Consider the following 114,385-nt stretch of genomic DNA (forward strand, 5'->3'; position numbering starts at 1 on the left):
GATTGGTCGACCGCAGGAGACAAGATCGTGCCGGTGGATATTTTCGATGAGGGCGAAGTGAAGGTGTTCACCGCGAAGATCACCATGAACGTGAAGATCGCCTGAAGTCATGGGGGCAGGCTCGGCGATTGCCGAGCCCACGCTTATTTCAATCGTCGTGACGGCCTCAGATGGATCGCTGATTGACTCGGGATGACAGCTGCTCCGCGGACTCCTTGCGTTCTGAATAACGGTCGACCAGGTGATCCTGATGGTCACGCAGTAACAGCGTGAACTTCATCAACTCCTCCATCACATCGACAATGCGGTCGTAGTAAGGCGAGGGTTTCATCCGGTCGGTGTCGTCGAATTCCATGTAGGCCTTTGGCACCGACGACTGGTTCGCAATAGTGAACATACGCATCCAGCGACCAAGGACGCGGAGTTGGTTGACCACGTTGAATGACTGGGAACCACCGCACACCTGCATCACTGCGAGGGTCTTGCCCTGAGTAGGTCGAACCGCACCAAGCGCCAATGGTATCCAGTCAATCTGCGCTTTGAATACACTCGACATCGCGCCATGGCGTTCCGGGGAGCACCAGACCTGCCCCTCCGACCATTGCATCAAATCCCGCAGTTCCTGCACCTTGAGATGCTCAACGGGGGCATCGTCCGGGAGCGGTAAGCCGGTGGGATTGAAGATCCGCGTCTCAGCCCCGAGATACTCCAGCACGCGAGCGGATTCCTCCACCACGAGACGGCTGAAGGAGCGCTCACGGGTTGATCCATAGAGAAGCAGAATACGCGGTTTGTGGGCACCAGAAGCCGCCGTGGCCACAGCGGAATCGAGCAATCGGGGATCAAGATTGGGCAGCGGTTTTTTCATGCGTCCTCCTGTTCAAAGGGTGCCGATGCGGTCAAGCTCTCGCTTGATTTCATCGCGATTGATGCTATCGAAAGGGATGCTGAAAAACGCCTGGCAACGCTGCTCGATGCGAGCCAGCGTCGCGCTGAAGGCGGCATCGATTTGCGCTTCATCACCCTCAACGTCCGAGGGGTCTGCAAGACCCCAATGGGACTTGATGGCCGCGCCAAAATAGACCGGACAGGATTCCCCCGCGGCTTTGTCACAGACGGTGATGACGATATCCGGAGGGCAATCCTCGAACGCATCATTGCCCTTGCTGCCAAGTCCCTCGGTCAAAATACCGGCGCGTTCCAGGGTGGTCAGACTGCGGGGGAGTACCGTCCCCTTGGGGAAACTTCCGGAACTCACGGCTTCGAAGCCCGCCGGTGCCAGATGGTTGAACAACGCTTCGGAAAGAATGCTCCGGCAGCTGTTGGCGGTACACATAAACAAAACTCGCATGGTTAGCTCCTGCCGCGCTCTATGCGGGCTTTAAAGGCTCTGGGGCGCAGTCGCCCAGTGCTGCCCACGCCTTTTGGCTACGTAAGCATGAATGTAAAAACAACAAGTACGCCCCAGATCAGATGCGCTCGATAAATTCAGCAGCAGGCAGTTTCACGGACAGGACGTCCGCCCATGTTCTGCAAACGAGCAGAGTTGATCTTGAGCCACTCCGCATTTTCCCGAAGGGTCACCTGTAAAACCTCATTGACCCACGAAGGAAGATTCGGGTTGAGGCGGTAATAGACCCATTGCCCCTGTCGACGATCCAGAAGCACCCCACTGCTGCGCAGCTGTGCGAGGTGCCGGCTGATCTTGGGTTGACTGTCATCCATGGCACACATCAGCTCGCAGACACAAAGCTCGCCCTGGCTGGCAATCAGCAGCGTCGCTCGGGTGCGGGTCTCGTCGGCCATGCATTTGAAAAAATCGGGAGGGGCTATCATCGGGGGCACCTGTAAATACGCATAGCCGAATATACGCATATCCATATATATACCGCAAGCATTCATCCTGGATGACTCGCAAGGCATAGGACAAACCTGGCCAGACACACTGCCGCACAAAACGTGGAAGGGGCTTGCTCCCGATAGCAGTGGGTCAGTCACCTCATATTTCGACTGATCCACCCCTATCGGGCGCAAGCCCCCTCTCACACCGGCCTGCTTCGCACCTGATATTCAGCTCAGCCGGAACCGCGCGGTGTTATCACTCAGTGCCTGGCTGCCCTTGCTCAAGGTATCGGCCGCCCGGTTGACTGCCCGCGCGCCCTCGAGCAAGCGCCCTGCCGCCTGGTCCACTTGCTGGATATTGCCGCTCACTTCATCCGCCGTCGCCGCTTGCTCCTCCACCGCCGTGGCGATGTGCGCCAGGGTGTCGGTGACATGCTGCACCGCACCGGCAATCTCGCCCAGGCGTGCGCCCAACCCGGTAACGGACTCTGCGTCACTCAACGCTTGCTCGCACGCGGCGCCCATCAGGGTAACCGCCTGGCTGACGGTTGCGCGCAGGCTGTCCACGGTGCCGGCGATCTGCGCCGTGGAAGCCTGGGTGCGTTGCGACAGACTGCGCACTTCATCGGCCACCACGGCAAAACCGCGGCCTTGTTCGCCGGCGCGGGCGGCTTCGATGGCGGCGTTGAGCGCCAGCAGGTTGGTCTGCTCGGCGATGCCCCGGATGGTGTCGACCACCGATTGAATCTGCTGGCCTTGCTGGTTGACCTGTTCCAAGGCGTTGGCGGTATCGGTCAGACGCTGGTTGAGCTGTTGGATGCTGGCCGTGGTGCGTTGGCTGTCGCGGCTGCTGTCTTCGGCAATGCTGCGGGTGTGCTGCGCGCTTCCAGAAGCTTGCTCGCAACTTCTGGCGACCCCCATCGAGGTGGCGGCCAGTTGGGTTGCGGCGGCGGCAATCTGGCTGATTTGGTGCTGCTGGTCTTCGACCTCGGTGAGGGTGCTGCTCGATTGTGCGTTGAGGGTCTGTACGGCCGAACCGAGTTGCTGGGTTTCATGGTTGACGCCCAGCAGACTGGTGCGCAGCTGTACCACCGCCACGTTGAGCGCGGCGCTGATCAGGGCCAACTCATCGCGCCCTTCCACCGCCACTTCAACGCACAGATTGCCGTCGCGCAGGGACTCGGCCAGCGTGGTGATGCCACTGGCACTGCGGCGGATCGAGGCTTGCAGGCACATGAACAGGTACATGGCCGCCAACGCCAACAGGCTGAATGTCGCCGCCACCGGAATGAACTGTTTGATCGATTGCGCATGGTAGTAACCCAGGCGCGCATCCAGCGAGTGCAGCGACTGGCTGCGCAGCGCACCCAACGCACCGAGCACGGCGTCGACACTGCTGTCGAACGTGGCGGTATCGAGCTTGATGGTGCCACCGAAAACGCCCTCGTCCAGGGCCTTGAGTTGGTTATCCAGCAACTGCAGGCTGCTGTCATATTGCGCGGTCCACGGCTCAATCCCCGGATATTGCTTGGCCTTGAGCGAAGCGGCGGCTTTGACCAACTGGTCCCGGGCATCGCCGATCCGACCACGCAGGTCACGCATCTGCAAACGGCTTTGCAAGGTGAACTGCCCCGAGGCGATGGACGACTCGCCGACACTGGCAGTGCGGCCGATGCGCTCGATCAGGTCCGGGGTGTGCTGGCTGGAAATCTGCATCAGCAGGTAGGTTTCCAGCCAAGGGTCGAGGATCAGGCCGGTATCCAGGGTGATCTGTTCGCGCAGGGTTTGCATGGCGGTCAACGCGGCGGTGAAGCGGTCATAGCCATCCGGCCACCAGCCCACGGTGCGCAGGGATTGGGTGTCCATGCCCTTGACGGCGGCCTGCAACGCCTCGAAGCGCGCCAGGGTCTCGGCACTGGCGTGCTGGGCGTTGAGCACATCACCCAGGGCTTTCAGGCTTTGCAGGATCAGCGGATTAGCCGCGTCAACCTTGTCCATCGCCGCTTGGGCGGCGGGGGTTGGCGCACGCAGGATGTCTACCGCCTTCCAGCGGGCGGCCAGGTTGCGTTGTGCGGTGAGCTGACCATCGAGCGCGTCCAGAGCCAACAACTGACGAACGCCGGACTGTTCGCTGGCGATCACCGCGAGCTTGTCGCGATAGCCTTGCCCGATCAGCCACAGGCTTCCGGCCAGGGGCAGCATGAACAGGAAGAACAAGATCTGGAACTTGCGTGCGAACCCGAAACGGCCGAGCAGGTGGATACCGGGTGATAAAAGACTGTGCATCGCCGACCACTCTCCCAAACAGCTTAGAAATGACTAAAAGCAAAATGCCATGTCATTGATTAAACTGGGCAAGCAAGATGCGGGCCGTTGATGCCAAGCGCGCAAACAGGCGCTTCCACACCGGAGACGCAACGGCGTGCGCCCAAAAATGGGGCAAAAGCACTCAGCGTTGCGTGCACGCCTGTAACCCGTAGAGACGAACCTTGGAATTATTATGTTTTCAGCAAAGGATCTGCCCACGCAACGCATCATCATCCTCGGCAATGCTGGCAGCGGTAAGTCAACCCTGGCCCGTGAATTGGGCAAGCGCCTGGCAGCACCGGTGGTCCACCTGGACAAGTTGTTCTGGGAACCGAACTGGGTTGAGGTCGATAACGAAATCTTCCGCAAGCGGATCCGGCAAGCGATTGCCTCGGACAGATGGATCTGTGAAGGTAATTACGCACGGCGCAGCTTCGATCTGCGACTGCCGCGAGCCAACCTGATCATCTGGCTCGACACTCCGCGCACCACGTGCCTACGGCGCGTGCTGGTGCGCAGCCTGCTGGATCGACCGCGTACAGACAAACCGACAGGATGCAAGGAAAAGCTCGACAGAGAGTTTCTGAGTTTCCTGAGTTACTGCTGGAACTATGACCGCGTGAGCCGCCCAGGCATTGAGGCCGCACGCTTGACAGTCGCGCCGCAGGTTCCGGTGATTCATCTACGCAATGCGCGGGAGGTAGCTGAGTTTTTGATAGGATTGCCCACCCCATCAATGCCCGCTCAATCTGTCTAGGTGCCTGGGCCAGCGCCATTGCCGAAAACCGCCCCCACCCGAAGCTGGAATTCGCTGGTCAGCAGTTGGGATGGCTTTGACCGCGAGGCCGGCCTACAGGCAATTCGGTCAGAACAAACCAGCGAGCGGCTATCCGCAATTATCGTACGGCTCAATGACTGGGTGCCCCAAGTTCGCGAGGCAGCGAAAATCGCATTCGGTGACTATTTGACGCCCAGGTATGCAACTTGGCTGATTGCTCAGCTTCCCGCACTTCTCGCGCTCGAAATGCGCAAGCGCGAAAACCATCGCGTCACACTCGACAATCTCCAGGCACTGCTGGCAACACCGGAATGCCTGCCACTGTGCGCCCCTGCCTTACCTACCAGCCGCGGCCAATGCGCTCGCTTGCTATTTCGGGTTCTTGCTCAATCAATGACGGACGATGAACGGGAGCCGTTCCTGATAATGAGCTTGCATCACCCCGACTTCAGCGTATGCCGAGCGGCCCTTGGTGGGGCCATGGAACTGCCAGAAGACGCCGCTAAACGGGCTGTCGCATTCGGGCTCGCCAGCAACAGCGCCATTCTCAGAAGGCTCTCGTTCCTGGAAGCGGTCCGGATACCATCGGGCCGTACCCGGTTGATCGAAGATTTTTTAACAGACCCATCACCTGCAAACAGGTCGACAGCGTTATGGGCCGCAAAAAAATATGGTGTCGACCCCCTGCATGTCCTGCAGACGCGACTGCGTGGCAAAACACCCGATACGAAAGCGCAATGGCTGAGCATCCTTGGACTGGCAAAGGACTTGAACATGCCGGTCCCTGAAGACTGGTTGGCTGCGGCATTGGAGCAAAAGAGCGGCGCCGTTCGCTCACTGGTGCTGAACATCGAAGGCGGCGACCGACCTGCACGTTTAATTTGCACGATCGCAGATCCTTCCAAGAGCGTATTTGAGACAGGGGTCACAGGCTTGCGGTCTCACCCCTGGAGCGTCATAGCATCGGCTTTTACCCTTCAACTTGAAGTCCTTTGGGCCAGCTTGACCTCTGATAGACGCCTGGCGCTGCTTGGATTGATGCCTAAATGGACTCAAGCTGGATTTCTTCTTCAGCAGCTTCAAAGCACGCCGGCTGAGCCGTCTTCACTTGAGCCGATTCGCCGCTGGGCCGACGCCCAGGTCTATGCGATTACGGACCGCGATACACCGAAAAACGAGCGCGACCCGATCATTGAACGACTGATGGCACTTGAGGCGGGCGGGGCATTCCCAGCCGGTACCATTTCCAGACTCACATAGAGCATGACGCCCCCGACGCCCCCGACGCTCCGCTTACCACTGAAAGAAAACGATAGGCAGACACCGGGACGGGGTGGGTACAGCCAGTGCCGACGGCTATCTGGCGAGCAGGTACTGACTGAAATTATTGATGTGATCATCCAGATTATCCTCAAGCATCATCCGATACTGATCACAGAAATACTTGAGCATGGCCTCCCGCGCTTCGGCCATTTCTGCGCCGGACTTGAAGTTGCGTGCGCAGGCCCAGGCGTTGAAACGCGTCGTGCCGAACATCATCGAGGCACTGACCTCGCCGAGGTTTTCACAGGTCTTGAGCTGCTCGTTCGACAATTCGATGTGTGCGTCGGCACGGTCGTAGAAGGCTTGGTCAGTGGTTTCGGCCATGGCGCGGGGTCCTGGGTGAGCGGATGAAGGGTGGTATTGGAGCATATTCGACGTCGCCGGCGAGCTTTCAAGCCAGCAAATCAGCAATCCACTTAGCCTCTCGGGCCACTTCCTGCACCTTCTCCTGCGGCACCGTTTGCCGCGCCTGCTCGAAGCCGGCCAACGTCTTGTGCTTCTGGCGCAGCAGGCGTTGCCACTTGGCCAGGAACACCGTGCTGCGCGCTTGCATCTGCAAGGGGCCGAAGTAGAGTTGTTCGGCGCTGTAGGTCACGGGTCCGGCGCGTTCGGCGACGATGATTTCGTAGTAGAAACGGTTCTCCTGCAGCAGCTCTTCGCGCAGGATCGAGTAGCCGTTGTCCATCAACCACTGGCGCAACGGTTGCTCGCCACCGTTGGGTTGCAGGATCAGGCGTTCGCGACCGCTCAGCTGCGCCTTGCCATCGTCGAGGATGTCGCGAATGGTTTCGCCCCCCATGCCGCACAGGCTGATCGCGGTGATCTCGTCCCCCGGCTCGATCGCCGCCAGGCCGTCGGCCAGGCGCACGCTGATGTGGTGCTCCAGGCCATTGTCGCGCACGGTGCGTCGGGCCGCGTGGAAGGGCGTGGTCGCCACCTCCCCCGCCACCGCGGCCGTGATCACGCCGCGGCGCATCAATGCGACCGGCAGGTAGGCGTGGTCGGAGCCGATATCGGCCAGGCGCGCACCGGCCGGCACGTTAGCGGCCACGCGCTCCAGGCGCATGGACAGAGTGTGTTCGTTCAACGGTTGTTCCTTTTCATTCCCCGGAAAACCGGTCCCGGCTATTGGTCAAATGCAACACCATGGCGGCCCGCGCCGCGTCCGGGTCCTGACGTTGGATCGCGTTGAGGATCGCCTCATGTTCACGGTTCGCCAACTGCCCCAGCCTGGCAAAATCCGCCCCGCCGCGTTCGGCATCCTTGACCTGGGTGCGCGGGATCATCGCATTGCCCAGGTGCAGCATGATCTCGGTGAAAAACGTGTTGCCGGTGGCCTCGGCGATCAGTTGGTGGAAGCGTTTATCCTCTTCCACGCAACTGTCGTTATTGGCCAGTGAGGCCTGGTAGTCATCCAGCGCCTGGCGCATGTGGACCAGTTGCTCATCCGACCTGCGCAACGCCGCCAGCGCCACGGCCTGCACCTCCAGGCCCAGCCGCAATTCCAGCATGTTGCGCACGCTGGCGACCGTATCCACATGCAAGCGCAAGCCTTGCTGAGCGCGCGGCTCCAGCACGAAGGTACCGATACCGTGACGCGTCTCCACCAAGCCCGAGGCCTGCAACTTGGAAATGGCCTCGCGTACCACGGTACGGCTGACGCCGTGCTCCAGCACGATGGTGGATTCGGACGGCAGTTTTTCACCGGGCTTGAGTTGCCCGAGCAGGATACGTTGGGTCAGAGCATCGACCACGCCTTGGGCCAGGTTGTTGGAGCGTCTACGGACAAGGGTTCCGTTTTCAATGGGCATCGCTGCGGGTCCACAGGGTTGGGCTGGGGGGAGCTTAACACCCTGCATCCAAGCCTACGCTGCCTGATTTCCAAGACGCCCAACTTGTATGACAACCAAACAGAACACCTCGCAGCTCGATCGCCCAGCATCATTTGAAAATGTCACCTAGGTTGAGTCTCAACCATGCCAAAAAAACTAAAAAACCCAATAAAACAAAGCAAATAACCGTAACAACTGTTCTGATGGCGGCCTTATAAGCACAAAAACATCACTCACCTGATTGCGGAGCCAGGAAAACCACTTGTATGATGTCTATCAACAAGACACACAAACCCGCATAAAAATAAATCAGGGGGAGTTCTCGAGTCATGGACACTTCAAACCAGGTATCCGCCGCTGCAGACAGTGATTCGGTGCTCAGCCGCACCGTGAGCAAAGTGAAGAGCCATGTGCTTCCACTGTTCGTGATCATGTTCATCCTCAACTACATTGACCGGGTCAATATCGGCTTCGTGCGTACGCACATGGAGCATGACCTGGGCATCGGCGCCGCCGCTTATGGGCTGGGTGCCGGGCTGTTCTTCATCGGCTACGCCCTCTTCGAAGTGCCCTCCAACATGCTGCTACAGAAGGTCGGCGCGCGGATCTGGCTGACCCGCATCATGTTCACCTGGGGCATCGTCGCCACGCTGATGGCGTTCATCCAGAACGAAACCCAGTTCTATATCCTGCGCTTTCTACTGGGCGTGGCCGAAGCGGGCTTTTTCCCAGGGGTGATCTACTACTTCACCCGCTGGTTGCCGGGCGTGGAGCGCGGTAAAGCGATCGCAATCTTTCTCAGCGGTTCGGCTGTGGCGTCACTGATTTCAGGGCCGCTGTCGGGCGCACTGTTGCAGATCGAAGGGTTCGGTTTTCACGGCTGGCAATGGATGTTCGCCATTGAAGGCCTGGCCTCGGTGGCGCTGGGGTTCTTCGTGTGGTTCTGGCTCGACTCCAAACCCCACGACGCTAAATGGCTGACCCGCGAAGAGCAGGACGCGCTGGTGGGCGCCATCGACCAGGAGCAGCGCGACCGTGAAGCGCTGAGCACGGTCAAACCAACCCTCGGCAAGCTGCTCAAGGACCGCCAGATTTTGTTGTTCTGCATCTTGTATTTCTGCATCCAACTGACGATTTACGCCGCCACCTTCTGGCTGCCAAGCATCATCAAGAAGATGGGTGATTTGAGCGACGTGCAGGTCGGGTTTTTCAACTCCATCCCGTGGCTGATCTCGATCATCGCCATGTACGCCTTCGCCGCGCTATCAGGCAAATTCAAGTTCCAGCAGGCCTGGGTTGCCGCTGCCCTGTTGATTGCCGCTGCAGGCATGTTTATGTCCACCACCGGCGGGCCGGTCTTTGCCTTTGTGGCGATCTGTTTTGCGGCCATCGGTTTCAAGTCGGCCTCTTCGCTCTTTTGGCCCATCCCCCAGGGCTATCTGGATGTGCGCATCGCCGCTGCCGTGATCGCCCTGATCAACTCCATCGGCAACCTGGGCGGCTTTGTGGCACCGACCACGTTTGGCTTCCTAGAGCAAACCACCGGCTCGATTCAGGGCGGCCTCTATGGACTGGCCGGCACCTCGGTGCTGGCGGCGATCCTGGTGTTCTTCGCCAAGACATCGCCCTCCGCCGCGCTGACCTCGCCGAGCGTTACGCCAACCGCCACCGTCATCAGCAAACCTCTTTGAGCTTACTCAGGACATCACCATGACTACCCCTGTCGTCACCCACTTCCAAGTCATCCCCGTGGCCGGCCATGACAGCATGCTGCTGAACCTGAGCGGCGCCCATGGGCCATTTTTTACCCGAAATATCGTGATTCTCAAGGACAGCAGCGGCCATACCGGCGTCGGTGAAGTGCCCGGCGGCGAACGCATCCGCGAAACCCTGGAGGACGCACGCAGCCTGGTGGTCGGCCAGCCCATCGGCCAGTACCAGCGCATTCTCAACCAGATGCGCAGCACCTTTGCGTCACGGGACGCTGCGGGTCGTGGGCTGCAGACCTTCGACCTGCGCATCACCATCCATGCCGTTACCGCCATGGAAGCCGCCCTGCTCGACCTGCTGGGTCAATTCCTCGAAGTGCCGGTGGCCGCCCTGCTCGGCGAAGGCCAGCAGCGCGACGCGGTAAAAATGCTCGGCTACCTGTTCTATATAGGCGACCGTACAACCACCAACCTGGCCTATCGCAACGAGGCGCACGCGACGGATGAGTGGTTTCGCTTGCGCCATGAAACGGCCCTGACCAGCGAGGCGGTGGTGCGCCTGGCTGAAGCCGCCAAAGCCAAATACGGCTTCAACGACTTCAAGCTCAAGGGTGGCGTGTTGAGCGGCGATGCGGAAATCGAAGCGGTCACCGCCCTGGCCGAACGCTTCCCGGATGCGCGTATCACACTCGACCCGAACGGTGCCTGGTCACTCAAGGAAGCCATCCGCCTGTGCCGTGACCAGCACCACGTACTCGCCTACGCCGAGGACCCGTGCGGTGCGGAAAACGGTTATTCAGGCCGCGAAGTCATGGCTGAATTCCGCCGTGCCACGGGCCTCAAGACCGCCACCAATATGATCGCCACCGACTGGCGCGAAATGGGTCATGCGATCCAGTTGCACTCCGTCGACATTCCCCTCGCCGATCCGCATTTCTGGACAATGCAAGGTTCGGTTCGCGTAGCGCAGATGTGCAACAACTGGGGCCTGACCTGGGGTTCGCACTCCAACAACCACTTCGATATTTCCCTGGCGATGTTTACCCAGGTGGCGGCGGCGGCACCGGGCGAGATTACCGCCATCGACACCCACTGGATCTGGCAGGACGGCCAGCGCTTGACGCGGGAACCGCTGACAATCGAAGGCGGCTACGTCAAGGTGCCGGCCAAGCCGGGCCTGGGGGTCGAGATCGACATGGACGCGGTGGCCAAGGCCCACGAACTCTACAAAGGCATGGGCTTGGGTGCGCGGGATGACAGTGTGGCGATGCAGTTCCTGATTCCAGGCTGGCGCTTCAATAACAAACAGCCGTGCCTGGTGCGTTAGATCCTTCGCGTGATGCAGCCAAGGCCAGCTTTACCAGCTCCTTGCGCTGCATCGCGCGCGTTGGCACCGCCCGTGTACCTTGCCACTCGACCGGCAGCAAAAGGCTCAGTTTTTGCCGGCTGAGCACAGGTACCGCCAACCAATAGCTCTTGCAATCGCGGATGCCGATGGCATTCAGCAGCCAGTCTTCGTCCTGGCCTGCGAGCCATTGCTCAATGACTGATCGGTGCCGCTGAATCAACGCCTGCGCATCCCATACCGTCATCTGCACAACAAGTCGTGGCAGGTTTGGCGTGGCGCTCATCTGCTTCATGTCTGCCGCCAGGGCGTTGAGCAAGTCGGCTTCGATCGCCGCCTGGCATTCGCTGAAATAGCGCTGTGGCCAGTCCATCGCCAGGCCCGCTTGTAACGCGAGCAGCTCATAGGCCCGACGGTCCAATGGCGTGGTCATTTGCCCGGTGAAGTTCAAGGTATTGTCCAGAATTGCCGTGGCCAGCAACGCGGCACTGTGCGGGCTGATCTGCGCCAGCAGGCCAGCGCCCTCCCAGCGCAGAAACACCAGAGTGGCCGCGGCACCGATCGGCCGGATATCGGCAGCCGCTCCGAGCTTGTCCGCCCAGTAGGCTTCAAAACCCGGATGATGGTCGATGACTTCACATACCTGATCGAGCACCACGATCGGGTCGAAGTGGTGATAGTCGCAGACATCCACCAGCATGAACTCATCATCAGGCCCGGGTCGGTATTCATCCAGCGAAGCATGCCAACCCAGCACGCTCCCGGGGATACTGAAATTCAGCGGCGCGCTGCTCACCGCACGCGCATCGATGCCTTGGCGGTTGAGCAGTTCCGCGTACGCAATACAGCAGGCGTAGGCATCAATGTCCAAGTACGCGGAGCCTGCGGTCACGACCCTCATGTTTGAATCTCCTTGATATGCCGCTCAGGCGCCGACAGTTGCGCGGGGTTTCGGGCTGAGGGAAAGTCCCATGGATTCATGACAAAAACATGACGGCGATGGGCGTGAGATTTCAGGGCTTGAAGGCTCTCAACATCTTGAATAGATGGCCCGGCCAGATCCAGCGCTGGGCGGGTTGATCGCGGGTATCTGCGAGCGCATCCAAAATCGTGCGATGAGCGGCGTCGGTGGCAGGTGCCCCCGGCAGTGAGTGCTGCGGCGTTTTTTCGTCAGGGGAATCGGACGGCCTGCTCAATTTGCCGGTGGCCGAGTCAATCACGTATCCGGAGGCCTTGCCATATTCGGTGAGGCTCCAGACGCCATTGGTGACTGTGGCGACCGACTTGTCGGGCGGCAGCCGTATGGCCTTGTTCGTGGTACGAACAGCGTAGTCCTCGAAGTTGATTTTTTTGAAGGCAGCGAACTCGCTGCCGAGTGGCGGTTGATCATCGCCTTCATTGGAGAATTTGTTCACCATTCGTTCCAGGAACGGTATGCCTCCGATGTTGGTGAACGCCCCATGGTCCGGATGCAGGATGTAGCGCAAAAAACCTTGATCGATACGGGTGCTGTTGATGGCCGAACCGTTCAGGATGCGCGAGGCGATTTGCGCCTCTTCTTTCTTGAAATCGAAAGTGACCCGATAGCCGTCTGCGTCATAGCCATTATTGCCGCCCACCGTTTGGCTACCATCGCTGGAGCGACGGTAGTCACCAAGCACCACGGCCAGTTGGGTGACATGAGCCAGGTTTGCACCTTCCGCTTGAGCATAAGCAAACATATCCGCGATCACGTTTCGATCATCACTATTAAGGAAGTCGCAGGGGTTTTGAGCCATGTTGTAGAAGGTGGCGGGTGGCTGGGCGATGGCCGGCTCACTACCGTGAAACAAGCGCGAAATCATCAGGTCTCGTCCGTTAACAGATATCGACTTCTGGCTGGACACTGCCGTAGACCTTATTGATTGCACTTCTTCCCATGCTGCGCGTCGCTCATTGATGGTGAACGAACCGCCCTCATCATGGACAATCAAGTCAAGTTGATCACGCGCAAGACCTTTAAACGGGTTGCTGTCGACTCCGTTGACGAAACCGGTCGCTTGACGGGCCCGCGCCAGGAGTTCCGGATTAGTCGTGTTGGGAATCTGCGCATCATGTTGTGCTTTATTAGTGAGGTAGTGGGTGTCGATAATCGAATCGACCGTGTTGGTGTTCTTCTGGTCGACACGCATTTCGGCACGCGTTGCGGCCTCATTTAACTGACGAGCAAGCGGCGATATGCTGCTGGTAGCAAGATAACCGTCCATGGAAATAGCAGTATCCACTCTCTCTTTATCAGGCGGAACGAGGGACGGGATGGCCATGCTACCCGCCCTGCCTGTCACTCGACTGTCAGGCGAGGATGCATAAGAGTTTATAGTGATCATGGGCACTCACCCTGAACGTTGCTATATAAACGATTGTGTACTTACCAATATAAAACCGAACCAACCAAAACCAATAAGGTAGGCCTTGTGCTTTATTAATACCTATATCTGAAAGTTACGGAATCTACGCCAGCAGGATGTGCCAAAGGTGGGATTCCTCCCCAGACAGAATGCCTGATGGTCACACGTGAGCCGTGATCGAAAGCCTGATCGTTAAAGTCCGACAACGTTCCGGAGGTATTAGGATAAATAACTGCGCAGGTCTCTTGAGAGCTGTATGGGCGGTAGTAACATAATTTTACTTCCTCCCTACTGCTCTGAGGATAATAGGTCGTTCTCCACTGAATCTCTAGCAATTGCTTGGTATCGGAAAGGGTATCTTCAGGAATATCCCAAGTGCTAACAAAAAAACTTGCCGTCCCGTAGCCTGGATCAACATCTGAAGTCGATAAAACAAGCACAGAACCGGGAGCACTTGTTTTAGGGATAACTCGCTCCAACGCAAAAACTACTCCGCTGGAAAATATCAACATAACTCCTAACAGGGCGGTTAGGAAATTTCGCGCACTCAAAAAACGCCACCAAACAACTGAGCTTTTCATAATCATCACCATAGCGTCAAAAGTTAGTACCTAAGGTTCCAATCAATCCAGCTGTATGAATCACGCCTTTACCATTGCACGATTTATTAACCCAAGTAACCCCAGCACTTCCTAAAAACACGAAGTCCCTATCTGTAATACTTTAAAGTAGGACGTCGTCGGCAACTTCCTAGTCCCGTACACCCTCTACTCAATTTGCCGATTTCAAGTCATGATGTGCCCCCCATTTCAAGGACGATAAAACAATGAAAGCTCACCTTACCGCCCTGTTACTGGTGCTGTTACCTGGTGTGGCCTGCGCGCTCCCCGCCTTGAAGGACACTACGCTCTACACCGATACCGCCCACAACTGCCAAGACGTCGATCTCGCCACCTGGCAGCATCCGGCCCGTGCGCTGCTGGAGAAAAACAATTTCCAGCTTGAACGCATCCAGCTTTGCAACGATGGGCACTACCCGGTTTTCCATGTGCAGGCGCCCTACGACCCGCGCGGTCAGACCAAGGATTTTTACCTGCCGCTGTACGAACGGATGCGCAAAGCCAACGGCAAATGGCCGTTCGCCCTGGTGGACAACAGCGATGCGGTGGTGGTGTACGTGAGCTACCCGAAAGGCGACGGGATTTCCCTGAATTACGAAGGTTTCGAAACGCCGTAATCACTCGCTTCGAGCCCGCGAGCCTGCTGGAACGTGCAGCAGCGAACCGGGCGCCTCGCGGCGCCGGGCATTACAACGCGATCAGAACGGCTTGGTCGGCAGATACTTGCCATCCAGGGTGATCACGGCGCGGGAGCCGCCGTCCGGATCATCGACCTTTTTAACGTCCAGCTTGAAGTTGATGGCACTGATGATGCCGTCGCCAAACTTCTCGTGAACCAGCGCCTTGAGCGTGGTGCCGTAGACCTGAATCATCTCGTAGAAGCGGTAAATGGTCGGGTCGGTGGGGATGCCATTGCCGATGCTGCCGCGCAGCGGAATCGTTTGCAGCAGGGCGACCGCGTCCGCATCGAGCCCCAGCTTATCGGCAACCACTTGAGCCGCGTCGGCCGGCAGTGCGTGCTGGCCAAGCAACGCGGCGGTAACGAAGGCTTCATGCAGGCCGGTGCCTTCGGCAATCCGGGCGAACGACAGGTCTTTGCGGGCCTTTGCCAACAGGATCACGTCGGTCAGGGCAAGGCGAGTGTTCTGGCTGATTTGCGATTGGATCATGAGTTTATCTCCGTGGGTGAACATCTGGGATCAGTGCGAAACGGCGCGCACGCTCGGATTGTCGGCAAGGGCGACGAACGTGCCGGTACGGCTGTCGAAGGCTTGGATGCACCCGCTTTCGATGTCGTAGACCCAGCCATGCAGCGTCACACGCTTTTGTTCGAGGGCGAGGCGTACCGAAGGGTGCGTTTGAATATTGGCCAACTGCGCGATCACGTTTTCACGAACCATGGAAGCGACTTTGGCCGGCTGGTCGACATGCTGGCGGGCCTCGTTGACGACCCGGCCGGAATCGGCGTAACGCAACCAGCCGGCCACGGCGGGCATGTGGTCCAGGCATTTGCAGGTGGCGATGGCGGTCATGGCACCGCAGTCGGAATGCCCGCAGATCACGATGTCGCTGACTTGCAGAGCGGCAACAGCGTACTCCACCGAGGCCGACACGCCACCGGGTTCCGGGCCGTAGGACGGCACGATATTGCCGGCGTTACGGATCACGAACAGGTCGCCCGGCTCCCGCTGCGTGACCAACTCAGGCACCAGGCGGCTGTCGGAGCAGGAGATGAACAGCGCTCGCGGGCTCTGTTGGTTGGCCAGGTCTTTGAACAGGCCGGCACGCTCGGGAAAGGCGTTGCGTTGAAACTTCAGGAAACCGTCGATGATGTCTTGCACAGGTGACTCCATGGGTTCGCGATGCGATGGAGCGAAGGTTACGCAGCCCTTTAAATAAGGTAAAAGTCTCAAATATTATTCAAGCCATCAGATAATCTTATGAACACGAACATGCTGGCACGACACATCCAGTACTTTTTGGCCGTTGCGCAACACGAAGGCTTTACCAAAGCGGCCGCGGCCTTGCACGTCTCGCAGCCGGCACTGTCGCAGCAGGTAAGGCAGTTGGAGGAAAGCCTCGGCACACAACTATTCGATCGCTCGGGTCGCAAGACGCGTCTGACCGATGCAGGTGAGGTTTACCTGCGCTATGCGCTACGTGCCGCGCAGGAACTGCAGGAAGGCCAGCGTGCGATTCATGACGTGGGGGATTTGAGCCGGGGGACGCTGCGAATTGCGGTAACGCCCACCTTCACCACTTACCTTGTCGGACCGCTGTTGGAAGCCTTCCATCGTCGCTATCCGAACATCACCTTGAGCCTGCATGAGGTCGCCCAGGAAGCGATGGAAAGCCTGCTACTGGCCGATGAATTGGATGTGGGCATCGCGTTTGATGAGGTGCACCCGCAGGACATCGAGGCCTGCCCCCTGCTGGTTGAAACCCTCGCACTGGTGGTCGGTGATCAACATCCACTGGCCGGGGAACGGGCGATCGGCCTGGAAGCGCTGAACGCCGAATCACTGATTTTATTGAGTAAGGCGTTCGCTACCCGCGAGCAAATCGACCGTTACTTCAACCAGCACGGCATCCGTCCGCGTGTTGTGATGGAAGCCAATGTGATTGGAGCGCTGATTGAGGGCGTGCGCAGGACCACGCTGTCGACGCTGTTACCGGCCGCTATTGCACGGGCGCATCCAGGATTGGTGGCGATTGAGCTGGGGCCACAACGGCTGCAACGCACCGCCGTGTTGATGCAGCGTAAGGGGGTTTATCAGTCAGCGGCGGCGCGGGTGTTCAGGGAGGTCGCAAAGGAAATCGCATCAACTCTGGACGCGGGCAGGTGAGCACTCATGATGCGTCGAGCCGCCGCGCCCATTGTTAGTTCGCCGCGCTCAAACCTGGACAATCCGGTAAGCACACCGTCGAGCCCCTAGCTGGATGTGTTCCACACGCTCGACCTTCGCCAGCAATACCTGTTCGAAAACCTGCAATTCCGCTCGGCAGAACCCCTGGCATGCACTGGCCGCTGCACAGATCGGGCAGTGGTTCTCCACCAGTATCAAGGCGCCGTCCGGTTGTTCGCTGCATTGGGCCATGTAGCCTTCGCGCGTGCGCAACTGCGCCAGCCGCTCGACCCGTGCTTTCAAGCCCTTGAGGCCTTCCATCTCACGCTCATACAGGGCTTGGGTCTGACGTTCGCGCACGTCGATCAAACGGTCGATGGCCTCTTCGCCAAAAGTCTCGCGCACCGTCTGCAACAGTTGCACGGTCAGTTCCGAATGAGTGTCGGGAAAACGCGCATGCCCCGCTGCCGTCAGGTGCCAGACCTGGGTCGGGCGCCCTACCCCGCGCGCCTCTGACTGCGCCTCTACCAGGCCGCCAGCCGCCAACTTCACCAGTTGCTGACGCGCCGCTTCACCGGTCGTGCCCAGAAACTCGCCGGCATCACTGGCCAGTTGCGGCCCACGTGTCTTGAGCAGGTGCAGCAAACGATCCGCCGGTGACCCCGACGAATATTCCAAGTCATTTCTTGACAAAATAAATAGCCCCAACGCAATATTCAAAGCAGTTACTTGGTAAATTAACCCAAGCCCGAAAGCAGCACAAGGAAGCGTCGATGCACACCCACGACAGCAGTTGGGGCGAGTTGCTCCGCGGCAAGAATGCCGCTCGTTCCATCGCCCTCTCCGGCGGCATAGCGCTCTATGCCACCAACACTTACATCGCCACCACTATCCTGCCGTCCGTGGTCGCTGAGATCGGCGGGTTGGCGCTCTATGCGTGGAGCACCACGCTGTACGTCGTGGCTTCGATCCTCGGTTCCGCACTTACCTCCAAGCTGTTGCAACGCACCGGCCCACGGCTGGCCTATACCGTCGCCACGCTGATCTTCATGGGCGGCGTGTTGATCTGCGCGCTGGCGCCAAGCATGCCGGTAATGCTCGCGGGTCGTCTGATCCAGGGGCTGGGCGGCGGGATGCTGCTGGCGCTGTGTTATTCGATGATCCAACGGGTGTTCGAAGAACGCCTGTGGCCACGGGCAATGGCGCTGGTGTCGGGCATGTGGGGCGTCGCCACGCTGGTAGGCCCGGCCGTGGGGGGCGTGTTCGCCGAAATGGACGCCTGGCGTTACGCCTTCGGCGCCATGGTGCCGGTAAGCCTTGCCTACATCGTACTGACCCGCCATGCCCTGCCGGCACACGACACCACCGCGGGCAGCACCAGCCGCTTGCCCGTAGCGCAATTGGTGCTGTTGGCGGCTGCCGTACTGGCGGTGTGTGCCGGCAGTGTCTCGTCGCTGCCAAGTTGGAACGTGCTGGGCATCGCGGCCTGCGCCGTGCTGGTGTTCCTGCTGATCCGGCACGAGTCCAGCGCCTCGATCCGCCTGCTACCCAGGGACGCGGTGAAGTTCAGCACCCCGCTTTGCGCACTCTATGCAACTACCTGCCTGCTGGTGATCGGTATGAGCAGCGAGATTTTCATGCCGTACTTTCTGCAGCACCTGCACGGCCAGTCGCCGCTGATCGCCGGTTACATGGCCGCGCTGATGGCCGCCGGCTGGACCGTCTCGGAAATCCTCAGCTCCGGTTGGAGCGGCCGTGGCGCGCAGCGCGCCATCCTCGCCGGGCCGCTGTTTATCGTGGGTGGACTGGTGCTGCTGGCAATCACTACGCCCATGACCAGCCTGGGTGAATGGGTAAGGCTGGCACCCATCTGCGCGGGGATGTTCCTGGTAGGTTTCGGCATTGGCCTGGGCTGGCCGCACCTGCTGACACGCATTCTGCAAGTGGCGTCGGAGCAGGATAAAGACACGGCCGCTGCGTCGATTACCACCCTGCAACTGTTCGCCATGGCAATGGGCGCCGCGCTGGCGGGCGTGATCTCTAACGTGGCGGGTATCAATGACGCGACCGGCAATGCAGGCATCGCCAATGCCGCGCAATGGTTGTTCGCGTTGTTTACCCTGGCACCGGCCTTGGCTTGGGTAATGGCACGGCGCGCAACACGTGCGAAGGCCGGCGCCGGCGGGTTAACGGCGTCTTGAGGATGGGTTCCCGTATTGCATCGCCTTGGATGATACTGGGCCGGACCACCCCCTGATGTGTCCCCTATCAGCTTCGGTCGAGCGCTTCGAGTGATCATGGAAAGAGCCGAACACACTGCCTTTGCCTACCAGACCGTGTACCGCTACCTCGTCGAGTTGATCGAGGCGGCCCCTGTGCACACCGAGCAGAAACTGCCATCGCTGCGCCAATTGGCGCAGCGCCTGGGAGTGTCGGTGTCGACGACCAAGTATGCTTATGCGCTGCTTGAAGATGAGGGGCGGGTCGAGGCCAGGCCCAAGTTCGGTTACTTCATCAAGGCGCTCCCCGGCGGCACATTGGACCCGGGCCCATCTAACCTGCTCGACCGGGTATTCGCCAACGCGCGGCAACCTGGAGTGCTGGCATTGAGTAGTGATGCACCGGCCATGCTGCTGTCTCTCGAGAACCCGCTGCGGATGATGGAGCGCGAGTTGGCGCGGCAGTATCCACGCTCGCTTGCGCCCCTGTACCTGCCGTTCGGCGAACCCGAATTGCGCGCCGCCCTGGCCGAACGCTACACCCACTCCTGCGACCGCTACTGGCAGGCCGATGAGGTGTATATCGGCGCGGACCTGCACAGTGTGCTGGCCATCTCTCTCAATGCCCTGGAGCTGGCAGGTACAGTGGCGTTGGTAGAGTCGCCTTGTTCATGGGCGGTTTTGCGTCAACTGGAAGCGGCGAAGGTGCGTGTGATCGAGTTACACCTCGACGCCCACGGGCGTTTCGACCTGGCGGCACTCAGTGGGTTGCTCCAGCAGGAGCCGGTTCGGTTGGCGGTATTTTCGTCGACCGTGAATATTCCCCAAGGCGGCCTGATGCCGGCGCAGGACAAGCAGCAGATCTGTCGCTGGCTGGCGGAGCGGGACATCTGGCTGTTCGAGAATGACACCTACGGCGAGTTGTGCTTCGCGCCACACCCTGCACGCTATCGCGACTTTGCCGACCCACGCAGGCTGTTGGTGTTTTCGACCTTCGACAAAGTAATCGGCTCCGAAGCGCCCTATGGGTATGTGCTGTGCCGCGAGCAAGGGCCGGCGCTACAGCGGTTGTTTCTGGAGCGTGGGTTTCGCCTCTCGCCGACTCGTCAGAGAGCCATCGCCAAGCTGTTCACTTCCAAACGCATCGACGCCCATTTAAAAGCACTTCGCGCACAGCTTTGCGCGCGGATGAACCAACTCAAAGCCCTGCTGGATACCCACGACGTGTGGCACCTTCAGGCCCCCCAAGGCGGTGCGAGTTTCTGGTTGCAAGCCAAGCGGCCGGTGGATATGCACTCGGTGTTCACACGCTTGCTGGCCCAGCGCGTCGTCATCGCCCCCGGTGAACTGTTCAGCCAGCAAGGTGCCTGGCAGCAGCACCTGCGCCTGAGCTATACCCTCGACTGGAACAAGGATATCGCCCAGGCCATACAACAACTGGCCGAGGCGTTCCGTCAAAGCCCGTAGCAGTGACGCGCTTCAGGGAAGCGACCATGGCGTACGTCGTCGGCAAAACGCGCGCAGGCATCGCGTATCACTTCACCGACGTCGGCGTACTGTTTGACGAAGCGCGGCAGGTGGTCGCCCCCCAGGCCCAACACATCTTCGGTGACCAGGACCTGGCCGTCGCACGCCGGTGACGCGCCAATGCCGATAGTGGGCATTCTTGAATCCAGGGTGATCTGCCGCGCCACCCCCTCGGCCACACCCTCCAATAGCAGACTGAACGCGCCCGCTTCCAGGTTGGCACGGGCATCCCCGGCAATCACCGCAGCGGTTTCAGCCGTGAGGCCCTGGGCCTTGAAGCCACCCATCACGTTAACGAACTGCGGCATCAGCCCCACGTGCGCCATCACCGGAATACCTCGCGCCACGAGAAACTCGACCGTCCCCGCCAACGCCTGATTGGCTTCCAGCTTGACCGCATCGCAACCGGTGCGTGCCAGCACCTGGGCACAATTGCGGAAGGCTTGCTCGAAGGACTCCTGATAGCTGCCGAAGGGCATGTCGGCGATCACGCAGGCCAGGTGCGTGCTGTCGACCACGGCGCGGGTATGGCCGATGATTTCTTCCAGTTGCATGCTCAAGGTGGACGCGCGGCCATAGCCGACCATCGCCGTAGAGTCGCCGACCAGAATGAAGTCAACCAAGGGGTCGATAAGCCTGGCAATCGCGCTGGAATACGCGGTCAGTGAGACGATCTTCTGCTGGCCCTTCATCGCCACCAGTTGCGGGACGGTCATGCGTTTTGTGCGGGTGTGGATGCTCATCAGGGTCGCCCTTCGCGTTGGATACCCGACCCGATTATTGGCAAAAAGACCGGTGGTTCAATGCACAGTTCGGCGCTGAAAAGCGACCCAGATCATGAACAGTGCCAGTCAGCCAAGGCTTTTTGTAGGAGCAAGCTTGCTCGCGAAAAACTCACAGGCGCCGCGTTCATTCAGGCAACACGCGTTATCGTTGAGTTTTTTCGCGAGCAAGCTCGCTCCTACAGACGGTACTTACGCTTAACTGACTGGCATTACCCAGATCACGAGCGCTTTTTTTAACTGATATCATCCGGATCTGCACAACCAGGTAAAAGATATGAATCGCCAAAAGAAACTCCAGCAACTCTTCAAGGCCAAGGCCAAAAAGGCCAGCGCCAAATTGGCGCCGAAAAGCAAAGACAAATACATCAGCAAAGCCGACCGCGCGAAACTGGCGGCTGACGCCGGTCAAGCCTCGGATACCCCCGCCGATACGCCTTGCTGAATCATCAATCGACACCGACAAGCAGCCGCATCGCGGAAGGCGTACCGGCTTCGTACTTGCTCCAGATGCGCCGTAAGTGGCGCGCCGAACCAAAGCCTGCACGTTCGGCGACCGTTTCAATCGCCAGGTTCGACTCAGTCAGCAGTTCACGCGCCACGGCCAGTCGCAGCCGATGCAGGTAGTCGAGTGGGCTGAGGCCTACATGCTCCTGGAACAGCCGCGCCAGGTGGCGGCTGCTGGTATACGCCAGGCTCGCCATACGCGTGACGGACCAGGCTTCACAGGGGGCGGCAGCGATGGCGTCCTGCACCCGATGCACCGCTGGGTGCAGGTGATTACGCCCCGAGATCCAGGGTGACAGTTGCGGGTCGGCTCCACTGCGGCGCATGTACACCACCATGTCCCGGGCGACCGCGCAGGCCAGCCGTGCCCCGGCCAGTTCGGCGAGCAGGTGCAGCATCAGGTCGATACCCGCGGTGACGCCGGCGCTGCAACTCACCGGACCGTCGGTGACGTAAAGCCGGTTTTCGAGGACGCGGGCTCTGGGCGCGATGGCTTGCAATCTCTCGCACAACGCATGGTGCGTGGTGCACTGGCGCCCATCCAGCAACCCAGCCCTGGCGGCACTCAACGCGCCTGCACATACGCATACCAGCCGCTCGCCCGACGGCGCGAACACCGTTTGCAGCCATTGAGTCAGTGCGGCGCTGGCGGTATCAAACGCCTGCTGGGATGCCTGGGTCACCTTCGACGTGGAGCCCACCAACACCACCAGCGTGCCCGGTGCCAGGGCCGGTGGCAGCGGCGCCAAGCCTGTGAGCGGCAAACCGATGGAGGTTTGCAGGGACGCCACCGGGCTGACGTACTGCAGGTCGAAGTCGATGGCGGCCGGGTCTTCGACTTGAGCGGCCAGGCGCAACACTTCGGCGGGACCTGCCAGGTCCAGCATCAGTACATTGGGCAGCAACACGAAAAGCACCGGCACGCTCACGGGGTTATGCCTCCAATGCCTGGGCGACGGTGACGATGCGCGCAAAGCGGTCTTCCAGCACCAGCTCTGTGCGCTCGCGGATCTCGGCCACGGTGTAGACCCGTGCACTGCGCGCGTGAGTCATGGGGAAGGTCAACGTCGCCTCACTGACAAAGTCCACGGCAAAGCCGCTGTCAGACGCGTGCCGCGTGGTGGTCTCACAGCATTGCTCGGTGCGAATGCCGCTGATGATCAGCGTGGTCACCCCCATTTCCGTCAGCCGTGCAGCCAGGGGAGTACCGGCGAAAGCACTGTGGTAGCGCTTATGGATGACCAGGGCGGGCTCGATCGACAACTCGCCCAAGGTTCTGACGTTGCCCGATGCCATCGAAAAATACCCCTGGTCTTCAACATGGAAGACTTGTATCACCGGAATGCCGCGCTGAACACACCCGTCAATAAGGGCCTGTTGATTGGCAAGGTAGCCAGGCAGGTCATTTTCGGACCAGTAGGTGGCGTGGCGGAACGAATGCTGGGCATCGATCACGATCAGGGCTTTGCGGCTCATGGGCAATCCTCTTGGCTGTCATCTCAGTGAATGATGCAGGCCATGGTAGGTACGCCGACACGTGCGCGACAGGCGCGCGCCGGACCGGTTGAGGACGGATTCGGACATTCATGGGCACAAACTCTCAGCCAGTGTTCAACGCCACCTCACTCAGTTGTATAGGGGGATGGGGTATGCCATGATTCGCGACACTATAGGTAGGGGGGGTATACCGTGAGCCATACAGCCGCGAACAAAGACAGCTTGATCAAGCGCGTCAAACGCATCGCCGGGCAAATCCAGGCGGTGGAAAAAGCGCTGGAATCAGACGCCGACTGTGCCAAGACCCTGCACCTGGTGGCGGCCACCCGTGGTGCGATTAACGGGCTGATGGAGGAAATCATCGAAGACCACGCCAGGGCACACGTGGCCGACCCGTCCCTTAGCGAAGAAGCGCGCAACAAAGGTGTCGAAGAATTGCTTGAAGCCATTCGGCGGTACTCCAAATGACCCTCACCAGTCACACCCACGAGCATGTATTCCTCGGTTCATCCCACGAAGAAAATGCCAAACGCACCCTGTGGGTGGTGATGCTGACGGTCGTCATGATGGTGGCGGAAATCGCCGCCGGCGCGTTGACCGGCTCCATGGCCCTGCTGGCTGACGGCTTTCACATGGCCACCCATGCCGGCGCCTTGGGCATTGCCGCTGCGGCCTACGCCTATGCCAAACGGCATGCGAACAGCCCGCGCTACAGCTTCGGTACCGGCAAGGTGGGTGACCTGGGCGGCTTCGCCTCGGCGCTGATTCTGGCGCTGGTAGCCTTAGGCATCGGCATCGAGTCGGTGATTCGCTTGCTGCAGCCTGCCGACGTGCAGTTCGGGACGGCGACACTGATTGCCGTGGTGGGTCTGGCGGTGAATATCATCAGTGCGCTGCTGCTGGGTCACGGCCATAGCCACGGGCATGACCACGACCACGAGCCTCACGCTCATGGCCACGACAACAATATGCGCTCCGCGTACGTGCACGTGATCGCCGATGCGTTGACCTCGGTGCTCGCCATCGCGGCGCTACTGGCTGGACGTTACCTGGGCTGGGTGTGGCTGGACCCGCTGATGGGCATTGTCGGTGCCGCCGTGATTGCGCGGTGGGCCTGGAGCTTGATGGGGGCCACCGCCGGCGTGTTGCTGGACCAGACCGATGCACATGTCGCCACAGAGATCCGCGAGTTGGTTGAACAACCCGGCGATGCCCGGATCACCGACTTGCACGTCTGGCGAGTCGGCCCCCAGGCCCATGCGGCGATTGTCAGTGTGGTCGGCCATCCGACCACGGATGCCGAGAGTATTCGTCGGCGCCTTGGGCCGGTACATGAAGTGAGTCACCTCACTGTCGAGTTTCACCCGGCATAACTACGGTCTTTACTGCACACCTGGATGAACCCTTGGCCAAAGATATTGAAAACCCCTGCATTTCCACCTGCCAGCTCAGCGGTGACTTGTGCATCAGCTGCGGACGCAGCAAGGATGACATCCGCAAATGGAAACGCATGAAGCGCCCGGAAAAGATGGCCGCCGTGCAGCGCGCGACATTGCGCTTGAAGGCGCTGAAAAAAGGCAAGTAAGGCCGGCAATATCACCGACCTTGCGGATGTGGCATCAAGTGCGCCCCACCGAACCGGTAACCGGCAGATTGCCCAATAACCTGAGCCCGGTGCTCTTCACAAAGGTGTCGTAGTCCATCGGTTTTTGAATGCGAGTCTCGGCGTTGGGCAACACGTAGGCCCAGGCACGCTTTGACGAAGCGTCATACACCAGTTTGAACAGGCGCGTCGGCACCCAGACCTTGTGAGTACCAATGGTGCTGTAGCCCGGGTCAAACAGCGGGCCGGTGAACACGAACACGTTGCCACCGGCACGGGTGGCAAATTTACGCACATCCGCTTCGACCTTGCTCCAGATCTTGCGGTTGTTGGTGGGGTCCTGCGGCACCATGTTCGACAACGCGAAGGATTGCGCCATGGCATTGGCACTCGGTGCGTCGGCCGCCGGGGACTGGTGGCCGCGGTCCACCGCAGGATGCTGGCCGCGGTAATCGCTCAGTTCTGCGCGACCGTCCTTGGGAATGCGCGGGTCCGGGTAGAACTGGTTGGTGCGTTCCTCGCCCTTGGCGTCTTTCAATTGCGCGGCATTCAGGCGTTCGACCACCACCAGCGGCGTCCTGCTGGTTTGTGAATAGAGCACCGCGAAGTTGTCCGAGCACAGGGCCAGGGGCTTCATCGAGACCGGCACGGTAGCAAGGTTGATCGGTGTCGCAGCGGGGAACAGATCGGCACACCCATCAAACGAGGGCTTTTTTTGTTGGCTGGAATAGAGGTCGAGGGCGGCCCCCTGGCTGATCGAGCCGGAGCGTGAACTGTGCTCCTGGGCTGGTGGCTTGATAAAGTCCAACAGGCCGCGGGCTTGCGCCCCGGAGGAGAGCAAAACAAGGGCCGACAGCCCAACTGCAATTTTGCGCAGGTACATGGAGTGATTCTTCGAATGGGAGTGAGGCGGCAGGCTCCGCGAAACGGAGCCAAGTGAATGATATTGCGAGGATTATTGACCGGGCAAAGTCACATTAGTGCCCAACGGCAAGCGGTTTTCCCGTCGCCCGCGCGCCGGGTTTGAAACCATGGGCATTTCCCGCGCCGGCGCGACGGTGCCGAGCGCGTGTATCTGCTACGAATGGCGGACCAGGCGTCGCCCGCCTTTAACTTGCCGACTCGACTACCCGCGAGCTGGTGAAGTCGAGCATGACGGTGAACCGCTGTTGCACGCGGATCACTTCAATATGCCAGCCCAGTTTTGCGCATAACTGCCGCATCAACTGCAACCCAAGGCCGTAGCCAAAGTCGCTGGATTCCTGCGATGGCGGGGTCTCCCTCGTCCGGTTGGCAATAGATAGCCAGGGGTAGTTGAAGCTGATTTCCACTTGGCCTTCTTCCGCGTATTGGAGTGCATTGCGCAGGAAGTTGCCGATCACAATGCGGCATGCGGTGGGAGGCAATCGACAAAGTCCGGTGTGGATATCGATGATCAGCTCGATATCCCGGTTGCCGATGAGGTAGCGATGTTTCTCGATCAGTTCGCCGACCAGCTCGCCCAGGTCAACATCGTCCTCCGGCAACGGTTCGGGACGCTCACGGCTCATCCACAGCAACGTCTCGGCGATAAGCTGCATATTCAGCACGGAACGCTCGATGCGCTGCAAAGAGGTCGGCAGCACACCGCCCGATTGCAGGGTCAACAGCTCCATATTGGCCTTGAGCACCGCCAGTGGGGTCCGCAGTTCATGGCTGGTGTAGCGTAAAAGGCGACCTTCACGCTGGCTGGCCGCCTGCACCTGCTCAACACTTTTGGCCAGTGCTTCGGCCAGCATATTGAACTCCTTGAAGCTGAAGCCAGGACGCCCGCAGGCTATAGCGCCAGGGTCTTTCAATGTACTGGACCATTGGGCCAGGCGCCCCAGCGGGCGAACCAACCACCAGACCAGCAGGGCGATGATGAACAGCGCCGGCACGAACACCGCCAGGCTAATGAAGGCGACGCTTTGCAGCACCTGGTCAAAGTAGGCATCGGACAACGGTGTCTCGACTTCACCACCTGCTTCCTGATCATGATCGACGTCATACAGATAAAGGGTTTTACCGTCACCCAGAGGCTGTTCGAGGATTATCTGGAACACCGCGTCGTCGTCATCGGAGTAAAGATCGCCAAAGATATGGACCGCGCCGAAGGACAGACTCGGCGGTGCATCCAGCATCTGGCGGATGTTCTCCGGCAACGCCTCCTTGCCGATGACACCGGTATAGAAGTAATTGTGCGGAGGCGGCGTGGCCGGGTCCTTCTTGTAGTGCCTGATAAAATATTGGGCTTCTTCTTCCATCATCGCACTGGCGGTGTAGAGCAAGCCGCGCACGGTGAAGGCCGGCAGCAGTTGGCTGTAGATCAGCAACACCACCGCGATCAGTAACAGGAAACTTCCGCTGATCACCCACTTCAGGCTCAAACCATTACGCATGTGGCTTCACCTGAATACCGACCCCGGGAAGGGTGTGGATCAACGGCCGGCCAAAGGGTTTATCAACTGCCTTGCGTAGCCGATGCATGTGCACTTTGAGCGTATTGCTGTCGGGTGGCTCATCACCCCAGACCTTTGCTTCCAAGCGCTCTCGGGAAACCGGTTCAGGACTGGCGCGCATCAGATGTTCCAGCAAGCTCCAGCAGATGGGTGACAAATGTAGCTCCTGTCCTGCGCGACTGACTTTGCGGGTGCTCAGCTCCATCACCAAGTCGTCCACCTGCAGGCGGCTGGTCTGCCCGCTGCGGCGCATGCTCAGTGCGCGAATCCTGGCCACCAGTTCGGCCAGTTCGAACGGTTTGACCAGATAGTCGTCGGCTCCAGCGGCAAAACTGGCGAGTTTGTCCGATAACGCATCCAGCGAGGTCAGCATCAGGATGGGCGTCTGGACGCCCTGCTGACGTAATCGTTCGCATAACTGCTGGCCGTCCAGTCGCGGCAGCATGATATCCAGGAGAATAACGTCGTAATGTTGGCTGAGTGCCAGATTAAGCCCGGCCTGGCCATTACTGGCGTGGTCACAGACGATGCTGCTGAATGCCAGATACTCGATGACGGTGGTGGCCAGATCCAGGTTGTCTTCGACCAACAGCAGGTGAATATGCACAGGAAAAAGCCTCGGACAGTATTGCGCAGAGGTTTGAAGGATAACGGAAGTCGGCTGCCCTCTAATGATGTTTACCTGGCGTTAACCCTCCCCTGCTTAAGCTCAGGCTCTTCTTATCCAGAGCGCGTCACAGCCATGAACCTGTCTTCGATGATCACCGGTGCCCTGCTGGTGTTGATTTTCTTCGCCCTGATGGCCGGCATCCCCGCACCGAAAGCTCAGTTGATGCGCATTGGCGGGAATAGCTGGTTTCTGGTGGGCCAGAACGTTGAGCGAACAGGGTCGTTTCATGTCGCCAATGCGTCCTGATGACGTAAACATCAGCTATACCTATCAGTTGGTACTGTGCGTGGTGCTGATTGTTTGCGTGTCGTTGTCGATGGGTATCTATATCACCCGCTTGAATGCGCACATCGATAAGCACCGAGACCTGTCGCCGGTGTATCTGTACGAATGCCACAAAGGCCGTGGCGGCTTTATTGTCTATGCTGATGGCAGACGCAGCAGCGACAACTGCTACGACGACGATGAAGGTGAATCGGCGGGTGCCGACGAGGCGCAGGGTCTGCCAGGCTCACACCGTGCCGGGTGGCTCAAGTACATCCTGCCTACGGTTGAAGAGCCGCGGATTCTCCAGAGATAGGGCAACCCTCCTGCCGGCGCCCAGTAACGCAGCAGTCACAAACCGGACGGAAGGTACGTACCAAATCTAAAGTTAAGGCGCCAGGGACAGATAGACTTTATGTCGTTCATATCTGCAACAATGTTCAAGGACCGAACTCATGACTCAGCGTCAATCCGGCCGTACTTCACCCCCTGTTTCTTTGCCTTTTCGCTGGTTTGCGTTACTTCCGGTCATCTCTGCCATTGCATGGACGCTCCTGCAATCAGCCTCGCCGACCAACCTGGCGGCCTGTGCCGTACTGCTGCTGATCGGTCTCGGTACCTGTGCCTGGAGCGCACGCTCACAGCGTGACGCGGTGCTGCGCGCGATGGCATGGGCGAAGGCCGATCAAGCAGATGTGGACGCGACGCAAAACAGCACGGCCTTGCGCGCGCAACTCGATGAGGTATTGCTGGGCGCCATGCCCATCTGGGCCAAGCAAGTGGAAAACTCGCGCCAGCAGACCGAGGACGCGATTGTGAGCCTGGCCAACCGCTTCACCGGTATTTCCGCGCGCCTGCAGGACACCGTGCAGGCCTCGCAGCAAGCCGCCGGCGAGCTCGATGGGCAGTCTGCCGACGGCGCGCTCAAGGCGCTGGCACGCAGCGACAGCGAACTGAGCCAGGTCATCGACTCTCTCAAGGCCGCTCAATCGAGCCGTGACCAGACCCTCTCCCAAGTGCGCAGCCTCACCGCCTATACCGGTGAACTGCGCACCATGGCCGCCGATGTGGCGGCCATTGCGGCGCAAACCAACCTTCTGGCCCTCAATGCCGCCATCGAGGCGGCCCGGGCCGGTGAAGCCGGGCGCGGTTTTGCCGTGGTTGCGGATGCGGTGCGCAGCCTGTCGAGTAAGTCCAGCGAGACCGGCCAGCAAATGTCGGCCAAAGTCGACATCATTAACAACGCCATCACCCAACTGGTCCAGGTAGCGTCCAGCAGCGCCGACCAGGACAGCCACTCCGTCGCCGCGTCCGAGCAGAGCATCCAGCAGGTGCTCGAACGCTTCCAGAGCATCACCGGGCGCCTGGCCGACTCCGCCGACCTGCTCAAGCAGGAAAGCTACGGCATCCGTGACGAGATGACCGACGTACTGGTCAACCTGCAATTCCAGGACCGGGTCAGCCAGATCCTCAGCCATGTGCGCGACAACATGCACGCCCTGCATGAGCACCTGCTACAGGCCAGCCAGGCGCCCGACCAACTGGTAGCCGTCGATGCCCGCCAATGGCTGGCGCGCATGGAGGCCACCTATGCCACCGACGAGCAGCGGCGCACCCATCGGGGCGACACCGCGGCGCAACAGAGTTCACAAGACATCACTTTTTTCTAGGAGCACGGCATGGCGAAGAATGTATTAGTGGTCGACGACTCGAGCAGCGTGCGACAAGTGGTCGGCATTGCCTTGAAAAGCGCCGGCTACGACGTGATCGAGGCGTGCGATGGCAAGGACGCGCTGGGCAAGCTCAACGGGCAAAAGGTGCACTTGATCATCAGTGACGTGAACATGCCCAACATGGACGGCATCACCTTCGTGAAGGAGGTCAAGAAGCTGGCCAGCTACAAGTTCACCCCGATCATCATGCTGACCACCGAGTCGCAGGAATCGAAGAAAGCCGAAGGCCAGGCCGCAGGCGCCAAGGCCTGGGTGGTCAAGCCGTTCCAGCCGGCGCAGATGCTGGCGGCGGTATCCAAGCTGATCCTGCCCTGACCGATGACGGCACGGAGGCTTTATGTCCATCACCCGCGAAACAGTCGACGGCACCGCCCGCATAGGCATTGACGGCGAACTGACGATCTACACCGTGGCCGAGCTTGCCACCGAGCTGCTGCCGCAGATTGGCGCGGCGCCGCGCCTGGAACTCGACTTGTCCCAGGTCACGGAAATCGACGGTGCCGGCCTGCAATTGCTCGCGGTCATCAAGCGCGAAGCGGCCGGCAATGGGACGGACTTGAGCCTTGCCGGGCAGAGCCAGGCGGTCACGAGCACCTTTCAACTATGTGGCGGCGCGATCTTCTAGCGCGACGCAGCCCCGCTCAATGAGCGACAAGGAGTGTCCAGGTGAGTATTGATCTCGATCAGGCACAGCAGACCTTTATCGCCGAGGCACGCGAGCTGTTGCAGGTCATGGAGCAATCCCTGCTGCAACTGGAAAGCGAACCCGGTGATGAAGATGCGATCGGCGCAGTGTTTCGTGCCGCCCATACCATCAAAGGCTCCGCCGGGTTGTTCGGCCTCGCACCGATTGTCGGTTTCACGCACATCGTCGAAGACGTGCTCGACCGCCTGCGCGATGGCAGCGTGGCGGTGGATGCGGCGCTGATCGCGCTGCTTCTCAAGTGCGGCGACCACATACTTGAACTGATCGAGGCGGTCGACCATCACAATGGAGCGCTGCAGCCTGCGACGCTGGAGCACGGTGAGTTGTTGCGCGAGGCACTGAGCGCCTATCAGCCGCTGCAGACGGCGATCGCGGTTGTGGAGAGCACTGGCCAAAATGACGAAAACCGCGACGAGGTGCTCTGGCATATCTCGCTGCGCTTCGGCGTGGATGTGTTCCGCAATGGCATGGACCCGTTGTCCTTCCTGCGCTACCTCGCCACGCTGGGCCAGTTGTTACAGGTCACCACCCTGACCGAGAGCATTCCGCCCGTGGACGGCTGGGATCCGGAAAGCTGCTACTTGGGCTTTGAAATCGACCTGCGTTCGAAAGCCGGCCATGCCACCCTCAATGAAGTGTTCGATTTCGTACGCGATGACTGTGAGGTGCACATCAGCGCCCTCGACGCGCCAAGCGACAGCAGCGCCGCCGCCGGCACCGAGTTGGTCACGCAGACTGCTCCCAGCCCGATGGTGACGACGCAACAGCGCGTGGCGACGACCAGCGAAGCCAAGCCGCGGGATGGCAGCTATGTACGGGTCAATGCCGACAAGCTCGATGAACTGATCAACCTGGTCGGCGAGTTGGTCATCGCCAGCGCCGGCGCCAGCCTGTTGGCTCGCTCCTGCAACAACGACCCGCTGCAGGAAGCCTCCTCGACCGTCTCCGGGCTGGTGGAAGAGATCCTCGATGGCGCGCTGCGCCTGCGCATGATTCCCATCGGCGATACCTTCAATCGTTTCCGCCGCGTGGTGCGCGATGTCAGTCAGGAACTGGGCAAGGATATAGACCTGATCATCAGCGGCGCGGAAACCGAGCTGGATAAGACCGTAGTCGAGAAAATCGGCGACCCGCTGATGCACCTGTTGCGCAATGCGATGGACCATGGCATCGAGAATGCCGAGGCCCGCCGCGCGGCCGGTAAATCGACCAAGGGTCACCTGAGCCTGAATGCCTACCACGACTCGGGCAGTATCGTGATCGAAATCGCCGATGATGGCGCCGGGCTCAATCGCGAACGTATTCTGGAAAAAGCCCAGGAGCGCGGGCTGGTCGCCAGCGGTGCGGTGCTCAGCGACCAGGAAATCTACAACCTGATTTTCGAAGCCGGTTTCTCCACGGCCGAGGCGGTGACCAACCTCTCCGGACGCGGTGTCGGCATGGATGTGGTCACACGAAATATCACCCTGTTGCGCGGTACCGTCGACCTCGACAGCCGCCCCGGCCAGGGCACCGTGGTGCGTATTCGCCTGCCGCTGACCCTGGCGATCATCAACGGATTCCTGGTCGGCATCGACCATTGCACCTACGTGATTCCGTTGGATATGGTCCAGGAATGCGTCGAGCTGGACGAACACCAGCGTCAATCCAGCCGCGACCAGGGTTACCTGGATCTGCGCGGCGAGGTGTTGCCGTTGGTGGACCTGCGCGACCACTTCAGCCACGAAGGCCCACCGGCCCGCCGCCAGAACGTGGTGGTGGTGCGCTATGCCGAACACAAGGCCGGGCTGGTGGTGGATGACCTGCTCGGCGAGTTCCAGACCGTCATCAAACCCTTGGGCAAGCTGTTCGGCGCGCTACGCGGCATCAGCGGCTCGACCATTCTGGGTAGCGGCGCGGTGGCCCTGATCCTGGATATACCGGCGCTGCTCAACCAAATCGTACAACAGGAAGCCCGCACACCTCAGGCGCCCCCGTCGCCCGCGGTCGGCGTTCGCTGACGCATTTGCAATTCCATGGAGGTTCCCCGATGAAATGGTTCTACAATCTTAAAATTTCCACCAAGTTGATCAGCGCATTCCTGGTGGTCCTGGCCCTCACTGCGGCCATGGGTGGGTTCGCAATCCTCCAGCTCGGTGCCGTCAACCAGGCAGCCCAGGAGATCAAGAGCGATTGGATGCCGTCCATGCGCGCAGCGGCCGGCATGCGTTTTTTTGCGGCCAATTATCGGCTGAAGGAAAACCGCCACGTCAGTACCGAGATCGCCGAAGAAAAGGCCCAGGCAGATCGCGAAGCCGATGAGTCGCGTCAACAGTTCGATACCCGCATGGGCACCTACGAGCAATTGCTGTCGGGCGATGAAGAACGTCAGCTTCTGGTCGGTTTGAAAAGTGCCTGGTCCACCTACCTGGCGACCAGCAAGCAGTTGCTCGACTTGTCCCGGCAGAACCAGGAAGTCGCTGCGAGTACCTTGCTCAGAGGGGAGTCCAGAACGCATTTCGATGACGTGACCAACCGCCTGCAGAAAATGGTCGAGTTCAATGAAGCCGGCGCGATCCAAGTCGGTGACAAGGGCTCGGCGTTGTACGAAAGCGCACGCGTGTCGATCATCGCGGTGCTGGTCGCCGCCCTGTTGATCGGCCTGGGCCTTGCGATGTTCATCGCGCGGATTATTTCCCGTCCGCTGAAGCAAGCCGCGGCCGCCGCAGAGCAATTGGCCGAAGGTGACCTCAGCACCCCTATCGCACCGGGCGGGAAAGATGAAACCGGCATGGTGCTCAATGCCATGCGCAATATGGTCGGCAAACTGGCGACTATCATCGGCGAAGTACGCAATGCCGCCGACAACCTGGCCAGCGCCTCGGAGCAAGTCAGCGCCACCGCGCAGTCGATGAGCCAGGCCACCAGTGAACAGGCCGCCAGCGTCGAGGAAACCAGCGCGTCGGTGGAACAGATGAGCGCCAGCATCAATCAGAATACCGAAAACGCCAAGGTCACCGATGGCATGGCCAGCAAGGCGGCCAAGGAAGCCACCGACGGCGGAGAGTCGGTGCAACAAACGGTACTGGCGATGAAGAAAATCGCCCAGCGCATCAGCATCATCGATGATATCGCCTACCAGACCAATCTGCTGGCGCTCAACGCCGCCATTGAGGCTGCGCGAGCCGGCGAACACGGCAAAGGTTTCGCGGTGGTAGCCGCTGAAGTACGCAAACTGGCGGAGCGCAGCCAGGTGGCCGCCCAGGAAATCGGCGAACTGTCGTCAAGCAGCGTGGACATGGCCGAAAAAGCCGGGAAACTGCTCGACGAAATGGTGCCCTCGATCAACAAGACCTCCGACCTGGTACAGGAAATCAGCGCCGCCTCCGAAGAGCAGGCGGCCGGCGTGGCACAGATCAACACGGCCATGACCCAGCTCAACCAGGTGACCCAGCAGAACGCCTCCAGCAGCGAGGAACTGGCGGCAACGGCCGAAGAAATGAGCGGCCAGGCCGAGCAGTTGCAACAGGCGATGAGCTTTTTTGTACTCGACGCCACCGCCGGCGCCGCGGTTCAAACCAGCAGTGTGGACAGCCCGGGCAACAAGCCCGGCCGCCAACCACCCCGCTCGGCACCGCAGGCACCCCGCAAAGCGTTTGCCTACAATATGGTCAGCGCCCCGGATGAATCGGAATTCACCCGTTTCTGATGCAAAGCATTGATGCGGGCTTACAGGGAGAATGACATGGGTGCAGTAATGACTAACCGCCAGTCCGCGGTTGCCACAGATGAAGAAGCGCAATACCTGACCTTCATACTCGGTGGCGAGATGTTCGCCATCGGCATTCTGGGCATCAAGGAAATCATCGAGTACGGCAGCCTGACCGTGGTACCGATGATGCCCGCGTTCGTGCGCGGTGTGATCAACCTGCGCGGCGCCGTGGTGCCGGTGGTTGATCTGTCGGCGCGTTTCGGCCGGGCGAACTCGCCGATTACCCGGCGCTCCTGCGTGATCATCATCGAAGCGAGCACCGAAGATGGGCAGCCCCAAGACATCGGGTTGCTGGTGGATACGGTATCAGCCGTGCAGGAGATCCCCGCGGCCCAGATCGAGCCCCCGCCCAGTTTTGGCGCGCGGATTCGCGCCGACTTCATCGGTGGCATGGCCAAGGTCGAAGGCAAGTTCGTGATTGTGCTGGAAGTGGGCAAAGTACTTTCTATCGATGAGATGTCCAGCCTGGCCGAAAGCGCCCAGGCACCGGCGCTCGATCTTGAGCAGCGTTGAGGTCCGATCATGACCGACACCGCCTCCCTCGATGACCGTGAGTTCGGTCAATTCCAATCCTGGTTGTACCGTGCAGCCGGTATCAATCTGTCGCCGGCCAAAAAAGCCTTGGTTGCCGGGCGCCTGTTCAAGCGCCTCAAGCATTATGAACTGGAGAGTTACGGGGACTATTTCAAGCTGATCATGAGCGACCAGCGCAAGGGCGAGTTGCAAGTCGCGCTGGACCTGCTGACCACCAACGAAACCTACTTTTTTCGCGAGCCCAAGCACTTTGACTTCCTGCGTCAGCAGGTACTGCCCAAGGCAGCGCCGGGCAAAGTGTTCCGCGTATGGAGCGCGGCCAGCTCTTCGGGCGAAGAGCCCTACAGCCTGGCGATGACGCTGGCCGAGGCCCTGGGCACCACGCCTTGGGAAGTGATCGGCTCGGACATCAGCACTCAGATGCTGGCCAAGGCGCGCACCGGGCATTACTCAATGGAGCGCATCGGTACCCTGCCCCAGCCGCTGCTCACCAAATACTGCCTCAAGGGAATCGGCCGCCAGGAAGGCACTTTCCTGATCGACAAGAGCCTGCGCAACCGCGTCAACTTTGTGCAAGTCAACCTGAACGAGCCGCTGCCAGGCCTGGGCGAGTTCGATGTGATATTCCTGCGCAACGTGATGATCTATTTCGACCAGCAGACCAAGAGCCAAGTGGTCGCACGCCTGTTGCCGCAACTCAAACCCGGCGGCCATTTCATTATCAGCCACTCGGAGAGCCTCAACGGTGTGAACGACACCTTGAAGCTGGTGGCGCCGTCGATTTACCGCAAGCCATGAAAAAGCCCCTCGGTGCGCTCGAAGTGGTGCTGGCGCCCGGCCAGGTCAGTTTTGCGACGCGGCCGACTCGCCTGCGCACCTTGCTTGGTTCCTGCGTGGCGTTCACCTTCTGGCATCCGCAGCGGCGGATCGGCGGCATGTGCCATTTCATGCTGCCGGCACGCTTGCGTCATGGCCAGCCCCTGGATGGCAAGTACGGCGACGAAGCGCTGGAGTTGCTGATTCAGCACGCACGCGCCCATGGCACGCGCGCCCAGGACTATCAGGTGAAGGCGTTCGGCGGCGGCGAGATGTTCCCCACGCAGCACCGCCAACTACCGACGCAGAATGTGGCCAACCTGAACATCCGCGCCGCACTGGCACTCGCCAAGCACCATCATTTGCACCTGGCGGCCCAGGACATGGGCAGCACCGGCTATCGCACTATCGTGTTCGACCTGTGGAACGGCAACGTCTGGGTCCGGCATCAACCAATGGGATTACTCGAAAACAATGCCTACCAAAAAAATCAGCGTATTGCTGGTCGATGACTCGGCCGTTGTACGCCAAGTGCTGCTGGCGATTTTCAATGACACGCCGGATATCCACGTCATAGGCGCCGCCTCCGACCCGATTTTCGCCATGGACAAGCTCGCCCGAGAATGGCCGGATGTGATTGTGCTGGATGTGGAAATGCCGCGCATGGATGGCATCACCTTTCTCAGGAAAATCATGAGCGAGCGTCCGACACCGGTAGTGATCTGCTCGTCACTGACCCAGAAAGGCGCGGAAACCTCCCTGCAGGCGTTATCGGCTGGCGCAGTGGAAATCATCACCAAGCCCACCAGCGGGCTGAAGAATTTCCTGATCGAGTCGGGCCCGGAGCTGATTGCGGCGATCCGCGCGGCGGCCAACTCCAACGTCAGCAACCTCGGCAAGCGCATCGCCAAGCCGACACCGGCGCCCACTGTCGCCGGCAAACTGACGGCGGATGCGATCCTGCCCGCCGCCAACGGCCACGCCATGGCCCAGACTACCGAGCGCATAGTCGCCATCGGCACATCCACGGGCGGCACCCAAGCGCTGGAGGCCGTGCTGACAGCGTTACCGAGGGTGTGCCCTGGCATGGTGATCGTGCAGCACATGCCGGAAAAGTTCACCGCCTCCTTCGCCGAGCGTCTGAACAGCGTATGCCAGATCGAAGTACGTGAAGCGCGCAACAACGACCGTATCTTGCCCGGCCTGGCGTTGATCGCTCCCGGCGGCAAGCACATGATGGTCACACGCAGCGGCGCCTACTACCACGCTCAGGTCATCGACGGGCCGCTGGTCAACCGCCATCGGCCATCGGTGGATGTGTTGTTTCGCTCAGTGGCCAAATTTGCCGGCAAGAACGCCACCGGCATCATCATGACCGGCATGGGCGACGACGGCGCCCGCGGCCTCAAGGAAATGCTCGACGCCGGCGCCGCGACGGTGGCCCAGGACGAGGCCAGCTGCGTGGTGTTCGGCATGCCCAAGGAAGCCATCAAGCTCAACGCTGCCCAGCGCATCATGGCTTTGCAGGATATTCACCAGGCGATCCTGCATAAGTGATGTTGGGTGTAACGGTCTGGGCAACGCATCTTGTTTGATTGATGCGCCCAGATTGACCAGCCGCATAAAAAAGTGACCAGTGAATGGGGGCAGTTTTCGATCCAGTCGTGGTCGCATCAGCATTGAAGGTGCTGTTCTGGTGAGCGGAAATCCCCCCGTGCACTTGGACGGCAAAGGTCAAATCCAAGGCAAAAAAAAGCCTGCATCTCTGCAGGCTTTTCTCTATCTGGCTCACGACCTGGACTCGAATTGAAATTTAAGTACCTGTTTTACAATAAAATTTGCTGACCTCAAAAATATTTATCCCTACTATTATCCTAATTAAGCCCGGATTTTATACAAACTCTTTGGATTCCCATGAGCACGGCAATCCGAACTGGTGAGTTGTGACAGGAAACCAATCGGCCAGAAGAACAGTTGAGATTTACCCCCATAAGAACAATTGTTCAATTTGTGCTCGGTTTCAGCATCGACGGACATGGCGACTGGGTCAGGACCTCTCTCCGCGAGCTCCCTTCGGCCACAATGCTGAGCTGAAAATGCCGCTGCCATAGTGTATGGCCCCGACGAGTGACGAAGCAGAACCCGCTCTGTGGGGAAAGAAGGCCAACGCGCCCGCCACAGAATTGGCGACGATAAGCCCGTTCATGGATATGTAGAAAAATATGGGGATGACCAAGCCCCAAATTGTTGGCGTTGACGCCGAATCTTCCCAATGGCCGATGCCACACTGTCCCAATACCAATCGGCAAAAATCCAGCACTGGTAATGGTTCACAAGGTAGGAGCCTGGGTCAGTAAAATTTCGGTAACTGGGTCAATCCTGCACTGGCGATAACATCGCTTCCAGCAACCCCGACGTTGCGATTGCGATTTCAACCCAGTGAAGGTCAGTTTCATTCCGCAAGGTGTATTGCACAGACGCTTACCTCTTGTTGGCAATCCCCTCTTTGATGCGTGCGACTCGTTGTGGGCACCAACACCGAAGTGACCCAGTCAGCGAGCATTACAACGCCCAGAATCCCAGTCGACCAAGGCTGGCCGCCAGCCTGAGGCGTGATGTCTGCCAGCGGCTGAGGGTTTGAATATGCTCTTGCTCAGCACCGGAATACGCGGTCAAGGCATTGAGCAACTCGATCATGCTACCCACCCCAGAGTGATAACGGCCCTGGACAACCTCCAGCGACTGGCGTGATTGATCGACCAGCTCGCTGGTGCGCTGCAGACTTTGGGTTTCAATATTCAACGTCTGGTAGCTGGCCCATAGGTCTAGCGCGACCTCTTGCTCGACCTCCGCCAGTTCCGCTCGGCCCGCGTCGACACGGGCTTGTGCTTGGCGAATCTGGTAGGTCCGGCCAAAACCATCAAAGATCGGGATGCTCAACTGCAAACCGATACTGCGGTCCCGCTCACGCTCATCGCCATTGAATATCTTCGATTGCTGACTGCGCGCGTACGTCAAGTCGGCGGTCAGTGCCAGGCTCGGAAGGTTGGCAGCGCGTCGCTCATCAACGGCCGCCTGAGCGGCTCTGAGCCTGGCGTGTGCGGCGAGTACTGACGGGTGATCCTGACGCGCCTGGGTCAACAACTCATCGACCGCCTGCACGAACTGAGTGTCCGGCAGTGGAGTGAGGTCACCCGCCAACTGCAGGGGCGTTTGGGGTGATAGCCCCATGCGCAAGGCAATCACGCCCAAAGCGTTATGCAATGCTCCATGGTCGCGGATCTGGCGCAAATTAGCCTGGGAAAACGCTGTTTGCGCCTGTAAGCGATCAGAAAGTGCGGCCGCACCGGATTTGTATTTGGCATCCGCCGCTTCCAGATTGCGAGCCGCCAATTCGGTGATCTGCACCGAGGCGGCCAAGCTGCGCTGAGCTGACAAGGCATCGTAATAAGCCTGCGCCGCCTCAACAAAAGTACGCTGCAACATGGCGTCCTGGGTAGCGTTGGCAGCCACCAGCAACTGGCGGGCATTGCGCAAGGCGGCCCCGCGTCGACCGAAGTCCACCAACACCCAACTGAGCTCAAGACTGGCGCTGTCGCGCCGCCGGTGCCCTTCACCAGAACGCAAGGCCGGTTCATCGTAGTCAACCCGACCATTGCCGCGATTACTGCCAACGCGCCCATCCAGGCGCGGCAGATACGCCGACTGGCTGAGCCCAACCTGGGCAGCCTGAGCCTTGGCGTTGGCCCAACTGATACGCGTCTGTGGGTCGTGGCACAAAATCCGTTCGACCACCTGCTCTAACGGCAAACGTTCAGGTAACCGGCCAAAACTACACGACAGCTCGCCACGTGCATCGTCATACACCGCTTGCCGGGAAACGTTGCGTGCAGTGTCAAAAACGTCTGGCTCAAAGGCCCATGCAGAACGTGAACAACACAACAAGGCCATCATCAAGACCGAGGATAATTGCTTCATACCTGGCCCTGTTTCATCTCTGGTGAAGTGTTCGCGGTATGTGCGCTATTCGTTGGTCCGTCAGCATCGCCATGTACCACCCTACCGGCCAGAATCCGGATGACACGGTCCGCAGAGGCGATGGTTTCAGGGCGGTGGGCAACCATGATGCGCGTAATTCGCAACCCCTGAATGGCCTGATTCACACGCTGTTCACACGCGACATCCAAGTGACTGGTGGCCTCGTCCAGAAAGAGTATTCGCGGTTTCTTATACAGGGCCCTGGCCAGCAGCACGCGCTGCTTTTGCCCACCGGAGAGCACCGTGCCCATGTCTCCCACCAAAGTGTTGTAACCCATCGGCATGGCTTGGATATCACTATGAATCGACGCGATCCGGGCACATTCGATCAACCAGGACTGATCCACGTTGAGGTCGAAGAAACTGATGTTATCGCGCAAAGATCCCGCAAACAGCACATCGTCCTGCGTCACAGTACCTACCAGTTGCCGCAAACCATCCAGGCCCAGTTGCGTCAATTCGATACCGGCGATACGAATCTGCCCCCGAGTGGCCGGCAGGATACCGAGCATGACGTTCATCAGCGTGCTTTTGCCGCAACCCGACGGACCAACGATAGCCACCGATTCACCCGCAGCAATGTGCAGGTCGAGGTTGTCAAGCACCCAGGGCTCCTGCTCGGCATAACGGTAGTGCAATCCCTGGATTTCAATACTCGCATCACAATCCATGAGTGTCTGCAGGTCGACACTGGAAGCGGTTGCTTCCGGTGGGTGCAGAACAATATCTGCCAGCCGTTCGCCCTGCAGTTGCAACATACGCAGCTCGAAAAACTTGTCTATCAAGTTACCTACTCGGGTATCAAACTGCGTTTTATAGGCGATAAACGCGATCAACAGCCCGACGCTGAACTGGCCATCCATCACCATGCTTGCGCCAAACCAGATCACCAACAAGTTCTCAATGCCAAACAGCAACCCATTCAATTGTTGATAGAGCAACCGCAGCTTTTGCGTGCGCAATCCAGCGTTGATCTGCTCCACCAACAAACCAAGCCAGGCTGACCGACGCTCTTCCTGGCGCTGAAACAGTTTCAAGGGGCGAATGCCACGCACCGTTTCCAGAAAATGGCTTTGCTGGCGTGCGGCATGGATGATTTGCTCTTCGGTCGCATTGCGCAGCGGTCGATACCAAAGGCAGCGTCCAACGGCATACAGCAGCATAGTGGCGATCGCAATAGCGGCCAGGGCCGGACTGTAGAGCAGCATCATTGCAAGGGTCGCGACGGACATAAGACCGTCGAGAATCGCCGATAGGAACGCCGCCGTCAGCGTCTGCTGAATAGTGTCTACGGCGCCGAAACGCGACACCACATCTCCCAAGTAGCGCTTCTCAAAGTATTGGCTGGGCAACCGTAACAAGTGGCTGAAGACATTCGCACGCCACTGCACGGAAAGCAGCGTACTCAAATGCATCATGACCCAGGCACGCACGCCGCTGACCGCTTGTTGCATCAACAATAACAAGGTAAAGCCCAGTACCAGTGTACTGAGCAGATCGTGGTCGGCGCTGATAATGACGTTGTCGATCGTCCACTGAAGCAAGAACGGGGTGATCAGGGAAAAGACCTCGAGCGTCAGTGCCAGCAGCAGTACTTGCACCAACGAGCGATACAGCCCGCTAATACGCCCCATCATGTTCAGGAGTTTGATTCTTGGTTTGTCTTCTTGCAGCTCGAAACCGCTGTCCGGCCACAACTCCAGTGCTACGCCGGTGAAGCTTTGAGATAAACCTTCATGATTGATCCGGCGCAACCCTCGCGCAGGATCATGTACAACCACGCCTTGCCGATCGACGGACTTGAGTACGACAAAGTGGTTGAAGTTCCAGTGCAGGATACAAGGCAGCTTGAGCTGGCCGAGGCCGTCCACATCCAACGTGACAGCACGAGCACCCAGTTGCAGTTGCTGAGCACTGTTGATCAGTTGTTTGAGGGCAATACCTTTGAGGGAGACGCTGCAACGGCGGCGCAAATCCAGCATATCGACCCGATGCCCGTGGTATCCGGCAATCATCGCCAGGCAAGCCAGGCCGCATTCAGTCGCTTCGGTCTGCAATACCACGGGCAGACGACGCCCGGGACGCAAGGCTATGGCGTCAAGAAAAGTCATGGGAGGGGTTCCTAGAATTTGCCGGTGAGGCTGTAGAGAGGCTCCAGCACCCATTCATAAAGGCGGCGGCTTTCCTGCAGGATGTCGGCATCCAACAGCATTCCGCTTTGGAGCAACTGAGGCTTGCCATAGGCCATAACGGTCTGCTCGTCGAGTTGTACACGCAAGCGGTAGAGCTGTTCGCCGTTGCGCGAAAGCCCCGGTACCTCACCCGTCATAATGGCAAGATCCGCAGAGGGCACGGCAGTGCGCGAAATAGACACCACTTGAGCGTGATATTGGCCAAACTTCTGATAGGGATAGGCCTGATAGCGGATCAGCACGGCGTCCCCCGGCCTGATAAACCCCACCGCTTTGCTCGGGGCGTAGAGCTCAGCCTGCAGTTGGGCGTCACGGGGCATGATGCTCAACAACGTACGCGACGGGTCCACTGTCTGGCCGACTTCCGTCAGAACTGCCGTTGCCACACCGTTTCCTGGAGCGGTGATCAATACCGTACGCTTGGCTTCACTCTCTGCCAGCTCTTGTTCGATACCCGACAGTTGTCGATGTATCGGCGCCAGTGCATTGGCTTGGCGTGTTTCAAGCCCCGCCAACTCGTTGTTGCGCTCGGTGAGTTGTTGGGTGATTGAACTGCGCTCGCGATCCAGGCCCTGTAGGGCTTGACGCTGTCCCAAAAGCTCGGCTTGCCGCTGCTGGAACTGGTCCATAGAGATATAGCCCTTTTGCATCAATCCCTGATAGCGATTCGACGCATCCCCCGCCAGCGCCACGCGCTCGCGCTGGCTGACCAATTGCGCAGCCAGGTTGACTTGCTCATCACGCAGTGTGCTCACCTTACTGGTCAAACTGTCGCGCTCAGCTTGTTGCAGTTGCCGGGTTTTATCGAGTTCCTGCTCCAGTGACTCCCTGCGTTGCTTGAGCTGATAACTCACGCGTGCCTGCACCGGGTCGGCGCCGGCATCATAACGTTCACTGGAAATAGTCAGCAGAGGATCGCCCATGACAACGGACTGCCCTTCGACGACAAACTTTTGCAGCACCACTCCGGTTTGCGGCGTCCGGACCTTTATCTGGCCGTTGGCTGGAACCAGTTGACCACTCACCGTGCTGCGCTTGGTGTAAGAGCCCCAGATAAAAAAGCTGCTTACCAAGACCAGCATTCCCAAGGCGAACATAATGAGAAAAGTGAAGGATGTCGGCCGGATCAGCACAATCTCCCCCAGCCATTTGACGCGCTGCGCTTCAGACGCGGCCCTGCGAAATATCCTGTCGCCCACAAATCACTCCTGACACCCCTGCACGCCCGATGCTTTACTCAGCATCCGTTCATGGTTGCTTTCACTTATTGATCATTAGCCCGCGCCGGTTATTGTTATCGTTGATGAACATTTGTATTTGCTTTCGCCATGCAGCTTTCGTCTGCTCGTCGGCAGCATCACTGAGAGTGGGCATTTGTTTCTCAATAACTTCCAGGCGCTTGCCAGCTTCGGGAACCCGTGCGCTGGCTAGCCAATACCACTTGTAGGCTTCGGGTAAATTGACTGCCTGACCAAGCCCTTTCTCGAAGATATAGCCAAGATTCGCTTGCGCCTGAGGCACGTCAAGCATCGCTGCCTCTGTGTACCACTGGGTGGCCATGGGCAGGTTTTTGGGCATGCCAACACCCGTGGCGAAACATTTACCAGTTAGAAAAGCGCCTTCACCAAGACCGGCTTTCGCTGCCTTTTCATAGTATTGACAAGCCGACTCAGGGCTAGCGTCCGCGATCAGGTGGTTAGCACTCAAGGAGCCCAAACGAAATAATGCTTTTGAATAATTTAGTTGTGCCGATTTTTTATAGTACTCAATGGCTTGGGGCATGGACTTGCTTACCCCCAGACCGGACTCATACATAAAACCTAAATTGTAGATAGAGGTCGGGTCTTCATGTGCTGCTGAAAGTTCCAGATAATGCTTGGCCTTAACATAGTCAGCTGCGCCAATCGCCTGTCCGTCCAGATACAAGGCACCCAAAGTCGCTTGTGCAGCGGCATAGTTTTGCTGGGCCAAGTCAGTCCATAAGTTTAGGGCGGCGTTGACATCGCGGCTGTGCCCCTTTCCCGTGAACAGCAATCCGGCGAGCATATTTCTAGCATCAGGATCGTTAGCTTGCTTGGCTAGCGTAGAAGCCAGAGAATAGGCACTTGCATAGTCATCACGGTTATAGGCCGCCCGCGCGTCATCTATGTTTGCCGCGTGCGCGACTGAAAGAAACAGGGCACAGCAGGCAGCCATCAGCCGCTTATTGAACTGGGATTTTTTGTTTGTAGCAAGCTCTTGACTCATGTGTATTCCATATCAATTCGTAGTCTTGAAACGCTGGCCATCCCAAGACATAGGGCGTCAGGTACTTTTGCTCGGCCAGTGTCGTATAGGAAATATCTTTCCCCCCCCCTCCAATGTTCAGATTGATTGTGGTCTGGGTGATGGTTCGGGGAGAGGTACCACTCACATCGGTCATTATTTTGCTTTGCTGATCATTCCCCGCTGAACCGACCTTGGCTTCGCCACCACTTAAGTAGTAAAAATTACCGGTATCAAGGGAAGCAGCGGTTTGTTGACCGTCCACATTAGCGAGCACATATAAAAACTGAGTCTGTCGTGAATAAGAGCTGCCTAGAAATACGCTGCCCACGCACTGTTTTTCAAGTGCCTCTATTTCCGCCGGGGTTACGTTCAGTGTGATATGCTCACTTCCAACAATGACATTGTCGAAACCAGACATCAGGTCCAGACCAAACAAACTGAGCGACCCTCCCACTACAACCAGAACGTTCCTGAGTTCAATGCCCGAAAGGTTAATCTCCCTGATCAAGCCGTACTGGGCATTCACCGATTGCCGACTGTAATAACTATTGATTTCCACCGGTAACTTAATCAATTCAACGCCATATCGGAGGGCATCAGACTCGCTGATAACTGTCACGCTCGCGCCCGTATCAAACAAGACCTTTGCCGCGTGGCCATTGACTTCAATTTCAAGCAAAGGGTCGGTAGCGCTTTTGAGATAATCATTTTCTTCACTACTTAATACTATTTGAGTGCGCTTCAATAAGCCGGCTTGCCGATCGCCCACACGTTTTAGCGTATCGACATCCAACTGAGCAATAAACTGTTCGGCTCGGCGACGCTGTTCAGCAGTCATGGACGCCAGGACCTGCGCATAAGCCGCGAAGTGCCCATCATTCAAGTGATTACCGAGCAGTATGAGTTTGCAGGCGGTCGCCGTGTTTTCCACATTGAGGACTGCGCAATCAGCAAGGCTGACTTGCGTCGCGGGCTTCTTGGACTGGGCCCTGGCCAGAACGGCGGAAAGCAGCGTATTAGCGTCTATTCTTGATGCTTCCAGACCGCGTAATGGAATAGAACTCGGGGCATACAGTTTGGCTTGTATGTCCTGCAACTCGACAGCACTCACTGGGTTCGACAGCAAGAGTGCGACCACGCATAGAGTGAGGCTATTGCGGCACATTCTTTAGTCCAAATGATCGCTCGAGCCTTTTAATTTCGTCTTCCGACAGCAGCGGCTTCGGTGGCACGGTGAACGCCTTTTCCGGCGACGGCAGCGGATTGACCAGAGTGGTCTTTTTTACTTTTGATGCAATTTCTCCGCTGCTCACGGGGTACAAGGCCTCATCCAAACACTTATCCCGCATTGTCTGGCTGGACAAGCCATAGCAACCCTTTCCATTTGACAGTGCCCTGGCTTCACAGGTACTGCGGCCATCAGGATCCTCCTGCTCCACACAGCTCAAAGAACCGAATGCGTGGCCCAGCACACTGGCCGGGTCAGCAGCATGAGCGACGGTGTAAAACAGCAACAGCGCCAAGGCGAATAAGGTCTTTTTCATATTCGGTCACTCATAGAAAGTGTGCCAATCAAGGCACACTTTTTAACTTAGTACTTAACAGTTACACCTACTCCCCCCGACAGCTCGCCTCCCGAAGCAGAGCCGCCTACGGTGACGCTGGTATTACCCGAAGTCCAGGTCGGTCCTGTGTAACCGCCATTTGATCCCAACCACTCAAACTCTCCTGGGTCCCAATCAGTAACAGGCTCAACCGTCGTCTGGCCGCCCGATACAAGCGCCAATTCTTTTTCCGTCAGTACACGCATTTGATAACTCCTTGGTGACGGAAAGAGCCTTCCATGACCCGCCCGTTGGTTATTTGCCCTGATGGGCGCCTCAACTCCCTCTGAGGAAATAAACCTAGTGCCCGGCCATAAAGCCAATGATGTCGCAATGGAAGCGCACCCAATCATCCCACTCACCAAATAGCTCAGCCTGCCGGATACGCAATACATGAGCGCCGGGCGAACAGTTATAAAAGTCATATAAGGGAATGTAGTTTTGCGATGTACGCCCCATCAGGGCATTGAACAACACGCGTGCCAACCGCCCATTACCATCCAAGAATGGATGACAATTCATCAACCCTACGGCAGCAACGGATGCACCCAATAAGTCTTGGCGACTGCTCGGTAAATCGGCCATATACTTCCAAAGCGCCATAAGTGCCGCTGGTATATCAGATGCCTGAACAAACTCTACTGTGCAGCCACGCTTATCAGGCCTGACACCCACTCGCGTCGCTCTGATTGTCACAATGGTGCCTGTGAGTGCGCAGGCAGCGGCTTCCAACATTTTACAAATCGTCGAATACCTCAGATTGACCAGAGACTTTTCAAGTGCTGATGAAAACACCTCAACATACTGTTGTTCAGTAGGCGTTCTATTGCTCAAGGGCTCCAACGCATTATTCGTTGCATAATGCTCGAACAGCGGATGTTGGAAGCACCGCGATTTACCTTCGCGCGCCAACACAACCGATACCGATCCGGGCAAAACAGGCCATGGCTTATTCTTATACAACTCAAGTCTAGCCTGAGCGTTAAGCACTGATTTAACCGTTTCCTCAGTCAGCACCGATCCAACTGGATAAATCAGGGACTTTCTAAAATGTGCTTTTACTTTTGCCACGACAAAATCCATTTCATTTCCGGCCCTGTGCCTCATACACAAACAATTCTTGCGACAACGACACTTGAAACACCTACGCCCTCAAGAAAGAACACCCTATCAACGAAGTGTGACACTTTACCGAAGTTCTCGTGAAGCTTTTATTTATCGGCTATTTTTCTAGCCTCCCCAATTTAAGAAATTGCACCCCTCTGCAGGCACGTAATACATTGCCCACTCCCGAAACCCCGCCAAATTAAAATAAAGCCAGCTTTTCCCGTCACAGAAACCACCTTTATTAAACTGGATAATCCACAATGACCAACACCGATTTGGACTCGCTTTTTTCACAGCATTACGCCAACGCCAAGACCATGGACTTCCCAGCCTTCATTGGCAAAAAATCCACTTGCAACCCAATCAATTCAACACCTTATATAACGTCCCTTTCAAGTTTTTTTGAAGAGCCTAAAGACCCTAAAAGGAGCTTGCTCTGCGCACGACTTAAAACCGCTATAGCAGAGTTGGAGATGGCTGACATTGGCGTTGAAATCATACTGATAGGCGGAAGTTTTCTGGACTCGACGGTCATCCCAGGCGATCTGGATTGCGTGCTCTTCTACTCATTGAGCGCCGAAACGAGCGCACTGGACTTTCAGCAATGGCAATATCAGATGAAAAAGCAAGACCTGGATGCCCGACTGATCCCAATGGATTCCAATCCGCTCATCATGTGGAAAGCCGCGTTATTTTTTGCGGTACTGTACACGCAAAGAAAAAACGCCGAGGGTGTCCCTACCGGCTTGATATTAATTGACTGCAAACGCTAAACGCGCACCCGATCTTTTTCAAAGAAACCTTAACAAATACTGCGCAATTCAGAAGCATTTTTACATTTAACTATCAACTGTCCGCCCGACACTGCGGATTAATTGATTCGATGTGACATACCCTTTAATGGTCCCGACGCAAAAAAAACCAACTTCATTCGGCAATTATGGAATCCACACAATGGAACTGATAATTAGAGAACTAACGGCAGAAGAACTATTGCTTGTTTCCGGTTGCAGCACCACTGATTCGACACCTCCTGATCCAGAGCCGGATCCTGGCGATGACGCCGCTGGTACAAGCATATCGTTTTAACTAGAGCAGCTTGGCTCGCGTTGCGAGCCAAGCCACAACGTTTACTGAACCACTTCTGGATTGCTTGATCCGCTACCCGCTTCAAAACTCCTTGGCGGATGGCCTCAGCCCAGGCGCCCTTCTCATGTTCGCCATCACATCCCAAGGCGCCAAATGCGCTGATTTTGTCCGCAAGGAATACAAGCAAAGCTCTGCACCCAATTGGCTTTTCATAGAAGGTGGCGGCTTCATGCCTTGGCTCAGAAAGGCAATCACTTCGTCAGGTGCAGGAAAATAAGCGGAGGGTTTCAGTATTGAAGGATTCACCTGGCTCGTGACCAGTCGGCATGCTTTTATCCCCTCCTCGCCCACCCACTCTTTACTGGTAGGGCCTGCATGTTGGCGCTGACGCCGAATTGACCCAGTGGCCGATGCCACGCTGCTCCAGCACCAATCGGAAAAATTCAGCACTGGTAATGGTTCACAAGGTAGGAGCCTGGGTCAGTAAAGTTTCGGTAACTGGGTCAATCCTGCGCTGGCGATAACACTTGCGGCCCGGCATAGCTCAATTGCCGACCATCCCGTTTACCTACCAATACCATGATCGAACGCCTCTCGAAGCCAAAACATTTAAAACCTTCCTCACGTCATCCCGCCAAGAATGCTGAGTGTTATCAGGGATAAAGGCCCCTGCAACCTGCGAGGGTTGTCCACGCGGGACTGGCGGCTCTTTACGACCGGGAGCTTGGGCATCTCATGATCTGGCCTCCTGAACACCTCCAAAGAAGTGGGCGGGTAGAGGCTGCACTGGCTGACGAGACCAATGCCGCGAGATCCTGAGTCGGGTGAAGGCAGTAATGCGATGACTGGGGCGTGCCTGACTGTCAGTCAGGTGCAGTCCATCCCATGGGCTGCGGCACCATCATCTGCATCGCTGTTGCTGGTGACTTCGGTGTTTGTCACGCCGATTGTCACGAAGGGGAATGCCGCAAAGCCTTGTACGAGTTGGGCTGCAGCAGCGGTAGGAGCGCCCGTCTCTTTCCGGGGGAAAGAGACGGGCGCAGGTTGGTGCAAGGAAATGGCCAAGCGGATAGGTTGCTGCAGGCCCGCTATGAAAGGGGATGAGTTGCTGCAGTGGGCACATTGGTAAAAGTAGGCATCCATCACATTGCTGTGACCGTGCTAGCCGCCGGACGCTAATCGCACTTTGGGAGAACCACCACGGTGTGGCGTAGCCTTAAAGGTTCTGGCTACCTGGGTTGCTGTCAACGACAGCGTTTTGCCCGATCTTTTCTACGCCTGTGGATAATTCGGGTCAAGGCTCGAATTTTCGGGAGTTCTGCGACTGTGGATGAAATTATCCACCGGTGGAAATCAGTGGTTTTCCACAGACAATTGTGTGGGCTTTAGATTTTTTAAGTGAGGTCCATCCAAACAGGGCGGCTTTGCAGCCCTGTTTGGATGGACCCGCGTGGACAAGCGGATCACTGAGATATGAGGACCGAGCGCTTACTCAGTTGCGCCACGTTTTGCTTTTAGGCGAGTGACATTCGCACCCGTCTGATTGGCGAATTCGCGTGGGCTGACATGCTTCTGCTGATTAGTCTCAAGGTAGCGACTCCACCAGTTCATGATCAGCCTGCGCTCCTCGATGAACTCGGCCTTGTGGATGTAAGCTGCGCGGACGTTGTTGCGTTCCTTGTGGCTCATCTGCCGCTCGATGGCTGTGTCCGTCCACAAACCTGACTCGATCAGTGCGCTGTAGGCCATCGAACGAAACCCATGCCCACAGATCTCGGATTTGGTGTCGTACCCCATCTTCCGAAGCGCGCTGTCACCGTGTTTTCGGACATTGGTTTCCAAGACTTGGTATCGCCTGCGAACACCAAGTCAAATTTGCCTGTGATTGCGTGGATCTGCTCGAGCAGGGCGATCGCTTGCGGCGATAAGGGTACAAGATGGATGTCCCCGGCCATCTTCGTACCTCTTGTGGAAAAGGGTACGCCTTCCAACGCTGGTCGCGTGTCGGGTATTTCCCAGACGCCACGTTTGAGGTCGAACTCGCTCCAGCGGGCGAAGCGCAGCTCGCTGGAGCGGACAAACACGTGCAGCGACAGCAAGACCGTCAGCCGGGTAAGTGCGCGGCCTTTATAGGTGTCGATCCGTTCCTGCAACTCAGGTAAGCGCGATAAGGATAAGGCGGGGCGGTAGACGACCCGCGGGGCCTTGATCGAGCCTACGAGGTCGTAAGCAGGGTTTACGGTGATAAGCCGGAGGCGCTTTGCCTCGCGCATGATGCTCTGCAGGTAGTTTTGTACCCTTAAAGCAATGTCTATCGTTCCGCGCTTCTTAATCGCGTCCAGGGGCCGCATAAGGTCGTGGGTATCAAGGTCGACAATGGCGCGGGTGCCGATCAGCGGGAAGAGGTGAGTTTTGAGGCGACTCATCACTGTCTTGGAATAGTCCGGTGCCCACTTGGCTGACATTTCCGTGTGCCAGCCGAGGGCAACGCTTTCAAAGGTGCGGCCTTTGATCAGAGCATCCGTCTTGGCTTGGTTCTTGGCTTCTATAGGGTCAATGCCATCCGCCAGCATTCGCTTGACCTCCAAGCGCTTGCGGCGCGCATTCGCGAGGCCAACGATGGGGTAGTTGCCGAATGAGGTCAGTCCTTCCCGGCCATCAGGTTTGACGTATCTGAGACGCCACCCTTTGCGGCCATTGGGTTGGACTAGAAGGTAAAGGCCGTCGCCGTCGAAAAGCTTGTAGGAGCGGTCTGTGGGCTTGGCCGAACGGCAAGCGGCGTCGGAGAGTGGAGCAGTGGTGCGCGACATAAGGGTACTCCCTTTTATCGAACTGATCTTTATCCCAAACACTACCCTTAAAATGGCTGGTACTTACCGGAATCCGACAGAACGCCAAAACGAAAAAACCCGCCATAAGGCGGGTTTTTCGGGGGTTTCAGAGATTTTGAAAGCCTTCTCTGGAACCTTGTCTGGCTCCACGACCTGGACTCGAACCAGGGACCCAATGATTAACAGTCATTTGCTCTACCAACTGAGCTATCGCGGAATTCGCCGTATGTTACTGATTAAAAAGAAGAAGTCAAGCATGCAAGCGTATTTGTTCGAATTAGTCCGGATAATCAGCAGGCGCCCTACTCCGGGCTGGCCATTTCCCTGGCCAAATCCAGCCAGGCACGTGCGGCTGGCGGCAGGTGGGCGCTGGCGCGCCAGGCCAGCGCGATGTGCCAGTCGGTGTGGGGTTCGTCCAGGGGGATCAGGGCTATGCCGGTGGATTGATGCTTGTGCGCCAGCATCCGCGGCAGGAAAGCGACGCCCAGCCCCGCCGAGACCAGATCAACGATAAAGTCGATCTGCCCGCTGCGGGCCGTGACCTTGGGTGTCACGCCCTTGCGCTCGCAGGCGGCGAGGATCTTGGCGTTCAGGGCAAAGCCGGCTTCGAACAGAATGAACGGCGCATCGGCCAGGTCGGTGAAATCGATGCGCTTGCGCCGGGCCAGCGGGTGGTCCATGGGTAAAACGGCCATCAGTGGCTCATTACGCACAGGTTGGTAGTCGAAACCTTCGTCCGTGGGCAGCAGCAATGCCGCCAGGTCAATCTCCCCGGCCTCCAGGCAGCCGCGCAGTTTTTTACTGCCGTATTCGGTGAGTTCGATTTCGATGTCCGGATAACGTGTGCGGTAGGTCGCGAACATGGCCGCGAACAATACGCCGCAGCCCACCGGTGGCAAGCCAATACGCAACTGGCCGCGCTTGAGGCCACGCAAGTCATTGATCTCGGCCACCAGATCGTTACTCTCGGCGAGCAGCACTTGGGCGCGACGGTAGGCAATTTCGCCGGCAGCGGTGAGTTCATTACGGTGACCCAAGCGGTTAAGCAACGGCGTGCCCAGTTCGTCTTCCAGGGTCTTGACCGCCTTGCTCACGGTGGATTGGGTCAGGGACACCACCTCGGCAGCCTGGGAGAAGCCACCCTGGCGCACCACTTCGACAAAGGCACGCAAAGCTCGCAGGTTCATCAGTATTCCTTTGGCGACTGGCTACAATCGATAAAAGTTGTTTTTATCATGCCAGATTATTGCCTATCCTGACGCATCTTGCCTGTGTGGAGCCCCTCTTCAATGATCATCTCGTCCGCCTCCGATTATCGCGCAGCCGCCAAGCGCAAGCTGCCGCGCTTCCTGTTCGACTATATCGACGGCGGCGCTTACGCCGAACACACGATGCGCGCCAACAGTTCGGACCTGGCCGAGATCAGCCTGCGCCAGCGTATCCTGCGCAATGTCGATAACCTGAGCCTCCAGACCACACTGTTCGGCCAGACCCTGGACATGCCTGTGATCCTCAGCCCAGTGGGCCTTACCGGCATGTACGCACGGCGCGGCGAAGTGCAGGCGGCCAAGGCAGCGGCGAACAAGGGCATTCCGTTCTGCCTGTCGACCGTGTCGGTATGCCCGATTGAAGAAGTGGCGTCGCAAAGCGCGCAGGCGATCTGGTTCCAGCTGTACGTGCTCAAAGACCGGGGCTTCATGCGCAACGCGCTGGAGCGGGCGCAAGCTGCAGGGATTACCACACTGGTGTTTACCGTGGACATGCCGACGCCCGGCGCGCGCTATCGCGATGCGCACTCGGGCATGTCCGGCCCGTTCGCAGCACAGCGGCGAATCCTGCAAGCCGTCACCAAGCCCCAATGGGCATTCGATGTGGGGTTGCTGGGCCGTCCCCACGACCTGGGCAATATCTCCAAGTACCTGGGCAAACCCACCCACCTGGAAGACTACATCGGCTGGCTGGCCAACAACTTCGACCCCTCCATCAGTTGGAAAGACCTGGAGTGGATCCGTGAATTCTGGAAAGGCCCGATGATCATCAAAGGCATCCTCGATCCCCAGGACGCCAAGGACGCCGTGAGCTTCGGGGCCGACGGCATCGTGGTCTCCAACCACGGCGGGCGCCAGTTGGACGGCGTGCTGTCCACGGCAAAGGCCTTGCCACCGATTGCCGACGCGGTCGGCGACGATCTCACGGTGCTGGTGGACTCCGGCATCCGCTCGGGGCTGGACGTGGTGCGCATGCTCGCCCTGGGCGCCAAGGCCTGCCTGTTGGGCCGCGCGACCGCCTACGCCCTGGCCGCCGAGGGCCAGCACGGTGTGGAAAACCTGCTGGACATCTTCGCCAAGGAAATGCGCGTGGCCATGACCCTGACCGGGGTCACGTCGATTGAGCAGATCGACCGCACCACTCTGGTCTAACCTGCCAGCCAAATAACTGGCGCAGGTAGAAAGCAATTGCTCTTAACTCTAAGAGCAATTGATTGATTTATAGGGTGTTTTATAACGCCCCATGAACTTGGCACGCTTCTGGCTCTATTTCCTGCCAAGCAGGTTGAGCGATGACAAGACGTGCGGCAGTGCCCCGGGGTTATAACCCGGACCAAAGCGGTTTAAACTGTTTCCAATGTTTTACGTAACTGAAGGAACAGTAAGACGCTTGGCCTTTGCCATTCTCATCCTGCCTGTAAGACAGTTAAGTGCTTAGAGGCCGTCCATTTATGAAAACACCCACCCAGACCAACACAATTGACTTCGACAGTGCCAAATTGCAACGTCTGGGATTTGGTCAGCCGTCTCTGCTTCCCCGGCGCCCTACTACCCTTGCCCAACTTCGCCAGCAACTGAACCAACAGTTGCAGAGCAGCCTGGAACCAGAACGTATTCTTGGCCTGTTCTTTCGCGAAACCCAACGCCTGGTCCCCATGGACGCCCTACAATACCGTCACGAAACCAGCGATCTGCGCCTGGAGTTCGGCCATCGCGGCCATCATTCGGTAAGTTACAGCTTGAGCCACGAAGGCGAGCACTTGGGCGAACTGATCTTTCGGCGCAACCAGCGGTTCATGGAAGAAGAACTGAATCAACTCGAGTCCCTGCTGGCCACCCTGCTCTATCCGATGCGCAACGCCCTGCTCTACCGCGTAGCCACCCGCAGCGCCCTGCGTGATCCGCTGACCGAAACCGGCAACCGAATTGCCATGGACCAGACCCTGCAAAGGGAGATCGACATGGCCAGGCGGCATCTGAACCCGTTGTCCTTGCTGATGCTGGACATTGACCACTTCAAGCGAATCAACGACACCCATGGTCATGCCACCGGCGACAGCGTGCTGCGCGCCGTGGCTGCGACGATCAAAAGCCAGTTGCGCAACGTGGACATGGTGTTTCGGTTTGGCGGGGAAGAGTTTCTGATCCTGCTATCGAATACCGGCCGGGATGCCGCGGCGATGGTCGGCAACCGTCTGCGCCAGGCAGTACAGGCCCAGGATTATGGAGCGGAGGGTACGCGTATCGAATTGACGGTGAGCCTCGGCTGCTCAACTTTGCTGGCCGCCGAGTCGGCCGAAAGCCTGTTGCGCCGCGCCGACAACGCTTTGTACGTGGCCAAGCGCGAAGGCCGCAACCGCTTGGCAATGGCGGGGTAAAACCCCCGCCATCACGCTTACATCACGCCTCGCTGGCGACGCGTGCCGGACGCTCGCGAACGGCGGCGAGCACCTTGTCTTTGTCTTTTTCCAACTGCATGCAGCTTTCCAGAAACAGGTACATGTAGTCGTAGCTCTTGCAGATGGCCTGGCGCAACTCGACCTGCAAGGCCTTGCTCGGGTTCATCCCGGCCAGCGTGCAGATGATTTCCAGGGCCTCCCAAGGGTGGGCGTCATCGTACTGAGCGTGCATCTTCAACCACTTCATTGCACGCTTGCGGTCTTCCTCGGGGAAGGCGGCGGCATACACACCGGTCGAACACACCACGGCGGACCACTCCCCAGTCGCCCCTTCGATGGCATAGTTGGTCGCCGCGATTGCAACGATCAGCGAGTCGGCCGAACTGGTATGCCAGCACCAATGGCTCAGGGCGTGCAATTCCGGCGGTACGTTCTGCGCTTGCAACTCTTCCAGGCTCACGCCATGGGCGCGGGCCCAATGCACCCAATAGTCAGCGTGGTTCAGTTCCACACGAATGTTGCGCATCAGCCAACGTCGCGCCATATCCTCCCCAGGATGGCGGGCAAACTTGGTCTTGGTGAGGTTCTGCGCCATGTACAAAGCAAACTGTTCAACCACCGGCCAACCACCAATCAGGTAGTGGCGCATGGTCTTGGCGCTGAGCGCGTTGTCGCGCATGCGCTGGTACAGTTCGTGCTCGACAACTCGGCGCTTGCTCTCGCTACAGTCCTGGATCAATTGTTGCGCCCAGGCGGGGTAACTTGAGGCTTCCATAAGCGGGCCGGTTCTGTTGAATGTGTCGATCACTGTAGGGCTCCTTTTTTAGTGTGATAGTACAGACCAGCAAATGTTTCAGCGGAATGTGCCGGGCGCCTTGAATAACAGAGGCTGCGGCCGCACAGGTCGACACTGCAAGCTATCAAAGGTAAACAATTGCGGGCGTTCAATCAGGTAGCCCTGAGCGTAATCCACACCTATCTCAAGTAAAGCCTGTTCGATGTGCGGTGTTTCAACAAACTCGGCAATTGTGCGCTTACCCATGACGTGGCCGATGTGGTTGATCACTTCGACCATGGCGCGGTTAATCGGGTCGTCCAGCATATCCTTTACGAAACTTCCATCGATCTTCAGGAAGTCTACAGGTAAATGTTTAAGATAAGCGAATGAGGACATTCCGGCGCAAAAATCATCAAGAGAGAAATGGCAACCTAACGCTTTGAGTTCATTAATAAAACGTATCGCACTGCCAAGATTGGCTATAGCACTCGTCTCTGTTATTTCAAAACATATCATTTCAGGCGGGATGTTATAGGCCGCGAATTTCTCACGTAAGAAACCCAGGAAATCATCATCACCAATGGTAATGCCTGACAGATTGATCGCACACATGGCCATCGGTCGGCCCGGACGCTCACGCAAGCATTCGGCGATGATCTTGAACACGTTCTCGACCACCCAACGGTCCAGCGATGTCATCAGGCCGTAACGTTCAGCGGCCGGGATAAAGCTGTCGGGCAAAATGATGCGCCCCCCTTCATCATGCAGCCGCAACAGGATTTCGATGTGCCCACTGCCTGCGTCGGTATGGCCCAGCGGCGAAATCTCCTGGGAGTACAGGCAAAAACGGTCTTCTTCCAACGCCACGTGCAGACGCTGCACCCAGGCCATCTCACCGAAGCGCACAGACAACTCCGAGTCATCGGCATGGTAGACCTGCACCCGGTTGCGACCCTTTTCCTTGGCCATGTAGCAGGCCATATCTGCCGCCCGCAGCGAGGTTTCCAGGGTGGTCGGGGTTTGCGAGATATGCACCAGGCCGATGCTGACGGTGGTCATGAACGGCCGCCCCTTCCACACAAAGTGCAGGCTCTGCACGGTATGGCGCAGGCTTTCAGCGATCTTTTCGGCCACCGGTGCCGGGCAGTTCTCCAGCAGAATGCCGAATTCGTCGCCGCCCAGCCGCGCCAGGGTGTCACCTTCACGCAGGTCCGACTGCAGCAACGCACAGATATGACGCAACAGCTCGTCGCCGGCCGCATGCCCACAGGTGTCGTTGACCAGTTTGAATTGGTCCAGGTCGAGGAACATCAACGCGTGCCGCCCACTTTGCTGGCGCCCCACTTGTTGCAGAACCTGCTCCAGGCGGTACTCGAACTCGCGACGGTTGGCCAGGCCGGTCAAGGCATCATGGGTCGCTTGCCACGACAGATTGGCGATGTACTGGCGCTCCTGGGTCATGTCGTGCAGTACCAGCACCGCGCCGCTGACTTTGCCGGCGCTGCGGATCGGCGCCCCCACCAACGTCACCGATACCGTACTGCCGTCCAGGCGCTGGATCAGCTTGGAATGTTCACTGCCGCCACCAAGCCGGCCCTTGATGATGCGCTCGATCAGGGTAAAGCCGTCAGGCTCGGCGCTTTCATCCAGCAGTTTGAACAGCGCCGCCAGCGGCAAGCCTTGGGCCTGCGCGTTTTTCCAGTGGGTCAACGCCTCCGCCGCGGGGTTCATGTAGTCTATGGCGCCATCGACATCGGTCGTGATCACGCCGTCGCCGATCGATTCCAGGGTGATCTGCGCGCGTTCCTTCTCGACTTGCAGGGCATTGGCAAAGGCATGGCGCTGGGCCAGCAGCTTGTGGGTACGCAACAGCGCCAGAACAATCAGGCCCAAAGCGGTGGCCAGGTTGGTGATCAGCAACAGCCGCAAAATCATGCGTGAGCCTTCGCCCAAAGCATCGCTGAATGCCTTGGCTGCCGGGGTCACACCGTCGTTGATAGCAATGATGTGCGCCTTCCAGTCGCGCACGTTGTCGCCACTGACCTGATTCGCGCTGATCGCCTGGTGCATCGACTGCGCCAGTTCATCCAGTTGCACCAGGTAGCCGTCGCCCACGGTCCACAGTTCGATGGCTTTTTCCAGATAGCTGAAATGGCGGAAGTTGAGGTACAGCCAGATCAGGCTGGAAACGTCATCCGGGTGGTTGCCGCCCTTGAGAATGCCCAGGCGCGCTGCGGTGAGGTCCGGGACGGGGCGGTCAAGGGCAATGCGCAGTTCGTGGCCGCCCTGTGGCACGGCGATGGCTTGCTGGTACTTGAGATAAGTCGCTTCGTCGCGGTTATCGGCGTAGAGCGTCAGGTAATAGATGGCATCTTTCTGACCCTTGGACCATAGACTTTCGCCAGCCACATAGCCACGCACCGCTGAAAGCACGTAGAGACTGACGCAACCCAACAATGCCTGGAACAGCACGACGGCGATAAAAGGCCAGACAATGCCCAACAACCGTGGTGTTCCGAGAGTTCGCTTTTGCTTCATGAAGTCCCTTGCACATGCACAGCTGAATACGCACGCGAAAATCCGCTCCCGATAGCACAGCCTAAGCTAAATCAATGCACTTGTTGCAGATGCCCGTACAACTTGGCGTACAACCCGCCATCAGCGATCAATTGCTGATGGTCGCCGTCCTCGGCGATATGCCCACCATCGAACACCAGTACTCGATCAGCCTGTTTCACCGCCGACAAGCGATGGGCGATAATCAGTGTAGTACGCCCGCTGAGAAACCGCGCCAGCGCCTGATGCAGGTTGTACTCGGTGGCGGCGTCCAGGGCGGAAGTGGCCTCGTCCAGAATCACCACCTTCGGCTCGGCCAGCACCATCCGCGCAATGGCCAGGCGCTGGCGTTGCCCGCCGGAAAAGCGTACGCCGGACCGCCCCACCACACTGTCCAGGCCCAAGGGCAAAGCCTTGACCGTGGCCTCCAGTTGGGCGATCTCCAGTGCCTGCCAGCAAGCCTGGTCGGAACGGGGACGGCCCATGGTCAGGTTGGCGCGCACGGTATCGTTGAACAGCGCCGGGTGTTGCAGCACCACCGCTACATGTTCACGGATGGTCTCCAGGCCGATCTCCTGCTGGGTGGCACCGCCGAAACGGATACTGCCCGCCTGTGGCGTATACAGCCCCAGCAGCAGTTGCACCAACGTACTTTTGCCGCCGCCGCTGGCACCGACGATGGCAACCTTTTCTCCTGGCGCAATGCTCAGGTTCAGTTGGTCGAGCACCAAGTCTTCACCGTAGCCGAAGTTGAGGCCACGCACGTCAATACCCACCGTCTCATGCCCGGTAAACGGATCATCGCCGCCGGCATATTGCGGCTCGTCGGCTCGCGCCAGCAGCTCGTTGATCCGCGTCAGCGCCCCGCCCGCCGCGTAGTACGCGTATTGCAGGTTCAACAATTGTTCCACCGGGCCGATCATAAACCACAGGTAACTGAACACCGCGAGCATCTGGCCAATGGACAGGTCGGAAAACAAGACGGTGAGCATCGCCGCCGCACGGAAGATATCGATACCAAACTGGAACAACAAACCGCTGGCGCGGCTGGAGGCATCGCTTTTCCATTGGGAATTGATCGCATAGTCGCGCACTTCCAGGGCACGCTGGCCAAGGCGCCCGAGGAAAAAGCCCTGGCGGTTGCCGGCGCGCACTTCCTGGATGGCGTCCAGGGTTTCGGTCAGCGCCTGGGTAAACCGTGAGGTGCTGTCGTTTTCCAGTTTTTTCAGGTGTTTGACGCGCTTGCCCAGTTGCACCGTGGCGTAGATCACCAGCGGATTGAACAACAGGATCAACAACGCCAGCTGCCAATGCATCCACACCAGAATGGCCGAAGTGCCCACCAGGGTGAGCATGGCCACCAGGAAGCGGCTAAGGGTTTCGCCGACGAATTTATCCAGCGTGTCGAGGTCGGTGACCAGATGTGTGGTGACCGTGCCACTGCCCAGGCTTTCATATTCGCCGAGGGAAATGCGCTTGAGCCGTTCGATCAGGCGCACGCGGATGCGATACACGATGTCTTTGGCCAACCGCGCAAACAGCCGCGCCTGCACCACGTTGAATACCAACGCACCACAGCGCAGTAACAAGGTCACCAAGAGCATCAGGCCGATATAACCGGCGGCTTTCTGCCAGCCCAGGGGTAACGCGTGGTTCATCACCTTGAGCGCGGCATCGCCGTGGCCCAGCAGCACTTCGTCCACCAGCAATGGCAACAACAGGGGAATAGGCACACTGCACAGGGTCGCCAGCACGGCTACGCCATTGGCGATCCACAGGGATTTCTTGTGACGCAGGGCCAAACGGCGGATTTCCGCCCAGGTCAGGCGATCAGTGCGTTTGCCAGGTTCAAGGTCAGGCTGATCATGCACAGGTTGCTCGCTCCAGCCATCGAGCCAGCAACGGCGACAGCTCGGACAGCGGCTGATAACCATTGGTCAGCAAAGCCAACTGGCCATTGCGCTCGGCCAAAAGGGTCGGAAAACCGGCGATACCCAAGTCCTGCACCCACGTGAAGTCAGCGGCCGTTGCGGCGTGTTGCTCGGCGCGGTCAAACGCACCGGCAAACTCGATCCGCGGTATGCCGGCCTTCTCCGCCAGTTCCACCAGCACACTGGCGAGGGTCACATCGCGGCCCTCGACATAAAACGCGCGCTGGATCAGCCCCAGCAGCGTCCACGCGCAGTCCGGCGCCAGGCTGCGCGCCGTGACAATGGCGCGGCAGGCCGGCTCGGTGTCATAGACGAAACCGTCGGGCAACGCGCCTTCGCGCTTGAACGGCTGGCCGGTGGCATCGGTGACCGCCTGCCAGTGTTCCAGGATGTAGCGCCGGGTCGCAGGTTCCAGCGCCGCACCGCTGCCGGTGCGCAAACCACCCACTACCAGATGCAACTCCACGCCGGCGGCCTGGGCCTGCTCCACCAACGCCTCGGCCACCGGGGCAAAACCCCAGCACCAGGAGCACATCGGGTCCATTACATAGAGCAGGCGCGCAGACATGGCTCAGGCCTCGGAAGGGGTTTGCTTATAGTTGAAGCCAATCGGATGCGGCATATTGCGGGCCTTGGCCAGTTCAATCTGCTTTTGCCGGTCGATCGCGCTGCGACGGGTCTTCTCCGGCAGCTTATCCCAGCAATGCGGACAACTGATACCCGCCACATAGTGCTCGGACGCGCGGTCTTCGACGCTCACCGGTGTGCGGCAGGCATGACATTGATCGTAGTCGCCTTCACTCAAGTCGTGGCGTACCGTCACACGATTGTCGAACACAAAACAGTCGCCCCGCCATTTGGTTTCTTCCTGGGGCACCTCTTCAAGGTACTTCAGGATGCCACCCTTGAGGTGGTAGACCTCATCAAAGCCCTCGCTGAGCATATAGCTCGAGGCTTTCTCACAACGAATGCCGCCCGTGCAGAACATGGCGACCTTCTTGTGCTTGGCCGGGTCGAAGTTGGCTTTGATGTAGTCGGGAAACTCGCGAAAACTGGTAGTTTTCGGGTCAATCGCGCCTTCGAAGGTGCCGATGGACACTTCGTAGTCATTGCGGGTGTCGATCAACAGCACTTCCGGGTCACTGATCAGCGCGTTCCAGTCCTGCGGTTCGACATAGGTGCCGACCTTCTTGTTCGGATCGACGCCTTCGACGCCCAGGGTCACGATCTCTTTCTTGAGCTTGACCTTGGTGCGGTAGAACGGCTGCTCGTCGCAGTAGGATTCCTTGTGATCGATATCGACCATGCGCGGGTCATTTTTCAGCCAGGCAAGCAGGCCATCGATGCCTTCGCGGGTGCCGGAAACGGTGCCGTTGATGCCTTCCTCGGCGATCAGCAGGGTGCCTTTGATGCCGTTGTCGACCATCGCCTGCAGCAGTGGCTCGCGCAGGGCGACGTAATCTTCAAGGGTGACGAACTTGTACAGTGCCGCCACGACAATCGGTTGAGTCATGGGTGTTCTCTCCAGGTGGCTACCCTCGTAAAGGGTGAACCGGATTGGTGCAGCTGCGAGTTTCAAGCTGCAAGCTGCAAGTAAAAGCAAAGACAAAAAAACGCGCCGACTAAGCGGCGCGCTGAGGATTCTAACAAAAAGGCAGCTATGTGGGCTCCAATCTCGTAGCTTGTAGCTTGTAGCTTGTAGCTTGTAGCTTGTAGCTTGTAGCTTGTAGCTTGTAGCTTAGTAGCGTAGCTGCCTCAATGCCCTCCGGCGCAGGTCGGCGAGGCCGGTGCTGCGTCGATTTTCGCCCATTCGTCAGGCGTGTAGGTATGCAGCGCAAGCGCATGAAACTCGCTCATCAGGTCACCCAGGGTGGCGTAGACCTTCTGATGGCGCTTGACGCGGTTGAGCCCCTCGAACTGAGGGCTGACCAGCACGGCCTTGAAGTGGGTCTGCAACCCACGGCTGTGCATGTGGCTTTCATCCAGCACGCTCAGGTGGTCGGAGCCCAGGGCGGCAAGCGCCGTTTCGATACGCTGTTGCATGGTCATTCCTGCTTACTTCTTCTTGGCCGGTGCGGCAGCTTTCGGCATCAGCTCGTTGGTCATGTCTTCCAACAGCTTGTTGACTACCGGCACGGCGCTTTCCAGCTTGGCCTGGGTCATCTGGGCCGATTGCTGGGTCAGTTGCGGCATTTTTTCTAGGACTTTCTTGCCCAGTGGCGACTGGTAGAAAGCGACCAGGTCCTTGAGCTCGGACTCGCTGAAGTTGCTGGTATAGAGCTTGACCATGTCCGGCTTCAGCTTCGGCCAGCCGATGGCCTGGTCCAGGGCGGCGTTGGCCTTGGCCTGGTAGCTGTCCAGTACGGACTGCTTGGCGGCAGGCGCCTTGGTCTGTTCGAAACGCTGGGCAAACATTTGCTGCACTTGCATGTACACCGGGGTACCCAGCTTGTCGGCGTGGGCCAGGGTAAGGAAGGCTTCGGCACTGGCGTTGTGGCTGGCGGTATCGGCAAAAACCTGGCCGCTGGCGCAAACCAGAGCAACCGCGGTACAGATGGCACGAAGACGAGTCATCGAGTTTCCTTTTCTAGCAGACGAGGTAAGACCCCAAGGGCGCCCATTCTGCGCCTAAAAAACCTTATGGCTCAACCCCGCCCCTTGTCGGGCGTGGATTTGCCGATGAAAAGTCTTTCAGGGAACCCGTCCGGCCGATCACAGCCTAAACTGCGCAAACGAACCTGAAGGAGTAAGCCCGATGAGCCGTATCGAAACCGACAGCCTGGGAGAAGTTCATGTCCCGGACGATGCTTACTGGGGCGCCCAGACCCAACGTTCGCTGGTGAATTTCGCCATTGGTGAACAGCGCATGCCACTCGCGGTGCTGCACGCCCTGGCCCTGATCAAGAAGGCCGCGGCACGGGTCAACGACCGCAACGGCGATCTGCCCGCCGACATCGCCCGCCTGATAGAGCAAGCCGCTGACGAAGTGCTCGATGGGCAGCATGACGATCAATTCCCGTTGGTGGTGTGGCAAACCGGCAGCGGTACCCAGAGCAATATGAACGCCAACGAGGTCATCGCCGGCCGTGCCAACGAGCTGGCGGGCAACAACCGTGGCGGCAAGAGCCCGGTGCACCCCAACGACCACGTCAACCGTTCCCAGAGTTCCAACGACTGCTTCCCCACGGCCATGAGCATCGCGGCCGTGCAGGCCGTGCATCAACGGCTGCTGCCCGCAATCGCTAATCTTTCCGGCGGGTTGGCGGAGCAAGCCGCCAAACATATGAAGCTGGTGAAAACCGGTCGCACCCACATGATGGACGCCACACCGATCACCTTCGGCCAGGAACTCTCGGCCTTTATTGCCCAACTCGACTACGCCGAACGCGCGATCCGTAGCGCCCTGCCTGCGGTGTGCGAACTGGCCCAGGGCGGCACCGCCGTAGGCACCGGGCTGAATGCGCCCCACGGTTTTGGCGAGGCCATTGCTTCCGAGCTGGCAGCGTTGTCAGGTCTGCCCTTCGTCACGGCCCCGAACAAGTTCGCCGCCCTCTCCGGCCATGAGCCACTGGTGACCCTGCACGGTGCGCTGAAAACCCTGGCCGTGGCCCTGATGAAAATCGCCAACGACCTGCGCCTGCTGGGTTCCGGCCCCCGTGCGGGGCTGGCCGAAGTGAAGTTGCCGGCCAACGAGCCGGGCAGTTCGATCATGCCGGGCAAGGTCAACCCCACCCAGTGCGAGGCGCTGTCGATGCTGGCCTGCCAGGTATTGGGCAATGACGTGACCATCGGCATTGCCGCCAGCCAGGGGCATTTGCAGTTGAACGTGTACAAGCCGGTGATCATCCACAACCTGCTGGAATCGATCCGCCTGCTGGCCGATGGCTGCAATAACTTCCAGGAGCATTGTGTGGCCGGCCTCGAGCCGGACGCTGTGCAAATGGCCGAGCACCTGGAGCGCGGGCTGATGCTGGTCACGGCACTCAACCCACACATCGGTTATGACAAGTCGGCGCAGATCGCCAAGAAGGCGTACGCCGAAGGCTTGACCCTACGGGAAGCCGCGCTGGAGCTGGGCTACCTCTCCGAGGCGGAGTTCGACCAATGGGTACGCCCGCAGGACATGCTCGGAAACTAGGAGGCCATGCGTAAACGCCGGGCCTTGAGCCCGGCGAGCAACGACGGTGCCAGCGCCACGGTCGCCGACCCCAGCACCACCACCAACGCCCCGGCATAGCCCAGGGCGTTGATCTCTTCAGCCTGCACATAGTCCGGCCACAACCACGCGGCCAGGGCCACCGCGACAAAGGTCACCAAGGGTGTGATCGCCAGAGTCGCACTGACCCGCGAAGCTTCCCAATGGGCCAGCGCCTCGGCGAAGGCGCCATACGCCACCAGGGTGTTCATGCAGCAGGCCAGCAACAGCCAGCCTTGCAGCGGGCTCAGGTCCAGCGCTTCCAGCGGATGAGCCCAGGGCGTGAGCAACAGGGCACAGAACAGATAGATCACCATCATCACCTGCAGCGAATTCCACGCCGTCAACAGCTGCTTCTGCCCCAGGGCATAGAACACCCAGATGGAGGTCGCCAGCAATATCGTCAATACGCCCGCCGTGTAAGTGCCAAGCGAGCTGAGAAGCTCCGTCAGGCGCTGGTTGAAGAACAAACCGAAACCGCAGATCAACACCACCAACCCTACTACCTGCCCCAGGCTGAATCGCTCCTTGAACACAAACACACTGGCGATCATCAGGAAGATCGGTCCCATCTGCACCACCAGTTGTGCGGTGCCGGGACTGAGCATTTTCAGGCCGACCAGATACAGCACGTAGTTGCCTACCAGACCGCACACCGCCATCGCCACCAGCCAGCCGCCCTTCGGGCCAAGCACCCTGCGACTGGGCAAGCGCCTGCTGAGCGCGAGGTAGACGAACAGGCAACCGCCGGCCACTGTCAGGCGAAACCAGGTAACGGTGATCGGGTCCATCACCTGCAGCACTTGTTTGAGTTTGATGGGCAGGATGCCCCATAGAAACGCGGTCAGCAGGGTCAAGCCAAAGCCGTAGACCCAGCGGCCGGAAGAGATGTGCATGAGAGCCCCAGGAACCAGAGGAAGTGGAAACGCATTCTAGGGGCAAGCACAAGGATTGGGCTATGACGCCGTTCAAAATGCGGGAGGGGCTTCCCCGATGAGGGTATGTCAGTCACAGATCCTCGATCTGAGCCACCGCCATCGGGGACAGCCCCTCCCCCACTGATCCCGTTTTCCAGCGGAACCTAACGCACCGCTTCGAACAGACCGGTCGCCCCCATACCGCCGCCTACACACATGGTCACGACGCCATAGCGCAAGTTACGGCGCTGCAACTCACGCACCAGATGCCCCACTTGCCGCGAGCCGGTCATGCCGAACGGGTGCCCGATGGAGATCGAACCACCGTTGACGTTGTATTTCGCATTGTCGATTTCCAGGCGATTACGCGCATACAGGCACTGCGAGGCAAACGCCTCGTTGAGCTCCCACAGGTCGATATCCGCCACCTGCAACCCCTTGGCCTTGAGCAACTTGGGCACCGAGAACACCGGGCCGATACCCATCTCATCCGGTTCGCAGCCCGCCACGGTAAACCCGCGGAAAAACGCCTTGGGCTTGAGCCCCAGTGCCAGTGCTTTCTCCAGGCTCATCACCAGGGTCATCGAAGCGCCATCGGAGAGCTGCGACGAGTTACCCGCCGTCACCGAGCCGTCTTCGGCAAACACGGGTTTCAAGCCTTGCAGGCTGGCCAGGGTGGTGTCCGGGCGGTTGCAATCGTCGCGGTCGACCACGCCGTCCAGCACCTGCACTGCGCCGGTGTTCTTGTCCTCGACCTTATACTTGACCGCCATCGGCACGATTTCATCGCTGAACAAACCGTCGGCCTGAGCCTGGGCAGTGCGCTGCTGGCTTTGCAGGGCATACAGGTCCTGCTCTTCACGGCTGACGTGATAACGGCGCGCGACGATCTCGGCGGTCTGGCCCATGGGGAAATACAGGCCCGGCACCTGCTCCTTGAGCAACGGGTTGATCAGGTTATCGGTGTTGACGCTTTTCATAGTCAGGCTGATGGACTCGACGCCACCGGCAACGATGATGTCGCTGCAACCCGAAGCGATCTGGTTGGCCGCAATGGCAATCGCCTGCAAACCCGAAGAGCAGAAACGGTTGAGGGTCATGCCCGCCGTCCCGGTGCCCAACTGCGAAAGCACCGCCACATTACGCCCGATGTTGTAGCCCTGGGCACCTTCGTTGGAGCCGGCACCCACGATGCAATCCTCAACCGTCGCCGGGTCGATGCCGTTGCGTGCGAGCAGCGCGTTGACGCAATGGGCCGCCATGTCATCGGGGCGGGTCTGGTTGAACTTGCCGCGAAAGGACTTGGCCAGGCCGGTTCGCACGCTGTCGACGATGACTACTTCACGCATGGGGCTACCTCGATCTTGTCGTTGTTGGGAGATGGATCGAGGATAGATCCAGGTCCTCCCAACCGCGACGATCATTCACCCGGCGTATGCGAAACCATGAGGGCGGTGAGCGGGCTTGCCTCGTTCGCTACTTCTTGGCTTTCTTGCCTTTCTTGTCGTGCTTGTCGGTTTTTTCGAACGCTTCTTCCAGCGCCCGGTTGATCGTGCGCAGCACCTTGACCCGCGCCCAGCGCTTGTCGTTGGCTTCCACCAGGGTCCAGGGCGAAATTTCGGTGCTGGTGCGGTCGACCATATCGCCCACGGCGGTGCGATAATCATCCCACTTGTCGCGGTTGCGCCAATCGTCTTCGGTGATCTTGAAGCGCTTGAAAGGGATGTTTTCACGGGCCTGGAAGCGCTCCAACTGCGTGTCCTTGTCGATGGCCAGCCAGAACTTGACCACGATCACGCCCGCATCGCGCAGTTGCTCTTCGAAGTCGTTGATTTCGCCATAGGCGCGCATCCAGTCGGCCGGCGAGCAGAAGCCTTCGACGCGCTCCACCAGCACGCGGCCGTACCAGGAGCGGTCGAACACCGTGAACATGCCGCGCGCCGGAATCTTCTGCCAGAACCGCCACAGGTAAGGCTGGGCACGTTCGTCTTCACTGGGCGCGGCAATCGGCACGATATGGTATTGGCGCGGGTCGAGCGCCGCCGCCACACGCCGGATCGCACCGCCCTTACCCGCCGCATCGTTGCCTTCAAACACAGTGATCAATGCGTGCTTGCGCATGCGCTTGTCGCGCATCAGGCCGGAGAAGCGCGCCTGCTCGGTAATCAGCTGTTCTTCGTAATCATCTTTTTCCAGGCTTTTGCTCAAGTCGAGGCTGTCGAGCAGGCCCTTCTTGTCCACCGAAGCGATCAAGGGCGCCGGGTTCATGCCGCTGGATTTACCCTTGGCCAGTTTCAAGGCGTTTTGCAGCCCTTCGAGCAGCAGCTTGCCCACAGTGAGGCTGCGGTAATGGGCGTCGACCCCTTCGATCACATGCCACGGTGCGTAGTCGCGGCTGGTACGCCGCAGGATACGCTCACCGAAATGCACGAACTTGTCGTAGGTCTCGGACTGCTGCCAGTCCAGCGGGCTGATGCGCCAGCTGTGCAGGGGGTCGTCGGCCAGCGCCTTGAGGCGCGCCTTCATCTGCTTCTTGGACAAGTGAAACCAGAACTTGAAGATCAACGCCCCTTCGTCGCAGAGCATCTTTTCCAGGCGCTCGGCACCGGCGATGGCCTGATCGAGACGGGCATCCTTGATCTCGCCGTGTACTCGGCTTTGCAACATCTGGCTGTACCAGTTGCCGAAGAAAACTCCCATGCGCCCCTTGGCAGGCAATTGGCGCCAATAGCGCCAGGCCGGTGGACGGGCCAACTCTTCATCGGTCTGCTGGTCGAAGGTGCGCACCTCGATCAGGCGCGGGTCCATCCATTCATTGAGCAGCTTGACCGTCTCGCCCTTGCCGGCGCCTTCGATGCCGTTGATCAGGATGATCACGGGAAAGCGCTTCTGCTGCTGCAGTTCATATTGAACCTCCAGCAACGCCTCGCGCAGGGCCGGCACTTCAGCGTCATAGGTGTCTTTGTCGATGGCGTGACCGATTTCGGCGGATTCGAACATGGGGCAGCTCCGTTTCAAGATGGCTCAAGACTAGCGGATTGGGCTACGCGGCAGGAAAGGAATTCCAACGAACTTGTCGTGGGTCAATGGCCGCAGCCTGGCTGAACCTCGGCAACCGCCGCCCCATCGCCAGCCCCGTGATCGGCTAGAATGGCGGCCTTGCCTTTGCCTGCGATTTTTTGAGCCGCCCATGAACCCGATCACCCACGCCCAGCTCGACTGGGATGAGCAAGGCCGCCCGCACTCGCGGGTGTTCGACGATGTGTACTTCTCCGACCAGTCGGGCCTTGAAGAAACCCGCTATGTGTTCCTCGAACAGAACCGTTTGCAGGAGCGCTTCGCGGCCTTGCCGGTGGGTGGGCGGCTGGTGATTGGTGAAACCGGCTTTGGCACCGGCCTGAATTTCCTGTGTGCCTGGCAGCTGTTCGAGCAACACGCGGTCGCCGGTGCACGCTTGCATTTTGTCAGCGTGGAAAAATACCCCCTCAGTCACACCGACCTGAAACGCGCCCTCGCCCTGTGGCCCGAGCTGCAACCGTTCGCCGAACAACTGCTGGCGCAGTACATCGCCATCCACCAGGGTTTTCAGCGCCTGGTGCTGGATAACGGCCGCGTGACCCTGACCCTGCTGATCGGAGATGTGCTCGAACAGTTGCCGCAACTGGACGCGCAGATCGATGCGTGGTTTCTCGACGGTTTCGCCCCTGCGAAAAACCCGGAGATGTGGACCGCCGAGTTGTTTGCCGAACTGGCACGCCTGGCCGCGCCGGGCTCGACCATCAGCACCTTTACCAGCACCGGCTGGGTTCGGCGTTTGATCAATGCGGCCGGGTTCAAGATGAAGCGCACGCCGGGTATCGGCCACAAGTGGGAGATCCTGCGCGGTGAGTTTCTCGGTTGGCCCGCCGATGTCACACCACCGCCGCCAGCCAAACCCTGGTTCGCCCGACCGGCGCGCCCCCACGGCGAGCGCAAAGCCCTGGTGATCGGTGGCGGCCTGGCCGGCTGTGCCACGGCCGCCAGTCTCGCTGCGCGCGGCTGGCAGGTCGACCTGCTGGAGCGCCACGATGCACTCGCCCAAGAGGCATCGGGCAATCCGCAAGGCGTGCTGTACCTGAAATTGTCTGCCCATGGCACCGCCTTATCACAGATGATCGTCGCCGGTTTCGGGCACACCCGTCGTCTGCTGGAACAGCTGCAGCGCGGTGTGGATTGGGACGACTGCGGCGTGTTGCAACTGGCCTTCGACGCCAAGGAAGACCAACGCCAGGCGCAACTGGCCAATGCGTTTGCGCCGACGCTGGTGCACCCGCTGAATCGGGAGCAGGCACAAGCCAGGGCCGGGGTTGCCCTGCAGCATGGCGGGCTGTTTTATCCGGAGGGCGGCTGGGTGCACCCGCCCGCCTTGTGTGAGTGGCAAGCCCGCCAGCCCGGCATCACCGTGCGGCCTCACCATGACGTACTCGACCTGCGCAACGTCGATGGCCAATGGCAGGCCTGGGACGGCGAACACCTGCTGGCCGGCGCGCCGGTGGTGGTTTTGGCCTGTGCGGCGCAAGTCCGACAGTTCGCCGACCTGCCGCTCAAGCGCATTCGCGGGCAGATCACCCGCTTGCCGCAAACAGCCGAGAGCGCCGCGCTCAAGACGGTGGTGTGTGCCGAAGGGTATGTGGCCCCGCCGCGCCTGGGCGAACACACGTTGGGCGCCAGCTTCGACTTCAACAACGATGACCTCACACCCACCGTCGCCGATCACGCCGGCAACCTGGCGCTGCTCAAGGACATCTCCGCAGACCTGGCCCAACGTCTGCACGCCGAAGCCCTCGACCCCGCCGACCTGCAAGGCCGCGCCGCCTTTCGCTGCACCAGCCCGGACTACCTGCCCATCGTCGGCCCGCTGGCCGACGCACCGGCCTTCGCCCAGGCCTACGACGCACTGCGCAAGGACGCCCGGCATACTCCGCAGACACCGTGTCCCTGGCTGGACGGCCTGTACGTCAACAGCGGCCATGGCTCGCGCGGCCTGATCACCGCGCCGCTGTCCGCTGAACTGCTCGCGGCCTGGCTGGATGATGAACCGCTGCCGCTGCCGAGCAGCGTGGCGCACGCCTGCCACCCGAATCGCTTCGCCGTGCGAACGCTGATTCGCAGCACTGCGACCAAGCGCTGAGCAACACCTCGGATACCGGATGGGCCACCGCCGGTATCCCCTTCCTCCATAAAGGCTCCCCCCGTCAAGCACGGGCAACACAGGCGCGTCATTGCACTGTGCGTACCCCGCGCCCCTTCCGCATATAACTTATTGTTCTAAAACTCCCGCAAATGCCTTGGGTCAGTTTCAGGGTATGCGCCCTTCCGGCGCTGTGAGTTTTGTTCTCCCCAACGGAAAAACCGGTAAGGAATTTATGTGCGGATTAGCTGGCGAGCTACGTTTTGATCACCAACCTGCCGACCTGGCAGCGATAGAACGAATTACCCATCACCTGGCCCCTCGCGGGCCCGATGCCTGGGGCTTCCATGCCCAAGGCCCAATCGCCCTTGGCCACCGTCGCCTTAAAATCATGGACCTGTCGGACGGCTCGGCCCAGCCGATGATCGACGCCCATCTGGGCCTGACCCTGGCCTTCAACGGTGCCATCTACAACTTCCCGGAACTCAGAGCAGAGCTGGAAGCCCTGGGCTACGCCTTCTATTCCGGCGGCGACACCGAGGTACTGCTCAAGGGCTATCACGCCTGGGGCGAAGCGCTGCTGCCCAAGCTCAATGGCATGTTTGCGTTTGCGATCTGGGAGCGTGATGCCCAGCGCCTGTTCCTTGCGCGCGACCGTCTCGGCGTGAAGCCGCTGTACCTGTCGCGCACCGGTCAGCGTTTGCGCTTTGCGTCGGCGTTGCCGGCGCTGCTCAAGGGCGGTGACATCAACCCGATCCTCGATCCGGTGGCACTCAACCATTACCTCAACTTCCACGCCGTGGTACCGGCGCCGCGTACCTTGCTGGCCGGCATTGAGAAGCTGCCACCGGCAAGCTGGATGCGCATCGACGCCGACGGCAAGATCGAGCAGAAAACCTGGTGGACGCTGCCCTACGGCCCACGTGAGGATGAGCGTAACCTCACCCTGGAAGACTGGACCGACCGCGTCCTCGACAGCACCCGCGAAGCCGTAGCCATTCGCCAACGCGCGGCCGTGGATGTCGGGGTACTGCTCTCCGGCGGCGTCGACTCGAGCATGCTCGTCGGGCTGCTGCGGGAAGTCGGCGTGGAAGGTCTGTCGACCTTCTCCATCGGCTTTGAAGATGCCGGCGGCGAACGTGGCGACGAGTTCCAGTACTCGGACCTGATCGCCCGGCACTATGGTACCCGCCATCACCAGTTACGCATCGCCGAGAGCGAAATCATCGAGCAACTGCCCGCGGCCTTTCGCGCCATGAGCGAGCCGATGGTCAGCCACGACTGCATCGCCTTCTACCTGTTGTCGCGGGAAGTGGCCAAGCATTGCAAGGTGGTGCAGAGCGGCCAGGGCGCCGATGAGCTCTTCGCCGGTTACCACTGGTACCCGCAGGTGGATGGCGCCAGCGATCCCTACAGTGCCTACCGCGAGGCATTCTTCGACCGCAGCTACGACGACTATGCCGCCACCGTCGCGCCGAAATGGCTCACCGCCAACGACGCTGCGGGCGACTTCGTGCGCGAGCATTTCGCGATGCCGGGTGCGCAAGCCGCGGTGGACAAGGCGCTGCGCCTGGACAGCACGGTGATGCTGGTGGACGACCCGGTCAAACGCGTCGACAACATGACCATGGCCTGGGGTCTGGAAGCACGCACGCCGTTCCTCGACTACCGCCTGGTGGAACTGTCGGCCCGCGTGCCGGGTAAATTCAAATTGCCCGATGGCGGCAAACAAGTGTTGAAAGAAGCGGCGCGCCGCGTCATCCCCAGCGAGGTCATCGACCGTAAAAAGGGGTATTTCCCGGTGCCCGGTCTCAAGCATTTGCAAGGCGACACCCTGAACTGGGTGCGCGACCTGCTGCTGGACCCCAGCCAGGATCGTGGCCTGTTCAACCCGGCCACACTCGACCGCCTGCTCACTGACCCGCAGGGCCAATTGACCCCGCTGCGCGGCTCCAAACTGTGGCAACTGGCGGCGCTGAACCTGTGGCTCAGCGAACAAGGAATCTGATTGATGAAACCCCATGCAGCGGCTTACAGCCAACGTTTACTCAAGGGCCAGGCACCGTCTTACGAACGCCTGCAAGCCCGACTGGCCGAGGATGGCAGCCCGCAAAACGCCGAACCGATCGCCGTGCATTGCGGTTGGGGCCGGTTACTGATCGGCCATACCTTTCCCGACCCGGCCAGCCTGGCCGAAGAACTGCTCAAGGAGCAGCCCGGCGAACGCGATATCGCGTTGTACGTGGCGGCGCCTCAGCAGATCCTCGGGCTCGACCCACAACAATTGTTCCTCGACCCCTCCGACACCCTGCGCCTATGGTTCACTGACTATCGTCCGGCCACCCGCGTATTTCGAGGTTTTCGCATCCGTCGCGTACAGACCGATGCCGATTGGCAGGCGGTCAACCTGCTCTACCACGGGCGCGGTATGTTGCCTGTAGACGCCGAACGCCTCACGCCCCGCCATCAGGGCGGACCGGTGTATTGGCTGGCCGAAGACGAAGACAGCGGCGCGGTGATCGGCAGCGTCATGGGCCTCAATCATCAGAAAGCCTTTCAAGACCCGGAAAACGGCTGCAGCCTGTGGTGCCTGGCGGTCGACCCGCAATGCACACGTCCCGGTGTGGGCGAGGTGCTGGTGCGCCATTTGGTGGAGCACTTCATGAGCCGTGGCCTGAGTTACCTGGACCTGTCGGTGCTGCACGACAATCGCCAGGCCAAGAGCCTCTACGCCAAGTTGGGTTTTCGGGCGCTGACCACGTTTGCGATCAAGCGCAAGAATGGCATCAACCAACCGCTGTTTCTGGGGCCGGGTCCGCAGGCGGAATTCAATCCGTATGCTCGGATCATTGTCGAAGAGGCCCATCGCCGCGGCATCGATGTGCAGGTCGATGACGCCGAGGCCGGTTTGTTCACCTTAAGCCATGGCGGACGCCGCGTGCGCTGCCGTGAGTCCCTGAGCGACCTGACCAGCGCTATCAGCATGACTTTGTGCCAGGACAAAAGCCTGACCCACAAAGTGCTCAAAGCGGCTGGTCTGAAATTACCGGCGCAACAATTGGCAGGCAGCGCCGATGACAACCTGGAGTTTCTCGACGAGCACCAGCGCATCGTGGTCAAGCCACTGGACGGCGAGCAAGGCCAAGGGGTAGCGGTGGACTTGCAGACCATCGAAGACGTGCAACAGGCCATCGAAGCGGCACGCCAGTTCGACAGCCGTGTGTTGCTGGAGAGCTTCCACGAAGGCCTGGATCTGCGCATCCTGGTGATCGGCTTTGAAGTGGTCGCCGCCGCTATCCGCCGCCCGGCCGAAGTCACCGGCGACGGCCACCACACCATCCGCGCCTTGATCGAGGCCCAAAGCCGTCGCCGGCAGGCCGCTACCGACGGCGAGAGCAAAATCCCCCTCGATGGCGAAACCGAGCGCACGCTGAATGCCGCCGGCTACGACTACAACAGCATCCTGCCTCCCGGCCAGACCCTGGCCGTGCGCCGCACGGCCAACCTGCACACCGGCGGTTGCCTGGAGGATGTCACCGCAATCCTGCACCCCACCCTGGTGGACGCCGCCATCCGTGCCGCCCGCGCCCTGGACATCCCGATGGTCGGCCTGGACCTGATGGTGCCTGCCGCCGACCAACCCGAGTACGTATTCATCGAGGCCAACGAACGGGCCGGCCTGGCCAATCATGAACCGCAGCCCACTGCGGAAAAGTTTGTGGACTTGCTGTTTCCCCATAGCTGAACGATCCGACCTTAGGAGTCTTTATGAGCCGAACCATCCCCGAACCGGATCTGAATTACCTGCAAAAAGTACTGCTGGAAATGCTCGCCATTCCCAGCCCTACCGGATTTACCGACACCATCGTGCGCTATGTCGCCGAACGCCTGGAAGAACTGGGCATTCCCTTCGAAATGACCCGGCGCGGCACCATTCGCGCCACCCTGAAAGGCCAAAAAAACAGCCCGGACCGTGCCGTGTCTGCGCACTTGGACACCATTGGCGCCGCCGTGCGGGCCATCAAGGACAACGGTCGCCTGACGCTGGCGCCAGTGGGCTGCTGGTCAAGCCGCTTTGCCGAGGGCAGCCGGGTCAGCCTGTTTACCGACAATGGCGTAATCCGTGGCAGTGTGCTGCCGCTGATGGCCTCCGGGCATGCGTTCAACACCGCCGTGGATGAAATGCCGGTGAGTTGGGACCATGTGGAATTGCGCCTGGACGCCTACTGCACCACCCGCGCCGACTGCGATTCCCTGGGCATCAGCGTGGGCGACTACGTGGCGTTCGACCCCTTGCCGGAGTTCACCGAGAGTGGGCATATCAGCGCCCGCCACCTGGATGACAAAGCCGGTGTCGCGGCCTTGCTCGCCGCGCTCAAGGCTATCGTCGACAGCGGCGAACCCTTGCTGATCGACTGTCACCCGCTGTTCACCATCACCGAGGAAACCGGCAGTGGCGCAGCGGCCGCCCTGCCCTGGGACGTCAGTGAATTCGTAGGGATCGATATTGCCCCGGTTGCCCCCGGCCAGCACTCCAGCGAGCATGCCGTGAGCGTGGCGATGCAGGACTCCGGCGGGCCGTATGACTATCACCTGTCCCGTCATCTGTTGCGCCTGGCGACCGACAACGAGCTGCCCGTGCGCCGCGACTTGTTCCGCTATTACTTCAGCGACGCCCACTCGGCCGTCACCGCCGGCCACGACATCCGCACCGCCCTGCTGGCCTTCGGCTGCGACGCCACCCACGGCTACGAACGTACGCACATCGACAGCCTGGCGGCGCTGAGCCGCCTGTTGGGCGCCTATATCCTCAGCCCGCCGGTGTTCGCCAGCGATGCACAACCGGCCCAGGGCTCACTGGACAGGTTCAGCCATCAGCTGGAACACGAGACGCAAATGGAGAGCGACACCCGCGTGCCGTCGGTGGACAGCCTGGTCGGTCAAAAATCCTGACGCCGGCAACTGCTGGTAACAAGGGCCCCGGCGCAGTAGGATCGCCGGGACCCTACCTCCGAGGCTTGTATGCTGATTCCCTACGAAGCACTTGAAGTCGATACCCTGACCCGGCTCATCGAAGACTTCGTCACCCGCGATGGCACCGACAATGGCGACGACACACCGCTGGAAACCCGCGTGCTGCGTGTACGCCAGGCCCTGACCAAAGGCCAGGCGCTGATCGTATTCGACCCCGAGAGCGAGCAATGCCAGTTGATGCTCAAGCACGATGTGCCCAAGCATCTGTTCGACTGAGCAGGTTTCAGGGATGGGTGGCGGTGTGGGGTTGGGCGGCCTGGCGTTCGAGGATCTTTTGATAGACCTCGGCACGGTGCACATTGACGTCCACAGGCGCCACGATGCCGAGTTTTACCTGGGTACCGTTCACTTCGAGGATGTGCAAGGCGATGTCATCGCCGATGGAGATGATTTCGCCGACGGCGCGGCTTAAGACCAGCATGGCGGTTGTCCTTTTGGAGTGACAGGACCTCGACCATGCGCGCTTGAATACGGCCCAGCAATGGCTTGCGGTCAAATCAGGCACCACCTACATCAATAGGTAACTTACCTGACAGACCGCACCCGATCAGCCCTTAACAGCTTGCGCTTTGGCGCGCATCTTGTCGGCCATCACCGTCATTTCGTCGTACAGCAACTGCGGATTCTTCTGCTTCAATGTCCAGGCCATCCGCCCCTGCTCATGGGGCAGAATCATGAACTCACCTTCGGCCACGTGCTGGTAGATGTAGTCGGCAATGTCCGCTGCCGAGATCGGCGAGCTTTCCAGTAACTTGCCCACCTGCGCTTTCATCGCCGGGGTCGGCCCGCGGAACGAGTCGAGCAGGTTGGTCTGGAAAAACGACGGGCACACCACATGCACGCCCACTTGCTGCTGCTTGAGTTCAACCAGCAGACTTTCCGACAGCGCCACCACACCGGCTTTGGCCACGTTGTAGTTGCTCATCGCCGGCCCCTGCATCAGCGCCGCCATCGAGGCGATGTTGATAATCCGGCCCTTGCTCTTCTCCAGCAGCGGCAGGAACGCCTTGCAGCCTTTAACCACCCCCATCAAGTTGATCGCAATCTGCCAGTCCCAATCTTCCAGGGACAGTTCGGCAAAGAAGCCCCCCGACGCGACGCCGGCATTGTTGACGATCACATCAATACCGCCGAGCTTCAACTCGCATGCTTGGGCAAAGGCCGTGAGCTGGCTGTAGTCACGCACGTCACAGCGTTGGGTAAACCCATCACCACCGGCCTCGCGCACCTGCTTGAGGGTTTCCTGCAAGCCCGGCTCGCTGACGTCCGACAAGGCCAACTGCCAGCCTTCACGGGCCCAGCGCAGAGCGATTTCACGACCCAGCCCGGACCCGGCGCCAGTGATCATCATGCGATTTTGCATAGAAAGTTGCCTTGTGTTCGCGGAGGTAATGCCCGGCAGTGTAGCGAAGGTTTTTCCGCTACCCACGCACCATCCAATTGATGAATGCCTCGGGCAAACCGGCGAACGGGTGCGAGGTCGGTTTACAGCGTAAGTTCAATGTTTTTGCAACTAAGCTTGTGCCGCTGCGAACGCGTTAAAGGAAATAAGAAAGTTTGCAAAATGCTTTAAAGAAACAGGGAATTTTCTTCGCATGGGCAGAGTCGGAGGTATTAAGGCGCCCGTAAACAAAAGGCGAGCCTATCGTTAAATAACCGGTCTTTCCCCAAGGCCAATAAGGAAGAAAACATGAGCCTGATTCTGATCATTATCCTGATCCTGCTGTTGGTCGGCGGTTTGCCGGTATTCCCCCATTCGCGAAATTGGGGCTATGGCCCGTCGGGTATCCTGGGTGTTGTGCTGGTCGTTCTGCTGGTATTGATGTTGCTCGGCCGCATATAAACGCGCCCAAAAAAAAGGCCTCATATAGAGGCTTATGCCAGTCAGTTAAGGCTGAACGCTGTACTTGTGGCGAGGGAGCTTGCTCCCGTTGGGCCGCGAAGCGGCCCCACTCTTTGTTTACAAAGAATGGGACTGCTGCGCAGTCCAACGGGAGCAAGCTCCCTCGCCACAGGTTGCTTTTTAGCCTTTCTCTTTCTTAACCGACTGGCATTACTGATATAGAGGCCTCTTTACTCATATAGAGGCCTCTTTTTTTGCCGGCTAATTAGTCCGGCTTGCCATCCACCACACCTGCGGTGTTATCCAACAGGCTCTTAGTAGCGGTTTGCAGGAACGATTCAAGCTTCTGCTTCAACGCCGCTTCATCCGGTGATTCCGGGATCACTTTACCGGTCGGGTTTTCGCCCAGTTCGTATTCCCAAAGCTTGGGTGGCATCTCCTTAGGCAATACCAGCACGCGATCACCGGTGAGCAAGGCGACGGTCTGGTCGCTGCCCGATGGCTTGATCACGCCGAAGCCCTTGTCGCCTTCCGGCAGGTTCAGCAGGTCACGGCCCCAGCACTGGTGCAGGGTGTCACCGCCGAGGCGGCCCATGATGGTTGGGACGATGTCGATCTGGGTGCCCACGGTGTGGTCACGTACGCCGAACTTCTCCTGCATGCCCGGTGCGATCATCAGCATCGGCACGTTGAAGCGCCCCAGGTCCATCTCGGTGATCTGCTGTTCGTTACCAAAACCGTGGTCGCCCACGACTACGAACAGCGTTTCCTTGAAGTACGGCTCTTTGCGGGCCTTCTCAAAGAACTGGCCCAAGGCCCAGTCGGAGTAACGCATGGCGGTCAAATGTTCGTTGAGGCTGCCACGGTCGGTGACTTTCTCGACCGGCAATGGCGTCGGCAACGCGTACGGCGTGTGGTTGGACAGGGTTTGCAGCAGTGCGTAGAACGGCTTGCCGCCTTCGCGGGCTTTCAACTCTTCCAGACCACGGTTGAACATGTCCTGGTCGGACACGCCCCAGGTCGGGTCGGAGAACACCGGGTTGACGAAGTCGTTGCGCCCGATGAAGTTGGTCATGCCCTGGTTGCTGAAGAAGCCCGACTGGTTGTCCCAGGCAAAATCGCCGTTGTAGACATACACGTCGTCAAATTTGCGCGCGCTGAGCAACTGCGGCAGGCCCGATAGCTTGTGGCTGCCTTCGGGGGTCTGCATCAGGTATTCGAAGCCCGGCAGGTTCGGGAAGCACGCCATGGTGGCGAACATACCCTGGTGGGTGTGAGTGCCGTTGGAGAAGAAGCGGTCGAACAGCAAGCCTTCCTTGGACAATTTGTCGAAGTACGGCGTGATATTGCCCGGACGCCCCAGGGCGCCCACCGAGTGACCGGCGAAGCTCTCCATCAGGATCACCACGACGTTCTTGATCGGCAGGGTCTTTTCGGCCGGTGGCGTGAAGTCACGGCGCACGGCGGTGGTGTCGGTGTCCACCAGCTTTTCATGAGCCGGCAGTAGCAACATGTCGCGCACGGTCTGGGTCGCCAGCGGCTGGTCCAGGGTGGCTTTCCAGATGTTGGAACGCTCTTCGGAGAAACGCGCCTTGGCGGCGGCAATCAGCGACAGCGTGCCGTTCAAACCCAGCTGGTTGGCGAAGTTCGAGTCGGTGGTGTAGACATCCCCCCAACGCAGCGGTGGGCCCTGGCGCAGGGTACCGCGAATGGCGACGGTGGCGATGACCAGGCAGACCACGAACACCGCGATACGCGTGTACCACGGCGCCACCTGGCGCGTGCCGATACTGCCGCCGCTGAACGGGCCACGGGGGCGCGTCGCGCGGTCGGCACCTTTAAAGGCCATGCTCAGGATCAGCGTACCCACGGCCCAGGCCAGCAGGTAACGCACCACCGGGAAACCGTACCAAAGCATGCTCATCACGGTTTTCGGGTCTTCCTTTACATATTGGAAGACCAGGCCGTTGAGGCGCTGGTGGAACTCGCGGTAGAAGTCCATTTCCATCAGGCCCAGGAACAGGGCAATGCTGGACACGACGGTCAGCCACAAACGGAAGAAACCCCGCGCCGCCATGGCTCGAACGCTGAACAAGGCCAGCAGCAGCGGGACCAGCGCGTACATCACAAAACGGATGTCGAAGCGCGTACCGTTGGCGAACGCTTCCAGGAAGGTCGAGGCCGGCGTATCGAGGATCATCTCGCGGTTGTAGACCAGCAGCGCAAGGCGCAGCAGGGAGAACATCACCATCATGACCAGTGCGCAGAGCAGTGTGTACGCCAGATGGGATTTGACGGTCGGTTGCAGCAGGCGATTTGAAGCTCGCTGCTGATTCAGGGCGTCCGGGTTTGCCATGTCGTTTCAGGACCCATTGGAAGTTTAAGGTGCGAAGTAATGCAGTGGCGCGAATGGTGCCCGATCAACGGCGGCAAGGCTATTAATTACTGAACGCATACCACTGCCCCACCGTTAATGGCACTTGAGATAGAGCCTTTGATGGGGAATAAAGCCGGCGAATTGTCTTGGATAAGATGTGAAAATTTCGTGCAACGAATATTTCGACACACAAATCAACCGCTACAGTGAAACCCAATGAGAGAGGGGGCTTGCCCCCGATGGCGGCGTATCAGTCAACGAATGTGTCGACTGAATCGCTGCCATCGGGGCAAGCCCCCTCTTGCATTGACTGCTACCACTCCCTATGGAGTGCCGTGTCAGATCCGCACGTTGCCGCGCGGCCCGGCAATTGCCCAGATGATCAGGCCCAATACCGGCAACAGCAGGATCAACAAGATCCACAGCACTTTGGCGCCCGTGCTCGCGCCGCTTTTGAACACGTTGATGATCGCCCAGATATCCAACGCGAGAATGATCAGGCCGATCAGGCCATTAAAAGTGGAACCCATGGTGTCGCTCCTAAGTGGGGGCATGCACTTGTAGGATAGTCAGTGCTGACAGGGGTTCCGTTTTATTTCAGACGTGCACGGCAACGCGCAACGCTTCCAGGGACGGCTCGGCCTTGATACCGACTTCGGCGCACAGTTCCAGCACGCGCGGCAGGTCGTTGCCATACACCAGCACCATCTGTAGTTCGTCATCGAGCAATTGGCTGAAATTCATCAGCACGTAACCGCCGTCTTCCGGGCTGAGGGCGCTCATCTGGATTTGAATGCGGTTCAGCGCGGTGAGGTCGTCGGTCTTGGCCAGTTGCTTGGGCTTGAGGTTGAACGCCACGCCCGGGCCGAACGACGCAACGATCTGTGCAAACAGATCGCCGTAAGTGTCGGCCTGGAACAGCGCAGTCTCGGGCAAGCTGCCGACTACCACCCACTCGCCCAACGGCATAGGGAAAGTATCGTCGTAGTTGATATCCGGGTTGGCGGCCAGAAAAGCGACGGGGTCCGCGTAGGCCTGGGCAGCCTCGGTGGCGATGCGCGCCACTTCGTCCTCGCCCATGACGCCGGCGCTGATTTTGCTGATGAGTTCGACGAGGGCGGTTTTCATGGGCGGATCCTGTGGCAGGCTGGTTTTTGAGGGCGCGTAGCCTACACCAGTTTCTGCAACTGCGCCGCCGTATCCACCGCGCCCATGGTCCGCGCCGCTGCCAACGCCGTCGCGCCCTGGGCATCCACAGCCTTGGGGTTCGCACCCTGGCCGAGCAAGTAGTCGACCATTTCAACGCGATTGAACATCGCTGCCATCATCAACGCGGTGCGGCCATCCGAGGACGCGGCATCCACCGGCGTGCCGCCTTCGATCAGGGCCTTGACCACGGGCAGGTTGCCCTTGAACGCTGCGCCGGCGATCGGCAGTTGGTTCTTGTCATTGGCGATCTGCGGGTCCGCCTTGAACTCGAGCAGCACTTTTACCGCCTCGGCGTGGCCGTGGTAGGCCGCAAGCATCAGCAACGTGTCGCCATTATGGTTGCGAAAGTTGGCCGGCAAGCCTTTGGCCAGCAGCGCGGCGAGCATGGCGGCGTCGCCTTTGCGGGCCACATCGAAGACCTGCTCGGCAAATTCGGCGGCTTCGTCTTCGGTCATTTGTTTGGCGCGGTCTGTCATGTGAGGGCTCCGTAACGGGTGCTGTATATGGCGCCCAGTGTCGCTACGGAGTTCCCCACTGTCATGGCTTTTTTGTCAAAACCCGTCATAGGCAGAATCAATAGCGATACTGACCACCCTGAATCTGCGCCAGCAATTGCCCAGTGACCGGCACGTAGCAATCGGAACCCGGCAGCCACGCATAGACGGGGTCATTGCCTGCCTTGTCCGGGTCGAATGCCTCTTCCTTGAGCTTGCCCTTCTGGTATTTGAAGGTGCCGGTGGTTTCCATCTTCACCTTGATCCGCAGGAACAACGGTACTGCATAGTGCGGCAATTGGCCGTGGGCAAATTGCAGCAGCTCACGCATGTCCAGCGATGCCAAGGACTCGCTCGGGGTGATCGCGACCATGCCCGCGCGGCCGTTGGTGTTTTCGATCTCGACGCCGTAGGCCACCACCTCGGCGATCTGTGGGTGCTGCAACAGCACGTTCTCCACTTCGGTGGTCGATACGTTTTCGCCCTTCCAGCGATAGGTATCGCCGAGGCGGTCGACGAATTGCGCATGGCCGAAGCCGATACTGCGCAACAAGTCGCCGGTGTTGAAATAGCGGTCGCCCTTCTCGAACACGTCGGTGAGCACCACTTTGCGGTTCTTTTCCGGGTCGGTGTAACCATCGAAGGGTGACTTTTGATCAATCCTGGCCAGCAGCAACCCCTGCCCGCCCGTTGGTACCTTGCGCATCAAACCATCGCTGCCACGCAGCGGCTCGCCCGTATCGTGGGCGTAGTCCACCAGCGCCCAGTGCTGCAGGCAAAAACCGATGGTGTTGTCGAAGTTCAAGATGTTGGTGAAGCCGATATTGCCGTCACTGGCGGCATACAGTTCGCAGATGTGCTCAACCCCATAGCGTTGCTTGAACTGCGTCCACACACCAGGACGCAGGCCATTGCCCACCATCTTGCTCACCCGGTTATCGCGGTCTTGCGTGCTGGGCGGCTGATCGAGCAGGTAACGACACAGCTCACCGACATACCCCAGGGTGGTCGCGTTGAATTTCCGTACATCGTCCCAGAACTGGCTGGCGCTGAATTTGCGGCGAATGGCGAACCCCGACGCCCCGACGATCGCCGAGCCCCAGCACACACACAGGCCGGTGCCGTGATACAGCGGCAAGGTGCAATACAGAACGTCGTCCGTGCCCATGTCCAGGGCGATGCTGCCGAAGCTGACCGCGGTTTTGGTCCAGCGTCCGTGTTTCATGATCCCGGCCTTGGGCAAACCGGTGGTACCGGAGGTGTAGATATAGAAGCAGGGATCGTTGAAGAAGATGTGCCTGGTGCTGTCAGGGTTACTTTCCGGGCTGCCGGCGCTGGCGGCCATCAGGTCTATATAGCTGTCCGGCACCGCGCACTCGGGCTGATCCGCGACACACCAGGTTCTGCCCGCCTCAATCGGCACTTGATCGCGCACCGCCGTGTGGGCGGCCGCCAACTCCGCGCCCACGACGATCGCTACCGGGCCCACCAGGTTCAGGCTGTGCACCAGCGCTGCCTGGGTTTGTGACGTGTTGAGCATGGCGCAAATACCGCCCAGCTTGGCCACGGCCAGCACGGTCAGGAGCAGTTCGGGACGATTTTCGATAAACACCGCGACCACATCACCCTTGGCGATGCCCTGGGCGTGCAGGTGGTGCGCAATGCGGTTGGCGCGCTGGTTGGTCTCGCTGTAGCTGAGCACGCGGTCGCCATACAACAGTGCAGCGCCCTGGGGATTACGCAGGGCAGCCTGTTCAAAGTACCAACCGAGTCCGCAAGGCTGTTCGGGGTCAGTGACATTCGCAGCGCGCATACCCCGCACGACCCGTGGCAGCGCTCGAACAATGGCGGGCACCTTACGCAGCATCATGCCCCAGGTGATCATGTCTTGCTGATTGCTCATGGCGGAACGTCCTTTTTTCTTATTCTTGGTCTGACCCACAAACAACGGTGCTCCTGTGAGCAGGAGCCCGAACGTCTTGAAGGAAAATACGCCAGCGATTCTTCAGCTGTACACGCAGGATTTGAAAAGTTTTGTATCCCGGACACGCAACGCACAAAAACGGAATTTTGCGGCGGTTAAGCAGTCATTAGCAGTACCTGCAGCCCAAACGCTCCGCGCCTGATAACGCAAAATGCAGGATGCACGATGGCCATTCATGCAAATTGCACGAAAACGAAATTCTTAATATTTTATAACTTATTGATTTATAACGATTTTTTAATCATCTCAATACTGGCACAAACGCTGCACCTATCACTCCATGCTTGCCAACTTGAGCCAACGGAGCTGATAGACATGAGCCTGATCCAAGACAAATTCGCTTCTGTATTTTCCCAATACGACGTCACCACTCAGCCGCGTCCCGATGGTGGCATCCTGTTGACCCTGCGTAATAGCGAGGGTAAACAGGTCAAGCGTTCGATTTCCTACCAGCAGCTGCACACCGCCGATCAACTGACCTGGGTGATCAGCGCCATCCGCCGCGACTTGGCCGAACAAGCCAGTGAGCTGCCACAGATCTCGATGCTGCAAAGCCAGAACCGCTTTGCGCTGCCGACTTACCATTCGGCGTAAACCACGCGCAGTAAAAAGGGCCGCGACACCTTCAAGTGTCGCGGCCCTTTTTGTTGTTTTCAGCACAAGCCCTTGCGGACCGCTTCATTCATCGCTTGTACCCGGTTGGTCACGTCCAACTTGCCGTAGATGTTGCGCAGATGGAACTTCACCGTGGCTTCGGAAGTGGCCCGAATCCGGCTGATCTCCCAGACCGTTTTACCCTCCGAGGCCCATCGCAGGATCTCCAGTTCCGCCGGGGTCAAGGGCTTGCCGGACAGATTCATGCGTTTTTCGATAGCCGTCGGCAGGATATCCAGCGGGTGACATGACTCGACGGGGTCACTCATTGCTCTCTCCTTTTATTTACAAACCCCCTGCCATCCTTCGGATTCCTCCTATTGACAGGCGATATAAACATTGAATTCGCAGAGAGTTACATAACGAAAGGAATGAAAGCGTGGGACGCAAAATAAACAGCCAAAACTTACGAGCAATTAAGCTTCTTCCCACAGCAACTTCACACTTACCGGGGTTGAACATTCAAAAACTTGTGCTTAGTCATCCAATCCTGGAAAAAGGCGCGCAATTGCGTCACCGCTCAACTGGGGTACGCCGCCTTCAGCAGTGTTAAACATGCGCAGCGTCACACAATGCGGGTTCTCACCCATGTCAAACCAATGGGGCAGACCGGCAGGGATCACCAACAGATCATTTTTCTCACAGCGCACGCCGTACACGTAGTCACCGAGATGCAGGTTGAACAGCCCTTGGCCCGCGATGAAGAAGCGTACTTCGTCTTCCCCGTAGCGGCGCTCGTCGAGGAACCGGGCGCGCAACTCCTCCTTCTGCGGGTGATCACCGGTCACGCTGATCACCTCGACGGCCGCATAGCCCAGGGTGTCGATCTGTGGCTGGTACGCCGCGATCATGGCAGCGTCGCTGGCGCCCTTTTCAATGACACCAGGCTGCCAACGCTCGAACCGGACGCCATGTTCAGCCAGGGTGGAGTGGATATCGTCAAAGTGGGTCAGCACCTTGTTCGGGGTATCGGGTGTGGCGACGTGGTAGACGGCTACATAACTCATTGCACGGTTCCTTGATTCGGCTCTTGCAATCGAAGGCCAATGATAACGGCAGCGGCCAGCGCCGCGACGCTGGCAATACTAAAGGTGAAGGTCGGCCCCAACAGGTTCCAGCTATAACCGGAATACAGGGCGCCGACGGCACCGCCCGTGCCCGCCAAGGCGGCATACAACGCCTGGCCCTGGCCTTGCTGGCGGGCGCCGAAGCTACGTTGCACGAAGGCAATCGCCGCTGCATGAAAGCTGCCGAACGTGGCGGCGTGCATCACTTGCGCCAGCAGCAGCACCCAGAAACACTCAGCCAATGTGCCCAGCAGTAACCAGCGCAGGGCTGCCAGCAGGAAACTGGCGAGCAGCACCCGGCGTACGGAAAAACGCGCGAGGATGCGGCTCATGGCCAGGAACATCAACACTTCCGCCACCACCCCCATCGCCCACAGCATGCCGATCACGCCTCGGCTGTAGCCCAAATGTTCGAGGTGCAGCGTGAGAAAGGTGTAATACGGCCCATGACTCATTTGCATCAATGCCACGCAGGCATAAAACGCCAATACCCCGGGGCTGCATAATTGCTTGAGAAAACCGTCGCCGGCCAAGCGGCTGCCATGGGCGGCGGGTTGCGCATTTGGCACCCATAGGCTGGCACCGATGATGCCGGCCATGATCACCACGACCACCACCGGGTAGATATCCAGGCTCAGCCAGTCAAACAAGCGGCCCATGATGACCACGGTCAGGATAAAACCGATGGAACCCCACAGGCGGATCTGGCTGTAGCGCGAGGTCTGTTTTTGCAGGTGGGCCAGGGTGATTACTTCAAACTGAGGCAGCACCGCGTGCCAGAAGAACGCATGCAGCGCCATCACCATGGCCAGCCAGGCGTAGGTCTTGCTGACGAAGATCAGTGAAAAGCTCGCCAGGGTGCACACCGCGCCAAACCGTACGATGGCCAGGCGCCGACCGCTGTAGTCGCCGAGCCAGCCCCACAGGTTCGGTGCCACGCAGCGCATCAACATGGGGATGGCCACCAATTCGCCGATACGCGCGCTGGGGAACCCCAGATGATCGAAGTACAGCGCCAGGAAGGGCGCCGTTGCGCCCAGCAGGGCGAAATAGAACAGGTAGAAGCTGGAAAGGCGCCAGTATGGAAGAGCGGGCGTCATGCGTGGGGCTGCTTCGCAACCCGGCGCGAGCAAGCCCGCTCACCCGCACAAGCCGTCACAGCTGGCCCAGCACCGGGGTACTCACGCGTACATCGGCGTTCTGCCCACGATTGCGCAGCAGGTGGTCCATCAACACGATGGCCATCATGGCTTCGGCAATCGGCGTGGCGCGAATGCCCACGCACGGGTCATGACGGCCCTTGGTGATTACGTCCACCGGGTTGCCATGCACATCGATCGAACGGCCTGGCGTGGTGATGCTCGATGTGGCCTTGAGCGCCAGGTGCGCAACAATCGGCTGACCGGAGGAAATGCCGCCGAGGATGCCACCTGCGTTGTTGCTCAGGAAACCCTGCGGCGTCAGTTCGTCGCGATGCTCGGTGCCGCGCTGGGCCACGCAGGCGAAACCGGCGCCGATTTCCACGCCCTTCACCGCGTTGATGCTCATCAGGGCATGGGCCAACTCGGCATCCAGGCGATCGAAGATCGGCTCGCCCAGGCCCGGCTTCACGCCTTCGGCAACCACGGTGATCCTGGCACCGACGGAGTCCTGATCGCGGCGCAACTGGTCCATGTAGGCTTCCAGTTCCGGCACCTTGTCGGGATCGGGGCTGAAAAAGGCGTTGTCTTCGACGCTGTCCCAGGTCTTGAACGGGATTTCGATCGGGCCCAGTTGGCTCATGTAGCCACGGATGACGATGCCCTGGGTCGCCAGGTATTTCTTGGCAATCGCACCGGCCGCCACACGCATCGCAGTCTCGCGGGCCGAGCTGCGGCCACCGCCGCGGTAGTCGCGCTCGCCGTATTTGTGATGATAGGTGTAGTCGGCGTGGGCCGGGCGGAACAGGTCCTTGATCGCCGAGTAGTCCTTGGATTTCTGGTCGGTGTTGCGGATCAGCAGGCCGATGGCGCACCCGGTGGTGCGACCTTCGAATACGCCGGAGAGGATTTCGACCTCGTCGGGTTCCTGGCGCTGAGTGGTGTGGCGACTGGTGCCGGGCTTGCGACGGTCGAGGTCACGCTGCAGGTCTTCCAGGGACAGCTCGAGGCCGGGCGGGCAGCCGTCGACAATGGCGACCAACGCCGGGCCATGGCTTTCGCCCGCGGTGGTGACAGTGAACAGCTTGCCGAAGGTATTGCCGGACATGCAGGGCGCTCCGTGAAATCAGTTGAATCAAGTCAACCGTAATAACTTAAGGCGGCCAGTATACGCAGGCTATCGGACTAGTTCATCCTCGAAACCTTACCGGTAGACGTTGGTCCAACCGGCACCTTCCTGATGATGGCGCGATGATGCTGCGAGTTTTGCTTTTGACCCTCACCCTGTTTTCCAGCCTTGGCTTCGCCGCCTCCCCCGTCGTGCTGCAACGGCCTATCAGCCTGGACACCGGCAGCGGCGAGTTGTTTGGTTCACTCTTGCTGCCCAAATCCGACAAGCCGGTGCCGGTGGTCCTCATCATCGCCGGCTCCGGCCCCACTGACCGCAACGGCAACAGCGCCGACGGCGCGCGCAACGACAGCCTCAAGCGCCTGGCCTGGGTCCTGGCGCGCCATAACATTGCCAGCGTGCGCTATGACAAGCGCGGCGTAGCCGCCAGCCTGGCCGCGACCCCCGACGAGCGCAACCTGACCCTCGACGCCTATGTGGCCGACGCCGTGGCCTGGGGCAAGCTGCTCAAGGCCGATACGCGCCTGGGCCCGCTGATCGTGCTGGGCCACAGCGAAGGCGCACTGGTGGCCGCCCTCGCCGCACCGCAGCTTGACCCGGCGGGCGTCATTTCCCTCTCGGGCAGCGCGCGGCCGGTAGACCAGGTAATTCGCCAGCAACTGGCCAACCATCTGCCTCCCGCCCTGTTGCTGCGCAGCAATGAAATTCTCGATCACCTCAAGGCCGGCCAAGTGGACGCCGATGTGCCCCGTCCACTGGAAGGTATTTTCCGACCCAGCGTGCAGCCGTATCTGATCAGCCTGTTCCGCGCCGATCCTTCGGCCGCCTTCGCCAGATTGAAGATGCCCGCCCTGATTATCCAGGGCACCCACGATATACAGGTGGGTGTCGGCGATGCTCAGTTGTTGAAAAACGCCAAGCCGGACGCGCAATTGACGGTGATCGAGGGAATGAACCACGTGATGCGCATCATCCCCAAGGATGTTAAGGAACAACTGGAGTCCTACAACGACCCGCAACGGCCCCTCGCCGCCGAGCTGGGCCAACGCATCGTGCGCTTTATCGACGGACTTGAGCCCCGTTAAGCGACTATTTGCCTCCAGTCCTGAAGAACACGGCCGATAAGGCCAGAGTCGACAGCAAAAAAGACTGTCGACTCGCAAGGCTTGGACAGGATCGCGCCGCATGACAACCACCGAAGCAACACCAGAACCTACCGCCGATGCCCCGGCTGAAAAACCCGAGGTCGTCGAGGCGGCGGCACTGCCGTGGGCGGACGTACAGGCCGAACACTTCAAGATGCTGCGCCTGGCCCCCCTGGCCACGGATCGCGCGACCGGCGTGCGGCCATTGCGCTTTGTGCAGTTCGGTTATGCCGAGCGCCATGACAAACATCGCAGCCTGTTGCGCATGATCATCCAGTTGCCGGCGCAACGGGTGCGCCGTGAGCAGAACCACCTGGATATCTGGGTCGATCACGATACCCACCGCGTGCACTTCGGCCCAGGCAACAGCCTGGAGATCGAGCCGGCCAACCGGGGTCTTGGTCGCTTCCTGGTCGCCCAGGGCGCCGCATGGGCGAAAAAGAAGTGGTCACACTACCGCGTCGACGGCGTGGACCTGGCCAACAAAGACGCACTGAACGAAGCCACGCGCCTGCGGCGCGATCATTTCCTGCGCGTCCAGGGGTTCGACGTGGCCTATGCCGACGTTCAGCACCTCAAAGGCAACGTACAGCCGGGCAAAGTCAGCGAAGTGCTCGACAGCTGGAACACCGAGAAGGTGCAGTTCGTGGAGATTCTCGAGGCTGCACAAATGCTGCAACAGGCCGAGCACAACCTGGCCGAACAGGAAGTGAAGCTGCGCAAGGAAGAGGAGAAGGTCACCAAGTTCAAGCGTGAGGACAGCGGGTTGCGCTTCACCATTACTTGCCTGGTTGCGTTTACCGTGTTTCAGGCGGGCTTGCTGATCTGGATTGCGACGCACCGCTGAAACCGGTCGGTGCAATGACATAAGTGTGAATGCAAGAGGGGGCTTGCCCCCGATGACGGTGTGCCAGTCAATTCATCAGTGACTGAACCACAGCTATCGGGGCAAGCCCCCTCCTACATTTCCAACGGCGCTGCTGCCGTCAGACCCTGGCGGCGAACACCGCTTGATGCGCTCGGCACTGCTCAGCCGTCAACATGAACACGCCATAGCCACCCCGCTGGAAGTCCAGCCAGGCAAAGTCCACTTCCGGGTACAACGCCTCGACGTGCACCTGGCTGTTGCCGACTTCAACGATCAGCAAGCCCTTCTCGGTCAAGTGGTCCGCCGCCTCGGCCAGCATGCGCCGCACTAGGTTCAAGCCATCGTCACCACAAGCCAGGCCCAGCTCCGGCTCGTGCTGATACTCATCCGGCATGTCGGCAAAATCTTCGGCATCCACATACGGCGGGTTGGACACGATCAGGTCGAACCGCTGGCCCGGCAGGCCGTCAAAGCCATCGCCTTGCACGGTATAAACGTGCTGATCCACGCCATGGCGCTCGATGTTCTGGTTGGCGACTTCCAAGGCTTCGAAGGACAAGTCGCCCAGTACCACCTCGGCGTCCGGGAACTCATAAGCACAGGCAATACCAATGCAACCCGAGCCCGTGCACAGGTCGAGAATGCGCGCCGGCGGCTGGGCCAACCAGGGCTCGAAGCGATTTTCGATCAGCTCGCCAATCGGTGAGCGCGGGATCAACACGCGTTCGTCGACGATAAACGAAAGGCCACAGAACCAGGCTTCTTTCAGCAAGTAAGCAGTGGGCAGACGCTCGTGGATGCGGCGATGCAACAAGCGCTGCACATGGGAGATTTCCTCTTCTTCCAGGTTGCAGTCCAGGTAGCTGTCGGCGATTTCCCAAGGCAGGTGCAAAGCACCGAGCACCAATTGCCGGGCTTCGTCCCAGGCATTGTCGGTACCATGGCCGAAAAACAGGTCTTCCCCATGGAAACGGCTGACAGCCCAACGGATATGGTCGCGCACAGTGCGCAGGCGGGATGTAATCACGGGGGCAAGCTCCTGGAAAAAACGACTGGCGATTCTATCAGCCTTCGCCTGTCCCTTCGATGTACGAAAACACTTCACCACCCGTCGGATTTCATCCAATTTGCCATCATTGCACTAAACAAGCCGCCCACTTGACATCGCTGCACGTCAACAACGGCGTACCTTACGATGGTAGCGATTCACAGAACCGCTCAGCCAGTGGACAATGTCGCAAAAGCCCCCCTCACAGGAGCCCCAGAATGTCCGTTCCAAAGACGATGTTTCAACTCAGCGGTCGCGGTTACGCAGCAGCCAACCTGAACCATGCGACCCTCGTGATCATCGACGCCCAGAAGGAATACCTCAGCGGTCCGCTTGCCCTCTCGGGCATGGATGCAGCAGTCGACAACATCAAGCAACTGGTAGCCGCAGCACGTAATGCCGGGCGCCCGATCGTGCATGTGCGCCACCTGGGCACCGTCGGCGGCCTGTTTGACCCACAAGGCGAGCGCGGCGAATTCATTGCGGGCCTGGAACCCCTCGGTGACGAAACCGTCATCGGCAAGCTGTTGCCCAGCGCCTTCCACGGCACCGGCCTGGAAAAACACCTGCAGGACCTTGGTTCTCTGGACCTGATCGTCTGCGGCTTCATGAGCCACTCCAGCGTCAGCACTACCGTGCGCGCCGCCAAGAACCTGGGCTTTCGCTGCACCCTGGTGGAAGACGCCTGTGCCACCCGCGACCTGCCTTGCAAAGGCGGCGTATTGAGCGCCGAGCACGTACAACAGACCGAAATGGCCATCATGGCTGACAACTTCGCGACCCTTGCGCTGACCAAAGATCTGATCTGATCCACATCTGATGAGCGGCGTGGCGTGTTTATTGCCCCGCTCATCCGCAACACCTCCTCATTTGGCGCATTTACCGCTCTCCCAGGAACAACTTGTGTATCTTCCGGTCGAAGGGCCGATACCCTGGAGGAAAGGTCGGAATGAAGATATCCGATGGTTTTGATGCTCGTCGCTTGCGCCCCAAGGGCCCGAGCAACTGGCGTCTGCGCCTGGTCGCCGGCTTTGCCGCGCTGTTGGCGATTGTAGGTCTGCTGCTGGCCGGGGCTGGCGCCGCCGGTTTGTTGGGTCACTCACCCGCCTTGGGTGAACTGAATACCAGCCCTGGCGGTTCGGCGATTCTGTCATTGATCGGCCTGTTGATACTGTGGCTGGGCGTATGGTTGTGGCGACGCAGTCGTCGACGGATGCGCCAACCTTTGTCACTGAATATCGCTTCACACCTGATGAAAAAGCACGACTGATGGCGCTTGGATAGCGTTTCCTGCGCCCTGGCCGCCGCGATTTAGGTAAACTGCCCGCCCTTCGCGGAGGCCGACATGCAAGACGACGATTTTTCCCTGTTCAAAAATGAGCTGCGCGGCGTCAAGCCGATCAAGCACGACCGTGCCGACACCGGCAAACCCAAGACCGACCGGGCACAGATCGCCAAGCTGCGCCAGGCCGCGACCATACGCACCGATGCAACCACCGTCGATGGTCTGTCGGACCAGTTCGTGATCGATGTAGGCCCTGAAGATGAGTTGATGTGGGCCCGCGATGGCGTGCAGGAAAGCCAGATGCGCAAGCTCAAGATCGGGCAGATCCCGTTCGAAGGCAGTCTCGACCTGCACGGTATGAACGTCGAAAAAGCCCGCGAGACCCTCTGGGCGTTCCTGGCCGAAGCCACCAAATTCGAAATCCGCTGCGTGCGTGTCACCCACGGCAAGGCCGTGCGGCTGGATGGCAAGCGTCCGATGATCAAGAGCCACGTCAACACTTGGCTGCGCCAGCATTCCCAGGTACTCGGTTTTACTTCGTGCCAGGCCCGTCACGGCGGCGCTGGTGCGGTGTATGTGATGCTCAAGCGCACCATGATGGAAGGGCGCGACGAGTAACAGGGGTAAGGCGACGTCACCGGATTCAGCCTTTTCAGATAAGCCCCGTGATGCAAGTGAAAAGCCCGCGATTGCGGGCTTTTTTACGCGTGCAAACGGGCTAGTCGGATCAAGAAGGCAGGCCAGGCTGTCGAAAGACAGAATCAGCCACCAAGCGCTCGCAGAGGCGGCCTGCATGATGGTCAAGCACTCAAAGCGGCGCTCGTCACAGTGAAGGGCAATACAACTGCCGCCACACTTACGCTACCATGTGCCTAATGGCAGGCATGAACCTTGGGTTCATCGCTGATCAGCTCGGTCACAGCGTGCAAATGCTTCTGACGACTTACGCCCGATGGATGAACTCCGGTGAAGATTGGAGTGAAGTCGGGAAGCTTGAGCAAAGCCTGATTGGTACAAAATTGGTACAGGCAGAAACCGTACCCCTCTAGAACCCATACGGAATAACGCTCTGTGACACTGGAACAGAATTACACCGCGATCCTCGGCCAACTCGGCGAGGACGTCTCCCGCGAGGGCCTGCTCGACACGCCAAAGCGTGCCGCCAAGGCGATGCAGTACCTCTGCCGTGGCTATGAACAGACCTTGGAAGAAGTCACCAACGGTGCCTTGTTCAGCTCTGACAACAGCGAAATGGTGCTGGTCAAGGACATCGAGTTGTATTCGTTGTGCGAACACCACCTGTTGCCGTTTATCGGCAAGGCCCATGTTGCCTACATCCCCAGCGGCAAAGTGCTGGGCCTGTCGAAAGTTGCGCGGATTGTCGACATGTACGCGCGTCGCCTGCAGATCCAGGAAAACCTCAGCCGCCAGATTGCCGATGCCGTGATGCAGGTAACAGGCGCGTTAGGCGTGGCCGTGGTGATCGAGGCCAAGCACATGTGCATGATGATGCGCGGTGTGGAGAAACAGAATTCGTCGATGATCACCTCGGTGATGCTGGGTGAGTTCCGCGAAAACGCGGCCACCCGCAGCGAATTCCTGAGCCTGATCAAGTAACAGGCTGGGTAAGAAAAAACCGGCGTTCATCGCCGGTTTTTTTTCGCCCACAAAATTAATGTAAGCTGCGGCCCCTTCTGTATCGGGCAAGAGGTTTCAGCCATGTTCGTCAAAGCACTTCGAGTGGGCCTCGGCCACGTCATCATCGCGGGCGACTTTCTGACCCGTCCACGTAAAAAACAGCGTCCTGCCGAACAACAGGCAAAGGTCAACGCTGCCGCCAAGAACCTGACCCTGTATCAGTTCCACGCCTGCCCATTTTGCGTGAAGACCCGCCGCACCCTGCACCGCCTGAATGTGCCAGTGGCGTTGAAGGACGCGAAGAACAACGAGCAGGACCGTCAGGCCCTGCTGGAACAAGGCGGCAAGATCAAAGTGCCGTGCCTGCGCATTGAAGAAAATGGCCAGACCACTTGGATGTATGACTCCAAGGTGATCATCGATTACCTGGACAAACGTTTCGCCGCGCTCTGACTGACCGACGCAGAGCACATGGGAGCGTGCTTGCTCCCGATGGGGGCGTCGCTGAATGAATCGGCTGATACACCACCATCGGGAGCAAGCCCCCCTCGCGCATTTACCCTATTGCCAAATCGAGATCCAATAACGCCGACCCGAGGCACTTGCCATGGGCGTCCAGCGCCAGCGAACGGGTCACGCCGCCGCGCAAGATCCCCGGCAGCACGAAGTTCAGCGCCTGCACGTTGGGCAGTTCATAACGTCGTACCGGCGCCGCGCCCGGCTCGCGCAAACCGGCGAAGCACTCGGCCACGCGTTCGGCTGTCAGTTGTTCGCAGAGCAATGGGTAGTCTTCGGCGCGGTACGCGATGATCGAGATATTTGACGTATCGCCTTTATCCCCCGTGCGGGAATGGGCCAGCGTGTGCAACTTCATGCCTGGATCCTCGGGTTGACCCTACTGCGCGGCAGCATCAACGATGCCACCGCCACGACCTGGCGTACGCTCTTGCTCGCACCACCGCCGCCCGACGGGCCGTTGGTGTAAAGGGTTTCCACCTCATTGCCGACCCGCACCGCCTCGCCACGATCTTCACAACGGGCGGCGACGCGCAGGCGCACCTCCCAGGGTTCGACGCTGTTGCGCGAACCGTGCAGTGAATCCATGCCGATCAGTTCGGCGCGCACGTCCTGCATCTTCACACCGATCAAATCAAGCCGCTTGAGCACGATATCCCGCGCCAGTTGCGCCCGTGCGACAGCTCCCGGGCCGCCGTAGGACATCTGCCCTTCGCCGATCCAACCGTCCAGGTAACCGACGCTGACCTTCAACTGCTCAGGCCGTGCATGCCCAAGCGCCCCCTGGGCGCGAACGCGATCAACACCCTCCTCCACGAACGCCACCCGAGAAAAATCCGCCGTCACGTCCGGGGTCAGATACGCCGCCGGGTCATGCACTTCGTAGATCAATTGTTCGGTACAGGTGGCACGGCTGACCCGGCCGCCAGAGCCTGCGACCTTGGTAATCAATGCTTCACCCTCGGCATCAACCTCGGCCAAGGGGAAACCCAGGCGCGCCAGGTCGTCCACGTCCTTGACACCGGGATCGGCAAAATAACCGCCGCTGACCTGCCCCGCACACTCCAGCAGATGCCCCACCAGCGTGCCCCGCCCCAGACGCTGCCAATCATCCGCCGCCCAGCCGAACTCAAACATCTGCGGCGCCAGAAACAACGAAGGGTCGGCCACGCGCCCGGTGATCACCACGTCGGCATCTGCGTGCAGCGCCTGCAAAATAGCGTCGACTCCCAGGTAGGCATTTGCCGAGATCAGCCGTTCACCCAAGGCGCCCAGGGTATGGCCGTTATCCAGGCGTTGTTCGGGCCGCAGGGCCGCCAGGACATCGTCGCCTAGTGCAGCCACCACCGTGAGATTCAGCCCCAACTCATCGACAATTCGTCGTACTTCAGCCGCCGCCGCTACCGGGTTGGCCGCGCCCATATTGGTGATCACCCGCAGACGACGGCGGCCCTCATGCCGGCCGACAAATGGCAGCACACGGCGCATACGTTCACTCAACAGCGGGTCATAACCGCCCTGTGGATCGCTGATCCGCGCCTGTTGCGCCAAGGCAATGGTGCGTTCAGCCAGGCATTCGAACACCAGGTAATCCAGGTCACCCAGTTCGGCCAGTTCCACGGCAGGTTCGATACGGTCACCGGAATAGCCGGCGCCGGAACCGATGCGCAAGGTTTTCATCTCAAATCACTCCCAGGAGCAACGCAGTCAGGGTCATCAACACCGACGCGGCAAACAGAAAAGGGATGGTAAAGCGCTGGTGATCGGCCAGTTCGATCTTGCACAAGCCCACCAGCAGGAAGGTCGCGGGGGTCAACGGGCTGACCGGGAAACCAGTGGTGTGCACACCCAGCAAAGAAGCCTGGGCCACTTGCAGTGGGTCGACACCCAGTGCCTTGCCCACTTCGGCGATCACCGGCATCACGCCGAAATAATAGGAGTCGGGGTCAAACAGCAGGCTCAGGGGCATGGAGATGAAACCCACGACTGCCGGGATCAGCTTGCCGTGGCCCGCCGGGATCTGCGCCACCGCCACTTCGGCCATCGCCTTGAGCATGCCGGTGCCTTGCATGATCCCGGTGAACACCCCGGCGGCGAGCAGGATACTGGCCATGGTCAGGGCGGTCTTGGCGTGGGCGTCGATACGCGCCCGCTGGGCGTCCACATTCGGATAGTTGATACACAGCGCCACCACGGTGCCGAGCATGAACATCACCACCGGATCGACCCAGCCGGCAATCATTACCACCATCACCATCACGGTGAGCACCAGGTTGGCCCAGAACAGCCGTGGGCGACGCAGCTCGATATCAGCCTCACTGAGCACCCGCTGCGGCACGGCATCCACCGTGGAGCCGGCGCCCAGGCCCAGGCGTTTCTCTTCGCGGCGGCCCAACCACCAGGCACACGCAAAGACAAACACCAGGCCGACGACCTGCACGGGAATCAGCGGCTGGAACAAATCCGCCACGGGCACATGCAGGGCGGCTGACGAGCGCAGCACCGGCCCGGTCCATGGCAGGAAGTTGACCCCGGCCGCCATGGCACACACACAGGCCAGGATGCGCTTGTCGATGCCCAAGCGCGTATACAGCGGCAGCATCGCCGGCACTGTGACCAGAAAGGTCACGGCGCCGGAGCCGTCGAGGTGCACCAGCAGCGCCAGGGTCGCGGTGCCTACGACAATTCGTGTAGGACGCGTCCCTACCGTTCGCAGGATACGATCAATGATGGGGTCGAGCATGCCGGCGTCGGTCATGATTCCGAAAAACAGGATGGCAAAGACAAACATGCCCACCACCGGGGCGACGTTCTTGATACCGGTGATGATGAAGGCGCTGGTCTGCAGGCCGAACCCGCCGAGCAGTGCGGCGATGATCGGCAAGGCGATCAGGGCCACCAGCGGTGAGAGGCGTTTGCTCATGACGGCAGCGAGCAGGCACAGGATGGTAATGACACCCAGGGTAGCGAGCATGGGGTACTCCAGAGCGGCCTGGTTGGCCGGTTATTGTTTTCCCTGGAGTATTGGAAGCGGGTTAGTCTTTGTAAATTGGAATATTCACCGACCAGCGTTCGGAAAAACAAAATGAAGCCGTCCCAATGAAGAATTCAATCCAGCACATTCAGGCGTTCCTTGCGGTAGCCCGCACCGGCAGTTTCACCAAGGCTGCCAACGAGCTGAACCTGTCACCCTCGGCCCTCACCGTGCAGGTGCAACAACTGGAAGACTGGCTCGGCGTCGCCCTGCTCGACCGCAGCCCGCGCCACGTCAGTTTGACTGCCGCCGGCCAGGACGCCCGCGGCCCCATGGAAAAACTGCTGTTGGACCTGGACAACATCGTCACCGGCTCCCGCGACCTCGCCGCCCTGCGCCGAGGCGTCGTCACCATCGCCGCCCTGCCCTCGGTGTGCGCCGGCGCCCTGCCCCCGGCGTTGCGCCTGTTTCGCGAACGTTTTGCTGGTATCGAGGTACGCCTGCACGACTTGGTGGCCCATCGAATTCACGCGCAAGTGCGTTCCGGTGAGGTGGATTTTGGAATCGGCGTGCGTGCACGGCTTAGTCACGGACTGGCGTTTTTACCGGTACTCAATGATCGGCTATGTGCATTTGTTCCGCTGGGCCATCCCCTGACCCGGCATCGCCAACTGACGCTGAAGCAACTGACAAATCAACCAATTATCCTCACCGGGCGCGACAGCAGTGTGCGTGAGCAAGTGGACGCGTTATTTGATGAGGCGCGACTGACTATGAACGCGGGAATGGAAGCTAACTATATGTCGACGGTCCTGGCACTGGTTCGCCAGGGATTGGGCATCAGCGTGCTACCGGAATCGGCTGCGGACAGCCTGCAAGGCTTGAAGCGTATCCCCATCGACCACCCCGGGGTGAATCGGGAGATCGGCTTGATCAGTCGTAGCGGAGTAGGTTTGAGTCCGTCGGCGCAGCGTTGTTTTGCGTTCTTGAGCGAGCAGTTTACCTTTTCGTAAACAGAGCCCGGGAACCAGCCCTTGCATGAACTCGAACACTGCCCAGCTGTTCAAGAGCGACCAGAAGGAGCATCGCATTAGTTGCGTTAACAGGCTTTATAAATAAAAACAGACGAGTGTCTTTGCAATTTCAAGCAAATCTCGGCACCCGCCATGGATATGATCACACCTACAACGTTTATAGGGTTGTCACATTCATGAGCGCTTCTTCAATAACTGCACGGGCATTTATTCTCGCATCGCTGCAACAGATAGGTGTTGCCCCAGAAAAGTTACAGGCGATCAACAAGGGTGCAGAGATGTATGGCCCGCACGGACTGTTGGACTCCATTCACTTAGTTGGCCTTATTTCAGCCATTGGTGAATGGGTCGATAAAACCGCCGGCAACGCCGAGAGTTTCTTCGATATTCTCGATGACGATCTGTTCGACAACTTCAAAGATATTAATCGGATCGAATCGTTATTAAACGGAAAATTCAGCCATGTCAGCTTTTGCGCCTGATAGCCAATACATCAGTACCGATAGAATTGAAGACATCCCTTACCAAGTGCTCGCAGATCAAGTACCAACGCCTTTTTACGCATACAGTGCGACTCAGATAAAAAAAGACTTCGCAGAACTCAAGCGCACACTTCCCGACGGCATCGACTACTTCTACTCACTCAAGGCCAACCCCAACAAAACCCTGGTTTCGCTCTTGCATGAGGCGGGGACAGGGTGCGAAGTCTGTTCTCTGGTTGAGCTGGAAACTGCATTGCGCCAAGGCGTGGCGCCAGCCAATATCATTTTTGTCGGCCCTGGAAAACATATCAACGAATTGACCCAGTGCTGCCTGGCGGGCATTAAGGCGGTGGTGGTCGAATCCATCGAAGAAATGTTGTTGCTCAATGACATTGCCGCAGGCCTGCAGGTTACCCAGCGTATTGCCTTGCGTATCAACCCCGACTTCACCGGTGAAAAAGCCAAGTTGGTAATGAGCGGCAAACCTCGACAATTCGGTATTGACGAACAAATGCTACCGCAGGCATTTGAAACCCTCGCTCAACTCCCGCATTTGTCTCTGGCGGGCATCCATATTTATCTTGGCACTCGCATTCTTGACTGCCAGGCTGTTGCCAACAACACGCAAAACATTTTGAACCTGGCCGCCACGCTCCAGCAGACCTATGCAATAGAACTCGACTTTGTGGATGTCGGGGGTGGCTTTGGCGTGCGCTACTTCGACAAGGAAAAAGCGCTAGACCTGGCCGCCCTCGGCGAGGCATTGCAGCCGATGATGAACGATTACCGCCAGTGCTTTCCCCGTTGCAAGATCGTGATTGAACTGGGTCGCTTCCTGATTGCACGCGCCGGCATCTTTGTCACGCGGGTCAACTACCTCAAGCCTTCCCGCGAAGAATGGTTTGCGGTGTGTGATGGCGGCGCCAACTGCCACGGCAGTGCGGCCGGCATCAACTCCCTGATTCGTCGGAACTTCCCGATGGCGCGTCTTGGTTCACCCCGAACGACTGCCCAACATCGCTATCAAGTAACCGGCCCCCTCTGTACGCCTACTGATTTGCTGGGCGAAAACGTGATGCTCGACGAGCTGCGTTCGGGGGACCTGATCGGTATCGGGCATTCCGGCGCCTATGGTGCCAGTGCCTCTCCGGTGGGCTTTTTGAGCTTCGGTCATCCGGCTGAAGTGCTGGTCGAAAATGACCAGGCATTTCTGATCCGCAAGGCAGACAGCGTAGAGAGCCAACTGGCACCTCAGGTGTACCAACGCTTGCCCCTGACCTGCGCCTGAAGGATTCGCCATGTCTCTGGAATTTTCGGCCTCCCACATCCTGTGGCGCCAGTTTGACCAGCACAACAATGGGCCTGGCGCAGACGCCGGACAATTGAAGATCGTGACGGATTTCGTCGACGGTTTTTTTCGTTCCCATGACCACCCGGGCCAGGCTCAAGAGATTCATGCCGCTCGTTGGTACCGCGCACAGAACCAGACGTTCAGGGTAATGCTGACGCAGTTGGTCGGCGAGCTGGAACAGCAGGCTCGGCTCGATAACCTGGATCTGCTGCTACTCGCCCACTGGACACCAGATGTCGAGGTCGGGTGCTCGGTGACCAATGCCCTGATTCACCAAACAGGCTGTCACGACGCCTTTGGCATGGCCATCAGCGATCATGGCCTGAGCAGCGCATTTATCGCGTTACAAATCATTGAGGATTACCTCGATGACAACGCCCGTGGCAGTCAGAGGAAAAAAGCCCTGCTGTTGATCGCCGACCAGGATGCCATCCTGTATGACAGCCCTACTCTGGCCAGCTTCAACCCCAAGGCCAGCGCTTGCGTCGTGATGCTGCACAGCCGGCCAAGCGAGCCTGCAGAGCCACAACCTGCCGGTATCAGGTTCAAACACTATCGAAAAGTGCCTCTCCCGGGCACGTCCCAGGCACTGGACACTCTGCTTGCCAGATTGGATATGTATACATCCGAGGAAGACTTGTTACCGCTGCTGATCCTGACCACACCAGGATTCGCCGAGCAATTGCGCAAGCATGCACCGTGGGCCGACCACACTATCGAGCACTGGGATGAAACGCTGCTGTCCTGTGCTCCCTGGGCCAGGTTGGGGCAACTTGCACCGACCAACCAACGGATCCTGCTGATACTGCCGGAAGGTCATGCCCTGACCTGCGCAGGTTTTGTGGCTGGAGCCTGAATGTACATTCACACGATAAGCAGCCTGGTCGCCAAGGACCTTACCGCCCTGCCTGTCCTGGCGCAAAAGTATGCCTGGGGCGAGCGCAATACCAAGATTTTCAGCCGCTTTCATCGCATGGAGTCGGCCAGCCTGTTTGAACGCGAGGCCCTACCTGACCTGATCATGCAGCTATTGCACCAGTTCAAGGCCGAGTGCGACCCACACGTGTTCGCACGCATTGGCTATGTGGCCTGGGCGCACTCGCTCAACTGCCCTTGCCCGTTTGATACAACTCCCCACCTGACCAACAACGTACGCAAATGGCTGGGTCGTCCGCAAGTCGAGTTTTTCTCGGTCACTCAAGCTTCGTGTGCGTCGGCGCTGGTTGGGCTGAAGTTTCTCAACGCGAAACTGGCTGCGGCTCACGCCCGGCAGGAAAACGTCACAGCCTTGTTGATCACCGGCGAAAAGTGTTTCCATGACACCGTGCAATACGCCGACCAAAATGGCTATTTCGGGGAAGCATTTTGCGCGACCTTGCTCAGTGCAGATCCCGCCCCTGGTGCGTTACGCGTGAGTGCCATGCATGTCCAGCAACTGGCCGCGTACGGGACGCGCACACGCGAAACAAACCGCGAAAGTGAGAATGCCTACGATCATGCGTTCATCCCCACCATGCTGGAGACTGTGCGCGCCACACTGCTGCAAGCCGGACGCCGCCCCGAAGAGCTGCGCACGCTGATCCCATACCACATCAGCCCACCCACCTTCGACAGAATTGCCGACGGTGCAGGTTTTGCCCGAGACATCATCTACCGGCGTCACCTCTATCAATTGGGACATTGCTTTTGCAGCGATGCGTTTCTCAACCTGAAAAGCCTGCTGACGCACCGCGACGGTGTTCTCGCCGTTCACCCCATTCTGGCCCTGGCGTCCGGTATCGCCGGCACTTTTGCAGCCATCGTTCTTGAAGTGAATTCTGAGGATCAGACATGAGCACAACCCATTTGACCCAATGGCTGGTGCAAGCTGCACAGCAGTTCCCTGACAAGACGGCGCTGATCGAAGGTGAGGAGGCGGTGACCTGGGCCGCGCTGTATCAACGCGTACTCAATACCGCAGACTACTTGCGCCAGCAGCAGGTAGAGCGCGGTGATCGTGTGCTGGTATGGCTGCCCAACGGCGTGGATTTCGTCGTCTGCTTCTGGGCCGTGCAATATCTGCAGGCCGTGTTTGTTCCGGTCAATCCGGACACTCCGCTGTCACGGCTCAACTGGCTGCTCGACAACGCAGCCTCACATCTGCTGATTGCCCAGGCCGGGCAGGCGGTAGCGTTGGCGGCCGCTGTCGATAACCCGGCGTTGACCGTGCTGTTCGATAAAGCGCCCGACGCGCAAGAGAACCATAGCCCGAGCTTGTCCCTGCAACAAATAGCCGCGCTGCCACCGACCCGCCCATGGCCGCTACTGGGTGCATTGGATATCGACCTGGCCTGCCTGATCTACACCTCGGGTTCCACGGGCGATCCCAAAGGGGTCATGTTGACCCAGCGCAACATGCTCAGTGCCGCCGACTCCGTCGCCACCTACTTGCAATTGACAGCCAGCGACCGAGTGTTCTGCACGATCCCCATGAGCTTCGACTATGGGCTGTATCAAGCGATCATGACAGCCAAGGTCGCGGCAACGCTGATTATCGAAAGAGATTTCAGCCGCCCGCTGTTTGCCCTCAAGCAATTGGCCAAGCACCGCGCCACGGTACTGCCGATTGTGCCGACGCTACTGGCGATCATTGCCCCACTAGCCAAACGCTATGACTTTTCCTCCCTGCGTAAAATCACCAACACCGCGGCGGCCCTGCATCCCAGCGATATAGACCTGCTGATTTCGCTGTTCCCGCACGCCGAAATTTTCTCCATGTACGGGCTGACCGAGTGCCATCGCTGTACCTGGCTGCCCCCGGCCCTGCTGGCCCAGCATAAAGACAGCGTAGGCTACGCCATCCCCAACACTGAGCTCTGGGTCATCGATGACGAGGGCGTTGCGCATCGCAGCAATGCCACCGGTGAACTGGTGATTCGTGGCGCAACGGTGATGCGCGGCTACTGGCGCAACCCGGAGCAGACAGCCAAAAAGCTGCGGCCAGGACCGTTGCCCGGTGAGTCGGTGCTCCATACCGGCGACATCTGCCGTCTGGATGAACAAGGCTTGCTTTATTTCCTGTCGCGCACCGATGACATCTTGAAAACTAATGGCGAGAAGGTTGCCCCCCGGGAAGTCGAAAGTGTGCTCAAGCGTATGCCGGGAGTACGGCAAGTAGCGGTGATTGGCGTCGCCCATCCGGTATACGGCGATGAAATCGTAGCCTGTATCGAGTGCTTAGAGCCCTTGGACATCGCGCAGCTCAAGGCTTTTTGCCAGGCCCACCTGGAAGCTTACAAACGGCCTCATCGCTATTACTTCAGCCAAGCCCTACCCAAGAACAACAACGGGAAAGTTGACCGCGGCCAGCTACCCAGCCTTCTGCCGCGCCGGGAAAACAACCTGAACGTCGGATGCACACAACAAGCAGGGAGCAACCATGTATACGCCAACCATCATTGAAGCCATCGGGCTGGTCCTGGAAACATCGAACCTCTCGGAGCTCAATGCCCAGACCCATCTGGAGCGCGACCTGGGGTTTGAAAGCGGGTTGTATATCGAACTGATCATGTACCTCGAAGAACGTATCGAGGACCTGGTGCTCGACCCCGCCACTCTGGAATTCCAGCACTTCGAAACCGTGGGCAGCTTGTCGAAGTTCATTGAGCTTCAGCTTGCCAGCCGGGCGGCGTGAATGGACGCCTGGTCTGAGCTCATAACGGTGTTTACGCGCTTTGAAAATCGAGCGCAGACCGCCTGGCGCCACAACTCGCTGACATACAGCTATGCAGCGCTGGGTCAGCGTGCCCAGGATATCGCCAACGAAATCCTGCGCCAGCAGCCCCACAGCCAAACACCGCTGGCACCGGTTCTGGTATATGGCCACAAATCTTTCGATTTTCTGGCCGCCTGGTGGGCCTGCCTGTTATGCGGCTGCCCGATTGTGCCGGTGGAGTCCGACAACCCGCCCGAACGCCTTGAGCGTATTGCACGAGCGGTCGGAGCAAGGCTGGCCCTGAATACGGATGCCGTGCCGCTGTCCAGCGCCAGTATGAAGGTCATTGCCCTCGTCGATCTGCCCCGTCGGCACCATAACGGCGCGGCGCTGCAGCATGTGCTCGAAGATACTCGCCAGCGCCTTGCCAACGCTACCGACTTGCCGCTGGCCTACATCATGTTTTCGTCGGGAACGACAGGTGAGCCCAAAGGCATTCAGATCAGCCTGCCCAACCTGGCCAACTTCGTGGCCTGGGTGCGCAATGATTTGCCTCTGGACGGGCCTGTTACTGGCAACGTGCGGTACTGCTTCGATGTCTGCCTGTTTGAAATCTGGCTCGCCTGGGTATTTGTGCAACCGCTGTCGGTGCTCGATCATCGAGAGTTGATCAACACCCGTAAGTTGATTGCCCAGCACGCGCAGATTTCGCTGGCCTGCTGGGTCTCCACACCCTCGATGGTGCGCCTCTACCTGCTGGATCCGAGCTTCAGCGCCGTAGCACTGACACGGCTGCGCCGTTTCATCTTCTGCGGTGAAACGCTGCCCAAAGAAACCGTCACCCAGTTGTGGGCGCGCTTCCCAGGTTGTGAGGTGATCAACACCTATGGCCCCACCGAATGCACCGTCGCCGCGTCACAGGTATTGATTACACCAGACATGGTGGACTCACCGTTACCGCTGCCCATCGGCCGTGCCCGGCCAGGTGCAGCGCTGCAACTCGCTCACCCCGTAGACGCTGCCGGCCGGGGACAACTGCTGATCAGCGGCGAGTGTGTCGGCCCCGGTTACCTCAATGCAGCGCCTGAACACCGCGCCAATTTCAGCCGACAGCACGGCCAGGCCACTTACGCCACCGGTGATATCGGGCTGTTCGATGGCACTTGGTACTACTTCCTCGGGCGTGAAGATGGTGAGGTCAAGATCCAGGGGCATCGCATCGACTTGCACGAAATCGAGCACTTCCTGCGTGACCGCAATCTGGTCGCCGATGTGGTGGTCGAGCCGTATTGGCGCAAGGGTAATGCCGAGGCAATCCAGGCCTGCGTGATCCTCAATGGGAACTGTGATTTGTCTGAACTCGGCAAAGCTATGCGAGCCCATTTTCCACCGTGGGCTATCCCACGTTATTGGTACAGCAGCCCGCGCACCGTACTCAACCATAACGGCAAACTGGATCGCTCAGTTGCCTGGCAACTGGCTAAAAACAACGGAGAGAAATATGTTTTCATCGCAAATCAAACCGCTGTTTGAGCGGCTGAAGAATCAGCACAATGCAACTGCGTTGATCAACCAGGAAGGCATCTACAGCTTTGCCGAACTGGGCCTGCGCACCGCCGCGATTGCCCAGGTGCTCGCGCCCTGGGCAGGCCGTAACGTGCTGGTTCACGGCCATAAGCAACTGGATGCCGTGGCCGCCATGCTGGCGTGCATCAGCCAGGGAAGCTGCTTTACCTTTGTCGATCAATCCAACCCTGTCGCACGGGTTGAAAAGATCGCCAGCCTGATCCGCGCCGAGGTGATCGTCACAGCGACGCCCCACCCACTGGAGGGTTTGGACCGATGGCCTCAGTGGGTCACCTCGACCTTGGAAAATGCCGACCCGGATTTGCTGCCGTCCGAACCTGAACTGACCCAGCCAGCTTTTTATATCCTCCCGACTTCGGGCAGTACGGGAGAGCCTAAAGGCGTCATCGTCAGCTACGAAAATTTCGCCGCCTTCTCGACGTGGTACAGCCCAATGATCCGCGACGGGATCGCACATGGATGTCACGTGAGCCATGCCTGCTTCTCCTTCGACATGGGCTTGCTGGATCTCTTTCCGGTGCTTTGCGAAGGCCGCGCCCTGCTGATGCTCGATCATCGCCACAACATGCTGCCCCGGCAGAACATTCGCCTGATGTCGCGCTACCCGCAATGCCCGGTCACCAGCTGGTTTTCCACACCCAGCTTTGTTGATCTGATGTTGAAGGACCCGTTGTTCAGCCACGAACAGTTTCCGGATCTCAAGCGCTTCTTCATGGCGGGCGAGCGTGCTGCGTTGGGCCTGGTGACTCAACTGCAGGCGCGCTTTCCGGGCCTGGAGGTGATGCACGGTTATGGCCCGACCGAAACCACCGGAATGACCCATACCTACAAGCTTGGTCATCCGCCCGAGCACAACGCTGGCCTGCTGTCTCTTGGCGAACCCTGCGGGTTGACCCGGATCAGGATCGTGGATGCCGACGGCCACAGCCTGCCGCCAGGCGTAATGGGCGAGGTGCGCCTGTACGGCCCGCAAGTCGCCTTGGGCTACCAGCCTGATAATGACCCACGTAACCAGGCTTTCAGCCATGACGAATTCGGACGTTACTACGCCACCGGCGACCGGGGTTTCCTGGATAACGATCAGTCACTGTTTATCCATGGCCGGGATGACAACCAACTGAAGTTGAACGGCAATCGGGTCGAGCTGGGCGAAATTGAAAGCAGCGTGTGCCGCTATGCCGAAGTCATCCAGTGTTGCGTGGTGCCGATCAAGGACGACGGCAAGGTCATCGATCTGCAACTGTTCATTCAACTGCGCGAGGACACGGCCACTCACCGTGAAGCCCTGCGCCAGTTCCTCGCAGAACAACTGCCTGGCTATATGATCCCCAAATCCATGTTCTTTTGTCAGACCTTCCCCGTGACGCTGCACGGAAAAATCGACCGTCAGCAACTGGTGCTGGAACACCAGGCGCTGTCGGCCGTCGCTGGATGAACCTCTGCAAGCACATATAAAAAACTTCCCGCGATGATGGCGAAAATGCTCGTCACTCTGTGAACCGGCACCGGCAGGTGCCGGCGTAAGACGTTTCCTCAAAAATAAGGGCGGCGCGATGCGTTTCAGTCATATCGGTTATGTGGTGTGCGACAGCCAGGCGACCGCTGTCGCGGTGAGACCGTTTTTCCCGGTTACCGTCCGGTTCAGGGAATATGTGGCGGCACAAAAAGTGTTCATCAGCCTGCTGGAGACCACGGATGGGAACAGCCAGATCGAGTTGGTCGAGCCGCTGGAAAACAACCTTCCTTTGCGCGAGCTGTTGGCCAAATCCGGCAAGTCATCGCTGCCCTACCACATCTGTTTCGAGGTCAGTGACTTCGACGAGCATTTCAGCACGATGAAGACAGCAGGCTGGATCGTATTGACACGCCCCTTCAACGCATTTGATAGCAACCATCGCTCCAGCCATCTCTATCACCCTGATGCCGGGGTGATCGAAATCATGTCAGGTCCGCTATGAGTCAGTTCTACGATGAGGCTTTCGCCCGGACTCCCTTCCCGCTGGGCGAAGATGCCCAAGAGGTTGCCGACCAACTGCGCCAGTTTGGTGATACACGGCAGGTCATGGGCCAGTGGTCGTTCGCTCCGACGCTGAATCAGCTTGGCTTGCCGCAACGCTACCTGGAATCTTCAGGCCACCAGGTGTTAAGCCAGGCCAGACGCTATGAACTCTACGAACAGTTGGGCTTTGTCTCCCCGGCACTGATTTTCAGTGCGCCTGGGCCGAGCATGGCAGCCTATGTCGTCGCCGGGTTGGGCAACGAACAGCAGCAGGATGGTTTTTTCAGTCAGTTTCAACGGGGCTTGTGCTGGTCGTGTTTTGCGATGACCGAACCCGCACAGGGAAGCGATGCCGGTGCCCTGCAAACCACTGCAACAGCGGTTGACGGTGGATACCTCATTTCGGGGCGCAAGATGTTTATCGGCAATGGCATAGTCGCCGATACCGGCGTGCTGTTTGCACGTACCGCACCGGGGCAATTGGGAATCAACGCGTTTGTATTCAGACCGCAAAGCCCGTCCATCGCTCGCCATCGCCTGGCGCTGACCGGGCTTGATGGCGCCAACCTGGCGCTGATGGAGTTCGACAACCTGTTTATCCCGACGCAGGATCTGCTCGGACAGCATTTGAAACCAACCCAGCGCTTTGCACAGTCGGCAATGGCTACGTTCGATGCTCTGCGCCCCTGCGTAGGAGCGCTGGCGCTGGGTGTGGCACGCCGCGCACTGCACGAGTGGCAAGCCTGCGTCTCGCCTACCACGGCACAGTCACAGCGCCTGTCGGCACTGAAGCGGCGCTGGGACGTTGCTTACCGTGAAGCGTTAACCGTCTGCCAGCAAGCCGATAAGCAGCAAGCCCCGGGAAAACCTCCTGGCATGGTAAAAACCGACTGCGTGATCGTTGCCGACGAGATTGTCAGCCGGCTTATCCACGCCTTCCCCACCGATACACAACCGGTGCCCAGTGCCTTGTGGCAGGCATTTCGTGACGTGAAGGCTTTTGAATACACCGAGGGCACACGGCAGATCCACCAACTGGGCACAAGCTTCTCACCCCGACAAGCCAACCTGGAGCGCCGATGACCATCGCCCCTCTGCTGCAGGGTCAACTGAATATCGTCAGTACCTGCCAAGCCATTACGTTGGACAGCCGACACTTCATCGCTACTGCGCAGCAACCGACCCAGGCCCAGTGGTACCAGCATTGGCCACAGTTTGATTGCGGTGAGCGTCTGCACGCCAGGGACGCAGTGGAACTTTGCCGTAGTATCGCCAGCGAGCCATATCCGACACAGTTGGTTTACGACAGCCTTTACCCGGCAGCGCGCGGTGCCACCCCGCTGCTGCAAAGCCTGATCGCCCATACCCCTGGGTTCATCGAAACCTGGGGGGTGTGCAGTGACACCTTTGATCCGGAATACGCCGCCTCGCTGGCCAGCATGATGCTAAAGCCTGGGCAGCGCTTGCTTTACCTGTATGACCCATTACAGAGATTGAATGGTGACCCCAGGCCCCAGCAGGCAACGCTGCACTATCTGCTGTTTTCTGCACAACCCTAGGGGAAGCAATGGATATCCAGCTTGCTTCACTGATTGAGCGCATGGCCAACCCTGCCGTGATGCCGTTGCGCAAGGCCGAGTTGCAACAGCTGGCCACAATGAAAACCGAGCGTTTCGCCTGCGGTCCCTATCGCAGCCGGGTGCTGATTAACGGTAACGACGACCCGCAGGCCAAAAGCGTGTTGCTTCTGCACGGTTGGGGTGGCCATCCGATGATGCTGACTCAAGCGCAACGCGTGCTGCAAAGCAACGGATACCGGGTTTACACCCCCTTCTTGCTGGGCCATGACCCCGAAAGCCCGGCCGGTTGCGACTTACCCGGCCAGTACCCGTTGCTACTCGCGATGCAGGCGACCTACGGTCCATTCGACAGCGTGGTTGCTCATTCGGCAGGCGGGATCATCATGGCGATGGCCCATAGCGTCGGGCTTGTGCTCAACCGGGTGGCGCTGCTCTGTGCCCCGGCCTCGCTGTCCAACCTATTGCAGCACTACCTGGTGCTGCACCGGGCGGCCAACCATTACCTGCCACAGCTCGCAGCCTATTACCAAAGCCGCTACCCCATGCTTGCCGACTTGCAGACCGACCGCCCTTACACCTTCACCGAGGCGCCCGCGCTGATCCTGCAAGGCACGCGGGACCAGCGCATCAACCCGGCCAACGGTGGGCAGATCCAGGCTCAATTACCGGGCAGCCAGTTGCACATGGTTGAAGACACGGGCCACCTGGGCATCCTCTCCCACCCGCCGAGCCTGCGGACGCTGGGTAGGTTTCTCTGCGCGGAAAACGCCGGTCATGAAAAAGGGAATCCCAATGCTTGGGCATATTGAATCCATCACCCTGCACATTCCCGAGCACAGCAAGTCATTGGCAGAAGTCGCCGATACCCTCGGGCTGAGTGACATGGATGTGCGGATGTTTTCACGGTTCTACGGCCTGGCAAACTTCCCGCGCCAACCCGGCACGGTGGATGATCTGATGCACGCGCTGCTGGCGCAATTCGTTGCGGCGCACCCTGACATCGTCCCACGCATCCGCCATGTGGTACATGCGCATACCGTACCTACCCTGCGCCCTTTTCGCCTGACCGGCAGGACCCTGCTGGAGGGGTACGGTTTTGCCGATGACACCGAGTACTGCAGCCTGACGATGGGCCACTGCGCGACCTCGCTGGCTGGCGTGGAGTATGCCTGCAGCCGCCTCAAAGGAGGCGAATATGCCCTGCTGCTGATTGGTGAAAAAGCCTTCCACCCCAAGGTCGAACTGCTGGACGGCACCACCATCATGGGCGAGGCAGGCTGTGCCGTGTTATTCAGCCGGTCAGGGGAGAGCGCCAGAATCATTGCCCGGTATAGCGAGCAAGCCGGCGAGTTCAGCGAACACAAGGGCAATGAACCAAGAACTAATCCGGCATTCGCCGAAGCCTATTTCAGGTTTGTCAGCACAGCTATGCGTAACGCCGCGCAGCATTTCGACTGCGCCCTGGACACCCTGGACTGGATAGCACCGCATAACGTCAACCTGTCTTCCTGGCAGAAAGTGGCCGACGAACTGCAGATTCCGCGCACCCGCATTTTCTTGCAGAACGTGCCCCGCTATGGTCATTGCTTCGGCGCCGACCCTTACCTGAACCTGGCCGCCCTTGTCCGCAGTCAACAGCTGCCTACCGGTAGTCGGGTGATGCTGGCCAGCGTGGGAATGGGCGCGACCTTTTCCTCGCTATTGCTTGAGCTACCCGCGGGTAACGAAATCTCGATCTTTTGCAACCTGGAGCAATACCCGAATTTGACGTCCAATTAAGTTAACGCTCAGTTCTTCCTTTACGCGAACGCAACGACCTATGAGCGATATCACCCGCCTCTATCCCCAACTCTACGCGCTGTCAGAGCGACTGCTTGCGGCCGGACAGCTCGCCGAAACCGACCTCGACCGGGCGATTGACTGCCTGGATCACCCAGAGCTCAGAAGCGTCGCCTGTATCGGCATACCTTCACGATTCAACCTCTGGGAAACACCGGCATTTTCCAACGTCAGTTATGCACGGCACCTGCAAATCATCGAATACCTGAGCCGAGCCGATGCCAGTGCAATGATGCTGCTGCCCGGCGCGTCTCTGAGTACTCGCGCCATTCTGACCCTGGGTAACGAACAACAGCAGGCACGCTTTTTTGCCTGTTTTGAAGAGCGCCCGACCTGGACATTTTTCGCCGTCACCGAACCCGATGTAGGGTCGGATGCCGGCGCCATCACCAGCGAGCTCACGCACGGTGAACACGGCTGGCGGCTCAATGGCACCAAAACGTTGATCGGCGGTGCCATGCAGGCAAGCGCGGGTCTGGTGTTTGCGCGGTATCGACACAGCCAGCGGCTGGTGATGGTATTTCCGGATCAAACCCGACCTACCTTGCTGCGCGAGTCTCTGGGCACGGTTGGATTGGCAGGTGCCGGACTGACCCGCCTGGTGTTCAAGGACCATTGCGTAGAGAAAGAAGACATTCTGGGGCACGAACGCCGCGAGCTCTTGCAAGGGCTCAACGCCTTGAGCCTGGTATTCGAGCGTCATCGGCCCATGGTGGCGGCCATGGCTTTGGGCACTACGTTTGGCTTGCTCACCGCATTGGACGTTCGCCCCTTGCCGAACGCGGCACGACGTTGGGTCGCCCGGCAGTGGCGCAAATATCACGCTGTCTATCGACAGATGCTCACCGTGGCAGAGGGCTACAGCAACGGCCAGCATCAGCATGCCCTCACCAGCCAGCTCAAACGCAATGCCACCCGCCTGGTGGAAGACACCGCCTGTCATCTGCCTCACTGGCTTAACAGCAACGACTGGCTGCAAGACCGTCTGCTGCGCAAGCGCTATCGCGACAGCTTTGCATTCGAGTACATGGAAGGTACGAGCAATGTGCACCTGCTCAATAGCTTCCGCCCGCCCGTCAGCCAGAGGGTAAGCCCGTGACACTATGCCTCGATCCCGCCGATATCGTGTTCCAATCGTTTCATCAGACCGAAGCCCCAATGCCGGAGTGGGACCTCGATATCCCGCACTGGCGCTCCTACGCGCAGCATTTTTTCCAGGCTAACGGTGCGACGCTCAGCCCAGAGGATGATCAAGTGCAGGCATGGGTCACCAGCACCGAGCGCGCCTCCTTCAGCGCAATGATTGCCGTACTGTTGCCCCGGTTAGCAGCGGTCATCAACCCTGCGCGGGTGAAAACCGTGCTGATGGCGCACTGGACGCCAGACCTGCACATGGGCAGCTCGGTGGTGAATGCCGCCATCCACCAACTCGGCCTGTCCGCATGCCTGGCACTGGCATTCAGCGACCGGGGAGCGGACGCAGGCCTGTTCGCCCTGGACGGCCTCAATGATTGCCTGGCGGGTAAAGACGAGGACGGCCTTTTGTTGATTGCCGAGCAGAAAAACCTGATGTATGCGTCGCCACTGATGGCAGCCCTGCAACCGGAAAATAACGCCTGCGTATGCCTGCTGAACACACAACAGCGCGGGTTGCGCTACCGCGGATTCAAGCGCGCGCGCCATGCACAGTGGTCCGAAGCATGGCTGTTGCAGACCGTTGAACAGTTGGGCCTGAGCAGGGAGCGCCTGAGTCTGATCGGCCCCGCCCGGCTGTTGGAGGCGGCGTATGTCGGCACCCGCGCCTATGCCGTCAACCCTCACTTGCTATGTGCAGCCCCTTTCGTAGCGCTGCGCACCCTGTGGGAGCCGCAGCGTGACTACCTGCTGATCAGCGAAAACGATAATGGCGTCAGCGTGTGCGGGCTTGCCGCCGAGGAGGGTCCACGATGAATATTGCCTCGCTGGCCACTTACATTCCACCCGCCCGAGTGCACCTGGACCAGGTTATTGCCCATCGAGGCGGCGTACCGTCGGAAGCCCGGACATTCAGCCAACTGTTCGGCATGCGGCAGGTGGCTACCCTGGCTGGGGACGAAAGTGCTGAAGGCTGTTTTCATGCCCTGTTGCAGCAACTGGCTGAAAACCTGGATGACGGTGAGCGCATCGACGCGATCATCCTGATCCAGGGCCTGCCGGCACACTCCCGGCGCCAGAGCGTCAACCTGAGCACCCTGCGACGACGCTCACATTTCATCACTCCGAATGCACCGCTACTGACCCTCAACCAGCAAAACTGCGCCACGCTGTTCTGGGGATTGCGCCTGGCAGAGCAACTGCTGGCATCGGGCAAGCACCACTGCATTGCGCTATTGGTGGGCGACACGTTGGCCGACTTTGACCTGGCCGAGCGTTACATACCCGGCTGCACCATGATTGCCGACGGCTTCGCGGCGGCTCTGCTCAAGCCGGGAAGTGGCCAATGCAACGTGTCGGGCATCCAGTGCTTTTATCACCCCGGATTCCAGGAGGGCCTGGACGGCACTCGCGAAAATACCAAACGCTTCTACCAGTCCCACAACTACCTGGTCGAGCACGCTCTGGCGTCCTTCCCCGAGGATGTACGCCAACACGCCTGGCTGCTGCCCCACAATATCAACCGTCTGAGCTGGCAAACCTGGCTGCGTCACGCGGAAAACCGAGGCAGATCAGTCGCCACGGACCTGCTGGGCGAATGCGGGCACTGCTACGCCGCAGATCCTCTGCTGCTGCTCGAACGCTACGCTCCGCAGCACACCGGCCGCCCGGCTCTGCTGCTGTCGGTAGGCCTGGGCGGCTGGGTAGGCTGCGCGGCAATCACTTGCGATACCTTACAGGAGGCTACCCCATGCTGAGCAGCCCCGCCGTAATTCCAATCGTCAAGCCACCTGCCGCCAAGTATGCACAGCTGGGCTTCCTGAAAATCGCTGAAAGTGCCTGCCGTCAACATGGCGACAAAGTCTGGATCGGTGAAAACGAGCAAACCGTCCTGCTGCTGGCGGGCGCCCGGCATATCCGGTTTTTCATCGAACATGAGGCGAGCTTTCACAAAGAACTGGAAAATGGCCAGTCCGTCAGACGCCTCCTGCTGGGTCAGTCGCTGATTACCGCCAGGGAAGGAGACGAATGGCATCTGGCCAGAAAGCTCACAGCGCCACTGGTCAACCCCAAGTCAACGCTGCTCAAACAAGGCACCCAGCGTTCCGCTCAATGGTTGGTGGACACGCTCCAGGACCCGGAGAAGGACTCCCTGCAAGACATCTGCCTACAGTGGGCATTGATGTGCGTGGCCCAGGGTTTCGTCGGTCCGACGCTCGACCCGTTGCAGCTGGACAGCCTGATCAAGCACTTTCGCCGGATCTACCAGCAACTGATTGTCGCGGCACCGACCGAGGATTATGCGACGCTGAGCCAACACCCGGCGCTGGTCGCGTTTCGTGAAGAGCTCGAAACCATGATCGGGCCGCTGATGACTGGCGAAGGCAGCGCCAACCTCGGCATGCTGCAGCGCTTTTGTCAGGCTCTGGATATCGAGGCGCATCCACAGGAGCGAGAACGGGCGATCAGCATGTTGCTGGGTAACCTGGTGGCCAGTGTGGACAACACCGGCATTGCGCTGCTGTGGTGCCTGGCCCACCTGTCCCAGCATCCCGACTACCAGCACCGGGTCCGTGAAGAATCCCGGTACGGTACACGCGACCTGGCGACTGCCATCGTCAAGGAGTCGCTGCGCATTACGCCGGTTACGGCATTTTTCGAACGCGGCACACTGCACCCGCTGGAAATCGACGGCGTGGTGATTCCCGCCGGCACCCATGTGCTGTTTTCACCCTGGCTGGTGCATCGCAACGCCGCCTATTGGCCCGAACCCCTGAGCTTCAGGCCAGAGCGTTTCATGGAGGGCAAAGTGCCACGTGAGCACTTTGTACCATTCAGCGTGGGCAAGCGTAACTGTGTG

The 114,385-nt window shown here is 59.3% G+C and carries 113 protein-coding genes, 1 tRNA gene and 2 pseudogenes (2 of these 116 cut by a window edge); 61 read left to right on the forward strand and 55 right to left on the reverse strand.

The annotated features are described in order from the left end of the window. Positions 1–105, forward strand: the 3' end of a protein-coding gene (locus M5B97_RS17125) for a hotdog fold domain-containing protein (RefSeq protein WP_248732101.1). Its footprint begins 336 nt before the window's first position; only the last 105 of its 441 coding nucleotides appear in the window; its start codon lies beyond the left edge, outside the window; it ends in the stop codon at positions 103–105. 61 nt (positions 106–166) lie between these two features. Here the strand turns inward: M5B97_RS17125 and arsH are convergent, their stop codons facing one another. The 4 genes from arsH to M5B97_RS17145 form a co-directional block, all read right to left on the reverse strand. Beyond that, positions 167–868 (reverse strand): arsenical resistance protein ArsH, encoded by a 702-nt coding sequence (gene arsH, locus M5B97_RS17130; RefSeq protein ID WP_248732102.1) that lies wholly within the window; start codon positions 866–868, stop codon positions 167–169. Positions 869–880: 12 nt separating this feature from the next. Then, entirely contained in the window at positions 881–1,351 is a 471-nt protein-coding gene (locus M5B97_RS17135; RefSeq protein WP_248732103.1) for an arsenate reductase ArsC, read from the reverse strand. A gap of 137 nt (positions 1,352–1,488) precedes the next feature. Continuing rightward, the gene (locus tag M5B97_RS17140) at positions 1,489–1,836 is read right to left on the reverse strand and encodes a metalloregulator ArsR/SmtB family transcription factor (RefSeq protein WP_248732219.1); all 348 of its coding nucleotides are present in this window, start codon (positions 1,834–1,836) and stop codon (positions 1,489–1,491) included. A 234-nt stretch (positions 1,837–2,070) separates the two neighbouring features. Then, the gene (locus M5B97_RS17145; RefSeq protein WP_248732104.1) at positions 2,071–4,128 is read right to left on the reverse strand and encodes a methyl-accepting chemotaxis protein; all 2,058 of its coding nucleotides are present in this window, start codon (positions 4,126–4,128) and stop codon (positions 2,071–2,073) included. Positions 4,129–4,342: 214 nt separating this feature from the next. On the opposite strand from M5B97_RS17145, the gene M5B97_RS17150 reads away from it, so the two are divergent. Together M5B97_RS17150 and M5B97_RS17155 are read left to right on the forward strand one after the other, a co-directional pair. After that, positions 4,343–4,906, forward strand: a complete 564-nt coding sequence (locus tag M5B97_RS17150; protein WP_248732105.1) for an AAA family ATPase — start codon at positions 4,343–4,345, stop codon at positions 4,904–4,906. An 18-nt stretch (positions 4,907–4,924) separates the two neighbouring features. Then, positions 4,925–6,187 carry a hypothetical protein gene (locus tag M5B97_RS17155; protein ID WP_248732106.1) on the forward strand — a complete coding sequence of 421 codons (1,263 nt, stop codon included), beginning with the start codon at positions 4,925–4,927 and terminating at the stop codon, positions 6,185–6,187. 96 nt (positions 6,188–6,283) lie between these two features. Here M5B97_RS17155 and M5B97_RS17160 read toward each other — a convergent pair whose 3' ends face one another. From M5B97_RS17160 to M5B97_RS17170, 3 genes are all read right to left on the reverse strand, one after another. Next, positions 6,284–6,574, reverse strand: coding sequence for a DUF3144 domain-containing protein (locus M5B97_RS17160; RefSeq protein ID WP_248732107.1), 291 nt, complete (start codon positions 6,572–6,574; stop codon positions 6,284–6,286). A 67-nt stretch (positions 6,575–6,641) separates the two neighbouring features. Further along, positions 6,642–7,337: a tRNA (adenine(22)-N(1))-methyltransferase TrmK gene (locus tag M5B97_RS17165; RefSeq protein ID WP_248732108.1), complete on the reverse strand. Its 696-nt coding sequence runs from the start codon at positions 7,335–7,337 to the stop codon at positions 6,642–6,644. Between the two features lie 13 nt (positions 7,338–7,350). Continuing rightward, positions 7,351–8,061 (reverse strand): FadR/GntR family transcriptional regulator, encoded by a 711-nt coding sequence (locus tag M5B97_RS17170; protein ID WP_123717639.1) that lies wholly within the window; start codon positions 8,059–8,061, stop codon positions 7,351–7,353. A 350-nt stretch (positions 8,062–8,411) separates the two neighbouring features. Here M5B97_RS17170 and M5B97_RS17175 point away from each other — a divergent pair, with 350 nt between their 5' ends. Together M5B97_RS17175 and gudD are read left to right on the forward strand one after the other, a co-directional pair. Further along, positions 8,412–9,773, forward strand: coding sequence for an MFS transporter (locus M5B97_RS17175; RefSeq protein WP_248732109.1), 1,362 nt, complete (start codon positions 8,412–8,414; stop codon positions 9,771–9,773). Positions 9,774–9,792: 19 nt separating this feature from the next. Next, positions 9,793–11,118 (forward strand): glucarate dehydratase, encoded by a 1,326-nt coding sequence (gene gudD, locus M5B97_RS17180; protein WP_248732110.1) that lies wholly within the window; start codon positions 9,793–9,795, stop codon positions 11,116–11,118. Here gudD and M5B97_RS17185 read toward each other — a convergent pair. The 3 genes from M5B97_RS17185 to M5B97_RS17195 form a co-directional block, all read right to left on the reverse strand. After that, positions 11,087–12,037 (reverse strand): DHH family protein, encoded by a 951-nt coding sequence (locus M5B97_RS17185; protein WP_248732111.1) that lies wholly within the window; start codon positions 12,035–12,037, stop codon positions 11,087–11,089. The genes gudD and M5B97_RS17185 overlap by 32 nt on opposite strands. A gap of 112 nt (positions 12,038–12,149) precedes the next feature. Continuing rightward, positions 12,150–13,439 (reverse strand): hypothetical protein, encoded by a 1,290-nt coding sequence (locus tag M5B97_RS17190; protein ID WP_248732112.1) that lies wholly within the window; start codon positions 13,437–13,439, stop codon positions 12,150–12,152. Between the two features lie 158 nt (positions 13,440–13,597). After that, a complete protein-coding gene (locus M5B97_RS17195) occupies positions 13,598–14,104 on the reverse strand; it encodes a hypothetical protein (protein ID WP_248732113.1) in 507 nt (168 codons plus the stop codon). A gap of 245 nt (positions 14,105–14,349) precedes the next feature. On the opposite strand from M5B97_RS17195, the gene M5B97_RS17200 reads away from it, so the two are divergent. Beyond that, positions 14,350–14,760: a hypothetical protein gene (locus tag M5B97_RS17200; RefSeq protein ID WP_248732114.1), complete on the forward strand. Its 411-nt coding sequence runs from the start codon at positions 14,350–14,352 to the stop codon at positions 14,758–14,760. A gap of 81 nt (positions 14,761–14,841) precedes the next feature. On the opposite strand, the gene cynS is transcribed toward M5B97_RS17200, so the two are convergent. Continuing rightward, on the reverse strand, positions 14,842–15,312 hold the full coding sequence (gene cynS / locus M5B97_RS17205; protein ID WP_134656796.1) for a cyanase: 471 nt from the start codon (positions 15,310–15,312) through the stop codon (positions 14,842–14,844). 30 nt (positions 15,313–15,342) lie between these two features. Then, complete coding sequence (locus M5B97_RS17210; protein ID WP_248732115.1) at positions 15,343–15,984, reverse strand: carbonic anhydrase; 642 nt, start codon at positions 15,982–15,984, stop codon at positions 15,343–15,345. Positions 15,985–16,095: 111 nt separating this feature from the next. On the opposite strand from M5B97_RS17210, the gene cynR reads away from it, so the two are divergent. Then, entirely contained in the window at positions 16,096–16,989 is an 894-nt protein-coding gene (cynR, locus tag M5B97_RS17215) for a transcriptional regulator CynR (protein WP_248732116.1), read from the forward strand. 48 nt (positions 16,990–17,037) lie between these two features. Here cynR and M5B97_RS17220 read toward each other — a convergent pair whose 3' ends face one another. Next, positions 17,038–17,667, reverse strand: a complete 630-nt coding sequence (locus M5B97_RS17220) for a metalloregulator ArsR/SmtB family transcription factor (RefSeq protein ID WP_218569368.1) — start codon at positions 17,665–17,667, stop codon at positions 17,038–17,040. 95 nt (positions 17,668–17,762) lie between these two features. On the opposite strand from M5B97_RS17220, the gene M5B97_RS17225 reads away from it, so the two are divergent. Both M5B97_RS17225 and M5B97_RS17230 read left to right on the forward strand, forming a co-directional pair. After that, complete coding sequence (locus tag M5B97_RS17225) at positions 17,763–19,190, forward strand: MFS transporter (RefSeq protein ID WP_248732117.1); 1,428 nt, start codon at positions 17,763–17,765, stop codon at positions 19,188–19,190. A gap of 96 nt (positions 19,191–19,286) precedes the next feature. After that, on the forward strand, positions 19,287–20,675 hold the full coding sequence (locus tag M5B97_RS17230; protein WP_248732118.1) for a PLP-dependent aminotransferase family protein: 1,389 nt from the start codon (positions 19,287–19,289) through the stop codon (positions 20,673–20,675). Here the strand turns inward: M5B97_RS17230 and panB are convergent. Continuing rightward, a complete protein-coding gene (panB, locus tag M5B97_RS17235; RefSeq protein WP_248732119.1) occupies positions 20,663–21,478 on the reverse strand; it encodes a 3-methyl-2-oxobutanoate hydroxymethyltransferase in 816 nt (271 codons plus the stop codon). The two genes, M5B97_RS17230 and panB, sit on opposite strands and share 13 nt — an antisense overlap. Before the next feature lie 316 nt (positions 21,479–21,794). Between panB and M5B97_RS17240 the strand changes: the two genes are divergently transcribed. Then, positions 21,795–21,962, forward strand: coding sequence for a DUF2986 domain-containing protein (locus M5B97_RS17240; protein WP_248732120.1), 168 nt, complete (start codon positions 21,795–21,797; stop codon positions 21,960–21,962). 4 nt (positions 21,963–21,966) lie between these two features. Here M5B97_RS17240 and M5B97_RS17245 read toward each other — a convergent pair whose 3' ends face one another. Then, entirely contained in the window at positions 21,967–22,953 is a 987-nt protein-coding gene (locus M5B97_RS17245) for a helix-turn-helix domain-containing protein (RefSeq protein ID WP_248732121.1), read from the reverse strand. A gap of 4 nt (positions 22,954–22,957) precedes the next feature. Further along, complete coding sequence (locus M5B97_RS17250; RefSeq protein ID WP_248732122.1) at positions 22,958–23,500, reverse strand: isochorismatase family protein; 543 nt, start codon at positions 23,498–23,500, stop codon at positions 22,958–22,960. A 213-nt stretch (positions 23,501–23,713) separates the two neighbouring features. Between M5B97_RS17250 and M5B97_RS17255 the strand changes: the two genes are divergently transcribed. From M5B97_RS17255 to M5B97_RS17265, 3 genes are read left to right on the forward strand one after another with little or no spacing between them, the layout of a single operon-like run. After that, positions 23,714–23,989 carry a metal/formaldehyde-sensitive transcriptional repressor gene (locus tag M5B97_RS17255; protein WP_248732123.1) on the forward strand — a complete coding sequence of 92 codons (276 nt, stop codon included), beginning with the start codon at positions 23,714–23,716 and terminating at the stop codon, positions 23,987–23,989. Then, a complete protein-coding gene (dmeF, locus tag M5B97_RS17260) occupies positions 23,986–24,894 on the forward strand; it encodes a CDF family Co(II)/Ni(II) efflux transporter DmeF (protein WP_248732124.1) in 909 nt (302 codons plus the stop codon). The genes M5B97_RS17255 and dmeF overlap by 4 nt, the downstream gene beginning before the upstream one ends. A gap of 32 nt (positions 24,895–24,926) precedes the next feature. Continuing rightward, complete coding sequence (locus M5B97_RS17265) at positions 24,927–25,106, forward strand: DUF1289 domain-containing protein (RefSeq protein WP_248732125.1); 180 nt, start codon at positions 24,927–24,929, stop codon at positions 25,104–25,106. 34 nt (positions 25,107–25,140) lie between these two features. Here the strand turns inward: M5B97_RS17265 and M5B97_RS17270 are convergent, their stop codons facing one another. The 3 genes from M5B97_RS17270 to M5B97_RS17280 form a co-directional block, all read right to left on the reverse strand. Beyond that, positions 25,141–26,007, reverse strand: a complete 867-nt coding sequence (locus tag M5B97_RS17270) for a DNA/RNA non-specific endonuclease (RefSeq protein ID WP_248732126.1) — start codon at positions 26,005–26,007, stop codon at positions 25,141–25,143. 226 nt (positions 26,008–26,233) lie between these two features. After that, a complete protein-coding gene (locus M5B97_RS17275) occupies positions 26,234–27,544 on the reverse strand; it encodes a HAMP domain-containing sensor histidine kinase (protein WP_248732127.1) in 1,311 nt (436 codons plus the stop codon). Next, complete coding sequence (locus M5B97_RS17280) at positions 27,537–28,211, reverse strand: response regulator transcription factor (RefSeq protein ID WP_134656807.1); 675 nt, start codon at positions 28,209–28,211, stop codon at positions 27,537–27,539. Before M5B97_RS17280 ends, M5B97_RS17275 begins: the two co-directional genes overlap by 8 nt. 135 nt (positions 28,212–28,346) lie before the next feature. Here M5B97_RS17280 and M5B97_RS17285 point away from each other — a divergent pair, with 135 nt between their 5' ends. From M5B97_RS17285 to M5B97_RS17335, 11 genes are all read left to right on the forward strand, one after another. Next, positions 28,347–28,520 (forward strand): hypothetical protein, encoded by a 174-nt coding sequence (locus M5B97_RS17285; RefSeq protein WP_248732128.1) that lies wholly within the window; start codon positions 28,347–28,349, stop codon positions 28,518–28,520. Then, positions 28,501–28,854, forward strand: a complete 354-nt coding sequence (locus M5B97_RS17290; protein WP_248732129.1) for a hypothetical protein — start codon at positions 28,501–28,503, stop codon at positions 28,852–28,854. The genes M5B97_RS17285 and M5B97_RS17290 overlap by 20 nt, the downstream gene beginning before the upstream one ends. 139 nt (positions 28,855–28,993) lie before the next feature. Continuing rightward, entirely contained in the window at positions 28,994–30,208 is a 1,215-nt protein-coding gene (locus M5B97_RS17295) for a methyl-accepting chemotaxis protein (protein WP_248732130.1), read from the forward strand. Positions 30,209–30,217: 9 nt separating this feature from the next. Continuing rightward, a complete protein-coding gene (locus tag M5B97_RS17300; protein WP_003174214.1) occupies positions 30,218–30,586 on the forward strand; it encodes a response regulator in 369 nt (122 codons plus the stop codon). A gap of 22 nt (positions 30,587–30,608) precedes the next feature. Next, positions 30,609–30,896, forward strand: a complete 288-nt coding sequence (locus tag M5B97_RS17305) for an STAS domain-containing protein (protein ID WP_248732131.1) — start codon at positions 30,609–30,611, stop codon at positions 30,894–30,896. A gap of 41 nt (positions 30,897–30,937) precedes the next feature. Beyond that, the gene (locus M5B97_RS17310) at positions 30,938–32,977 is read left to right on the forward strand and encodes a chemotaxis protein CheA (RefSeq protein WP_248732132.1); all 2,040 of its coding nucleotides are present in this window, start codon (positions 30,938–30,940) and stop codon (positions 32,975–32,977) included. A 29-nt stretch (positions 32,978–33,006) separates the two neighbouring features. After that, positions 33,007–34,665: a methyl-accepting chemotaxis protein gene (locus M5B97_RS17315; protein WP_248732133.1), complete on the forward strand. Its 1,659-nt coding sequence runs from the start codon at positions 33,007–33,009 to the stop codon at positions 34,663–34,665. Between the two features lie 36 nt (positions 34,666–34,701). Beyond that, a complete protein-coding gene (locus M5B97_RS17320) occupies positions 34,702–35,241 on the forward strand; it encodes a chemotaxis protein CheW (RefSeq protein WP_248732134.1) in 540 nt (179 codons plus the stop codon). Between the two features lie 9 nt (positions 35,242–35,250). Continuing rightward, on the forward strand, positions 35,251–36,060 hold the full coding sequence (locus tag M5B97_RS17325) for a protein-glutamate O-methyltransferase CheR (RefSeq protein WP_248732135.1): 810 nt from the start codon (positions 35,251–35,253) through the stop codon (positions 36,058–36,060). Continuing rightward, entirely contained in the window at positions 36,057–36,590 is a 534-nt protein-coding gene (cheD, locus tag M5B97_RS17330) for a chemoreceptor glutamine deamidase CheD (RefSeq protein WP_123717610.1), read from the forward strand. The genes M5B97_RS17325 and cheD overlap by 4 nt, the downstream gene beginning before the upstream one ends. Further along, a complete protein-coding gene (locus M5B97_RS17335) occupies positions 36,553–37,635 on the forward strand; it encodes a chemotaxis response regulator protein-glutamate methylesterase (RefSeq protein WP_123717609.1) in 1,083 nt (360 codons plus the stop codon). The genes cheD and M5B97_RS17335 overlap by 38 nt, the downstream gene beginning before the upstream one ends. 1,005 nt (positions 37,636–38,640) lie before the next feature. Here M5B97_RS17335 and M5B97_RS17340 read toward each other — a convergent pair. The 8 genes from M5B97_RS17340 to M5B97_RS17375 all read right to left on the reverse strand — a co-directional run bounded on the left by M5B97_RS17340 (position 38,641) and on the right by M5B97_RS17375 (position 47,263). Then, positions 38,641–40,056, reverse strand: coding sequence for a TolC family protein (locus M5B97_RS17340; RefSeq protein WP_248732136.1), 1,416 nt, complete (start codon positions 40,054–40,056; stop codon positions 38,641–38,643). Continuing rightward, positions 40,053–42,227, reverse strand: coding sequence for a peptidase domain-containing ABC transporter (locus M5B97_RS17345; protein ID WP_248732137.1), 2,175 nt, complete (start codon positions 42,225–42,227; stop codon positions 40,053–40,055). The genes M5B97_RS17340 and M5B97_RS17345 overlap by 4 nt, the downstream gene beginning before the upstream one ends. A gap of 11 nt (positions 42,228–42,238) precedes the next feature. Beyond that, positions 42,239–43,495, reverse strand: a complete 1,257-nt coding sequence (locus M5B97_RS17350; RefSeq protein ID WP_248732220.1) for an HlyD family efflux transporter periplasmic adaptor subunit — start codon at positions 43,493–43,495, stop codon at positions 42,239–42,241. Between the two features lie 73 nt (positions 43,496–43,568). Further along, positions 43,569–44,555: a tetratricopeptide repeat protein gene (locus tag M5B97_RS17355; protein ID WP_248732138.1), complete on the reverse strand. Its 987-nt coding sequence runs from the start codon at positions 44,553–44,555 to the stop codon at positions 43,569–43,571. Beyond that, positions 44,512–45,741 carry a retropepsin-like aspartic protease gene (locus M5B97_RS17360; RefSeq protein ID WP_248732139.1) on the reverse strand — a complete coding sequence of 410 codons (1,230 nt, stop codon included), beginning with the start codon at positions 45,739–45,741 and terminating at the stop codon, positions 44,512–44,514. Before M5B97_RS17360 ends, M5B97_RS17355 begins: the two co-directional genes overlap by 44 nt. After that, positions 45,728–46,120: a hypothetical protein gene (locus tag M5B97_RS17365; RefSeq protein WP_248732140.1), complete on the reverse strand. Its 393-nt coding sequence runs from the start codon at positions 46,118–46,120 to the stop codon at positions 45,728–45,730. The genes M5B97_RS17360 and M5B97_RS17365 overlap by 14 nt, the downstream gene beginning before the upstream one ends. Positions 46,121–46,167: 47 nt before the next feature. Then, on the reverse strand, positions 46,168–46,386 hold the full coding sequence (locus M5B97_RS17370; protein ID WP_248732141.1) for a bacteriocin: 219 nt from the start codon (positions 46,384–46,386) through the stop codon (positions 46,168–46,170). A gap of 94 nt (positions 46,387–46,480) precedes the next feature. Beyond that, positions 46,481–47,263: a Fic family protein gene (locus tag M5B97_RS17375; RefSeq protein ID WP_248732142.1), complete on the reverse strand. Its 783-nt coding sequence runs from the start codon at positions 47,261–47,263 to the stop codon at positions 46,481–46,483. 284 nt (positions 47,264–47,547) lie between these two features. On the opposite strand from M5B97_RS17375, the gene M5B97_RS17380 reads away from it, so the two are divergent. Next, positions 47,548–48,060, forward strand: coding sequence for a hypothetical protein (locus M5B97_RS17380; protein ID WP_248732143.1), 513 nt, complete (start codon positions 47,548–47,550; stop codon positions 48,058–48,060). A gap of 1,804 nt (positions 48,061–49,864) precedes the next feature. Here the strand turns inward: M5B97_RS17380 and M5B97_RS17385 are convergent. The 3 genes and pseudogenes from M5B97_RS17385 to M5B97_RS17395 all read right to left on the reverse strand — a co-directional run bounded on the left by M5B97_RS17385 (position 49,865) and on the right by M5B97_RS17395 (position 52,394). Continuing rightward, positions 49,865–51,186 (reverse strand): annotated as a pseudogene (locus M5B97_RS17385) (integrase arm-type DNA-binding domain-containing protein). 162 nt (positions 51,187–51,348) lie between these two features. Then, a tRNA-Asn gene (locus M5B97_RS17390) sits at positions 51,349–51,424 on the reverse strand. A gap of 85 nt (positions 51,425–51,509) precedes the next feature. After that, positions 51,510–52,394: a LysR family transcriptional regulator gene (locus M5B97_RS17395; RefSeq protein WP_123717608.1), complete on the reverse strand. Its 885-nt coding sequence runs from the start codon at positions 52,392–52,394 to the stop codon at positions 51,510–51,512. Positions 52,395–52,496: 102 nt separating this feature from the next. Here M5B97_RS17395 and lldD point away from each other — a divergent pair, with 102 nt between their 5' ends. Together lldD and M5B97_RS17405 are read left to right on the forward strand one after the other, a co-directional pair. Further along, positions 52,497–53,627, forward strand: coding sequence for an FMN-dependent L-lactate dehydrogenase LldD (gene lldD / locus M5B97_RS17400; protein ID WP_123717607.1), 1,131 nt, complete (start codon positions 52,497–52,499; stop codon positions 53,625–53,627). Positions 53,628–53,926: 299 nt separating this feature from the next. Further along, entirely contained in the window at positions 53,927–54,853 is a 927-nt protein-coding gene (locus M5B97_RS17405; RefSeq protein ID WP_248732144.1) for a GGDEF domain-containing protein, read from the forward strand. 22 nt (positions 54,854–54,875) lie between these two features. Here the strand turns inward: M5B97_RS17405 and M5B97_RS17410 are convergent, their stop codons facing one another. From M5B97_RS17410 to M5B97_RS17440, 7 genes are all read right to left on the reverse strand, one after another. Beyond that, positions 54,876–55,682 carry an iron-containing redox enzyme family protein gene (locus tag M5B97_RS17410; RefSeq protein ID WP_123717605.1) on the reverse strand — a complete coding sequence of 269 codons (807 nt, stop codon included), beginning with the start codon at positions 55,680–55,682 and terminating at the stop codon, positions 54,876–54,878. A gap of 45 nt (positions 55,683–55,727) precedes the next feature. Then, the gene (locus M5B97_RS17415; protein ID WP_248732145.1) at positions 55,728–58,190 is read right to left on the reverse strand and encodes an EAL domain-containing protein; all 2,463 of its coding nucleotides are present in this window, start codon (positions 58,188–58,190) and stop codon (positions 55,728–55,730) included. A gap of 71 nt (positions 58,191–58,261) precedes the next feature. Then, entirely contained in the window at positions 58,262–60,079 is a 1,818-nt protein-coding gene (locus M5B97_RS17420; protein ID WP_248732146.1) for an ABC transporter ATP-binding protein, read from the reverse strand. Continuing rightward, complete coding sequence (locus M5B97_RS17425; RefSeq protein ID WP_177421573.1) at positions 60,072–60,674, reverse strand: DsbA family protein; 603 nt, start codon at positions 60,672–60,674, stop codon at positions 60,072–60,074. Before M5B97_RS17425 ends, M5B97_RS17420 begins: the two co-directional genes overlap by 8 nt. 36 nt (positions 60,675–60,710) lie before the next feature. After that, positions 60,711–61,652, reverse strand: coding sequence for a rhodanese-related sulfurtransferase (locus tag M5B97_RS17430; protein WP_134656819.1), 942 nt, complete (start codon positions 61,650–61,652; stop codon positions 60,711–60,713). A 242-nt stretch (positions 61,653–61,894) separates the two neighbouring features. Then, positions 61,895–62,188 carry a BolA family protein gene (locus M5B97_RS17435; protein WP_123717600.1) on the reverse strand — a complete coding sequence of 98 codons (294 nt, stop codon included), beginning with the start codon at positions 62,186–62,188 and terminating at the stop codon, positions 61,895–61,897. A 6-nt stretch (positions 62,189–62,194) separates the two neighbouring features. Then, positions 62,195–62,713, reverse strand: a complete 519-nt coding sequence (locus tag M5B97_RS17440; RefSeq protein ID WP_123717599.1) for a DUF2059 domain-containing protein — start codon at positions 62,711–62,713, stop codon at positions 62,195–62,197. A 181-nt stretch (positions 62,714–62,894) separates the two neighbouring features. Here M5B97_RS17440 and M5B97_RS17445 point away from each other — a divergent pair, with 181 nt between their 5' ends. Then, entirely contained in the window at positions 62,895–64,277 is a 1,383-nt protein-coding gene (locus M5B97_RS17445) for a class II fumarate hydratase (protein ID WP_123717598.1), read from the forward strand. Here M5B97_RS17445 and M5B97_RS17450 read toward each other — a convergent pair. From M5B97_RS17450 to pap, 3 genes are all read right to left on the reverse strand, one after another. After that, positions 64,274–65,230 carry a DMT family transporter gene (locus tag M5B97_RS17450; RefSeq protein ID WP_123717597.1) on the reverse strand — a complete coding sequence of 319 codons (957 nt, stop codon included), beginning with the start codon at positions 65,228–65,230 and terminating at the stop codon, positions 64,274–64,276. The genes M5B97_RS17445 and M5B97_RS17450 overlap by 4 nt on opposite strands. A 185-nt stretch (positions 65,231–65,415) precedes the next feature. After that, on the reverse strand, positions 65,416–66,600 hold the full coding sequence (locus M5B97_RS17455) for a thiolase family protein (protein WP_134656822.1): 1,185 nt from the start codon (positions 66,598–66,600) through the stop codon (positions 65,416–65,418). Between the two features lie 127 nt (positions 66,601–66,727). Beyond that, positions 66,728–68,251 carry a polyphosphate:AMP phosphotransferase gene (gene pap / locus M5B97_RS17460; protein ID WP_248732147.1) on the reverse strand — a complete coding sequence of 508 codons (1,524 nt, stop codon included), beginning with the start codon at positions 68,249–68,251 and terminating at the stop codon, positions 66,728–66,730. 190 nt (positions 68,252–68,441) lie between these two features. Between pap and mnmC the strand changes: the two genes are divergently transcribed. From mnmC to M5B97_RS17485, 5 genes are all read left to right on the forward strand, one after another. Beyond that, a complete protein-coding gene (mnmC, locus tag M5B97_RS17465) occupies positions 68,442–70,421 on the forward strand; it encodes a bifunctional tRNA (5-methylaminomethyl-2-thiouridine)(34)-methyltransferase MnmD/FAD-dependent 5-carboxymethylaminomethyl-2-thiouridine(34) oxidoreductase MnmC (protein ID WP_248732148.1) in 1,980 nt (659 codons plus the stop codon). A gap of 235 nt (positions 70,422–70,656) precedes the next feature. Then, positions 70,657–72,429: an N-acetylglutaminylglutamine amidotransferase gene (locus tag M5B97_RS17470; RefSeq protein ID WP_248732149.1), complete on the forward strand. Its 1,773-nt coding sequence runs from the start codon at positions 70,657–70,659 to the stop codon at positions 72,427–72,429. A gap of 3 nt (positions 72,430–72,432) precedes the next feature. Next, positions 72,433–74,166, forward strand: coding sequence for an N-acetylglutaminylglutamine synthetase (gene ngg, locus M5B97_RS17475; RefSeq protein ID WP_123717592.1), 1,734 nt, complete (start codon positions 72,433–72,435; stop codon positions 74,164–74,166). Positions 74,167–74,189: 23 nt separating this feature from the next. Next, a complete protein-coding gene (locus M5B97_RS17480; RefSeq protein WP_123717591.1) occupies positions 74,190–75,374 on the forward strand; it encodes an osmoprotectant NAGGN system M42 family peptidase in 1,185 nt (394 codons plus the stop codon). 69 nt (positions 75,375–75,443) lie between these two features. Further along, on the forward strand, positions 75,444–75,671 hold the full coding sequence (locus M5B97_RS17485; protein WP_129394982.1) for a YheU family protein: 228 nt from the start codon (positions 75,444–75,446) through the stop codon (positions 75,669–75,671). A gap of 7 nt (positions 75,672–75,678) precedes the next feature. Here the strand turns inward: M5B97_RS17485 and csrA are convergent, their stop codons facing one another. Together csrA and M5B97_RS17495 are read right to left on the reverse strand one after the other, a co-directional pair. Next, positions 75,679–75,876 carry a carbon storage regulator CsrA gene (csrA, locus tag M5B97_RS17490; RefSeq protein WP_134656828.1) on the reverse strand — a complete coding sequence of 66 codons (198 nt, stop codon included), beginning with the start codon at positions 75,874–75,876 and terminating at the stop codon, positions 75,679–75,681. A 126-nt stretch (positions 75,877–76,002) separates the two neighbouring features. Next, on the reverse strand, positions 76,003–76,818 hold the full coding sequence (locus tag M5B97_RS17495; protein WP_248732150.1) for an SDR family oxidoreductase: 816 nt from the start codon (positions 76,816–76,818) through the stop codon (positions 76,003–76,005). A 327-nt stretch (positions 76,819–77,145) separates the two neighbouring features. Between M5B97_RS17495 and M5B97_RS17500 the strand changes: the two genes are divergently transcribed. After that, entirely contained in the window at positions 77,146–77,298 is a 153-nt protein-coding gene (locus M5B97_RS17500) for a DUF3309 family protein (protein WP_065873322.1), read from the forward strand. A gap of 265 nt (positions 77,299–77,563) precedes the next feature. Here M5B97_RS17500 and M5B97_RS17505 read toward each other — a convergent pair whose 3' ends face one another. From M5B97_RS17505 to M5B97_RS17525, 5 genes are all read right to left on the reverse strand, one after another. Beyond that, complete coding sequence (locus M5B97_RS17505; RefSeq protein WP_123717588.1) at positions 77,564–79,654, reverse strand: LTA synthase family protein; 2,091 nt, start codon at positions 79,652–79,654, stop codon at positions 77,564–77,566. 359 nt (positions 79,655–80,013) lie between these two features. After that, the gene (locus tag M5B97_RS17510; RefSeq protein WP_003172956.1) at positions 80,014–80,205 is read right to left on the reverse strand and encodes a PLDc N-terminal domain-containing protein; all 192 of its coding nucleotides are present in this window, start codon (positions 80,203–80,205) and stop codon (positions 80,014–80,016) included. A 67-nt stretch (positions 80,206–80,272) separates the two neighbouring features. Beyond that, on the reverse strand, positions 80,273–80,803 hold the full coding sequence (locus M5B97_RS17515) for a hypothetical protein (RefSeq protein WP_123717587.1): 531 nt from the start codon (positions 80,801–80,803) through the stop codon (positions 80,273–80,275). A 41-nt stretch (positions 80,804–80,844) separates the two neighbouring features. After that, complete coding sequence (locus M5B97_RS17520) at positions 80,845–81,360, reverse strand: ankyrin repeat domain-containing protein (protein ID WP_134656832.1); 516 nt, start codon at positions 81,358–81,360, stop codon at positions 80,845–80,847. A gap of 97 nt (positions 81,361–81,457) precedes the next feature. Beyond that, the gene (locus M5B97_RS17525) at positions 81,458–83,281 is read right to left on the reverse strand and encodes a long-chain-acyl-CoA synthetase (RefSeq protein WP_248732151.1); all 1,824 of its coding nucleotides are present in this window, start codon (positions 83,279–83,281) and stop codon (positions 81,458–81,460) included. 396 nt (positions 83,282–83,677) lie between these two features. On the opposite strand from M5B97_RS17525, the gene M5B97_RS17530 reads away from it, so the two are divergent. Next, a complete protein-coding gene (locus tag M5B97_RS17530) occupies positions 83,678–83,956 on the forward strand; it encodes a DUF3509 domain-containing protein (protein ID WP_016970113.1) in 279 nt (92 codons plus the stop codon). A gap of 59 nt (positions 83,957–84,015) precedes the next feature. On the opposite strand, the gene M5B97_RS17535 is transcribed toward M5B97_RS17530, so the two are convergent. The 4 genes from M5B97_RS17535 to aroC form a co-directional block, all read right to left on the reverse strand. Further along, positions 84,016–84,285: a helix-turn-helix transcriptional regulator gene (locus tag M5B97_RS17535; protein ID WP_123717585.1), complete on the reverse strand. Its 270-nt coding sequence runs from the start codon at positions 84,283–84,285 to the stop codon at positions 84,016–84,018. A gap of 207 nt (positions 84,286–84,492) precedes the next feature. After that, the gene (locus M5B97_RS17540; protein ID WP_248732152.1) at positions 84,493–85,023 is read right to left on the reverse strand and encodes an acireductone dioxygenase; all 531 of its coding nucleotides are present in this window, start codon (positions 85,021–85,023) and stop codon (positions 84,493–84,495) included. Continuing rightward, a complete protein-coding gene (locus tag M5B97_RS17545; protein WP_123717583.1) occupies positions 85,020–86,183 on the reverse strand; it encodes an MFS transporter in 1,164 nt (387 codons plus the stop codon). Before M5B97_RS17545 ends, M5B97_RS17540 begins: the two co-directional genes overlap by 4 nt. 55 nt (positions 86,184–86,238) lie before the next feature. Then, a complete protein-coding gene (gene aroC, locus M5B97_RS17550) occupies positions 86,239–87,330 on the reverse strand; it encodes a chorismate synthase (protein ID WP_123717582.1) in 1,092 nt (363 codons plus the stop codon). A gap of 143 nt (positions 87,331–87,473) precedes the next feature. Between aroC and M5B97_RS17555 the strand changes: the two genes are divergently transcribed. Together M5B97_RS17555 and M5B97_RS17560 are read left to right on the forward strand one after the other, a co-directional pair. After that, positions 87,474–88,436 carry an alpha/beta fold hydrolase gene (locus M5B97_RS17555; RefSeq protein ID WP_248732153.1) on the forward strand — a complete coding sequence of 321 codons (963 nt, stop codon included), beginning with the start codon at positions 87,474–87,476 and terminating at the stop codon, positions 88,434–88,436. A gap of 100 nt (positions 88,437–88,536) precedes the next feature. Beyond that, positions 88,537–89,343: a hypothetical protein gene (locus M5B97_RS17560; protein WP_134656837.1), complete on the forward strand. Its 807-nt coding sequence runs from the start codon at positions 88,537–88,539 to the stop codon at positions 89,341–89,343. Between the two features lie 139 nt (positions 89,344–89,482). Here M5B97_RS17560 and prmB read toward each other — a convergent pair whose 3' ends face one another. Then, positions 89,483–90,391 (reverse strand): 50S ribosomal protein L3 N(5)-glutamine methyltransferase, encoded by a 909-nt coding sequence (prmB, locus tag M5B97_RS17565; RefSeq protein WP_248732154.1) that lies wholly within the window; start codon positions 90,389–90,391, stop codon positions 89,483–89,485. A 239-nt stretch (positions 90,392–90,630) separates the two neighbouring features. Here prmB and M5B97_RS17570 point away from each other — a divergent pair, with 239 nt between their 5' ends. The 6 genes and pseudogenes from M5B97_RS17570 to M5B97_RS17595 all read left to right on the forward strand — a co-directional run bounded on the left by M5B97_RS17570 (position 90,631) and on the right by M5B97_RS17595 (position 93,788). After that, a complete protein-coding gene (locus M5B97_RS17570) occupies positions 90,631–91,221 on the forward strand; it encodes a cysteine hydrolase family protein (RefSeq protein WP_123717578.1) in 591 nt (196 codons plus the stop codon). A 140-nt stretch (positions 91,222–91,361) separates the two neighbouring features. Then, the gene (locus M5B97_RS17575; RefSeq protein WP_123717577.1) at positions 91,362–91,682 is read left to right on the forward strand and encodes a hypothetical protein; all 321 of its coding nucleotides are present in this window, start codon (positions 91,362–91,364) and stop codon (positions 91,680–91,682) included. 75 nt (positions 91,683–91,757) lie between these two features. Beyond that, a complete protein-coding gene (locus M5B97_RS17580; RefSeq protein WP_248732155.1) occupies positions 91,758–92,315 on the forward strand; it encodes a Smr/MutS family protein in 558 nt (185 codons plus the stop codon). A 221-nt stretch (positions 92,316–92,536) separates the two neighbouring features. After that, positions 92,537–92,746 (forward strand): annotated as a pseudogene (locus tag M5B97_RS17585) (site-specific integrase); the annotation flags it as partial. Between the two features lie 22 nt (positions 92,747–92,768). Further along, a complete protein-coding gene (folE, locus tag M5B97_RS17590) occupies positions 92,769–93,314 on the forward strand; it encodes a GTP cyclohydrolase I FolE (protein ID WP_019826593.1) in 546 nt (181 codons plus the stop codon). A 102-nt stretch (positions 93,315–93,416) separates the two neighbouring features. Continuing rightward, positions 93,417–93,788 (forward strand): glutathione S-transferase N-terminal domain-containing protein, encoded by a 372-nt coding sequence (locus M5B97_RS17595; RefSeq protein WP_123717575.1) that lies wholly within the window; start codon positions 93,417–93,419, stop codon positions 93,786–93,788. A gap of 103 nt (positions 93,789–93,891) precedes the next feature. Here M5B97_RS17595 and M5B97_RS17600 read toward each other — a convergent pair whose 3' ends face one another. Genes M5B97_RS17600 through M5B97_RS17610 form a run of 3 tightly spaced genes read right to left on the reverse strand, consistent with a single transcriptional unit; the run spans position 93,892 to position 96,825 of the window. Beyond that, complete coding sequence (locus tag M5B97_RS17600) at positions 93,892–94,209, reverse strand: hypothetical protein (protein ID WP_123717574.1); 318 nt, start codon at positions 94,207–94,209, stop codon at positions 93,892–93,894. After that, a complete protein-coding gene (locus M5B97_RS17605; protein WP_248732156.1) occupies positions 94,206–95,531 on the reverse strand; it encodes an acyclic terpene utilization AtuA family protein in 1,326 nt (441 codons plus the stop codon). The genes M5B97_RS17600 and M5B97_RS17605 overlap by 4 nt, the downstream gene beginning before the upstream one ends. Before the next feature lies 1 nt (position 95,532). Then, complete coding sequence (locus M5B97_RS17610; protein WP_248732157.1) at positions 95,533–96,825, reverse strand: citrate:proton symporter; 1,293 nt, start codon at positions 96,823–96,825, stop codon at positions 95,533–95,535. Positions 96,826–96,950: 125 nt separating this feature from the next. On the opposite strand from M5B97_RS17610, the gene M5B97_RS17615 reads away from it, so the two are divergent. The 18 genes from M5B97_RS17615 to M5B97_RS17700 all read left to right on the forward strand — a co-directional run. Then, complete coding sequence (locus tag M5B97_RS17615) at positions 96,951–97,838, forward strand: LysR family transcriptional regulator (RefSeq protein WP_248732158.1); 888 nt, start codon at positions 96,951–96,953, stop codon at positions 97,836–97,838. A 197-nt stretch (positions 97,839–98,035) separates the two neighbouring features. Further along, positions 98,036–98,341 (forward strand): hypothetical protein, encoded by a 306-nt coding sequence (locus M5B97_RS17620; protein WP_248732159.1) that lies wholly within the window; start codon positions 98,036–98,038, stop codon positions 98,339–98,341. Next, on the forward strand, positions 98,322–99,629 hold the full coding sequence (locus M5B97_RS17625) for a type III PLP-dependent enzyme (RefSeq protein ID WP_248732160.1): 1,308 nt from the start codon (positions 98,322–98,324) through the stop codon (positions 99,627–99,629). Before M5B97_RS17620 ends, M5B97_RS17625 begins: the two co-directional genes overlap by 20 nt. 10 nt (positions 99,630–99,639) lie before the next feature. Continuing rightward, entirely contained in the window at positions 99,640–100,548 is a 909-nt protein-coding gene (locus M5B97_RS17630) for a hypothetical protein (protein WP_248732161.1), read from the forward strand. Next, positions 100,549–101,526 carry a 3-oxoacyl-ACP synthase gene (locus M5B97_RS17635; RefSeq protein WP_248732162.1) on the forward strand — a complete coding sequence of 326 codons (978 nt, stop codon included), beginning with the start codon at positions 100,549–100,551 and terminating at the stop codon, positions 101,524–101,526. It abuts the gene before it with no gap. Further along, positions 101,523–103,133, forward strand: a complete 1,611-nt coding sequence (locus M5B97_RS17640) for a class I adenylate-forming enzyme family protein (protein WP_248732163.1) — start codon at positions 101,523–101,525, stop codon at positions 103,131–103,133. The genes M5B97_RS17635 and M5B97_RS17640 overlap by 4 nt, the downstream gene beginning before the upstream one ends. Continuing rightward, positions 103,111–103,365, forward strand: a complete 255-nt coding sequence (locus M5B97_RS17645) for a phosphopantetheine-binding protein (RefSeq protein ID WP_248732164.1) — start codon at positions 103,111–103,113, stop codon at positions 103,363–103,365. Before M5B97_RS17640 ends, M5B97_RS17645 begins: the two co-directional genes overlap by 23 nt. Continuing rightward, positions 103,366–104,919: an AMP-binding protein gene (locus M5B97_RS17650; protein WP_248732165.1), complete on the forward strand. Its 1,554-nt coding sequence runs from the start codon at positions 103,366–103,368 to the stop codon at positions 104,917–104,919. After that, the gene (locus tag M5B97_RS17655; RefSeq protein ID WP_248732166.1) at positions 104,888–106,408 is read left to right on the forward strand and encodes an AMP-binding protein; all 1,521 of its coding nucleotides are present in this window, start codon (positions 104,888–104,890) and stop codon (positions 106,406–106,408) included. Before M5B97_RS17650 ends, M5B97_RS17655 begins: the two co-directional genes overlap by 32 nt. 118 nt (positions 106,409–106,526) lie before the next feature. Then, entirely contained in the window at positions 106,527–106,931 is a 405-nt protein-coding gene (locus M5B97_RS17660) for a VOC family protein (protein ID WP_248732167.1), read from the forward strand. Next, on the forward strand, positions 106,928–108,055 hold the full coding sequence (locus M5B97_RS17665) for an acyl-CoA dehydrogenase family protein (RefSeq protein WP_248732168.1): 1,128 nt from the start codon (positions 106,928–106,930) through the stop codon (positions 108,053–108,055). Before M5B97_RS17660 ends, M5B97_RS17665 begins: the two co-directional genes overlap by 4 nt. Further along, entirely contained in the window at positions 108,052–108,531 is a 480-nt protein-coding gene (locus M5B97_RS17670) for a hypothetical protein (RefSeq protein ID WP_248732169.1), read from the forward strand. The genes M5B97_RS17665 and M5B97_RS17670 overlap by 4 nt, the downstream gene beginning before the upstream one ends. Before the next feature lie 8 nt (positions 108,532–108,539). Then, a complete protein-coding gene (locus tag M5B97_RS17675) occupies positions 108,540–109,361 on the forward strand; it encodes an alpha/beta hydrolase (protein WP_248732170.1) in 822 nt (273 codons plus the stop codon). Then, complete coding sequence (locus M5B97_RS17680) at positions 109,327–110,331, forward strand: 3-oxoacyl-[acyl-carrier-protein] synthase III C-terminal domain-containing protein (RefSeq protein ID WP_248732171.1); 1,005 nt, start codon at positions 109,327–109,329, stop codon at positions 110,329–110,331. Before M5B97_RS17675 ends, M5B97_RS17680 begins: the two co-directional genes overlap by 35 nt. 40 nt (positions 110,332–110,371) lie before the next feature. After that, positions 110,372–111,490 (forward strand): acyl-CoA dehydrogenase family protein, encoded by a 1,119-nt coding sequence (locus M5B97_RS17685; RefSeq protein WP_248732172.1) that lies wholly within the window; start codon positions 110,372–110,374, stop codon positions 111,488–111,490. Further along, positions 111,487–112,341, forward strand: a complete 855-nt coding sequence (locus M5B97_RS17690; protein ID WP_248732173.1) for a hypothetical protein — start codon at positions 111,487–111,489, stop codon at positions 112,339–112,341. Before M5B97_RS17685 ends, M5B97_RS17690 begins: the two co-directional genes overlap by 4 nt. Then, positions 112,338–113,282, forward strand: a complete 945-nt coding sequence (locus M5B97_RS17695; protein ID WP_248732174.1) for a 3-oxoacyl-[acyl-carrier-protein] synthase III C-terminal domain-containing protein — start codon at positions 112,338–112,340, stop codon at positions 113,280–113,282. Before M5B97_RS17690 ends, M5B97_RS17695 begins: the two co-directional genes overlap by 4 nt. Beyond that, positions 113,276–114,385 carry the 5' portion of a cytochrome P450 gene (locus tag M5B97_RS17700; RefSeq protein ID WP_248732175.1) on the forward strand. It continues 195 nt past the right edge of the window, so the window shows 1,110 of its 1,305 coding nt (coding positions 1–1,110); its start codon is at positions 113,276–113,278; the stop codon falls past the right edge of the window. Before M5B97_RS17695 ends, M5B97_RS17700 begins: the two co-directional genes overlap by 7 nt.

Source organism: Pseudomonas sp. MWU13-2517 (assembly GCF_023242545.1).
Lineage (GTDB): Bacteria > Pseudomonadota > Gammaproteobacteria > Pseudomonadales > Pseudomonadaceae > Aquipseudomonas.

Coding starts and splice junctions, on each gene's coding strand:
- arsH (WP_248732102.1), bottom strand. CDS start 868: ATGAAAAAACCGCTGCCCAATCTTGATCCCCGATTGCTCGATTCCGCT.
- M5B97_RS17135 (WP_248732103.1), bottom strand. CDS start 1,351: ATGCGAGTTTTGTTTATGTGTACCGCCAACAGCTGCCGGAGCATTCTT.
- M5B97_RS17140 (WP_248732219.1), bottom strand. CDS start 1,836: ATGATAGCCCCTCCCGATTTTTTCAAATGCATGGCCGACGAGACCCGC.
- M5B97_RS17145 (WP_248732104.1), bottom strand. CDS start 4,128: ATGCACAGTCTTTTATCACCCGGTATCCACCTGCTCGGCCGTTTCGGG.
- M5B97_RS17150 (WP_248732105.1), top strand. CDS start 4,343: ATGTTTTCAGCAAAGGATCTGCCCACGCAACGCATCATCATCCTCGGC.
- M5B97_RS17160 (WP_248732107.1), bottom strand. CDS start 6,574: ATGGCCGAAACCACTGACCAAGCCTTCTACGACCGTGCCGACGCACAC.
- M5B97_RS17170 (WP_123717639.1), bottom strand. CDS start 8,061: ATGCCCATTGAAAACGGAACCCTTGTCCGTAGACGCTCCAACAACCTG.
- M5B97_RS17175 (WP_248732109.1), top strand. CDS start 8,412: ATGGACACTTCAAACCAGGTATCCGCCGCTGCAGACAGTGATTCGGTG.
- gudD (WP_248732110.1), top strand. CDS start 9,793: ATGACTACCCCTGTCGTCACCCACTTCCAAGTCATCCCCGTGGCCGGC.
- M5B97_RS17185 (WP_248732111.1), bottom strand. CDS start 12,037: ATGAGGGTCGTGACCGCAGGCTCCGCGTACTTGGACATTGATGCCTAC.
- M5B97_RS17190 (WP_248732112.1), bottom strand. CDS start 13,439: ATGGCCATCCCGTCCCTCGTTCCGCCTGATAAAGAGAGAGTGGATACT.
- M5B97_RS17195 (WP_248732113.1), bottom strand. CDS start 14,104: ATGAAAAGCTCAGTTGTTTGGTGGCGTTTTTTGAGTGCGCGAAATTTC.
- M5B97_RS17200 (WP_248732114.1), top strand. CDS start 14,350: ATGAAAGCTCACCTTACCGCCCTGTTACTGGTGCTGTTACCTGGTGTG.
- cynS (WP_134656796.1), bottom strand. CDS start 15,312: ATGATCCAATCGCAAATCAGCCAGAACACTCGCCTTGCCCTGACCGAC.
- cynR (WP_248732116.1), top strand. CDS start 16,096: ATGCTGGCACGACACATCCAGTACTTTTTGGCCGTTGCGCAACACGAA.
- M5B97_RS17225 (WP_248732117.1), top strand. CDS start 17,763: ATGCACACCCACGACAGCAGTTGGGGCGAGTTGCTCCGCGGCAAGAAT.
- M5B97_RS17230 (WP_248732118.1), top strand. CDS start 19,287: ATGGAAAGAGCCGAACACACTGCCTTTGCCTACCAGACCGTGTACCGC.
- panB (WP_248732119.1), bottom strand. CDS start 21,478: ATGAGCATCCACACCCGCACAAAACGCATGACCGTCCCGCAACTGGTG.
- M5B97_RS17240 (WP_248732120.1), top strand. CDS start 21,795: ATGAATCGCCAAAAGAAACTCCAGCAACTCTTCAAGGCCAAGGCCAAA.
- M5B97_RS17250 (WP_248732122.1), bottom strand. CDS start 23,500: ATGAGCCGCAAAGCCCTGATCGTGATCGATGCCCAGCATTCGTTCCGC.
- dmeF (WP_248732124.1), top strand. CDS start 23,986: ATGACCCTCACCAGTCACACCCACGAGCATGTATTCCTCGGTTCATCC.
- M5B97_RS17270 (WP_248732126.1), bottom strand. CDS start 26,007: ATGTACCTGCGCAAAATTGCAGTTGGGCTGTCGGCCCTTGTTTTGCTC.
- M5B97_RS17275 (WP_248732127.1), bottom strand. CDS start 27,544: ATGCGTAATGGTTTGAGCCTGAAGTGGGTGATCAGCGGAAGTTTCCTG.
- M5B97_RS17285 (WP_248732128.1), top strand. CDS start 28,347: ATGAACCTGTCTTCGATGATCACCGGTGCCCTGCTGGTGTTGATTTTC.
- M5B97_RS17290 (WP_248732129.1), top strand. CDS start 28,501: ATGTCGCCAATGCGTCCTGATGACGTAAACATCAGCTATACCTATCAG.
- M5B97_RS17295 (WP_248732130.1), top strand. CDS start 28,994: ATGACTCAGCGTCAATCCGGCCGTACTTCACCCCCTGTTTCTTTGCCT.
- M5B97_RS17300 (WP_003174214.1), top strand. CDS start 30,218: ATGGCGAAGAATGTATTAGTGGTCGACGACTCGAGCAGCGTGCGACAA.
- M5B97_RS17305 (WP_248732131.1), top strand. CDS start 30,609: ATGTCCATCACCCGCGAAACAGTCGACGGCACCGCCCGCATAGGCATT.
- M5B97_RS17315 (WP_248732133.1), top strand. CDS start 33,007: ATGAAATGGTTCTACAATCTTAAAATTTCCACCAAGTTGATCAGCGCA.
- M5B97_RS17320 (WP_248732134.1), top strand. CDS start 34,702: ATGGGTGCAGTAATGACTAACCGCCAGTCCGCGGTTGCCACAGATGAA.
- M5B97_RS17325 (WP_248732135.1), top strand. CDS start 35,251: ATGACCGACACCGCCTCCCTCGATGACCGTGAGTTCGGTCAATTCCAA.
- cheD (WP_123717610.1), top strand. CDS start 36,057: ATGAAAAAGCCCCTCGGTGCGCTCGAAGTGGTGCTGGCGCCCGGCCAG.
- M5B97_RS17335 (WP_123717609.1), top strand. CDS start 36,553: ATGCCTACCAAAAAAATCAGCGTATTGCTGGTCGATGACTCGGCCGTT.
- M5B97_RS17340 (WP_248732136.1), bottom strand. CDS start 40,056: ATGAAGCAATTATCCTCGGTCTTGATGATGGCCTTGTTGTGTTGTTCA.
- M5B97_RS17345 (WP_248732137.1), bottom strand. CDS start 42,227: ATGACTTTTCTTGACGCCATAGCCTTGCGTCCCGGGCGTCGTCTGCCC.
- M5B97_RS17355 (WP_248732138.1), bottom strand. CDS start 44,555: ATGAGTCAAGAGCTTGCTACAAACAAAAAATCCCAGTTCAATAAGCGG.
- M5B97_RS17360 (WP_248732139.1), bottom strand. CDS start 45,741: ATGTGCCGCAATAGCCTCACTCTATGCGTGGTCGCACTCTTGCTGTCG.
- M5B97_RS17365 (WP_248732140.1), bottom strand. CDS start 46,120: ATGAAAAAGACCTTATTCGCCTTGGCGCTGTTGCTGTTTTACACCGTC.
- M5B97_RS17370 (WP_248732141.1), bottom strand. CDS start 46,386: ATGCGTGTACTGACGGAAAAAGAATTGGCGCTTGTATCGGGCGGCCAG.
- M5B97_RS17375 (WP_248732142.1), bottom strand. CDS start 47,263: ATGGATTTTGTCGTGGCAAAAGTAAAAGCACATTTTAGAAAGTCCCTG.
- M5B97_RS17380 (WP_248732143.1), top strand. CDS start 47,548: ATGACCAACACCGATTTGGACTCGCTTTTTTCACAGCATTACGCCAAC.
- M5B97_RS17395 (WP_123717608.1), bottom strand. CDS start 52,394: ATGAACCTGCGAGCTTTGCGTGCCTTTGTCGAAGTGGTGCGCCAGGGT.
- lldD (WP_123717607.1), top strand. CDS start 52,497: ATGATCATCTCGTCCGCCTCCGATTATCGCGCAGCCGCCAAGCGCAAG.
- M5B97_RS17405 (WP_248732144.1), top strand. CDS start 53,927: ATGAAAACACCCACCCAGACCAACACAATTGACTTCGACAGTGCCAAA.
- M5B97_RS17415 (WP_248732145.1), bottom strand. CDS start 58,190: ATGAAGCAAAAGCGAACTCTCGGAACACCACGGTTGTTGGGCATTGTC.
- M5B97_RS17425 (WP_177421573.1), bottom strand. CDS start 60,674: ATGTGCTCCTGGTGCTGGGGTTTTGCCCCGGTGGCCGAGGCGTTGGTG.
- M5B97_RS17430 (WP_134656819.1), bottom strand. CDS start 61,652: ATGACTCAACCGATTGTCGTGGCGGCACTGTACAAGTTCGTCACCCTT.
- M5B97_RS17435 (WP_123717600.1), bottom strand. CDS start 62,188: ATGACCATGCAACAGCGTATCGAAACGGCGCTTGCCGCCCTGGGCTCC.
- M5B97_RS17440 (WP_123717599.1), bottom strand. CDS start 62,713: ATGACTCGTCTTCGTGCCATCTGTACCGCGGTTGCTCTGGTTTGCGCC.
- M5B97_RS17445 (WP_123717598.1), top strand. CDS start 62,895: ATGAGCCGTATCGAAACCGACAGCCTGGGAGAAGTTCATGTCCCGGAC.
- M5B97_RS17450 (WP_123717597.1), bottom strand. CDS start 65,230: ATGCACATCTCTTCCGGCCGCTGGGTCTACGGCTTTGGCTTGACCCTG.
- M5B97_RS17455 (WP_134656822.1), bottom strand. CDS start 66,600: ATGCGTGAAGTAGTCATCGTCGACAGCGTGCGAACCGGCCTGGCCAAG.
- pap (WP_248732147.1), bottom strand. CDS start 68,251: ATGTTCGAATCCGCCGAAATCGGTCACGCCATCGACAAAGACACCTAT.
- mnmC (WP_248732148.1), top strand. CDS start 68,442: ATGAACCCGATCACCCACGCCCAGCTCGACTGGGATGAGCAAGGCCGC.
- M5B97_RS17470 (WP_248732149.1), top strand. CDS start 70,657: ATGTGCGGATTAGCTGGCGAGCTACGTTTTGATCACCAACCTGCCGAC.
- ngg (WP_123717592.1), top strand. CDS start 72,433: ATGAAACCCCATGCAGCGGCTTACAGCCAACGTTTACTCAAGGGCCAG.
- M5B97_RS17480 (WP_123717591.1), top strand. CDS start 74,190: ATGAGCCGAACCATCCCCGAACCGGATCTGAATTACCTGCAAAAAGTA.
- M5B97_RS17485 (WP_129394982.1), top strand. CDS start 75,444: ATGCTGATTCCCTACGAAGCACTTGAAGTCGATACCCTGACCCGGCTC.
- csrA (WP_134656828.1), bottom strand. CDS start 75,876: ATGCTGGTCTTAAGCCGCGCCGTCGGCGAAATCATCTCCATCGGCGAT.
- M5B97_RS17495 (WP_248732150.1), bottom strand. CDS start 76,818: ATGCAAAATCGCATGATGATCACTGGCGCCGGGTCCGGGCTGGGTCGT.
- M5B97_RS17500 (WP_065873322.1), top strand. CDS start 77,146: ATGAGCCTGATTCTGATCATTATCCTGATCCTGCTGTTGGTCGGCGGT.
- M5B97_RS17505 (WP_123717588.1), bottom strand. CDS start 79,654: ATGGCAAACCCGGACGCCCTGAATCAGCAGCGAGCTTCAAATCGCCTG.
- M5B97_RS17510 (WP_003172956.1), bottom strand. CDS start 80,205: ATGGGTTCCACTTTTAATGGCCTGATCGGCCTGATCATTCTCGCGTTG.
- M5B97_RS17515 (WP_123717587.1), bottom strand. CDS start 80,803: ATGAAAACCGCCCTCGTCGAACTCATCAGCAAAATCAGCGCCGGCGTC.
- M5B97_RS17520 (WP_134656832.1), bottom strand. CDS start 81,360: ATGACAGACCGCGCCAAACAAATGACCGAAGACGAAGCCGCCGAATTT.
- M5B97_RS17525 (WP_248732151.1), bottom strand. CDS start 83,281: ATGAGCAATCAGCAAGACATGATCACCTGGGGCATGATGCTGCGTAAG.
- M5B97_RS17530 (WP_016970113.1), top strand. CDS start 83,678: ATGAGCCTGATCCAAGACAAATTCGCTTCTGTATTTTCCCAATACGAC.
- M5B97_RS17535 (WP_123717585.1), bottom strand. CDS start 84,285: ATGAGTGACCCCGTCGAGTCATGTCACCCGCTGGATATCCTGCCGACG.
- M5B97_RS17540 (WP_248732152.1), bottom strand. CDS start 85,023: ATGAGTTATGTAGCCGTCTACCACGTCGCCACACCCGATACCCCGAAC.
- M5B97_RS17545 (WP_123717583.1), bottom strand. CDS start 86,183: ATGACGCCCGCTCTTCCATACTGGCGCCTTTCCAGCTTCTACCTGTTC.
- aroC (WP_123717582.1), bottom strand. CDS start 87,330: ATGTCCGGCAATACCTTCGGCAAGCTGTTCACTGTCACCACCGCGGGC.
- M5B97_RS17555 (WP_248732153.1), top strand. CDS start 87,474: ATGATGCTGCGAGTTTTGCTTTTGACCCTCACCCTGTTTTCCAGCCTT.
- M5B97_RS17560 (WP_134656837.1), top strand. CDS start 88,537: ATGACAACCACCGAAGCAACACCAGAACCTACCGCCGATGCCCCGGCT.
- M5B97_RS17570 (WP_123717578.1), top strand. CDS start 90,631: ATGTCCGTTCCAAAGACGATGTTTCAACTCAGCGGTCGCGGTTACGCA.
- M5B97_RS17575 (WP_123717577.1), top strand. CDS start 91,362: ATGAAGATATCCGATGGTTTTGATGCTCGTCGCTTGCGCCCCAAGGGC.
- M5B97_RS17580 (WP_248732155.1), top strand. CDS start 91,758: ATGCAAGACGACGATTTTTCCCTGTTCAAAAATGAGCTGCGCGGCGTC.
- M5B97_RS17595 (WP_123717575.1), top strand. CDS start 93,417: ATGTTCGTCAAAGCACTTCGAGTGGGCCTCGGCCACGTCATCATCGCG.
- M5B97_RS17600 (WP_123717574.1), bottom strand. CDS start 94,209: ATGAAGTTGCACACGCTGGCCCATTCCCGCACGGGGGATAAAGGCGAT.
- M5B97_RS17605 (WP_248732156.1), bottom strand. CDS start 95,531: ATGAAAACCTTGCGCATCGGTTCCGGCGCCGGCTATTCCGGTGACCGT.
- M5B97_RS17610 (WP_248732157.1), bottom strand. CDS start 96,825: ATGCTCGCTACCCTGGGTGTCATTACCATCCTGTGCCTGCTCGCTGCC.
- M5B97_RS17615 (WP_248732158.1), top strand. CDS start 96,951: ATGAAGAATTCAATCCAGCACATTCAGGCGTTCCTTGCGGTAGCCCGC.
- M5B97_RS17620 (WP_248732159.1), top strand. CDS start 98,036: ATGAGCGCTTCTTCAATAACTGCACGGGCATTTATTCTCGCATCGCTG.
- M5B97_RS17625 (WP_248732160.1), top strand. CDS start 98,322: ATGTCAGCTTTTGCGCCTGATAGCCAATACATCAGTACCGATAGAATT.
- M5B97_RS17630 (WP_248732161.1), top strand. CDS start 99,640: ATGTCTCTGGAATTTTCGGCCTCCCACATCCTGTGGCGCCAGTTTGAC.
- M5B97_RS17635 (WP_248732162.1), top strand. CDS start 100,549: ATGTACATTCACACGATAAGCAGCCTGGTCGCCAAGGACCTTACCGCC.
- M5B97_RS17640 (WP_248732163.1), top strand. CDS start 101,523: ATGAGCACAACCCATTTGACCCAATGGCTGGTGCAAGCTGCACAGCAG.
- M5B97_RS17645 (WP_248732164.1), top strand. CDS start 103,111: ATGTATACGCCAACCATCATTGAAGCCATCGGGCTGGTCCTGGAAACA.
- M5B97_RS17650 (WP_248732165.1), top strand. CDS start 103,366: ATGGACGCCTGGTCTGAGCTCATAACGGTGTTTACGCGCTTTGAAAAT.
- M5B97_RS17655 (WP_248732166.1), top strand. CDS start 104,888: ATGTTTTCATCGCAAATCAAACCGCTGTTTGAGCGGCTGAAGAATCAG.
- M5B97_RS17660 (WP_248732167.1), top strand. CDS start 106,527: ATGCGTTTCAGTCATATCGGTTATGTGGTGTGCGACAGCCAGGCGACC.
- M5B97_RS17665 (WP_248732168.1), top strand. CDS start 106,928: ATGAGTCAGTTCTACGATGAGGCTTTCGCCCGGACTCCCTTCCCGCTG.
- M5B97_RS17670 (WP_248732169.1), top strand. CDS start 108,052: ATGACCATCGCCCCTCTGCTGCAGGGTCAACTGAATATCGTCAGTACC.
- M5B97_RS17675 (WP_248732170.1), top strand. CDS start 108,540: ATGGATATCCAGCTTGCTTCACTGATTGAGCGCATGGCCAACCCTGCC.
- M5B97_RS17680 (WP_248732171.1), top strand. CDS start 109,327: ATGAAAAAGGGAATCCCAATGCTTGGGCATATTGAATCCATCACCCTG.
- M5B97_RS17685 (WP_248732172.1), top strand. CDS start 110,372: ATGAGCGATATCACCCGCCTCTATCCCCAACTCTACGCGCTGTCAGAG.
- M5B97_RS17695 (WP_248732174.1), top strand. CDS start 112,338: ATGAATATTGCCTCGCTGGCCACTTACATTCCACCCGCCCGAGTGCAC.